This window comes from Flavobacterium lacus (assembly GCF_003268815.1).
In the GTDB taxonomy this organism is placed as follows: Bacteria; Bacteroidota; Bacteroidia; order Flavobacteriales; family Flavobacteriaceae; genus Flavobacterium; species Flavobacterium lacus.
The window spans coordinates 115344-230686 of sequence record NZ_QLSV01000003.1; the positions used below are offsets into that span (position 1 = coordinate 115344).

Annotated in this window: 111 protein-coding genes (2 of these 111 cut by a window edge); 74 read left to right on the forward strand and 37 right to left on the reverse strand. The window is 33.6% G+C overall.

Annotated features, from left to right (window positions below; translation table 11 throughout):
- Positions 1–152, reverse strand: the start of a protein-coding gene (locus B0I10_RS03585) for a 7-carboxy-7-deazaguanine synthase QueE (RefSeq protein WP_112085124.1). Its footprint begins 481 nt before the window's first position; only the first 152 of its 633 coding nucleotides appear in the window; its start codon is at positions 150–152; its stop codon lies beyond the left edge, outside the window.
- A 121-nt stretch (positions 153–273) separates the two neighbouring features.
- On the opposite strand from B0I10_RS03585, the gene B0I10_RS03590 reads away from it, so the two are divergent.
- Positions 274–1824, forward strand: a complete 1551-nt coding sequence (locus B0I10_RS03590) for a helicase HerA-like domain-containing protein (RefSeq protein ID WP_112085125.1) — start codon at positions 274–276, stop codon at positions 1822–1824.
- Positions 1825–1834: 10 nt separating this feature from the next.
- Positions 1835–2197 (forward strand): cupin domain-containing protein, encoded by a 363-nt coding sequence (locus tag B0I10_RS03595; RefSeq protein WP_112085126.1) that lies wholly within the window; start codon positions 1835–1837, stop codon positions 2195–2197.
- A gap of 1 nt (position 2198) precedes the next feature.
- On the opposite strand, the gene B0I10_RS03600 is transcribed toward B0I10_RS03595, so the two are convergent.
- The 3 genes from B0I10_RS03600 to B0I10_RS03610 form a co-directional block, all read right to left on the reverse strand.
- Entirely contained in the window at positions 2199–3413 is a 1215-nt protein-coding gene (locus B0I10_RS03600; protein WP_181456881.1) for a hypothetical protein, read from the reverse strand.
- Positions 3403–5892 (reverse strand): DUF2339 domain-containing protein, encoded by a 2490-nt coding sequence (locus B0I10_RS03605; protein ID WP_112085128.1) that lies wholly within the window; start codon positions 5890–5892, stop codon positions 3403–3405. The genes B0I10_RS03600 and B0I10_RS03605 overlap by 11 nt, the downstream gene beginning before the upstream one ends.
- Positions 5893–5956: 64 nt before the next feature.
- Positions 5957–7306, reverse strand: a complete 1350-nt coding sequence (locus B0I10_RS03610) for an FAD-dependent oxidoreductase (protein ID WP_112085129.1) — start codon at positions 7304–7306, stop codon at positions 5957–5959.
- A gap of 148 nt (positions 7307–7454) precedes the next feature.
- Here B0I10_RS03610 and B0I10_RS03615 point away from each other — a divergent pair, with 148 nt between their 5' ends.
- From B0I10_RS03615 to B0I10_RS03630, 4 genes are all read left to right on the forward strand, one after another.
- Positions 7455–8090: a flavin reductase family protein gene (locus B0I10_RS03615; protein ID WP_112085130.1), complete on the forward strand. Its 636-nt coding sequence runs from the start codon at positions 7455–7457 to the stop codon at positions 8088–8090.
- Positions 8091–8092: 2 nt separating this feature from the next.
- The gene (locus B0I10_RS03620) at positions 8093–8236 is read left to right on the forward strand and encodes a DUF2256 domain-containing protein (RefSeq protein WP_112085131.1); all 144 of its coding nucleotides are present in this window, start codon (positions 8093–8095) and stop codon (positions 8234–8236) included.
- A 62-nt stretch (positions 8237–8298) separates the two neighbouring features.
- Entirely contained in the window at positions 8299–9597 is a 1299-nt protein-coding gene (locus B0I10_RS03625; RefSeq protein ID WP_112085132.1) for a DASH family cryptochrome, read from the forward strand.
- Complete coding sequence (locus tag B0I10_RS03630) at positions 9594–11126, forward strand: cryptochrome/photolyase family protein (RefSeq protein ID WP_112085133.1); 1533 nt, start codon at positions 9594–9596, stop codon at positions 11124–11126. Before B0I10_RS03625 ends, B0I10_RS03630 begins: the two co-directional genes overlap by 4 nt.
- Here B0I10_RS03630 and B0I10_RS03635 read toward each other — a convergent pair.
- The 8 genes from B0I10_RS03635 to rnr all read right to left on the reverse strand — a co-directional run bounded on the left by B0I10_RS03635 (position 11119) and on the right by rnr (position 21485).
- Positions 11119–13509, reverse strand: a complete 2391-nt coding sequence (locus tag B0I10_RS03635) for a penicillin acylase family protein (RefSeq protein ID WP_112085134.1) — start codon at positions 13507–13509, stop codon at positions 11119–11121. The genes B0I10_RS03630 and B0I10_RS03635 overlap by 8 nt on opposite strands.
- 72 nt (positions 13510–13581) lie before the next feature.
- Positions 13582–14379, reverse strand: a complete 798-nt coding sequence (locus B0I10_RS03640; protein ID WP_146740306.1) for a hypothetical protein — start codon at positions 14377–14379, stop codon at positions 13582–13584.
- A gap of 219 nt (positions 14380–14598) precedes the next feature.
- On the reverse strand, positions 14599–15687 hold the full coding sequence (locus B0I10_RS03645; protein WP_112085136.1) for an agmatinase family protein: 1089 nt from the start codon (positions 15685–15687) through the stop codon (positions 14599–14601).
- Between the two features lie 43 nt (positions 15688–15730).
- Complete coding sequence (gene kynU, locus B0I10_RS03650; RefSeq protein WP_112085137.1) at positions 15731–17020, reverse strand: kynureninase; 1290 nt, start codon at positions 17018–17020, stop codon at positions 15731–15733.
- A 270-nt stretch (positions 17021–17290) separates the two neighbouring features.
- A complete protein-coding gene (locus B0I10_RS03655; protein ID WP_112085138.1) occupies positions 17291–17974 on the reverse strand; it encodes a LysE family translocator in 684 nt (227 codons plus the stop codon).
- 85 nt (positions 17975–18059) lie between these two features.
- Positions 18060–18728: a head GIN domain-containing protein gene (locus tag B0I10_RS03660; protein ID WP_112085139.1), complete on the reverse strand. Its 669-nt coding sequence runs from the start codon at positions 18726–18728 to the stop codon at positions 18060–18062.
- A 100-nt stretch (positions 18729–18828) separates the two neighbouring features.
- Complete coding sequence (locus B0I10_RS03665) at positions 18829–19224, reverse strand: YbbC/YhhH family protein (RefSeq protein ID WP_112085140.1); 396 nt, start codon at positions 19222–19224, stop codon at positions 18829–18831.
- A gap of 83 nt (positions 19225–19307) precedes the next feature.
- On the reverse strand, positions 19308–21485 hold the full coding sequence (gene rnr, locus B0I10_RS03670; RefSeq protein ID WP_112085141.1) for a ribonuclease R: 2178 nt from the start codon (positions 21483–21485) through the stop codon (positions 19308–19310).
- Positions 21486–21594: 109 nt separating this feature from the next.
- Here rnr and B0I10_RS03675 point away from each other — a divergent pair, with 109 nt between their 5' ends.
- Positions 21595–21831, forward strand: a complete 237-nt coding sequence (locus tag B0I10_RS03675; RefSeq protein WP_112085142.1) for a DUF2007 domain-containing protein — start codon at positions 21595–21597, stop codon at positions 21829–21831.
- A gap of 773 nt (positions 21832–22604) precedes the next feature.
- Here B0I10_RS03675 and B0I10_RS03680 read toward each other — a convergent pair.
- The gene (locus tag B0I10_RS03680) at positions 22605–23753 is read right to left on the reverse strand and encodes a lycopene cyclase family protein (RefSeq protein WP_112085143.1); all 1149 of its coding nucleotides are present in this window, start codon (positions 23751–23753) and stop codon (positions 22605–22607) included.
- Between the two features lie 93 nt (positions 23754–23846).
- On the reverse strand, positions 23847–24365 hold the full coding sequence (locus tag B0I10_RS03685) for a DUF1905 domain-containing protein (RefSeq protein ID WP_112085144.1): 519 nt from the start codon (positions 24363–24365) through the stop codon (positions 23847–23849).
- A 57-nt stretch (positions 24366–24422) separates the two neighbouring features.
- Here B0I10_RS03685 and rpiB point away from each other — a divergent pair, with 57 nt between their 5' ends.
- From rpiB to B0I10_RS03705, 4 genes are all read left to right on the forward strand, one after another.
- Positions 24423–24854, forward strand: coding sequence for a ribose 5-phosphate isomerase B (gene rpiB / locus B0I10_RS03690; RefSeq protein ID WP_112085145.1), 432 nt, complete (start codon positions 24423–24425; stop codon positions 24852–24854).
- A 91-nt stretch (positions 24855–24945) separates the two neighbouring features.
- The gene (locus B0I10_RS03695) at positions 24946–25851 is read left to right on the forward strand and encodes a cation diffusion facilitator family transporter (protein WP_112085146.1); all 906 of its coding nucleotides are present in this window, start codon (positions 24946–24948) and stop codon (positions 25849–25851) included.
- Positions 25852–25895: 44 nt separating this feature from the next.
- A complete protein-coding gene (locus B0I10_RS03700) occupies positions 25896–26945 on the forward strand; it encodes a hypothetical protein (RefSeq protein ID WP_112085147.1) in 1050 nt (349 codons plus the stop codon).
- Between the two features lie 72 nt (positions 26946–27017).
- On the forward strand, positions 27018–29141 hold the full coding sequence (locus B0I10_RS03705; RefSeq protein WP_112085148.1) for a Tex family protein: 2124 nt from the start codon (positions 27018–27020) through the stop codon (positions 29139–29141).
- Positions 29142–29212: 71 nt separating this feature from the next.
- Here the strand turns inward: B0I10_RS03705 and B0I10_RS03710 are convergent, their stop codons facing one another.
- Positions 29213–29410: a Sec-independent protein translocase subunit TatA/TatB gene (locus B0I10_RS03710; RefSeq protein WP_112085149.1), complete on the reverse strand. Its 198-nt coding sequence runs from the start codon at positions 29408–29410 to the stop codon at positions 29213–29215.
- Positions 29411–29580: 170 nt separating this feature from the next.
- On the opposite strand from B0I10_RS03710, the gene B0I10_RS03715 reads away from it, so the two are divergent.
- From B0I10_RS03715 to B0I10_RS03810, 20 genes are all read left to right on the forward strand, one after another.
- On the forward strand, positions 29581–30450 hold the full coding sequence (locus B0I10_RS03715) for a M23 family metallopeptidase (protein ID WP_112085150.1): 870 nt from the start codon (positions 29581–29583) through the stop codon (positions 30448–30450).
- A gap of 2 nt (positions 30451–30452) precedes the next feature.
- Entirely contained in the window at positions 30453–31940 is a 1488-nt protein-coding gene (locus B0I10_RS03720; protein WP_112085151.1) for a GH3 auxin-responsive promoter family protein, read from the forward strand.
- Positions 31941–32010: 70 nt separating this feature from the next.
- Positions 32011–32874, forward strand: a complete 864-nt coding sequence (locus B0I10_RS03725; protein ID WP_112085152.1) for a carboxypeptidase-like regulatory domain-containing protein — start codon at positions 32011–32013, stop codon at positions 32872–32874.
- 84 nt (positions 32875–32958) lie between these two features.
- Positions 32959–34650 (forward strand): DUF6909 family protein, encoded by a 1692-nt coding sequence (locus tag B0I10_RS03730; protein ID WP_112085153.1) that lies wholly within the window; start codon positions 32959–32961, stop codon positions 34648–34650.
- A 6-nt stretch (positions 34651–34656) separates the two neighbouring features.
- The gene (locus tag B0I10_RS03735; protein ID WP_112085154.1) at positions 34657–35643 is read left to right on the forward strand and encodes a hypothetical protein; all 987 of its coding nucleotides are present in this window, start codon (positions 34657–34659) and stop codon (positions 35641–35643) included.
- Between the two features lies 1 nt (position 35644).
- Positions 35645–36502, forward strand: a complete 858-nt coding sequence (gene rfbA / locus B0I10_RS03740; RefSeq protein WP_112085155.1) for a glucose-1-phosphate thymidylyltransferase RfbA — start codon at positions 35645–35647, stop codon at positions 36500–36502.
- 131 nt (positions 36503–36633) lie between these two features.
- The gene (rfbC, locus tag B0I10_RS03745) at positions 36634–37185 is read left to right on the forward strand and encodes a dTDP-4-dehydrorhamnose 3,5-epimerase (protein ID WP_112085156.1); all 552 of its coding nucleotides are present in this window, start codon (positions 36634–36636) and stop codon (positions 37183–37185) included.
- Positions 37179–38033 carry a dTDP-4-dehydrorhamnose reductase gene (gene rfbD, locus B0I10_RS03750; RefSeq protein WP_112085157.1) on the forward strand — a complete coding sequence of 285 codons (855 nt, stop codon included), beginning with the start codon at positions 37179–37181 and terminating at the stop codon, positions 38031–38033. Before rfbC ends, rfbD begins: the two co-directional genes overlap by 7 nt.
- 119 nt (positions 38034–38152) lie before the next feature.
- Positions 38153–38914, forward strand: a complete 762-nt coding sequence (locus B0I10_RS03755) for a methyltransferase domain-containing protein (RefSeq protein WP_112085158.1) — start codon at positions 38153–38155, stop codon at positions 38912–38914.
- Entirely contained in the window at positions 38902–39615 is a 714-nt protein-coding gene (locus B0I10_RS03760) for a glycosyltransferase (protein ID WP_181456882.1), read from the forward strand. Before B0I10_RS03755 ends, B0I10_RS03760 begins: the two co-directional genes overlap by 13 nt.
- Before the next feature lie 2 nt (positions 39616–39617).
- Positions 39618–41465 (forward strand): glycosyltransferase family 39 protein, encoded by a 1848-nt coding sequence (locus B0I10_RS03765; protein WP_112085160.1) that lies wholly within the window; start codon positions 39618–39620, stop codon positions 41463–41465.
- Positions 41449–42072: a hypothetical protein gene (locus B0I10_RS03770; RefSeq protein ID WP_112085161.1), complete on the forward strand. Its 624-nt coding sequence runs from the start codon at positions 41449–41451 to the stop codon at positions 42070–42072. The genes B0I10_RS03765 and B0I10_RS03770 overlap by 17 nt, the downstream gene beginning before the upstream one ends.
- Before the next feature lie 90 nt (positions 42073–42162).
- Complete coding sequence (locus B0I10_RS03775; protein WP_112085162.1) at positions 42163–43419, forward strand: oligosaccharide flippase family protein; 1257 nt, start codon at positions 42163–42165, stop codon at positions 43417–43419.
- Between the two features lie 7 nt (positions 43420–43426).
- Positions 43427–44107: an acyltransferase gene (locus B0I10_RS03780; RefSeq protein ID WP_112085163.1), complete on the forward strand. Its 681-nt coding sequence runs from the start codon at positions 43427–43429 to the stop codon at positions 44105–44107.
- Positions 44104–45327, forward strand: coding sequence for a hypothetical protein (locus tag B0I10_RS03785; RefSeq protein WP_112085164.1), 1224 nt, complete (start codon positions 44104–44106; stop codon positions 45325–45327). Before B0I10_RS03780 ends, B0I10_RS03785 begins: the two co-directional genes overlap by 4 nt.
- Positions 45327–46490 (forward strand): glycosyltransferase family 4 protein, encoded by a 1164-nt coding sequence (locus tag B0I10_RS03790; RefSeq protein ID WP_112085165.1) that lies wholly within the window; start codon positions 45327–45329, stop codon positions 46488–46490. Before B0I10_RS03785 ends, B0I10_RS03790 begins: the two co-directional genes overlap by 1 nt.
- Positions 46491–46538: 48 nt before the next feature.
- Positions 46539–47645: a DUF1972 domain-containing protein gene (locus B0I10_RS03795; RefSeq protein ID WP_112085166.1), complete on the forward strand. Its 1107-nt coding sequence runs from the start codon at positions 46539–46541 to the stop codon at positions 47643–47645.
- Positions 47587–48921, forward strand: a complete 1335-nt coding sequence (locus B0I10_RS03800; protein ID WP_112085167.1) for an O-antigen ligase family protein — start codon at positions 47587–47589, stop codon at positions 48919–48921. The genes B0I10_RS03795 and B0I10_RS03800 overlap by 59 nt, the downstream gene beginning before the upstream one ends.
- Position 48922: 1 nt before the next feature.
- A complete protein-coding gene (locus B0I10_RS03805) occupies positions 48923–49906 on the forward strand; it encodes a UDP-glucuronic acid decarboxylase family protein (protein ID WP_112085168.1) in 984 nt (327 codons plus the stop codon).
- A gap of 2 nt (positions 49907–49908) precedes the next feature.
- Entirely contained in the window at positions 49909–51276 is a 1368-nt protein-coding gene (locus tag B0I10_RS03810; RefSeq protein WP_112085169.1) for an undecaprenyl-phosphate glucose phosphotransferase, read from the forward strand.
- Here the strand turns inward: B0I10_RS03810 and B0I10_RS03815 are convergent.
- The 3 genes from B0I10_RS03815 to B0I10_RS03825 are packed head-to-tail and all read right to left on the reverse strand — an operon-like array spanning position 51273 to position 54882.
- Positions 51273–52457 carry a glycosyltransferase family 4 protein gene (locus B0I10_RS03815; protein ID WP_112085170.1) on the reverse strand — a complete coding sequence of 395 codons (1185 nt, stop codon included), beginning with the start codon at positions 52455–52457 and terminating at the stop codon, positions 51273–51275. The two genes, B0I10_RS03810 and B0I10_RS03815, sit on opposite strands and share 4 nt — an antisense overlap.
- Positions 52457–53542, reverse strand: coding sequence for a non-hydrolyzing UDP-N-acetylglucosamine 2-epimerase (gene wecB, locus B0I10_RS03820; RefSeq protein WP_112085171.1), 1086 nt, complete (start codon positions 53540–53542; stop codon positions 52457–52459). The genes B0I10_RS03815 and wecB overlap by 1 nt, the downstream gene beginning before the upstream one ends.
- Positions 53539–54882, reverse strand: a complete 1344-nt coding sequence (locus B0I10_RS03825; RefSeq protein ID WP_181456883.1) for an AMP-binding protein — start codon at positions 54880–54882, stop codon at positions 53539–53541. Before B0I10_RS03825 ends, wecB begins: the two co-directional genes overlap by 4 nt.
- A 176-nt stretch (positions 54883–55058) precedes the next feature.
- Between B0I10_RS03825 and purD the strand changes: the two genes are divergently transcribed.
- Positions 55059–56330 (forward strand): phosphoribosylamine--glycine ligase, encoded by a 1272-nt coding sequence (gene purD, locus B0I10_RS03830; protein WP_112085173.1) that lies wholly within the window; start codon positions 55059–55061, stop codon positions 56328–56330.
- 28 nt (positions 56331–56358) lie between these two features.
- Here purD and B0I10_RS03835 read toward each other — a convergent pair whose 3' ends face one another.
- Entirely contained in the window at positions 56359–56589 is a 231-nt protein-coding gene (locus tag B0I10_RS03835) for a DUF6341 family protein (protein ID WP_112085174.1), read from the reverse strand.
- A gap of 46 nt (positions 56590–56635) precedes the next feature.
- On the opposite strand from B0I10_RS03835, the gene B0I10_RS03840 reads away from it, so the two are divergent.
- Positions 56636–57565, forward strand: coding sequence for a hypothetical protein (locus B0I10_RS03840; protein WP_112085175.1), 930 nt, complete (start codon positions 56636–56638; stop codon positions 57563–57565).
- Here B0I10_RS03840 and upp read toward each other — a convergent pair.
- A complete protein-coding gene (gene upp / locus B0I10_RS03845; RefSeq protein ID WP_112085176.1) occupies positions 57560–58213 on the reverse strand; it encodes a uracil phosphoribosyltransferase in 654 nt (217 codons plus the stop codon). The two genes, B0I10_RS03840 and upp, sit on opposite strands and share 6 nt — an antisense overlap.
- 69 nt (positions 58214–58282) lie before the next feature.
- Between upp and B0I10_RS03850 the strand changes: the two genes are divergently transcribed.
- The gene (locus B0I10_RS03850) at positions 58283–58888 is read left to right on the forward strand and encodes a DUF4254 domain-containing protein (RefSeq protein ID WP_112085177.1); all 606 of its coding nucleotides are present in this window, start codon (positions 58283–58285) and stop codon (positions 58886–58888) included.
- A 142-nt stretch (positions 58889–59030) separates the two neighbouring features.
- Positions 59031–60029, forward strand: coding sequence for a glycosyltransferase family 9 protein (locus B0I10_RS03855; RefSeq protein ID WP_112085178.1), 999 nt, complete (start codon positions 59031–59033; stop codon positions 60027–60029).
- A gap of 61 nt (positions 60030–60090) precedes the next feature.
- Here the strand turns inward: B0I10_RS03855 and B0I10_RS03860 are convergent, their stop codons facing one another.
- Both B0I10_RS03860 and B0I10_RS03865 read right to left on the reverse strand, forming a co-directional pair.
- Complete coding sequence (locus tag B0I10_RS03860) at positions 60091–60399, reverse strand: hypothetical protein (protein ID WP_112085179.1); 309 nt, start codon at positions 60397–60399, stop codon at positions 60091–60093.
- An 84-nt stretch (positions 60400–60483) separates the two neighbouring features.
- Complete coding sequence (locus B0I10_RS03865; protein ID WP_112085180.1) at positions 60484–61536, reverse strand: ferredoxin--NADP reductase; 1053 nt, start codon at positions 61534–61536, stop codon at positions 60484–60486.
- A 125-nt stretch (positions 61537–61661) separates the two neighbouring features.
- Here B0I10_RS03865 and B0I10_RS03870 point away from each other — a divergent pair, with 125 nt between their 5' ends.
- The 15 genes from B0I10_RS03870 to atpG all read left to right on the forward strand — a co-directional run bounded on the left by B0I10_RS03870 (position 61662) and on the right by atpG (position 74716).
- Entirely contained in the window at positions 61662–61997 is a 336-nt protein-coding gene (locus B0I10_RS03870; protein WP_112085181.1) for a PadR family transcriptional regulator, read from the forward strand.
- A gap of 1 nt (position 61998) precedes the next feature.
- On the forward strand, positions 61999–62631 hold the full coding sequence (locus B0I10_RS03875; RefSeq protein WP_112085182.1) for a hypothetical protein: 633 nt from the start codon (positions 61999–62001) through the stop codon (positions 62629–62631).
- Between the two features lie 2 nt (positions 62632–62633).
- Positions 62634–63332, forward strand: a complete 699-nt coding sequence (locus tag B0I10_RS03880) for a hypothetical protein (RefSeq protein ID WP_112085183.1) — start codon at positions 62634–62636, stop codon at positions 63330–63332.
- Between the two features lie 75 nt (positions 63333–63407).
- The gene (locus B0I10_RS03885) at positions 63408–64880 is read left to right on the forward strand and encodes a DUF5687 family protein (RefSeq protein WP_112085184.1); all 1473 of its coding nucleotides are present in this window, start codon (positions 63408–63410) and stop codon (positions 64878–64880) included.
- A 35-nt stretch (positions 64881–64915) separates the two neighbouring features.
- Positions 64916–65611, forward strand: a complete 696-nt coding sequence (locus B0I10_RS03890) for an ABC transporter ATP-binding protein (RefSeq protein ID WP_112085185.1) — start codon at positions 64916–64918, stop codon at positions 65609–65611.
- A 162-nt stretch (positions 65612–65773) separates the two neighbouring features.
- Positions 65774–68623: a type IX secretion system periplasmic lipoprotein PorW/SprE gene (porW, locus tag B0I10_RS03895; RefSeq protein WP_245942947.1), complete on the forward strand. Its 2850-nt coding sequence runs from the start codon at positions 65774–65776 to the stop codon at positions 68621–68623.
- 2 nt (positions 68624–68625) lie between these two features.
- Entirely contained in the window at positions 68626–69033 is a 408-nt protein-coding gene (locus B0I10_RS03900; protein ID WP_112085187.1) for a bactofilin family protein, read from the forward strand.
- 16 nt (positions 69034–69049) lie between these two features.
- Positions 69050–69229 carry an AtpZ/AtpI family protein gene (locus tag B0I10_RS03905; protein ID WP_317047176.1) on the forward strand — a complete coding sequence of 60 codons (180 nt, stop codon included), beginning with the start codon at positions 69050–69052 and terminating at the stop codon, positions 69227–69229.
- On the forward strand, positions 69229–69615 hold the full coding sequence (locus B0I10_RS03910) for a hypothetical protein (RefSeq protein ID WP_112085189.1): 387 nt from the start codon (positions 69229–69231) through the stop codon (positions 69613–69615). The genes B0I10_RS03905 and B0I10_RS03910 overlap by 1 nt, the downstream gene beginning before the upstream one ends.
- Before the next feature lie 133 nt (positions 69616–69748).
- A complete protein-coding gene (gene atpB / locus B0I10_RS03915; RefSeq protein WP_112085190.1) occupies positions 69749–70831 on the forward strand; it encodes a F0F1 ATP synthase subunit A in 1083 nt (360 codons plus the stop codon).
- Between the two features lie 41 nt (positions 70832–70872).
- Positions 70873–71076: an ATP synthase F0 subunit C gene (atpE, locus tag B0I10_RS03920; protein WP_112085191.1), complete on the forward strand. Its 204-nt coding sequence runs from the start codon at positions 70873–70875 to the stop codon at positions 71074–71076.
- Positions 71077–71160: 84 nt separating this feature from the next.
- Entirely contained in the window at positions 71161–71652 is a 492-nt protein-coding gene (locus tag B0I10_RS03925; RefSeq protein ID WP_112085192.1) for a F0F1 ATP synthase subunit B, read from the forward strand.
- Complete coding sequence (atpH, locus tag B0I10_RS03930) at positions 71652–72185, forward strand: ATP synthase F1 subunit delta (protein WP_112085193.1); 534 nt, start codon at positions 71652–71654, stop codon at positions 72183–72185. The genes B0I10_RS03925 and atpH overlap by 1 nt, the downstream gene beginning before the upstream one ends.
- Positions 72186–72208: 23 nt before the next feature.
- Positions 72209–73786, forward strand: a complete 1578-nt coding sequence (gene atpA, locus B0I10_RS03935) for a F0F1 ATP synthase subunit alpha (protein WP_112085194.1) — start codon at positions 72209–72211, stop codon at positions 73784–73786.
- A 72-nt stretch (positions 73787–73858) separates the two neighbouring features.
- On the forward strand, positions 73859–74716 hold the full coding sequence (gene atpG / locus B0I10_RS03940; RefSeq protein WP_112085195.1) for an ATP synthase F1 subunit gamma: 858 nt from the start codon (positions 73859–73861) through the stop codon (positions 74714–74716).
- 90 nt (positions 74717–74806) lie between these two features.
- On the opposite strand, the gene B0I10_RS03945 is transcribed toward atpG, so the two are convergent.
- Positions 74807–75616, reverse strand: a complete 810-nt coding sequence (locus tag B0I10_RS03945) for a toxin-antitoxin system YwqK family antitoxin (protein ID WP_112085196.1) — start codon at positions 75614–75616, stop codon at positions 74807–74809.
- A 271-nt stretch (positions 75617–75887) separates the two neighbouring features.
- On the opposite strand from B0I10_RS03945, the gene B0I10_RS03950 reads away from it, so the two are divergent.
- The 9 genes from B0I10_RS03950 to B0I10_RS03990 all read left to right on the forward strand — a co-directional run bounded on the left by B0I10_RS03950 (position 75888) and on the right by B0I10_RS03990 (position 85823).
- Positions 75888–78230: a S9 family peptidase gene (locus B0I10_RS03950; protein WP_112085197.1), complete on the forward strand. Its 2343-nt coding sequence runs from the start codon at positions 75888–75890 to the stop codon at positions 78228–78230.
- A 269-nt stretch (positions 78231–78499) separates the two neighbouring features.
- The gene (locus tag B0I10_RS03955; protein WP_112085198.1) at positions 78500–78928 is read left to right on the forward strand and encodes a GNAT family N-acetyltransferase; all 429 of its coding nucleotides are present in this window, start codon (positions 78500–78502) and stop codon (positions 78926–78928) included.
- Positions 78928–79347 carry a hypothetical protein gene (locus B0I10_RS03960; protein ID WP_112085199.1) on the forward strand — a complete coding sequence of 140 codons (420 nt, stop codon included), beginning with the start codon at positions 78928–78930 and terminating at the stop codon, positions 79345–79347. The genes B0I10_RS03955 and B0I10_RS03960 overlap by 1 nt, the downstream gene beginning before the upstream one ends.
- A 39-nt stretch (positions 79348–79386) precedes the next feature.
- Positions 79387–80841, forward strand: coding sequence for a lipopolysaccharide biosynthesis protein (locus B0I10_RS03965; RefSeq protein ID WP_112085200.1), 1455 nt, complete (start codon positions 79387–79389; stop codon positions 80839–80841).
- Between the two features lies 1 nt (position 80842).
- Positions 80843–81277, forward strand: coding sequence for a dUTP diphosphatase (gene dut, locus B0I10_RS03970; RefSeq protein WP_112085201.1), 435 nt, complete (start codon positions 80843–80845; stop codon positions 81275–81277).
- Between the two features lie 104 nt (positions 81278–81381).
- Positions 81382–82392, forward strand: coding sequence for a sugar nucleotidyltransferase (locus B0I10_RS03975; protein WP_112085325.1), 1011 nt, complete (start codon positions 81382–81384; stop codon positions 82390–82392).
- Positions 82393–82451: 59 nt separating this feature from the next.
- Positions 82452–83801, forward strand: coding sequence for a tetratricopeptide repeat protein (locus B0I10_RS03980; protein ID WP_112085202.1), 1350 nt, complete (start codon positions 82452–82454; stop codon positions 83799–83801).
- Complete coding sequence (locus B0I10_RS03985) at positions 83801–84574, forward strand: DUF4292 domain-containing protein (protein WP_112085203.1); 774 nt, start codon at positions 83801–83803, stop codon at positions 84572–84574. Before B0I10_RS03980 ends, B0I10_RS03985 begins: the two co-directional genes overlap by 1 nt.
- A 10-nt stretch (positions 84575–84584) precedes the next feature.
- On the forward strand, positions 84585–85823 hold the full coding sequence (locus B0I10_RS03990; protein WP_112085204.1) for a murein hydrolase activator EnvC family protein: 1239 nt from the start codon (positions 84585–84587) through the stop codon (positions 85821–85823).
- Positions 85824–85864: 41 nt separating this feature from the next.
- Here the strand turns inward: B0I10_RS03990 and B0I10_RS03995 are convergent, their stop codons facing one another.
- Together B0I10_RS03995 and B0I10_RS04000 are read right to left on the reverse strand one after the other, a co-directional pair.
- Entirely contained in the window at positions 85865–86374 is a 510-nt protein-coding gene (locus tag B0I10_RS03995; protein ID WP_112085326.1) for an acyl-CoA thioesterase, read from the reverse strand.
- Between the two features lie 108 nt (positions 86375–86482).
- Complete coding sequence (locus tag B0I10_RS04000) at positions 86483–87430, reverse strand: HU domain-containing protein (protein ID WP_317047177.1); 948 nt, start codon at positions 87428–87430, stop codon at positions 86483–86485.
- Between the two features lie 221 nt (positions 87431–87651).
- Between B0I10_RS04000 and dprA the strand changes: the two genes are divergently transcribed.
- Positions 87652–88755: a DNA-processing protein DprA gene (dprA, locus tag B0I10_RS04005; protein WP_112085206.1), complete on the forward strand. Its 1104-nt coding sequence runs from the start codon at positions 87652–87654 to the stop codon at positions 88753–88755.
- Here dprA and B0I10_RS04010 read toward each other — a convergent pair whose 3' ends face one another.
- Together B0I10_RS04010 and trpS are read right to left on the reverse strand one after the other, a co-directional pair.
- Positions 88756–89187 carry a hypothetical protein gene (locus B0I10_RS04010; protein WP_112085207.1) on the reverse strand — a complete coding sequence of 144 codons (432 nt, stop codon included), beginning with the start codon at positions 89185–89187 and terminating at the stop codon, positions 88756–88758.
- A 1-nt stretch (position 89188) separates the two neighbouring features.
- The gene (trpS, locus tag B0I10_RS04015; protein WP_112085208.1) at positions 89189–90160 is read right to left on the reverse strand and encodes a tryptophan--tRNA ligase; all 972 of its coding nucleotides are present in this window, start codon (positions 90158–90160) and stop codon (positions 89189–89191) included.
- A 332-nt stretch (positions 90161–90492) separates the two neighbouring features.
- Between trpS and B0I10_RS04020 the strand changes: the two genes are divergently transcribed.
- Positions 90493–91233, forward strand: a complete 741-nt coding sequence (locus B0I10_RS04020; protein WP_112085209.1) for a lysophospholipid acyltransferase family protein — start codon at positions 90493–90495, stop codon at positions 91231–91233.
- 63 nt (positions 91234–91296) lie between these two features.
- On the opposite strand, the gene B0I10_RS04025 is transcribed toward B0I10_RS04020, so the two are convergent.
- On the reverse strand, positions 91297–92634 hold the full coding sequence (locus tag B0I10_RS04025; protein ID WP_112085210.1) for an ammonium transporter: 1338 nt from the start codon (positions 92632–92634) through the stop codon (positions 91297–91299).
- A gap of 204 nt (positions 92635–92838) precedes the next feature.
- Between B0I10_RS04025 and B0I10_RS04030 the strand changes: the two genes are divergently transcribed.
- The 5 genes from B0I10_RS04030 to B0I10_RS04050 all read left to right on the forward strand — a co-directional run bounded on the left by B0I10_RS04030 (position 92839) and on the right by B0I10_RS04050 (position 97660).
- Positions 92839–94419 carry an NADP-dependent glyceraldehyde-3-phosphate dehydrogenase gene (locus B0I10_RS04030; protein WP_112085211.1) on the forward strand — a complete coding sequence of 527 codons (1581 nt, stop codon included), beginning with the start codon at positions 92839–92841 and terminating at the stop codon, positions 94417–94419.
- Positions 94420–94707: 288 nt separating this feature from the next.
- Complete coding sequence (locus B0I10_RS04035; protein WP_112085212.1) at positions 94708–95145, forward strand: hypothetical protein; 438 nt, start codon at positions 94708–94710, stop codon at positions 95143–95145.
- 103 nt (positions 95146–95248) lie between these two features.
- On the forward strand, positions 95249–96151 hold the full coding sequence (gene hemF, locus B0I10_RS04040) for an oxygen-dependent coproporphyrinogen oxidase (protein ID WP_112085213.1): 903 nt from the start codon (positions 95249–95251) through the stop codon (positions 96149–96151).
- A gap of 55 nt (positions 96152–96206) precedes the next feature.
- The gene (hemB, locus tag B0I10_RS04045) at positions 96207–97196 is read left to right on the forward strand and encodes a porphobilinogen synthase (RefSeq protein ID WP_112085214.1); all 990 of its coding nucleotides are present in this window, start codon (positions 96207–96209) and stop codon (positions 97194–97196) included.
- 65 nt (positions 97197–97261) lie between these two features.
- Positions 97262–97660, forward strand: coding sequence for a c-type cytochrome (locus B0I10_RS04050; RefSeq protein ID WP_112085215.1), 399 nt, complete (start codon positions 97262–97264; stop codon positions 97658–97660).
- Positions 97661–97667: 7 nt separating this feature from the next.
- Here the strand turns inward: B0I10_RS04050 and B0I10_RS04055 are convergent, their stop codons facing one another.
- Together B0I10_RS04055 and B0I10_RS04060 are read right to left on the reverse strand one after the other, a co-directional pair.
- Positions 97668–98351 carry a response regulator transcription factor gene (locus tag B0I10_RS04055; protein ID WP_112085216.1) on the reverse strand — a complete coding sequence of 228 codons (684 nt, stop codon included), beginning with the start codon at positions 98349–98351 and terminating at the stop codon, positions 97668–97670.
- A complete protein-coding gene (locus B0I10_RS04060; RefSeq protein ID WP_181456884.1) occupies positions 98348–99616 on the reverse strand; it encodes a sensor histidine kinase in 1269 nt (422 codons plus the stop codon). Before B0I10_RS04060 ends, B0I10_RS04055 begins: the two co-directional genes overlap by 4 nt.
- Positions 99617–99792: 176 nt before the next feature.
- Here B0I10_RS04060 and B0I10_RS04065 point away from each other — a divergent pair, with 176 nt between their 5' ends.
- The 4 genes from B0I10_RS04065 to B0I10_RS04080 all read left to right on the forward strand — a co-directional run bounded on the left by B0I10_RS04065 (position 99793) and on the right by B0I10_RS04080 (position 101818).
- On the forward strand, positions 99793–100248 hold the full coding sequence (locus tag B0I10_RS04065; protein WP_112085218.1) for a DUF1573 domain-containing protein: 456 nt from the start codon (positions 99793–99795) through the stop codon (positions 100246–100248).
- A gap of 138 nt (positions 100249–100386) precedes the next feature.
- Entirely contained in the window at positions 100387–100866 is a 480-nt protein-coding gene (locus B0I10_RS04070) for a hypothetical protein (protein WP_112085219.1), read from the forward strand.
- Positions 100850–101050 carry a helix-turn-helix transcriptional regulator gene (locus B0I10_RS04075; RefSeq protein ID WP_112085220.1) on the forward strand — a complete coding sequence of 67 codons (201 nt, stop codon included), beginning with the start codon at positions 100850–100852 and terminating at the stop codon, positions 101048–101050. Before B0I10_RS04070 ends, B0I10_RS04075 begins: the two co-directional genes overlap by 17 nt.
- A 54-nt stretch (positions 101051–101104) precedes the next feature.
- Positions 101105–101818 (forward strand): 3'-5' exonuclease, encoded by a 714-nt coding sequence (locus tag B0I10_RS04080; RefSeq protein ID WP_112085221.1) that lies wholly within the window; start codon positions 101105–101107, stop codon positions 101816–101818.
- A 27-nt stretch (positions 101819–101845) separates the two neighbouring features.
- Here B0I10_RS04080 and B0I10_RS04085 read toward each other — a convergent pair whose 3' ends face one another.
- Positions 101846–105109, reverse strand: coding sequence for a S8 family serine peptidase (locus B0I10_RS04085; protein WP_112085222.1), 3264 nt, complete (start codon positions 105107–105109; stop codon positions 101846–101848).
- A gap of 190 nt (positions 105110–105299) precedes the next feature.
- On the opposite strand from B0I10_RS04085, the gene B0I10_RS04090 reads away from it, so the two are divergent.
- From B0I10_RS04090 to B0I10_RS04100, 3 genes are all read left to right on the forward strand, one after another.
- A complete protein-coding gene (locus tag B0I10_RS04090; protein WP_112085223.1) occupies positions 105300–106988 on the forward strand; it encodes an ABC transporter ATP-binding protein in 1689 nt (562 codons plus the stop codon).
- A 13-nt stretch (positions 106989–107001) separates the two neighbouring features.
- On the forward strand, positions 107002–107391 hold the full coding sequence (locus B0I10_RS04095) for a hypothetical protein (RefSeq protein ID WP_112085224.1): 390 nt from the start codon (positions 107002–107004) through the stop codon (positions 107389–107391).
- 96 nt (positions 107392–107487) lie between these two features.
- Positions 107488–108120 carry a DUF6705 family protein gene (locus tag B0I10_RS04100; RefSeq protein ID WP_146740307.1) on the forward strand — a complete coding sequence of 211 codons (633 nt, stop codon included), beginning with the start codon at positions 107488–107490 and terminating at the stop codon, positions 108118–108120.
- Between the two features lie 54 nt (positions 108121–108174).
- Here the strand turns inward: B0I10_RS04100 and B0I10_RS04105 are convergent, their stop codons facing one another.
- The 6 genes from B0I10_RS04105 to trhO all read right to left on the reverse strand — a co-directional run bounded on the left by B0I10_RS04105 (position 108175) and on the right by trhO (position 115133).
- The gene (locus B0I10_RS04105) at positions 108175–108831 is read right to left on the reverse strand and encodes a 3-oxoacid CoA-transferase subunit B (protein WP_112085226.1); all 657 of its coding nucleotides are present in this window, start codon (positions 108829–108831) and stop codon (positions 108175–108177) included.
- 54 nt (positions 108832–108885) lie between these two features.
- Positions 108886–109584: a CoA transferase subunit A gene (locus tag B0I10_RS04110; RefSeq protein WP_112085327.1), complete on the reverse strand. Its 699-nt coding sequence runs from the start codon at positions 109582–109584 to the stop codon at positions 108886–108888.
- Positions 109585–109673: 89 nt separating this feature from the next.
- Complete coding sequence (locus B0I10_RS04115; RefSeq protein ID WP_112085227.1) at positions 109674–111953, reverse strand: penicillin-binding protein 1A; 2280 nt, start codon at positions 111951–111953, stop codon at positions 109674–109676.
- A gap of 1 nt (position 111954) precedes the next feature.
- Positions 111955–112440, reverse strand: coding sequence for a gliding motility lipoprotein GldH (locus B0I10_RS04120; RefSeq protein WP_112085228.1), 486 nt, complete (start codon positions 112438–112440; stop codon positions 111955–111957).
- Complete coding sequence (locus B0I10_RS04125; protein ID WP_112085229.1) at positions 112424–113596, reverse strand: PSP1 domain-containing protein; 1173 nt, start codon at positions 113594–113596, stop codon at positions 112424–112426. The genes B0I10_RS04120 and B0I10_RS04125 overlap by 17 nt, the downstream gene beginning before the upstream one ends.
- A 175-nt stretch (positions 113597–113771) precedes the next feature.
- On the reverse strand, positions 113772–115133 hold the full coding sequence (gene trhO, locus B0I10_RS04130) for an oxygen-dependent tRNA uridine(34) hydroxylase TrhO (protein WP_112085230.1): 1362 nt from the start codon (positions 115131–115133) through the stop codon (positions 113772–113774).
- Between the two features lie 165 nt (positions 115134–115298).
- On the opposite strand from trhO, the gene B0I10_RS15605 reads away from it, so the two are divergent.
- A protein-coding gene (locus B0I10_RS15605) for a hypothetical protein (protein WP_181456885.1) crosses the window boundary here: on the forward strand, positions 115299–115343 show its 5' end (the start). The gene runs 198 nt beyond the window's last position; 45 of the gene's 243 nt are visible here — the first part of the coding sequence; the start codon lies at positions 115299–115301; its stop codon lies beyond the right edge, outside the window.

The following is a 115343-nucleotide window of genomic DNA, read 5'->3' on the forward strand; positions in this document are numbered from 1 at the left end:
CACCAATGACAACCTACATCGCAACCGCCAATTCGAATAAAGTAAGCTGCTGTTCCTGTATGATAGCCTTCGCCTTGAATGGTGTAAAACTCTTCCATTAGCGGCAGCATCTCGCCTTTTTCAACCGCTAATTGTATTTCTTTTTGAAGCATTTTTAATTAAAATAGGCTACAAAGGTAATCAATTTGAAAATGAAGCAATTTGAAAATTTGAAAATCATACCTTTTGATTTATAAATGCTTTTATTACATTTGAGAGTTAAATCTAAAAATCATGAGTAAAGCCGAAGAATTTAGTCAGCACATTATTAACGGATATGCTACCAAAGGAGATTTTATAACCTTAGGAGGAGCAATGTTAGACGGTGTACCCGTTGGTGGAAATGCCCAAGTAAACATTGCTTTAAAAACCCTAAACCGACACGGATTAATTGCCGGAGCAACCGGAACGGGTAAAACCAAAACCATTCAAGTGCTTTCTGAGCAACTTTCCAAAAATGGAATTCCGGTTTTGATGATGGATATTAAAGGTGATTTTTCCGGAATTGCAATGCCCGGAATAGAACAACCTTTTATAACTGAACGACACGGAAAAATTAATTTACCTTATGAAATAAAAAGTTTTCCGGTGGAATTAATGACCATTTCCAAACAAAATGGTGTTCGCTTACGAGCTACTGTTTCAGAATTTGGTCCGGTTTTATTTTCCCGTATTTTAGATTTGAACGATACGCAAGGTGGCGTTGTTGCTGTGATTTTTAAATATTGTGACGACCATCATTTACCCCTTTTGGACTTAAAAGATTTTAAAAAAGTTTTACAATATATAACTGATGAAGGTAAAGCCGAAATTGAAAAAGAATACGGTCGCATTTCAACGGCTTCAACAGGATCCATTTTACGAAAAATCATCGAATTGGAACAACAAGGAGCCGATGTATTTTTTGGTGAATTATCCTTTGATATTGACGATTTAATGCGAATTGATAAAAATGGAAATGGTTATGTGAACATCATTCGTTTGACCGATATTCAAGATAAACCAAAATTATTTTCGACGTTTATGTTGAGTTTGTTGGCGGAAATTTACAGCACCATGCCCGAACAAGGTGATGCGGGACGACCAGAATTGGTGATTTTTATTGACGAAGCTCATTTAATTTTTGACCAAGCCAGTAAAGCCTTGCAAGATCAAATTGAAACAATCGTAAAATTAATTCGTTCTAAAGGAATTGGCATTTATTTTATCACACAAAATCCACAAGATATTCCGGCGGGTGTTTTGAGTCAGCTAGGTTTGAAAATCCAACATGCTTTAAGAGCTTTTACAGCCAATGACCGAAAAGCGATTAAAATGACTTCTGAGAATTATCCTCTATCCGATTATTACAAAACCGATGAAGTGATCACACAACTCGGAATTGGAGAAGCTTTTGTTACCGCTTTAAATGAAAAAGGAATTCCGACCCCACTTGTTGCCACGATGCTTCGGGCTCCGATGAGCCGAATGGATGTGTTAACTTCACAAGAAATTGACAGTTTAATTTCTGAATCTAAATTAGCGAAAAAATACAACGAAGAAATTGATCGCGAAAGTGCTTTTGAATTATTAGATAAAAAAATTACCGCAGCAGAGGAACAAGCTGCTAAAAAAGCGGAAGAAGTAGCAAAACAAAAAGAAGCTGATCGACAAGCAAAACAAGCTCCAACTCGAACAACTTCAACCCGAAGAAGCACGGCACAAAATCCGGTTGTGAAGGTGTTGACGAGTGCGACTTTTATAAGAGGTGCTTTGGGGGTATTGAGTAAGATGTTTAAGAAATAGTAAACGATACATGAAAAAATTCAAAATACAAAAATCCCCATTCATCGTTCCAACAACAGATGGAAAACTAATCGAAGAACATTTTGGTAAAGCTTCTGATGGTAACAATGACATTTCCATTGCTCACATGATTGCACCTCCGCATTGGAGCGAACCTTTTCAAACACCGGAATTCGACGAATATACTTATATCATTAAAGGTAAAAAACAATTTATTATTGAAGACGAAGTAATTGTTTTAGAAGCGGGTCAATCGATTAAAATTGAGAAAAACACTCGTGTTCAATATTCCAATCCGTTTGATGAAGTATGTGAATACATTGCTATTTGTAAACCTGCTTTTGATTTTGAGAAGGTGCATCGGGAGGAATAAACTACTTTTCCTTCATGTCTTTCAACAATCCTAATGCAAAATAACTTACAGCCAATCCGCCAATAACAATACAAATCCATAAAAACCATTTGGTTTGCCAAAATTTTTGCTCCTGGCTTTGAGATTTTACTAAGTTATATTTTTTGAAATTTTCAATCGTAAGTACTTTCAACTCTTTGCTGTTTTCAAATTCAAAATTTTGTAAATCATAATTTGGTTTAGAAAGAGTTGAATCAATAATTACTGTGTAATTCTCAGTAGATTTCAGATTTGCCAACACATATTCCGGTGATTGAAAAAATGAAATTTTATTGATTTCTAAGGGTTGATTGTCTTGATTATCAATTTCGATGATGAATTCCTTTTCAAAAAAATCATCTAAAATAAATTGATTGTTGGTTTTAGAATTAATAACAAACGAACTGATTTCTTCTTGATAATTTTCGGACCGTTTCTTGATTCTTCTTGATTTATTCACCAAAATTCGAACATTTCTGTAATACAAATCAGAACGAATATCAAAATCTATTTTTGAAATTACTTGAGGCGTTTTAAAACGAATGCTGATTTGCGTTTTCTTTTTTTCTTTATTTGAAATGACATTTTGTGTAATATCGGTTAGCTCCAATTGACTTACATAATTTATTTCCGATTGGTAAATGCCCACTTTCATCAGATTAATTGGCAATGATTTTTTATCAGAAAAATCAATTCGCAAAAAAGAATAGTTGTTCAATGGAAAAGAAATAGTTTTTTCAACTTGCTTCTCCTTTTCACTATACAAATTACTCAATTGTTGATTCTGAACCAATCCAAACCAATTTTCACCATCATTGCTTCCGCTAACATTGTAGTTTTTTACAACCGAAGTATTGGCAATCACAACCACCAAACTATTTAATGAACGTTCACTCTTATTTTCAACTTGAATCGATGTTACGGAATCGTTCAAAATTCGCTTTGAAACAATTGGTAATTCGATAAAATCGAACTTATTTTCATTTTTAGGTTTGTAATTTACAAAGGCAACTTCATTTTTATTTTCATCCAAAATTCTGAAAAAATTAGTGTTGGAATTTGTCGCCGAACGCACTTCCGGATTCAACAAAATCAAATGTAAACCATCTTGATTTATGGTAGAAAGTGTTCCGTTATAGTTTTGAGCAAATCCTTGAAATGCTATTAAAATCAATAAAAAAGCGAATTTATTTTTCATCAATGGCTGAATTTGTGTGAGAATCATCGACAACTAATTTTTTAATTTTTTGATAAACAAAAGAAATAATTAAAATTAGCACACCTAATAAGATGAATGCGATTATTTTTCCGGTTTCCGAAACATTATTAATATCATAAATAAACAGTTTAAGAATAGTTATTCCTAATAACGAAAGAGCAATAATTCGCAGTTGTTTCCAATTTCTTCGAATCCCGATAATTAAAATAATAAAAGACAACGTTCCCCATAAAACCGGATAACCAATTTTGATTACTTGTCTTTTAATTCTATCTAATTCAGCATCATAAAGGAAACTACTGTAATAATTATCTGTTGGATAAGTAGATTCGACCATCTTCTTATTGACATCACTTATCAATTCATTTCTGTCTGTAAAAAATAAACTGTGCACAATTAGTTCATTACTCAAAATATAAACCCCACAAAAAACTAAAACCCAAATTGCAAATTTTGATTTTAAAATTCCAAATACGGCTTCGCCCTTAATTTGTTTAGCAAGAACAATGACAAAATAAATTAAACACAACAAAATGATGTAATGAAAATAAAAAGCGATACTAGAATTGAGTTTTATATATAATCCTTCGGCGAATTCTTTTGTTGGAATAGCATAATATACAATCACATAAAGCACTACATTAGCGATTGCCAAAATAGTTGTTGCTTTGACTGACAAACTGTTTTTAGTTTTCAAACTGAAATAAACCAACAAGGCTGAAAACACAAAATGATAGGCTAAAGCAAGCGATTGAGCACTGTAATAATTTGAAATTGATTCAAATGAATGGTAATTAATTTCGAACATTCCAACAAAATAAATCACAACAACTGAAATCCAAATTAATACGTTTCTATAAAGATTTGGATTAAATGTAAATGAAAAAATAGCTGAATTTTCAGTCTCTTTTTTCAATAAAAATAGGGTTGCTAATAAAGAGCCGAAAACAACGATTCCTGTGATAAAAATCGGATTTAAAATAATACTTAACTTTTCTTCATTGTAAAAGTTATAGTGAATTTCCCAATCCATAATCAAACTAAGAAAGGCTAGACCTTGTACTAAAACCGCTCCGATTTTAAACGAATTGATTTTTGATTTTTGTGATAACCAAAATAACAAAACGGCTTCGGCTGCCCAAAATAAGGTAATTTGATTTCCTTCAAATTGTAATGGAATCGTGAGTGTGGCAAAAGTAAGTGTAAGTCCGATTAACAAGTAAATTGTATTCTTTTCTAAGCCAAATTTTCGGTATAGAATTGAAGCATAAATTAAATTATAAATTGCCAGAATTAATGTGAACAAACCTTTCAAATCAATTCCCCAATTGTGAATAATTCCCATTCCCAATCCGAAGAAAACAAAATTATTGGCGATTAAAATGACGTATTCAATTACTGAGAAATTACCTTTATTTCTAATATTATTCAGCACTAATTGAATGCTAAAAATAAAATAAAACAACGACACAAACAGTAAAGCTCCTTTGTGTGGTAACGAATTAGCAAAAAGTTCTTTGATGTACCATGACGTAAACAATAAATACGTAAACACAAACGATAAAATAGAAACAATTTTCCACTTTTTAAAATAAGCTATTGCAAGAATACCACTATTTAAAATGGCGATATACGTAAACAAAACCACATAATTTCCTTCGCCGGTACTCACCATAAAAGGTGCGGCAAAACCGCCAATCAATGTGAGAACTGCTAACTCCTGACGATTATATGCAACCGAAATAAATGCACTAAAAGCAGTGATTATCACCATAATTATAAACGCAACTGTTTGACTAAACAATTGATATTCGTGAAAAGCAATGGCTATGGTAAAATAAAAAACACTGATTGCTCCGGCAACAATTACAGAACTAAATGCGGCGTAATTTTTCTTGAGTTTGTGGGCGATTCCCATTAAAAAGGAACCGCACAAAATTCCTATTCCAACGCGAGCGGGTTCGTTAATCCAATCTTTATCGATGGCATATTTTACAAAGAAACTGATGCCGAGCACTAAAATTAAAATTCCAATTTTGTTAATCAGATTCTCTCCAATGAATTTTTCGATATCCGGATTTTTCTCTTTGAAACTTTCAAACCACGATTTTTGAGGAACAAAGGTTGGTTTTGGTGCTTCTTTTCTTTGAAAAGTGACCACTTCCGGTTCTTTTGGTATTTCAAATTTTGGAGATGGGATCGTTTCTTTGACTTCCTGAACTACTTTTGGAATTTCCGTTTCAATGATTGGCGTTGGAATTTCAACTTTTGGAGGAATCACTTCTTGTTTTGATGAAGCCACTTCTTTCCCTTCAAAAGATTGAAGTTGCTTTTGAAGTTGTTCCACTTTATGCAATACTTTGTTAAGATTGTCTTGCGAAGCTTTGAATTTCGAATTGATATTGGAAATTATGGCAACTAATAAAACGAGAACCATCATCAATAAAAAAACTTCCATGTGCTAGCGGTTTGGTTACTAACAAATATAGTAGAAATTCCGTATGATTCTAAAAGAAATTGATTTAGCGTTTTGATTGAAGAAGCTGAATAATCTTCTCTTCCACTTCTAAACTATTCCAAATTGTTTCAATGTTTTCCATTTGCATCACTTCCTCCATAATTCTATTTTGGAAATCGCCGATGGCAAGAGCTTCCGAATACGGTTGCAAACTAAAGGTTACTCGACTGTACAGTGGCATCCATTTGTCTGGATGTTTATCGGAAAACCATTTTTCAATTTTCTTTTGCAATAAAAATTTCTCATCGGCAGTTTTGGCACTCATTTCCATGAAATTGCGATAGGAAAGTTCGGCAATTGCATCAGCATTGGGTTTGCGTGATTTTTGGTATTCTTCAAAAATGGTTTCCCAATCATTTCCGTATTTTGAAATCATTTCGTTCAACACCGTAATATCTTCAAAACCGGCATTCATTCCGTGTCCGTAAAACGGGACGATGGCATGACATGAATCGCCAATTAACGCTACTTTGTCATTGAATGTCCAAGGATAACATTGCATGGTGACCAAATAACTTTTGGGATTTTTAAAGAAATCTTCCACCAAATCGGGTATCACTTCTTTGGTGTCGGGGAAATAGTTGGCAAAAAATTCAACTAATGTTTTTTCGTCGTGCAAACTTTCAAATGAATTTTCCCCCTCAAAAGGCATAAAAAGCGTACAAGTAAACGAACCATCCAAATTAGCCAATCCCATCAACATAAAATTGCCGCGAGGCCATATATGTAAAGAGTTTTTGTCAATTTTATAACTTCCGTCTGCGTTGGCCGGAATATGTAATTCTTTATAACCAACACTTAAAAACTTTTGAGAATAATCAAACATGCTTTGGCGTTGCATGCGGTGGCGAATTCTCGAAAACGCACCATCAGCACCAAAAACTTTATCATATTTTAAATCGGTCCACTCACCTCTTTCGGTTTCACCAATGTGCAAAGTAGCATCAGATAATGTAACATCCCAAATTCGATGTTCAAAAAAGAACTCAACACCTTCGGCTTCCGCCAAATCAATCATTTTTCGATTTAAAACACCACGGGAAAGTGAATAAATTGCTTCGCCTTCTTTGCCATAATTTTGATAGGTAAGTTTGGAATCTTGCAAATGAATGGCTCGTTTATCAACTGGGATACCGATTTTTTTGATTTCCTCGGTCAAGCCGATATCGTCCAACGCTTTCCAACCCCGATTAGACATGACCAAATTAATGGAACGCCCAGAAAATTCAACCGTTCGAATATCCGGACTACGGTCGAAAACATGAACAGTATGTCCTAATTTTTTGAGGTATATCGCCAATAATGTGCCGACTAATCCGGAACCAACAACGGCAATTTTTTGAGGAGTTTGCATGAATGAATATCAAAAATTCAAGCACAAAAATAAGGATTATAATAGGATTTTTAAGTTTTAAAGAAAATATATTTTATTTGAATTGAATATTTTGTTTAACAATAATTGATTTTAATTAAACAAAACTTATCTTTGTAAAAATTATTTTATGCTTCATTATTCAAAAAACGCGATTCAAAACCTCTCGAAGGTTCCTCGTTTGAATTTAATCAATAGTTGTACGGGTTATAAATCGGCCAATTTAATTGCAACCAAAACCAGTAATGGTATTTCCAATGTTGCCGTATTCAGCAGCATTACGCATTTGGGAAGTGATCCTGCAATGTTAGGATTTATACTTCGTCCGACAACTGTACCGAGAAACACGTATAAAAACATCAGAGATTTGGGCTATTTTACAGTTAATCATATTACAGAATCTATGATTATTGATGCTCACCATACTTCGGCGAATTACGATGAAAGCATTTCAGAATTCAACCAAACCAATTTGGAAGAGGAATTTTATGAGGGCATAGAAACGCCTTTTGTAAAGGGAAGTCCAGTTCAAATTCTCTGTAAATACCTCAACGAATACGAAATCAAAGAAAATGGAACGATTCACATTATTGCTTCGATTGAAGAATTATTTGTGAAAGAAAATCTAATTCAGAAAGAAAATTGGTTACGATTAGATTTAGAAAATGTGGTTTCTATAAACGGCTTGGACGCTTATTGTGTTCCAACAGTTGTGGATCGTTTTGAATATGCTCGCCCGAATATTCCAACAAAATCAATGTTGTAAAAATGGCTCATAAAAAAGTTAATCTCCCTGAAAAAATTTGCAAAACGTGCGGCTTATCATTTGCATGGCGAAAAAAATGGGAGAAAAATTGGGCAGAGGTTTTGTATTGCAGTGAACGGTGTAGAAGAAATAAAAGTATTCATTAAACAGTTGTAAGTGTTCAGCAAAATCTTTTACCTACTACCATTAACCCATTACCTTTAAAAAAATGAACAATCTCGTTTGGTTTCGAAATGATTTAAGAGTGAACGATAATACTTCACTTTTTAAGGCTTGTAAAAAGTCAGGTAAAGTAGTTGGTGTTTACTTTTTAGACCCAAGACAGTTTGAAACAAATAAATATGGTTTCAAGAAAACCGAAAAATATCGAGCTAAATTCCTTTTGGAAACGCTTCGCAATTTGAAAAATAATTTAGCAGAAAAAAATATCTCCTTGCATATCTATCACGATTTGCCGGAAAATATAATGCCGACATTGATTGCAGACTATTCCATTTCAACTATTTTTCTTCAGAAAGAATGGACAAAAGACGAAATCAAAGTCAATTGCAATGTCAATGACAATTGCAATTTCAAAAATCAAAATTCAAAAGTTGAATGGGTGGAATCGTACGACCAACTTTTATTTCATCCCGACGATATTCCTTATACTGATTTTTCGAAAATACCTGAAGTTTTTACAGAGTTTAGAAAAAAATGTGAAAAAGAAAGTAAAATTCGTACTTGTGTAGAAATTGCGTCAAAACCGATTGAAAACCTGATTGAAACTTCCAATCTGATTCCGAGTTTAGAAGAGTTGGGGTTAGAATCATTTAAACTGCATAAAAATACTGCCTTCCCTTTCCGAGGTGGCGAAACTGCAGCTTTAAAAAGAATGGAGCAGTACTTTTTTGAAACCGAAAATTTATCGCAATACAAAAAAACACGAAATGGTTTGATTGGTTCTGATTACAGTTCGAAATTTTCAGCTTGGTTGGCCAATGGTAGTATTTCTGCTCGAACCATTTACTGGGAAGTTCAAAATTACGAGCGTGAAATTTGTAAAAATGAAGATACGTATTGGTTAATTTTCGAATTAATTTGGCGAGATTATTTCAAATATATTTCGCTAAAACACGGTGAAAAGATTTTCAAGTTAGAAGGAATTTTAGGAAAAGACTACGAATGGAAATTCAACGACAAAGCATTACGCCAATGGATTAATGGCAATACACGCGAACCTTTTGTGAACGCCAACATGATTGAATTGCAGCAAACCGGTTTTATGAGCAATCGCGGCCGACAAAATGTGGCGAGTTATTGGGCCAAAGAATGGGAACAAGATTGGCGAGTAGCGGCAGCTTACTTTGAAAGTATGTTGATTGATTATGATGTACATTCGAATTATGGGAATTGGATGTATAATTCAGGCGTTGGAAATGATCCAAGAGATCGAAAATTCAACATCCAACGACAAGCGGAAATGTATGATGCAGATGGAAAATATCAAAAACTTTGGCTAAAATGAAGCAACTTCGATTACTTCTCGGCGACCAACTAAATTATAACCATACTTGGTTTCAACAAACCGATGAAAATATAATTTATCTGATGGCAGAAATGCGTCAGGAAACCGATTATGTGAAACATCACATTCAAAAAGTGGTTGCTTTCTTTTTGAGTATGCGAAATTTTGCTTCGGATATAGAAAATAAAGGTCATCGCGTCATTTATTTTGAGATTGATGATGCTAATAACCCTCAAAATTTAGAAGTATTAATTCAACACATAATCAAGGAACATTCCATTAAAAAATTCGAGTATCAATTGCCGGATGAATATCGGTTGGATGAACAATTAAAGCAAATTTGCCAAAAACTTACCATCTCAACCGAGGTTTTTGATACTGACCATTTTTATACGACAAGAACCGAATTAGCCGAATTTTTTCAAGGCAAAAAAATGCTTTTAATGGAAAACTTCTACCGAATGATGCGAAAAAAGCATGATATTTTGATGGTTGGAGCGAACCCCGTTGGAAATCAATGGAATTTTGATCACGATAATCGAAAAAAGTACAAAGGCGAAGTTCCGATTCCAAATGCGAAAATTTTTCCCAAAAAAGTGACAGAAATTATTCATCAATTAAACAAAATGGAAGTCAAAACCTTTGGTTCGATTGATGTGGAAAAATTTAATTGGCCAACTTCAAGACTAGAATGTTTGGAACAATTGGATTATTTCTGTCGCCATTTATTAAAACACTTTGGCGATTACGAAGATGCAATGCACACGGATGAAAAATTTTTATTTCATTCGCGTTTGTCGTTTGCAATGAATTCCAAAATGGTTTCGCCGAAGGAAGTGGTTGAACAGGTTGTGAAATATTTTCACCAGAACGAAAACGAAATCACCATTTCACAAGTGGAGGGTTTCGTACGACAAATTTTAGGTTGGCGAGAATATATACGTGGAATTTATTGGAAAGAAATGCCTAAATATTCGGAAATGAATGCATTGGAAAATTACAATAAACTACCTGATTTTTATTGGACGGGAAATACGAAAATGAATTGCATGCAAAAAGCCATTTCGCAAAGTTTGGAAGAAGCATATGCACATCATATTCAACGTTTAATGATTATAGGGAATTTTTCGTTGCTCACACAAATGCATCCCGATGAAGTCGATTCGTGGTATTTGGGTGTTTATATCGATGCGATTGAATGGGTGGAAATGCCCAACACGCGTGGGATGAGTCAATATGCAGACGGTGGAATTTTGGCCACAAAACCGTATGTTTCCTCTGGTAGTTACATCAATAAAATGAGTAATTACTGTGGAAGTTGTCACTATAATGTAAAAGAGAAATTAGGCGAAAAAGCGTGTCCGTTCAACAGTTTGTATTGGAATTTTTTGGATGACAAAAAAGAGCATTTCAAAAACAACCAACGCATGGCGATGATGATGAATTTGTTGAATAAGATTCCGGCGGAGGATTTGTATGCGATTAAATTGAAGGCGAAGGAGCTATTAGAAAATTTAGATATTATTTAGACTTTGGTTTAAACACTAACTTCCTTGAACTCGCTTCAATCTCCTTCCTATTCATTTTCATCTTTCTAAATTTCCCTTCGTTATACATCACCGCTTGATCGTCATAATGTTTACTCAACGGATTTCCTGATTGTCCGGTTGGAAGAATGCTCACGCTGTTTTCAATATCTGAAAAATCGATGATTCTTCGGGTGGAAGGTCCTGCTGTTACCTGATGATTTCCGGCTTCGGTAAACGTAAACATTAAATTATTGATGATTTCGTTCGAGCCATTGATTTCAAACGGACCCACATTGAAATAATTTCGCAACGCGGCTACTTCGCCTAAAGGATGTTTGTGTTCTATAGTATGCACTTTATTCCATGTCCAACTCGGAACTTGATTGCCTAATTTTTTTTCTAATTGAGCGATGGCTTGTTTAAATGAAAGTGAAAGAATTTCAGTTCTTGATTCTATTTTATCCTTAGTCGAACTATTCTCCCACCACGGAGAATTTTCGTTAGCAATTTGAGAAGCAATCATTTGTTTTAAAAGATGTGTGCTCAACAGAATTTTAAAACGATCTTCTCCTAGTTCGTCTTCAAAGGTATTCTTGAGAAAATAAAATAGAAATTGGTTATAAATTGTGGGAGCAACATCGGTTAAACCATTGCTTCCATTCCATTTTTTCAATTCATTGAAAGCAGTTTTTTCAGTTTCAGATAAATTGGTTTGATTGATTCCTGTTAAAATGCTTTGCACTATTGATGGAGCTACCGACGATTGAGTATCATTAATCATTTTCATAAAATCTTCTTTCGTCCAATCGTTTTTGGATTCTAACAATTGAACAATACGTTTGGCTCGGTCTTCCGGCAAATAATAACCCGGATATAAATAATCATCAATCGGTTCTACTTGATTATTGGCAGAATAAACATAATTCCATTCGGGATTAATGGCATACGGATTTTCGGCAAAATCATAGTATTCTTTTTCTTCATCTTCTCCATTTGCCCCATTTAAAATAAAATTCGGATTGACATTCTCCGGCATTTTATACAATTTTCCGGAAGTTATCCAAGCGATATTTCCTTTGGCATCGCCATACATAATATTCAATCCCGGTGCAGCAATCAATTCGATACTTTGATGAAAATCGTCAACATTTTTAGCATGGGAAAGTGCATAAACAGCATCTAAAATTTGATTTTTATGTTGCAAATACGTCCACCACATCGAAATGGGTTTGTCTTCCTTCAATCCATCAATCAAGCCGTTCATCAAAGGTCCGTGATGTGATTTTTTGATTTTTAAAACGACATCGGAACTGTCTTTTACTTTAATTATTTTTTCAATGATTTGATAATTTTTAAATCCTTCTTTTGTTTGGTATTGGTTTTCATTTTCGGGATTATTGATTTCCAAAAATAAATCCATATCATCGTTTTCAAACATGGTTAAACCATAGGCATAGTCACGATTATGACCCAAAAGAGGGAAGGGCGTTCCGGCTAAATAATAACCGTACATTTCATAATCGGGAGTAACAATATGAGCTTCATACCAAGTGGCCGGTTGCGAAAATCCAATGTGCGGATCATTGGCAAACAACACTTTTCCACTCTTGGTTTTTTGTGGGCCAACGACCCAACTATTACTTCCAATGAAGGGCGGAATCGGTGAATTTTCCAATAAAGAAGCCACCGATTTTGAGATTTCGGAATAGGTTTCCGATTTTCCTTTGAAACTCTTTAATTTGGTATGAGCCAAAGAGCCGTCGATGCCAAAATCTTTGAGATAATCCATTCCTAATTCATCACGAATATCGGTCATTAACGGATCTGATTTTTGAGCCATCGCAAAACTAAATGCCATGTAACCAAAAATATTATATACATCTTTGATGGTGAATTTTTCTTTCTTAACGCCTACCAATTGAAATTCAATTGGTGTTGGACCTTCTTCTAAAAATTGATTGATACCGTCCAAATAGGCCATTGTTAATTGATAACTTTCGCTGTTTTTATCCAATTGAGCAATTGCTTTTTCTGAATCTTCATCAATTCCTAAACCTGCAAAAAACTTGTCGTTTTTTAGCATAAGTGAACCAAAAAGTTCCGACAATCTTCCGGGAGCAATTCTTCGCATGAGTTCCATTTGCCACAAGCGATCTTGAGCGTGCACATAACCTAAAGTAGTCATTGCATCTTTTTGTGATGCGGCATAAATATGAGGAATTCCATACTCATCAAAATAAACGGTCGTTTCTTTTTGGATGGAATTTAGCCTAATTTCACCGTCATACTTTGGTTTAAGAAAATAACCGTAACTCAAAATAAAAAGTGCAATTACAACAAAAATAAAAAAAATGGAAAGTGCTATTTTTTTTAGACGTCTCATAAAATAAAAAATCAATAGACAAATATACTAGAAATGTCTATTGATTAAATTGAATAGAATAATAAGTTTGTCTTATTTCCCTCTTCCTCCACCACTACGAGTAGTAGTTGGAGTTGTTGTTCCGCTACTTCTTTGTGGAGGAGAAACAGTTCTGTTTTGTTGTCTTATTTGTTGTGTTCTTTCTCTTGTTGCACGAGCATCTGACTCAGGCAATCGAGTGGTTGACCTTGTTTCTGCCGGTTCTACTCTTGGTGTTGACGTAGTTGTTCTTGGTGTTGCAGGTGAAGTAGATGTTGTTCTTGGACTAGACGGATTTCTAACCGCAGGAGTAGTTGTTGCTCTTATTCCTGTCCCGCTACCTCTTGTATTTGATTGCGTAGAATTACCTCTACTATTTGATTGCTGTGCAGAAGAACCTCTTGTTCCTTGAGTGGATGCAGCAGATGTGCGTGGTCGAGTTGGTGCATAATGATTACCATGTTGACCTCTTCTTCCAATTGTTTGTTGTGTTGGCCATTGATTACCTACTGCATATTGTTGTCTGTGCATATTAAAATTATGATAAGGTGAAGGGCCATAATAATCCATTAGTCCAACTTTATAACTATTATATAAATCAAAATGCCCATAATGATTGGGTAAATAGTAAGCACTTACCCATCTGTTTCCTCGCGGATAAATAAACATGGATGAGTGCACATCATAATACACCATCATATCCGGAAAATAATAATAACGCACTTGATCAAAGCCAACTGGACCCCACATTGGTGGTGGTGGCGGTTGAGAAACCACAGCAGCTCTTCTTGGGGCACACATGGTGAACAAAACCGAAATAGAAGCTAGTATAATTAAATTTTTGATACGCATAATTGTATTTTTAGTGATAGTGCTAGCCATTATTCAAGAATAATACCAAAAGACTATTTATTTCTAAATTAAAATTACGATTTTACGTAGATAACTCCAATTTAAAACTTTGAATTTAGTTAAAACTTAACTTTTAATACTAAATATTTGTTTGTTATTACAATAAAACCCAAAAGTAGCTCTTCACTAATTTTGGGGTTATGTTATTATATTGAATGCTTAATTTCTAGGAAAAACAATTTTTTCTCCCACATTCATTTTGTTGTTTTTAGCCAAAACACCACACATGTGAAATAACATTCGGGAACCCACATTTCCGTCCCAGTCGTCATTTTCACCGGGTGCGACTTCTACTAAATCAAATCCGATGATTTCTTTATCGGTTTCAGCCAAACGACTTAAAAGATAAGTGGCTTGTTCAAATGAAAATCCGCCCGGAACCGGAGTTCCTGTGTTGGGACAATACCAAGGATACATGCCATCAATATCAAAACTGATACACACTTTCTGAGGTAATGCAGCAATAATTGCCTCGCATTGTTGTTGCCACGTTTTACCTTCAAACGTTTCTCTTTTTAAATCAGAATCGCTATGAATCACTACTCGTCCGTTTTCTTTTTTTACAATATCAACTTCTTGTTCACAAAAATCGCGAATGCCCACTTGAACAATTTTAGAAATATGTGGAATTTGTAAGGCGTTGTACATGATAGAAGCGTGTGAATAGGTAAAACCTTCATAGGCAATTCGCAAATCCATGTGAGCATCTAAATGAAGTATACCGAAGTTATCGTGTTTTTCTGCTAAAGCTTGATAATAACCAAGTGGCGTGCTGTGGTCTCCGCCTAAAAGAACAACTTTTTTTCCGTGTTCTAGCCAATACAATGTTTTTTCACGAACGGCTTCCACCATGTCAGAACACGCATAATTAATTTTATCAAGGTCTTTTTGTAAACCGGGATGATGATCTAAAACAGCTCCTCTTTCCAGTGCCTCTATAATTGGTGCCGCTCTCTTTTTATATTTTTTAGAATTCTTTTTCACGTCTTTTGGGGATTCGTCTAAAAAAATGCCCAATTTCCATAATTCAGGAAATTCTTGGTGATGTAAATCTACTTGAAAAGAAGCGTCTAAGATGGCTTCCGGGCCTTTTGATGCTCCGGCTCCATAACTTACGGTTACTTCCCAGGGAACAGGAATCACGATTATTTCACTGTCTTCTATTGAAAAAGGTAAGCCAAAAATGGTTGCATCTGCCAAACCGGGCTGGCTGGGGTCGAATGTTTTGAGTATTTCTTGTTTGTTCATTTTTTTTGAGTTGCTGAGTTGCGGAGTAACTGAGATGCTGAGTTTATTTACTAATTCCTGCTTTTAATATTTGACCGAATTCATACATGTCTTCAAAAGAGCAGTAAAAAGGTGCTGGTGCTAAACGAATCACGTTAGGTTCACGCCAATCAGTTATAACGCCGTTCTTCATAAGATAATCAAACAAGCTTCTTCCTTGTCCGTGTAAATAAACAGAAAGTTGGCAAGCTCTTTCTTCTTGATTTTGTGGTGTAATGATTTCAAATTCGGTTCCGTCGATTTCTTTGTCAATTTCGTGTAGGATGAATTCTAAATAGGCTGTTAGCAGGTTTCTTTTTTTGATTAATTTAGTCATTCCGACTTCGGCAAACATTTCTACAGAGGCTAAATAGGGTGCTAATGATAAGATAGGTAAATTACTGATTTGCCAACCGTCTGCACCTTGAACAGCCTCAAAATTAGGTTCCATTTTAAAACGACGTTCTTTGTTATGTCCCCACCATCCAGCAAAACGCGGAAGTTCAGTATCGTGATGGTGTTTTTCATGTACAAAACAACCCGAAGCATTTCCAGGACCTGAGTTCATGTATTTGTAACTGCACCAACAGGCGAAATCTACACCCCATTCGTTCAATTTCAATTCTACATTTCCGGCTGCATGAGCTAAATCCCAACCTACATAAGCTCCTGTTTTATGGGCAGCTGCAGTGATTGTTTTCATATCGAAAACCTGACCGGTATAATAATTTACACCACCGATTAAAACCAACGCTACTTCATCGCCAACTTCTTCAATTTTGGCTAAAACATCTTCTAATCGAATATTGTGTTCGCCTTCTCTGCGTTTGATTTCGACTATAATTTCACTTGGATTAATTCCTAAATGTTGCGAATGGAACTTCGCTTGACTTTGAAACATGTATTGATCGGAAGGAAAGGCTTTTTCTTCGCAAATGATTTTATATTTTTTTGCTGTTGGACGATAGAAAGAAACCATCATCAAGTGAAGATTAACCGTTAAGGTGTTCATTACTGTGATTTCGGATGGTTTTGCACCGACAATTCCGCTCAAGGGAATAGCAAATCGTTCATGGTAATCCCACCAAGGTTTGTCGGCATAAAAATGGCCTTCTACGGCTAATCTTGCCCAATCACTCATCACTTCATCCACATAGGCTTTGGTGCGTTTGGGTTGTAATCCGAGTGAATTTCCTGTGAAATAAATTACGTTTTTGCCATTTATACTTGGGAAAAAGAATTCATCACGGTATTTGTATAGTTCGTCTTGTTCGTCTAATTGTTGCGCAAATTCGCGGGTATTTTGAAATTCCATGCATTTATTTTTTGTGCAGTAAAGATAATGATTTTTTAAATTGTTAGAACAGGTCGTTAGGTGGTTAAAAGTGCAAAAATGAAAGTTATTTGCCACAGTTTATAAGGTATTCTAAAGAATTAAAATAAGGAAAACAAGAAAATATTTGTTTTCAATTAATTTATCAAAGAAAATATTCTTTACTTAGGTTTTGATACTGATATACTAATGTACCAATAAAAATTACAAAAAAAGTAAACAATAAATAAGCTGTTATTTTTTTTATAACTATCACTCCTTCATCTTCTCAAATTTGTTCTTAATCATTTCCTTTTCTTCCGGAAAAAATCCTTGAATGATTAGAAAGAATCCGAAAATCATCAGTATTACACTAATCACGCGTTTGATTTTATAAATAATATAGGGTGTTAATTTATTTTTAAGTTGTTTAGCTAAGATAATTTTAGCTACATCCGTAATCAAATAAGTAATAATAATAACCGTCATAAACAACACAATTCGGTCGGTTTCCATATTCATTTGCGGACCAAAAACGATGATGATTCCCACCCAAAAACCCAACACACCAATGTTGATAAAATTGAGAATAAATCCTTTAAAAAAAAGTCCTAAATAATTGTTTTTTGGAATGGAATCGGGTAAAAATTCAGGGTTTAAATTTTTCTTTTTTCCTTTTTTTTCTTTGATAAAAGAAATTAAACCGAAAACAAACATGATCACACCTCCAAAAATGAATAAACTTGGGTCGTCTTTCAGTTTTTCTAACAATTGATTCGTACTGAAATAGGCAATCAGAATAAAAATAATATCACCAAAAACAACACCTAAATCGAATGTCATGGCAGCTTTAAAACCTTTGGAAATACTGGTCTCTATCAATACAAAAAACACAGGACCAATGGTAAAAGCCAAAAGAATTCCCCACGGAATGGCAGCTAAAATATCGTTAAGCATTGAAGTTTTTTTCAGGTTTAAAGTTTCAAGTTACGAAACTTTCTAAATGCTAATTTAAAATTTAAAATTTAAATTAACACATTTGTTAATTCATTTCTTTAATTGAACCGCCTACTACCGTTTTTTGGTCAATCTGTTTCGGACTTCCATAAATGTAAATATCACCTCCGGCTCTCACTTTTGCGTTGACATAATCAGTTGCAAAAATATCAGCTTCACCACCTGCATTTAAAGTAATGGTTGTTTGTTGGGATTGAAAATCTTTTGCTTTTAAAACAGCTCCACTCGTCATTACAATATCTTGATTTTGTGTAGACCCCGTAATTTTTAAAATTCCTCCCGATGCTGCTTTTATATTGGCTTTTTGAACATCTAAAACTATTTTAATTTCTGCACCTTCTTTTACATTTACTGTGAAACCAACTGCTTTGATTGGTTTTTCTGAATTCACATATGACCCTTCACTGGCTTCAACGCCTTCTAATCGTTTGTAATAAACCGTCACTTCAATTTCTTCTCCTTTTAATAATTTTGGAAAAGGCATTCGTATTTTTAAATCGCCATTACTGTTGACTACTTCCACTTCTGAAGCTCTGGAACCTTTGATTTCTACTTTGCTTTCATTGGATGGAATAAGTTGAGCTGAAATTCTGTCAAAGACTTTCACGGTTGTAAAATCACCCGGATTTTTGGTTACGGTTTGAGCAAAAAGGGGTGAAGTAGCAATAAGAAATAAAATAAAAATATTTTTCATGATAAAAAATTAAGGATTGTTTGGATTGAACTTCAAAAATAATACCAAGGTAAACGACTCGTTTAAGAAATGATTGTTACAGTTGGTATAATTATTATAATTATTTTCCGTGCTTCACTTTTAAAACCTTAGAATTTCTAGCATCTAAAATGATGAAAAAAACGCCTCCTTTTGTATTTTTTGGTAAAGAGCCTTCCATAACCCAATATTTATCTTGAACTGGTAAAATAGTATAAGGTCTTTGTTTTATTATATTTTTCTTTCCATATATATTAAAAAGAATCACTTCTGCCACTTCAACTGCTGCTGTACTATCTTTTAAAATTAATTCTGTACCAATATTTAACTCAGGATTTTCTTGTTCAATTAATGCTATCTCTATTTTTAAAAATCTTTCAAAAAATTCCTGCTCCTTTTTCATCTCTGAATAATCATACTTCTTTGTTGAACATGAAAATAAAGAAAAAAGTATAAATAAAAGGAGTAGTTGTTTCATAATAAAAGAATTTAAAATTGAATACCTACAAGCTTCTAAAAACCTTGCAGGAAACTAATCACTAAAAACTGCCAACTGACCACTTACTCTTTCCTTTTAATAAAATGAAAATCTAATTGTTTTTTAACCAAATCAGCATTTTTTACTTTAACGTACACTTCGTCGCCTAATTGTATAATATTTTTAGAAACTTCGCCTACTAAGGCATACTGTTTTTCATCAAATACATAATAATCATCTTTAATTTCACGGATTCGTACCATTCCTTCGCATTTGTTTTCGATGATTTCTACATAAATTCCCCATTCGGTTACACCGGAAATAACACCCAAAAATTCCTGATCTTTATGGTCTTGCATGTATTTCACTTGCATGTATTTGATGCTATCTCGTTCCGCTTTCGCTGCCAAATTTTCCATATCAGACGAATGAGCACTTTTTTCTTCATACAATTCTGCCGAAACCGATTTTCCTCCATCCAAATAATACTGCAACAAACGATGCACCATCACATCCGGATAACGACGAATGGGCGAGGTAAAATGCGAATAATAATCAAACGCTAATCCGTAATGACCAATGTTTTCAGTAGAATAAACCGCTTTACTCATACTTCGTATCGTCAACGTATCAACTAAATTCTGTTCTTTTTTTCCAACTACATCATTCAACAAAGTATTCAATGATTTGGAAATATCTTGTTTGGATTTGAAGTTAATTTTATACCCAAACTTCGAAATCACCGTTTGTAAATTGATTAATTTATCTTCATTTGGTTCGTCGTGAATTCTATAAACGAATGTTTTCTTTTGTTTTCCGATAAATTCCGCCACTTTTCTATTGGCCAACAACATAAATTCTTCAATTAAATGATTGGCATCTTTTGATATTTTAAAGAAAACACCAACCGGTTCTGCTTGTTCATTCAAATTGAATTTTACTTCCACTTTATCAAAAGAAATTGCTCCGTTTGCCATTCGTTTTTGACGAAGGATTTTAGCTAATTCATCCAATTTCAGCGTTGCTTCTACAATATTTTGAGGTGTTTTATAATCATTTCCGGTTAACGAAATTTCGGCCGGAATGATATCTTTTTTGATTTCGATAAGGTGCTGAGCTTCTTCATACGAAAAACGCTGATCAGAATAAATTACCGTTCTTCCAAACCATTGATTGACCACTTCTGCTTTGGGTGAAACTTCAAAAACTGCCGAGAACGTAAATTTATCCTCGTGTGGATTCAGCGAACACGCGTCGTTGCTTAACACCTCCGGAAGCATCGGAACAACACGATCAACTAAATAAACCGATGTGGCTCGTTTATAGGCTTCATCATCCAAAATTGTTCCTTCTTGCAAATAGTGAGAAACATCGGCAATGTGAATTCCAATTTCATAATTTCCATTGTCTAATTTTTCAAACGACAACGCATCATCAAAATCTTTCGCATCTTTTGGGTCTATTGTAAACGTCAATGCTTTTCGCATATCACGACGTTTGGCAATTTCTTCTTCGGTAACGGAAGTATCAATTTTGTTGGCATACGCTTCCACTTCAATTGGGAAATCATACGGCAAACCGTATTCGGCTAAAATGCCGTGAATTTCTGTATTATGTTCGCCTGGTTTTCCTAAAACTTTGATGACCGATCCAAACGGACTATCGGCTTTAACCGGCCAATCTTCCATTTTTACTAAAACTACATCTCCGTGTTCGGCATCACCAATTTTATTTTTTGGGATGAAAATATCGGTGTACATTTTAGCATTAGCAGTAGTTACAAAAGCGAAATTCTTTTGAATGTCAATTACACCAACAAACTCTGTTTTGGCTCGCTCAAGAATTTCTAATACTTCCGCTTCAGGTCGACGAGAGCTTCTTCGGTTATAAATGTAGGCTTTTACTTTATCGTTATCCAAAGCGTGATTTAAATTGATAAACGGAATAAACACATCGTCTTCCAGTTCATCACAAATAAAATAGCCGGTTTTTCTAGAAGTCATATCGATGGTTCCTTCGTAATATTCGGCTTTGGAAACCATTTGGTATTTGCCAACTTCTACTTCGTGAATTTTATCTTGAGCTTTTAAAATTTTTAAATCGCGAATAATTTCGTTTCTGCTTTTAGTATCATCTAATTCTAAAATAACAGCTATTTGCTTGTAAGTGAATGATTTATTGGTTTCTTTTGACAGAATTTTAAATATCTGTGTGGTAAAATCTTTGTTCTTTTTACCTAATTTTTTGGGTTTCTTACTCATAATTCTTTTCTAATAAGTCTGAAAATTACGAATAAGATGGGAGAAAATAGAATTTGAAATACAGATTTATTGAAAATATAACTTTTGTATCTTTATGCAAATTTGAAAAATGAAAGACTTTGTTACCGTCGCCGTATTTAATTTACCTACTGAAATTGCAGTGTTAAAATCGATTTTAGAGAATGAAGGTATTCACTACTTTTTTGAAAATGAAACCATTGTATCAATCGATCCATTTGCGAGTATTGCGTATGGCGGAATTAAATTAAAAGTGCATCGAAATGATGTGGTTTTGGTAAAAGGTATTTTGGATAATTTAGATAGTAATTTGCGGATTGTGGAATGATTATTTCTCACAGAAAGCAAGGAAAACACAAAATTCACTTTTTTATTATCAAAGAACACAGATTTATAAAATTTAAGAAATATTCAAAATAGATGGAACGCGGATGAAACAGATTAGCTTCGCTAAATGCAGATTTAAAATGATTTTTCTAACTAGATGTAAAAAAAATTAAAATTTAAGAAATTTAAAAAACCTTTCACCAATTACCCTTCACCCATTACCTCAAAACCAAAATAGTTTTCAACATTTATTAAATACAACAAAAAGAAAAATTAAATTAATTTAAAATTTATGATGGTTATTATAGTGTGTTCATTTGTACAATAACTTTATTCAGTAAACTTGATTTTAAAAGTTGTCTTAAGTTATACAGACTTGTTAACAGGGTTACAAAAAGATAAAATCCTCAGAATGAAGAAAATTTTAGTTTTTATTAACAGTTGTTAACATCAACTTTTTGGTGTGAATTATTAATAAGTTTGTTGTGAAAAACTGTTGAAAACCGAGTTGAAAAAGTTGATAATTTTTATGTAAAAAATCAAAACTAAAGTTGATTTATTCGTTTCAATTTTTGATTAGAAAAAATTTTCATACTTCTTCAAAATACTTCTAAAAATCTATCTGAATTTATCAACAACCTATGTTAATTTAATGTTACCTCAATATCAAGCGATTATGAAATACTATTAACAATGGAAAGATTTAACGTTTAAAAAGTTGTCTGTTTTCGGTTATCCGTTGTCTATCAACCAATAACAGACAACGGACAACGGTTATACCAACTTCCACAAAGCCCGAAATGTCGCTTTAATAAAAACCCAACTTGGCAAAGACAACATGACTTTTAAATCTGAAAAAAGAGTACCTTCTTCATTTAAAAATTGAAAGATATTTTGAATGGAATTTTTTTGAAAAAGTGTTCCAAAAAGTTTAGCTCCCAATTCATTATTTTGATGTAAAACTTCCAACAAAATTAAGTCGTAAAACCAATAGCGGTTTTTTCGGTGAAAAAGGGTGAGGTTTTGATTGGTTTTTAGAAATTCTACCAGTTTTTTTGATTGCTTATTACTGTTGAAAAAAGTAAAACCCGTGCTGGCTTTTGTCCAACCACCAGCTGTTCCTATAAATAAAATGCATTCTGAATTTTGTTTGTGAAACGGAAAACAAGTCATCGGAATATTTCCTTTTTCTTTTTCTACCATTTCATAATCCGTTATTCCAACATTTTGAAGATAGTTTTGAATTGCTTTTTCGTAAACTGATTTTTCTAGTATATCTTCCGAAAACAACGTATATTCAAACAAAGCTTCATTTTTAGATGTTGGTAAAACATACATGAAACGGGTATTTCCATCTTGTTCAATCGTAAAATCCATAAATTTCACTTCTGAATCATCAAAAATTTCCTTTTTCGTTTTGATAAACCAGCCGATGAAATGTTGTTTTAAGTAGGGATATTTATTTTGATTGAGAATTGGATTGACATCAAAAAAACTATTCAATAAAAAATTGCAAGAATAAATTTGATTTTTTCCTTGAACTTCAACTGAATTTTCAATCGTTTTCCAACTTAAAATTTCATCATTTATAAAAGTAAAATTAGATTTGCATGAAATAGTATCGAATACCAATTTGTAAAAATCACGACTTCGAATCATTTTATACAAATACGGATTCATTTCAAATGATTGTTGAAAAACATGATTTCCTACGAAGGCTTTTTCCCAGGTTTTGGATAAGATGGAATCAAATTCGCCTTTCGGTTCTTCCCAAAAACACCAAGTACGGTCGTTTTGGTTTTTGATTTCTTTGTCGATAATCAAAATTGATTTATCATCAAACCAAGTATCAGTCGCCATCCGATAAGCGGTAAGCAAACCGGATAAACCAGAACCGAGGATGATGTAATCGTATTTTTTCATTTATTGAACCGCGAATTCGCAAATTTTTTATAAAAGTAAAGATTTTACCGTCTTTTTAGCTATTGAAATTTTAATTTGCGAATTTGCGGTCTATTATAATCTATTTTTAAAATTCTTAAAATCCTCATTCAACCCTTTAAAATCCAAAGCACCTTTTCTATTCTTTAAGTGTTCTAAAATAACAAATGATTTTTCGATTCGCAATTGCGAACTTTTGTATTTGTTTATTACATGAATTAACGTTCGTTGTTTTCCAGGTGTGAGTTGATGAAACAAATCACTTCCTTCAGGATCACTGAAAAATACTTCTTCCATTTCTTCTGAAAGCGGCATGCCGTATTTGCTTTCGTCTTTTACTAATTCCACCTCTACATTGTCATTCAAATGTAAATTCAGTTTTTTACAGATTTCTCTATTCAATAAAATGTAATGAAAAGTTACTTTTGGCAACATCGCACAATGAAAAGAAAAATTTTCGTTAAGTGTGCAAACTACGCGTTTATCTTTCGCTTCTTTCAGCAATTTTTCAAAAACAGCGGGCGGAATTGGGATGTGTAATTCCCAATACAACGCATTATCATCAAACGAACAAACCTGACCGTTAAATTTCATCCTAAGCTGATTGAATTTGATTATTTTTGTAAAGATAAAAATAACAACACAACTAAAATGAAAATCTCAATAGGAAACGATCACGCCGGCCCGGATTACAAAAAAGCCATCGTTGATTTTTTAGAAAAACAAGGTCACGAAGTCATCAATCACGGAACCAACTCCACCGATAGTGTTGATTATCCCGATTTTGGACATCCGGTTGCTACCGATATAGAAACAGGGAAAGCCGAGTTAGGCATCGTGATTTGCGGCAGCGGTAACGGAATCGCGATGACCGTAAATAAACACCAAGGCATTAGAGCTGCTTTGTGCTGGACAAAAGAAATCGCAGCTTTGGCCAGACAACATAACGATGCGAATATTATTAGTATTCCGGCTCGATTTACTTCGATTCCGCAAGCCCTGGAAATGGTGGAAATCTTTTTGAAAACTGATTTTGAAGGCGGAAGACATCGGAATCGAGTGAATAAAATAAGTTGTTCATAACAATTTAAACCATTAAGGAATTAAGATTCATTAAGTTTTAGTTTCTTAATGTCACTTAATTCCTTAATGGTTTTAAAAAATTAAAAACTAAATGTCCGCAAATCCAAAAATCCACAAGCACAACGTAACCGGAAAAAATCTGATTTTATCCATTTTACTCAACACCTTGATTACCATTGCTCAAGTAATTGGTGGAATTATTTCGGGTAGTTTAGCTTTAATTTCCGATGCATTGCACAATTTTTCAGATGTGCTTTCGCTCATTTTTAGTTTGGCGGCACACAAATTATCCCGAAGAAAAGCTTCCATCAGTCACACATTTGGTTACAAAAGAGCCGAATTAATTGCAGCTTTTATCAATGCTTCCACCTTGATTATAGTGGCGTTTATCTTGATTTATCACGCGATAATTAAATTGGCACATCCCGAACCAATTCACTCGAGTTTAGTAATTTGGTTGGCACTTTTAGGAATTGCCGTCAATGGTTTTTCGGTTTTATTACTTCGTAAGGATGCGGCTCATAATTTAAATATGAAATCGGCTTATTTGCATTTATTCACTGATATGATGGCTTCTGTAGCGGTTTTAACAGGTGGTTTGTTGATGAAATTTTATCAAATTTATTGGGTTGACAGTGTGATGACGTTATTGATTGCAATTTACTTAATCATAGTTGGAACAGATTTATTTATAAAATCCACCAAAATGTTGATGTTGTTTACACCGGATGCAATCGACATCAAAGAAATTGTTCGAGAAGTTCATCAAATCAACGGAGTAGGGAAGTTGCACCACATTCACGTTTGGCATTTGAACGAAGAAGAACTGCATTTAGAAGCTCATCTCGATTGTGCTACCGACATCAAAATGAGTGAATTCAACGATTTATTGCATGAAATTGAAGAATTGCTTTATGATAAATTCAACATCAATCACGTGAATATTCAACCTGAATTTCAGAAGGTGGATCCGAAGGATTTTATTGTGCAGGATTGATTTTATTTACAATTAAAACTACATTATACGACTAAAAATAAACCATGAATGACGACGAACGACAGTTAAAAAAGCAATATTACCCAATTAATGCTACTTTAAAAAATTATCTCGAAAAATATAGAAGGTTAACAAAAACCACTATTTTCTATGATGATTTTCTAAGATTTCAAGGCAGCACAGTGGTTTTTGATAAAGAGCAAAAAGACACGTTATGGATTCGTGTTTATTATAATGAATTTGAAAGAGATGAACTTGATACTAGTTTAAAAAAAATATATACTTTGTTGCATTCTGATGGTGATGAAAGTAGTAGAGAGTTTTTGAATGTAGATTATATTGATTTTTGCACTTTTGGTAACTCTAAACCTTTTAGAGTGAAGATTAGAAATATCTTAAACGACAACTACACCCATTTCTACATAAAAAAAGCAGATGCCTCTCGCATTTTTGGTTTAGAAATAGAACATCTTATTTCACCTAACAACATTAATTTTTTAGTACACGAAGAAACACTTATTGAAGAACATATTGTTGGAATTCCGGGAGATGTTTTTATTGAAAATAATTTAAAAGAATGTAATGAACACGAAAAAACCCAAATTGCTAAAGAGTTTGTAAAATTTAATGAACGTTGCATGATTGGCCTTTTAGGCGATATGCGTTCGTATAATTTCGTTGTAATTCCAATTCATGATTTTGATCAACGCATTTTTAGAATAAGAGCAATTGATTTTGATCAACAAAGTTATGAAGGTAGTTTTAAATTTTATAAACCGCACTTATTCAAAGAAAATTATAAGTTTTCAGAATTAGTTCAAAATAAATTGAAACCAAAATCAATTGAACAATATCAAATAGAAGAGCGTTCAATTATTGTAAAACGTTTAATTGATACTAAGACACGGCTAAAACGTTTAATTGAAGCGATGAAGGCTACAAAATTGGCTCCACAAGAACATATTCAACAATTGCAAGAAGAAATTTATGAAGTTACCTTAGATGTTGAATTCAAAAAAGCCAATTCTATGGGTGAAATCGTTCAAGCAGCTTTAAATTTTATGAAAAGAAATTATAAATTTGAGGATTCATAGTATGCTTTTTAATAAAGCAACAGACGTAATTTTCATTTAAAGCCTTAAAAAAACAGAATCATTTTAAAAATAATGAACGAAATACAATTTATAAAATCAGTCGTCACTACTGCTGATAAGAATATAGAAGCCACTTTAAAACTACTCTCCGAAGATTGCACTATTCCTTTCATTTCCCGTTACCGAAAAGATCAAACCGGAAATTTAGATGAAGTACAAATCGAACAAATTTTCAAACTCAACAAACAATTTGACGAAATTGTAAAACGAAAAGAATCGATTTTAAAATCGATTGAAGAGCAAGGACAATTGTCGGCGGAATTAAAGTTGAAAATTGTAAATTCGTTCGATTTACAAGAAATTGAAGACTATTACTTGCCCTACAAGAAAAAGAAAAAAACCAAAGCCGATGTAGCTCGCGAAAAAGGGTTGGAACCGTTGGCCAAAATTATCATGGCACAAAATAGCGATGATATTGAATTTATTGCTTCCAACTATTTGAATGATAAAGTAGTGAATGAAGACGAAGCGTTACAAGGAGCTCGCGATATTATTGCCGAATGGATTAATGAAAACAGTTTTATCCGAAAAAGTTTGCGTCGTTTGTTTCAACGAAAAGCTATTGTTTCAACAAAAGTGGTGAAATCCAAAAAAGACGACGAAGCCGCTCAAAAATTCAATCAATATTTCGAATGGGCCGAACCGCTTTCAAAAACGCCATCGCATCGATTATTGGCCATGTTGCGAGCAGAAGCAGAGGGTTTTGTAAAAATGAATGTTGAAATTGAACCCGAAGAAGCATTGGAATTCATCGAAAACAATACCATTAAAAATAACAAAGAAACAGCACATCAACTGAAATTAGCCATTAAAGACAGTTATAAACGATTACTTGAACCAGCTATTTCCAACGAAACTTTACAAGAATTTAAAACCAAAGCCGATGCGAAAGCGATTGATGTTTTTGCCCAAAATTTGGGTCAGTTGTTGCTTGCTCCGCCTTTGGGTGAAAAGCAAATTTTGGCTATAGATCCGGGTTATCGTTCGGGTTGTAAAGTCGTTTGTTTGGATGAAAAGGGTGATTTGTTATACAATGAAACCATTTATCCGCATCCGCCACAAAATGAAAATGCCATGGCGATGAAGAAAATTCGTTCGATGGTAAATGCTTACAACATTGAAGCAATTTCAATCGGAAACGGAACAGCCAGTCGTGAAACGGAATTTTTCATCAAAAAAATTGCTTTCGATAAACCCATTCAGGTTTTTGTAGTTTCTGAAGCCGGAGCATCTGTTTATTCCGCTTCCAAAATAGCACGGGATGAATTTCCAAATTATGATGTAACAGTTCGCGGCTCCGTTTCTATTGGAAGGCGACTTTCGGATCCGTTAGCAGAGTTGGTTAAAATCGATGCTAAATCCATCGGAGTTGGTCAATACCAACACGATGTAGATCAAACCAAATTAAAAGAGGAATTAGACACTGTTGTAGTTCGATGTGTGAATTCGGTGGGTGTAAATTTGAATACAGCCAGTAAATCGTTGTTGAGTTATGTTTCCGGAATTGGCGAAAAAATGGCGGAAAACATTGTCAATTTCCGTTCTGAAAACGGTCCGTTTGAAGATCGAAAGCAATTGAAAAAAGTACCGCGATTGGGCGAAAAAGCCTATCAACAAGCGGCAGCATTTATCCGCATTCAAAACGGGAAAAACCCTTTAGATAATTCAGCAGTGCATCCGGAAGCGTATTCAATTGTGGAAAAAATGGCGAAAGATTTAAAAATTTCATTAACTGATTTAATCGGAAATAAAGAAAAAATTTCCTTAATCAAACCCGAAAATTATACCAACCAAACCATTGGAATTTTAGGAATAAAAGACATTTTAAAAGAATTGGAAAAACCAGGACTTGACCCAATAAAATCGGCCAAAGTTTTTGAATTTGACCCGAATGTCAAAAAAATGTCCGATTTGCGAACCGGTATGATTTTGCCCGGAATTGTTAACAACATCACTGCTTTTGGTTGTTTTGTTGATATCGGATTAAAAGAAAGCGGTTTAGTTCATATTTCTCAACTCAAAGCCGGATTTGTTTCGGATGTGAATGAAGTCGTGAAGTTGCATCAACATGTGCAAGTAAAAGTAGTTGAGGTGGATGAAGTGAGGAAAAGGATTCAGTTGACGATGGTTCTTTAAATAATAAAAATTTCCAAATTCCAATCAAAAAAATTGGAACTTGGAAATTTTTTACAGGAATTTTTTAAAAGTTATTCCTTTTTATCTTCTTCTTTTTTGTCAGCCGGTTGATCTTCTTTGGCGGCATTTTTAAATTCTTTGATTCCGCTTCCTAAGCCTTTCATTAATTCGGGAATTTTTTTCCCACCAAAAAGTAGAAGCAAAACCACCACAATCAAAATAACTTGCGGAATTCCAATAATACCTAAAAATAGTGCTAATGCATTCATAATATCTAAATTGAGAGTACAAAGGTAAAAATAAATTAGTGTAGTTGTTTAGAATATAAGCAATTCTTAACTAAAAACTACGTTAAAGTGGATTATATTTGAATAAAACAAGAAAATTGACACTTTTTAAAGAAGCTTTAATTCCTATATTTGTATAATAAATTTAGAACATGTCTGCAAAAAGACTAAAAAGGCAACGACTCAAAAAACAATTATTCACCAAAAACCGTTTGGTTATTTTAAATGAAGAATCATTTGAAGAGATTTTTTCATTAAAACTTAATTTGATGAATGTTTTTGTGGTAGTTACTATTTCGGCGATTTTAATCATTTCCATTACAACTTATATTATTGCTTTTACGCCTTTACGGGAATTTATTCCGGGTTATGCTTCCAATAAATTGAAAAAAGATGCTACTATTCTTGCTGTAAAATCTGATTCTTTGGCTTTAGAAGTAAAGAAAAACGAACTTTATATTCAATCAATAAAAAAAATTCTTACCGGTGATTTAGAGTATGCTAAATTTAACAAAGATTCTATTTTAAATCCCGAAAACACAGATATTTCGAAAGACAATTTAAACCCTTCCGAAGAAGAATTAAAATTGCGGGAACAAGTAGCGTTAGAAGATAAATACAACCTCTTTGAAAAAGCCCAATCCAAAGTAAACTTGGTTTTATTTCCTCCGGTTAGAGGACATATTACGGAAAAATACAGTGCCAAAAATAAACATTTTGCTATTGATGTTGCGGTTCCAAAAGATACGCCAATTAAATCGGTTGCCAACGGAACCGTTGTTTTTGCAGATTGGACACCATCAACCGGAAACGTAATTATCATCAAACACCGTGATGCTATTTTGTCGGTATATAAACATGCCGCCACGTTAACCAAAACGCAAGGCGATGTGGTGCGAACCGGTGAAGTAATTGGTTTGGCCGGATCTACCGGAAAAGAATCAACCGGAATTCACTTGCATTTTGAACTTTGGAAAGATGGATTTACCATCGATCCAACTCAATTTATTGATTTTGAATAATTATGCGAATTAAAGTTTTAGCCGCTAAACTTTTAGCTAAAAAAGTAAATAAAGAAACCCAAAAATGGTCTTCTAAACCTGTGGAAACCCAACAAAAAGTTTTGCAAAGTTTGATTAAACAAGCCACGAAAACAAAGTTTGGTAAAGACCATCATTTTGAAAAAATAAAAACCTTCGTTGACTTTGCACAATACGTTCCTGTCCGCGATTATGAAGAATTGCGACCTTATGTGGATTTAGTCGTGCAAGGCAAAGAAGACATTTTGTGGAAAGGAAAACCAATTTATTTTGCCAAAACCTCGGGAACAACTTCTGGAGCAAAATACATTCCGCTCACCAAAGAATCTATTCCATTTCATATTCAAGCAGCCAGAAATGCGTTGTTGAGTTATATTCACGAAACCGGAAATGCCGATTTTGTAAAAGGGAAAATGATTTTTTTACAAGGAAGTCCGATTTTAGAAGAAAAAAACGGCATCAAATTAGGACGACTTTCCGGAATTGTAGCTCATTATGTACCGAACTATTTACTCAAAAATCGTATGCCATCGTGGGAAACCAATTGCATTGAAGATTGGGAAACCAAAGTAAATGCAATTGTTGAAGAAACCATCAACGAAGACATGACCGTTATTTCCGGAATTCCGGCTTGGGTGCAAATGTATTTTGAAAAACTTCAGGAAAAGTCCGGGAAAAAAGTAGGTGAATTGTTCAAAAATTTCAGTTTGTATGTCTATGGAGGAGTGAATTTTGAACCCTATCGAGCCAAATTTGAAAATTTAATTGGAAGAAAAGTTGATTCGGTGGAATTGTTTCCCGCGTCCGAAGGATTTTTTGCCTATCAAGACAAGCAAAACGAAAAAGGAATGTTGTTGTTGCTCAATGCAGGCATGTTTTATGAATTTATAAAAACCGATGAATTTTTTACCGAAAACCCAAAACGATACACCATTGGCGAAGTTGAATTGGATGTGAATTATGCGTTGATAATTTCCACCAACGCCGGACTTTGGGGTTATAATATTGGTGATACGGTTCAATTTACTTCACTAAAACCACATCGGGTCATTGTTTCGGGCAGAATTAAACATTTTATTTCTGCGTTTGGTGAACATGTAATTGGAAAAGAGGTAGAACATGCGTTAAAAGACGCCATGGAAGGTTCTTCAATTCGGGTAAACGAATTTACGGTCGCTCCACAAATTGCACCCGAAACCGGATTACCTTATCATGAATGGTTCATCGAATTTGAAAATGAACCGAACAATTTAGAGGATTTTGCTCTGAAAATTGATGAAGCTATGCGAAAACAAAATTCGTACTATGATGATTTGATAGTGGGCAAAGTGTTGCGAACTTTAGTTATTACAAAAGTAGCCCACAACGGTTTTCAGGAGTATATGAAATCCATCGGAAAATTAGGAGGTCAAAATAAATTGCCACGTTTAAGTAACGATAGAATTATAGCGGATAAATTGAAAAGTTTATAACCTTTTGTCATTCCACAAGATGACGAAGTCGAAATAGTAATCTCCGCAAAAGCGGACATAAAAGCAATAAATGTTCAAAGTCAAATTACTTTTTTTTCTCCTATTTTCTATTTCAACCCTCACAGCCCAAATTTCTGGTGTAGTGAAAGATAGTCTAACCGGAAACCCCATTCCGTATGTCAATATTTGGGTGGAGAAAGGAGATTTGGGAACTAACTCAGAAATTGACGGAACTTTTTCATTGAAAGCAACTTTGGGTCAAAAGATTATTTTTTCCTCTTTGGGTTACGAAAACAAAATTATTTTTGGATCCACGAGTGATATTATTTTGTTGCATCCTAAAGTATACGAACTAAATGAGGTTATTTTAGAAAAAAGAAAAGGAAAAAACCGAGTCAGTTATGGAGATTTTTCGGGTTTAAAGCTTAATTCGGGAGTTTCCAATACAGGTCAAGACGAAGTTCATATTTGGGGTAAATTAATACAAGCTAACGAAAAAATTAAAAAGCACCCTTATTTGGAATCAATTGAATTTAAAACCCGTTCCCAATTAAAAAACGTAGTCATGCGATTGCGGTTTTATGAAATAAATGCTGAGGGAATTCCTTTGGGAGATTTGATTGCGGATGAAATTATAGTTTCTGTAAAAAAAGGAACTAACTTAAATCGCATAGACCTTTCCCTATTTCATATTAAAATACCCGAAGAAGGAATAATTATCGGATTTGAATACTTAAAATTAGAACAAAATAAGCTTGAATATATTTATACAGCTCAAGGCGAAAAAGGAAAGAAGAAAGGATTTAGATACGAACCTTCAATTTTGGGTTTTTTTCCGGGAGGCAAAAATCTTATGGTTTTAAACAAAGATGGTTCGTTAAGACGTTCTTATGGCACTGTAGAGTTGGCTTTAAAATTAAATTTGATTGATTAAATTTTGAGGTAAATTCAGTAAGCTTTCTATATTTACACGACTAAAAATAAAAAACTACCTTTGCAGGTTAGAAAACAGAATTAAATGAAAGAAATAAAAAACATATCCCGTTCCAGAGCACAAGAATCTTCGGCTGCCATTGAGCGACTTTACATCACCATGCGTCACTTGTTCAACCGGGGTTTTTATAAACCAATGGGTGTTTCCGGTGAAACATTGCGTGAAGCATTGCTTCAATTGCGTCCGGAAATTTATGGAACCATTGCCGAAGAAAAAGTAGAATTAAATGGATTATTATACGTTATTGAGCGACTTCCAGTGGGAATAGAAGAATGTAGATACATCAATTTAACCTCAGACGAAGGCTATTCTAAATCACATTTTCAAGCCATCGTTCCTCCCAAAAGAAGACGGAATTGCTACCGAATTGACGAAGAACAAATGAATGTTGAAATTACACGGGGTCGTTCGGACATCTATGATATTTTAACGCATTTAACGTTTATTTTCATTGAATCACATAAAATTAAAGATAGGGTTTTATTAGATGAAAATCAATATGAAGTGACACGGGATTGGCAAAAGGTGGAGTTTTATGTTTTACAAGGCAAAAAATTATCTCAAATTGATAAAGAAAAAGCAATTTCGCATGCATCCAATGTATTGGGAAGAAGTTTTTCGGAAGTATTAGCTATTTATGATGCTTTTGGAACAAAAGAAAACCCAGACCGTTTTTTGCACATCATTTATTGGTTGGGAAAAATAGCCATCGAAGAAGTGTTGGATAATAATAAACGAACCATCACTTTCAGTCCGATTTTGAGAGAACGATTAGGCCATCATATTCATGGTGAATTTTGGGCTACCCGAATTAAAGATGTTTTAAAAGAAAACGATTTGTTAGAACGTCCTATTCACATCATTAGTGCCAATATGCATAGTGTGATGAACTCAATTTTTGCTACACAAGTTTTAAAAACAAAATTTAAAGACAAACCTGATTTCTTTATTTATGAAGAATTGAGTAAGTCTGGAGCCGATGTTTTACGAAACAAAGTAGAGGAAGTAGCTCTAAAAAGCGGAATGATTTCGTTATTAGATACTTCAGGAACCAATATCGACGTGCAAGTTTTTGATACGGCTAAAATTGATTTTTCCAAAACATCTTTTTCCAAAGCTAAAATTGCTAAACAACAACCGGTGTTGATTGTAATGGATTATGCTTTTGGCGAACAAGCTTATGAAACCATAGACGAGTTGTTAAAAGCCTATAAAGAAAACAACAACCAAACTTTTTTGAATGTAGAATCGGTTTCCATTATGGGGAAAGCTGGAATTTTGCAAGGAGGGAAAGGCGATATTATGATTCCATCGGCACACATAAACGAAGGAACCGGCGATAATTATCCATTTGAAAATCAACTGTCGCCCAATATGTTTTATGGCAACGACATCCCGATTTTTGCAGGTCCAATGGTTACCGTTCTAGGAACATCGCTTCAAAATAAAGATTTACTAAAGTTTTTTCATGAATCAACTTGGGGTGTAATTGGACTGGAAATGGAAGGAGCTTATTACCAAAAAGCTATTCAATCTGCTTCAAAAATCAGAAAAAGCATACCAGAAAATGTAAAAGTTCGTTATGCCTACTACGCTTCAGATAATCCTTTAGAAACCGGAAGCACGTTGGCATCGGGTGGATTAGGTACAACAGGTGTAAAACCAACGTATTTAATTACAATCAAAATATTAGAACAAATTTTTAATTCTAAATAAACAAGTATGAGCTCTAACTCAGCAAATAATTCTGACAATCAAGAAATTGATTTAACACAAATTGCCCAAAAAGTAAACGGAATTTATGAAAGTTTATTAAATAGGCTTTTTCGTTTTATTCTATTTATAAAAAGAAATTTTATATTACTAACTGTGCTTTTTATAATTGGAGCAGGTTTGGGTTTTTATTTAGATAAAAAAGTAAAGTCATACGATCATCAAATAATTGTTTCTCCAAATTTCGGTAGTATCGATTATTTATATGCTAAAGTTGATCTTCTTCAATCTAAAATTAGCGAAGGTGATACCGTTTTTCTTAAAGAAATTGGGATAAAAAACACCAAAAAATTCGGTAAAATCGAAATTAAACCAATTATTGATGTGTACAAGTTCATTGAAAACAACAAAGAAAACTTTGAACTCATTAAATTGTTGGCAGAGGATGGAAATATTGACAAAGTGGTTGAGAACACCTTAACGAGTAAAAACTATCAATATCATTTAATATCATTTAAAACATCAAAGTTAACGTCAGAAAATGAAACAGTTCAACCTCTTTTGAATTTTTTGAACGAAAGCGATTATTTTAAGCAAATGCAAAAGGAATATTTAAACAATGTTCAAATAAAAATGCAAGCCAACGATACTACGATAAGTCAGATAGATGGCCTTTTGAATCAGTTTAAAAACAGAATGAATTCCAATCACAGCGATAAGCTGATTTATTTTAATGAAAATACTCAATTAAATGATGTAATTAACACCAAGGATAATTTATTAAAAGAGCAGTCCTATTTTAGGTTAACTTTGATTCGCTATGAAAAGATTATCAAAGAAATCAGTGTTATGTTGAATGATAAAAATACGAAAGGAACAAATGGTAAAATGAAATTAATACTCCCTTTCTTATTTATTTTCTTATTTATTAGTTTTAAAGGTACAGTCAGTTTTTATAAAAAGCAGGTACAAAAAAATAATCAATCAAGTAGCTAAAATGAAAGGAATTATTTTAGCCGGAGGATCCGGTACAAGACTACATCCATTGACGTTGGCCGTTAGTAAACAATTAATGCCCATTTACGACAAACCGATGATTTATTATCCGTTGTCCACCTTAATGTGGGCAGGAATTAATGAAATTTTAATCATTTCCACACCGCATGATTTGCCTTTGTTTCGCCAACTTTTGGGTGACGGAAGCAAATTAGGCTGTCGTTTTGAATATGCGGTTCAGGAACATCCAAACGGATTGGCAGAAGCATTCATTATTGGAAAAGAGTTTGTTGGAAACGATAAAGTAGCTTTAGTTTTAGGCGATAATATTTTCTACGGAACCGGATTAGCAGAACTACTTCAAGCAAACAACGATCCAAACGGTGGAATTATTTATGCGTATCACGTAAACGATCCCGAACGGTATGGCGTAGTAGATTTTGATGCGAGTGGCAAAGTGCTTTCGATTGAAGAAAAACCAACACATCCAAAATCGAATTATGCGGTACCCGGAATTTATTTTTATGATAACAGTGTTATAGAAATTGCCGCAAATATAAAACCAAGTCACCGAGGCGAACTTGAAATTACAGATGTGAACAAAGAATACCTGAAACGTGGAAATTTAAAAGTCAGTATTTTGGACAGAGGAACGGCTTGGTTAGATACCGGTACGTTTCAATCTTTAATGCAAGCGGGACAATTTGTTCAGGTTATCGAAGAACGTCAAGGTTTAAAAATAGGAGCTATTGAAGAAGCGGCTTATAAAATGGGTTTTATAGATGCTAATCAGCTCAAAAGTTTAGCAGAACCGTTGCTAAAAAGTGGTTATGGAACGCATTTAATGGGTTTAATTTAAGATCTTAATTTAATCGAATAGATTTTTTAGAACACGGATTTTACAAATTATAAAAATCATTTTTCAGATTTTTATAATTTTTCAAATCTGTGTTCAATTCAGAAGTGATAATTTTAGTAATGTAAGCCCAGATGAAATTTACAGAAACCAAATTAAAAGGTTGTTTTATATTAGAGCCGAATGTCATTCATGACGATCGCGGCTATTTCATGGAGAGTTTTAACGAACGAACTTTTCAAAATGCCGTTGAGCAATCCGTTCACTTTGTTCAGGATAATCAGTCGTTTTCAACCAGAGGTGTTTTAAGAGGTTTACATTATCAAACCGGTGAATTTGCACAAGCAAAATTAGTTCGAGTCATTCAAGGGGACGTATTGGACGTAGCGGTTGATATCAGACCCGGTTCTGCAACATTCGGACACTATGAGGCGGTCATTTTATCTGCCGAGAACCAAAAACAATTTTTTGTACCCAGAGGTTTTGCTCATGGATTTTTGGTTTTGAGTGAAACGGCAACTTTTTTCTATAAATGTGATAATTTTTATAATAAAGAATCAGAAGGAGGAATTATTTTTAATGATCCAACCATCGGAATTGATTGGAATTTTGATGCTGAAAAACTGATTATTTCCGAAAAAGACACCCATTTACCAACGTTAGAAAATGCAAAAAAAGCATGGTAGTTTTAGTCACGGGTGCGAATGGTCAATTGGGACAAAGTTTACAATTTATTGCACCAACTTATCCAAATATTCAATTTGTTTTTTGTGATTCGAATAAGTTAGACATAACTAATTTGAACAATATTGAACAATTATTTAAACAATTTAAACCTGATTTTTGCATCAATGCCGCGGCCTACACCGCCGTTGATAAAGCGGAAAGTGAACCCGAAAAAGCCCATTTAATTAATGTAGTTGGAGCAAAAAATTTGGCTGAGGTTTGTAAGGAATTCGACAGTATTTTGCTTCATATCTCTACTGATTTTGTGTTTGATGGGACCAAAGATTCGCCTTATTCTGAAGAAGATATCCCGAACCCAACCAGCGTTTACGGTCAAACCAAATTAGACGGCGAAAAAGCCATTCAAGAAACGTGGGATAAACATTTCATCATTCGAACCTCTTGGGTTTACTCACAATTTGGTAATAATTTTATGAAAACCATGCTTCGTTTAGCCTCCGAAAGAGATACATTATCAGTAGTAAACGACCAAATCGGAACCCCAACAAACGCGGTAGACTTAGCAGAAGTTTTGGCGAAAATTATTACGACCTGCAACCTACAACCTACAACCTACAACCTTTTTGGCATCTACAACTTCTCCAACGAAGGTCAATGCAGTTGGTATCATTTCGCTAAGAAAATTTTTGAGTTTAATAAAATCAACATTAATTTGGAACCTATTCCAACGACTAGTTTTCCAACACCTGCGAAACGGCCGGCTTATAGTGTTTTGGATAAGAGTAAGATTAAAAAAGTGTTTGGCGTTGAGGTGAAGTATTGGGACGAAGTATTGAATATAAAATAGTTGCTGTTTACAAATGACTTTTATTTAAAGAAGTTTTGACATTTCACTAATAAAAATAAAAGATATCTTTGATAAAGTTTAGAAACGGAATACTAAAATAAATTAAGAATTAATTATATATGGACTTAACAGAGTTTTCGCGTTTACAAGATAAAACGAATTATCAAAGACATCCTTGGGAAACTTCAAGAAAGAATGTTTTACAAACGTTTTTAAACCAGGCAAGAATTAACTTCCCAATAGAAAGAATTGTGGATATTGGAAGTGGTGATGCTTATGTTATTCATACTTTGGTTGAAAAAGGATTAGCAAAAGAATATTATGCCATTGATACTGCTTATACACCGGAAGTAATAAATCAGTTAAAGAAAAACAACAATGATAGTGAAGTCCTTTATTTTCAGAATTTAAAAGCCTACTTAAGCAAAATTACTTCAGAAAAGCCAACATTGTTTCTTTGTATGGATGTTTTAGAACATTTAGAGGATGAAAAGATTATTTTAGACGATTTAAACAAAGAGAATTCCAATCATTTTTACTTTTTTGCAGTTCCTGCATTTCAGTCAGTTTTTTCGAGTCATGACGTTTTGTTAGGCCATTACAGGAGGTATACTTTAAAACAGCTAAGTTCTTTACTTCAACAAAATAAATTTACTATTATTGATAAAGGCTATTATTTTACATCATTACTTATTTTTAGAAACCTTGATAAATGGTTGAAAAGAGATAAAAAAGAATCAATTGACAACTGGAACGCTGGAAAATTTAAAACAGGACTCATCAATATGATGTTGACAATTGATTTTAAATTAAGCTTATTGTTAAAAAAAATAGGGATTACAATTCCTGGGCTTTCATGTTATTGTTTATGCAAAAAGTAGCCATCATAATTCCTTGTTATAATGAGGCAAAACGGCTTAATTATAATCAAATTGAGCAACTATTGATTAAAACAGCTAGTGATATTTTTTTTGCAAATGATGGCAGTAAAGATAACACAGTAGAAGTTATTGAATCTATTGTGAAAAAACACCCTGAACGATGTTTTCTAATCGATTTTAAAGAAAATTCCGGAAAAGCAAACACTATTTATAAAGCGATTAATCAAATAAACCTAGAAGATAAATATGATTTTATAGGTTATTTTGATGCTGATTTTTCTACACCAGCTTCTGAAATCGTTCGATTAATAAATGAATTGTCTAATCAATCGTGCGAATTTTTATTTGGGTCTAGAATTCTGTTGCTTAATTCTGGAATAAAAAGGAAATATTACCGGCATATAATAGGCAGAATAATTATTACTTTAATCAATCTAAAATTTAAACTTGGTATTTACGACACACAATGTGGAGCTAAATTATTCTCAAAAACAATTATTCCAAAAGCTTTTAATAAGCCTTTTTATACTTCATGGCTTTTTGATGTAGAGATTTTTATCCGATTGCAAAAGCAAAATTTACTCAAGCAAGGAATAGAGAGTCCTGTTTTTCATTGGAAAGATATTGAAGGATCAAAACTGGGATGGAGAACCGGTTTCAAAATTTTAAAAGAAATGTATTTGTTAAATAAAAAGTATTAAAAATGAAAATACTAAATTGGTTAAAAGAACATAAAATTTTATTGTTCATTCTTTTCATTGGAGCCGTTTTACGACTTTATAAATTAGATTACCAAAGTTTGTGGATTGATGAGATATTTTCGATGATTCAGGCAAGTCCTGAAAACCCAATAGGAAAAATTTATAGTTATTTAAGAGAAAACGATCCCCATCCCCCATTATATTATTTTTCTTTACATTCTTTTTTGATTCTTTTTGGAGATACTGTTTGGGTTGGAAGGTTTTTTTCTGCATTTTGTGGTATAATTGGAATAATTGCAATTTACTTTTTAGCAAAAGAAATTTTAAACAAAAAAATTGGGTTGTTGGCAGCCTTTTTGACGGCCATAAATTATTTCCATATTTATTATTCTCAAGAAGTTAGAATGTATTCTTTAATGTTTTTAACTACAACACTATCTTTTCTTTATTTGATAAAGTTTATTAAATCACCAAGCAAAAAATCAATGTTGTGGTATTCTCTTTTTGCTCTTTTGATGATTTATACGCAGTTTTTTTCACTATTTACCCTTTTTTCACAATATGTCATATTGCTCTATTTTGTTTTAAGACCATATAAGATTGGGAGTAGAAAGTTTTTGATGCTATCATTTTTGTCGGGTTTTATTACTCTGATTTTTTATATACCTGGAATATTGATATTTTTAAAGACTTCAGAAATGAATTCAATATGGATTCAATTGCCAGATATAGATGTTTATACAAAAATGGTTAAAGAGTTTTTTGGGTTTTCTGAGGTTTTGATATTTTTAATAGGAATTCTTAGTATGTCATTTTTTATTAAATTATTTAAAAGAGAATCCATAAAAGAGGGGTATATTAACCCAATCGATGAAAAACAAGTTTTTAGTTTTTTTGTAATTTTTATTTGGATATTTGTAACAATACTTATTCCCTTAATTGCCTCATATGTTAATTTACCAATGATAGTAAGTAGATATTTTATTAATATTTTGCCAGCAATTTTAATTTTAGTCGGTAGTGGTTTGTATTATATAAAAAACTCTGCTCTTCAGGGAATTATTGTAATTACTTTTTTTATATTTACAATTACAGATATTTTTTTTATTAAAGATTATTACAATAAAATTACTAAATCTCAATTTGATGAGTTGACAACAATAATAAATACTGATTCAAAAAGTGACACTCGGGTTGTTACTTATTGGAGTTGGTTAATGCCTTTTTATTTTGAGGAAAATCCAAATATAAAAATTCAACCCAATACTTTGGATGAATACATTTCAGGATTAAGAAATGAAGTTCATACCAAAATTCCATTTTGGTATTTAGATGGTCACTCAAGACCTTTATCACTGTCTCCTGATAATCAACTTTATTTAGAAAATAATTTTATTACAAAAAGAAAAGTTGAACGTTTTGATTGTTGGGCAAATTATTTTGTTCCAAAAGATTACAAAGAAGAATTTATAGTAGATGAAATTTCAATAAAAAACTTCAAAAGTCAATATATAGATAAACAAGGATTTATGTTTATTTTTGAAAATTCAACAATTGAATCCGCCTTTACAGAATTAAAAGAAGGAAAATATCAACTTATTTTTGAAGGCATTAGCTTACCTCAAAAACCAATTAACAATGAAAATGCTCACATTAAAATAAAAATGAATGATGATATTATTGCAGACTTTTTCTTGAGTGAAAAAGAGAATGTTACTAATGTGTTTGATTTTGAGATACTTAATACAAAAAAAGTAAAATTTAAAATACAATTTGACAACGATATTGCACACAATAATGAAGATAGAAATGCAGTAATTAAAAATTTTAAAATTGAAAGAAAAAAATAAATTTTTTAATAAATTACTTTATAAATTAGCAGAAAATTTTTTAATAAATTTATTTAAGATGAATAACAAATTTTTACCATTATTAGCTTTATGTTTTATAGTTTTTTCATGTAAAAATGAAGATAAAAAAACACTGGTGGATTCAGAAAATAGTGAAGCAACTGCCATAAAAAGAATGCATATCCAAATGGATGTCATTCAAACAACCGCAAATAATTATGCGGTGTATTACACTGAAGACAATACGATTAATTTTACTCCTGAATTTGTTATTTGGAATGAAGTAAAACCGTCTCCAAATGCACAAACACTAGATTTTTATTTTCCTGAGTCAGTGCATCCTACTCATGTTCGGTTTGATTTAGGAAATCAACCTGAAAGAGAAGATATTGTATTAAATAAATTCAGATTTTCCTACGGGGAAACGGCTCTTGAAGTCAAAGGTTCAGAGTTTTTTAATTATTTTCAAAAAAATGATTCTGTTTCAACAGAGATTGATCAAGCAAATGGGAGTATCAAGTTTTTAAATAAAAAGGGTAGTAAAGTTACTCCGTTCTTTTACCCTAACGAGGCATTAGTTCTTGAAATCATTAAAATAATGAAATAACATTTCCTTACTTATAAAATCAAAGTTCAAAATATTCCAATTTTGAACTTTTGTTTTTTATATTTATACTCTCCACAAATTTAAAAACGGTTGAAGCAAACGATTCAAAAGGCAATTAAAAGTGATTATTTTAAAAAATTCTCGATTTATGGTTTCGGGCAGTTTTTTAATTTAGTAACACCCTTACTTTTAATACCTTATATTGTCGGGGTTTGTGGCGAAGAAAATTTTGGAAAAGTATCCATTGCATTGGCACTTAGTTTTTTTCTAATCGTATTTATTGATTACGGTTCAGAATTAGTTGGCGTGAGAGAAGTTACCATAAACCGGAATGATCAAAAAGAGTTGCAAAAGATTCTTTTAACAAATTTGTCTTCGCGATTTATCATCCTAATTGCAGTATTAATTTTGTCTTTAGCACTCATTTTTGGTATTCCATACTTAAAAGCTGAATTTATTTTATTCTCATTTTCACTTTTAGTCATTGTTGGTCAATATCTTAATCAATCCTGGTTTCTTCAAGGAATTGACAATATCAATTGGATTTCAATATCAACGATTCTTTCAAAAATTATTTATGTAGTTGGTGTTTTGCTCTTGGTTACAGAAAAAGAAGATTACATCTATGTAAATTTATGTTTCGCTTTAGGTACAATCATTTCCAACGGAATTTTCACGTATTTAATTTTTAAAAAGTACAATTTCAATTATCAGAAAACAAAAAAAGAAGAGATAAAAGATTTTTTACAAAGAGATTTTAAAATGTTTACTTCGCAAATATTCGTTGCTGTTCAACTTTATTCGCCAGTTATCTTGGTTGGATTTATTGGGAATAATTTTATGGCAGGACAATACCGAATTGTAGAGCAAATCATCGTAACTTTTAAAACGTACATCTTTTTGTTCTTTAATTTTACCTATCCAAGAGTTTGTCACGATATTTATGAAAAACCAACAAAGGCAAATAAAAACTGGTTGGTTATCAATAGTATAAATGTTTTTTTTGTAGGTGTTTTAATGTTGATTATCTATTTAAACGCAACGTTTATTATTAATTTCTTCAACGCCAGTAATGTGAATGAACTATCCAATTTGTTAAAAATTGCAGTTTTACTTCCTATTCTGTTAGCCATTTCAATTGCCCTAAAACAATTAGTACTTGGCTATAATTTTCAAAAGCAGTACGTTAGGACAACTTCACTTGCTGTCATTTTGAGCCTTTTGTTGATTGTTTTTTTACTACCAGCCTATAATCTTCAAGGAGTTTTTTATTCTCTCCTCATAACCGAGCTAATTGTCATAATATTTTACTTATTTTGTATAAGGAAGCGAGCAAACCTTTTTTGACCCAAAAATGTTTAGAAATCAGTTACAAAAAATAGTATATAAAGCAGGGAAATCATACCAAATTGATCCAAAAATCCCCGAGCAACTAATTATTAGATCTTTCTATACAAGAGGAATAATGCTTATAAGAGGTCTTTTAAAGCTAAGAAAAAAGGTTTTTTTAGGAAAAAACGTAACCATTCTCAACAAATCAAATTTCATTTTAGGAAAAAATGTGACCATTGAGAGTTATACTATTTTAGATGGCTATGCCGCTCAAAAAATAATGCTGGGCGACAATGCAAAGATTGGTTCTTTTTCTAAATTACTCTCTACAAGTCATTTTTCTAAATTAGGTGTCGGATTAAAAATGGGCAACAACTCAGCCATTGGCGATTATACTCATTTTGGAGCACCAGGCGGAATTGAAATTGGCGATGATGTAATTATGGGTTCTTACATTTCTTTTCACTCTGAGAACCATAATTTTTTAGATACTACAAAATTAATACGAGAACAAGGCGTGACTTCCAAAGGAATAAAATTAGGTAACAATATTTGGGTGGGTGCAAAAGTTACTTTTTTAGATGGTTGTGTCGTAGGTAATAATTCCGTTGTAGCTGCCGGAGCTGTTGTAAATGGCGTTTATCCAGACAATTCAGTAATTGGCGGAGTTCCGGCCAAAGTGATTAAAACCATTAGCCAATGAAAATCACAATCCCAAACAATTGGTTTTATCAGCTGTTATTCGCACTGTGTATTGGGGTAACCTATTTAGATAATTTTGAATTAACATTTGGCGTCTGGTCTTTGTCTTTTTTGTTTTCAATTTCAAGAAGCTACTCCGTTTCATTGCTCAAATTATTAATTCCCTACATTTTAATTTTAGTAATTGCTTTTGTTGTAACGTGGAATTATAATTACGAAAATTATTTTATATTTAGAGATATAACCTATTTATCAAAACCTATTCTTGGTTTTTTATTAGGTTATCAATTATGTAAAAAAAACCTAAAAAATGCCTTTGATTTAATCATCAATACTGGTTTTTTTATTGCAATTTGCCATGTCATCATCATTATTTTCGCAATTGTGGTTTATAAAGCCAGAACGGTTGCCGATTTACGTTTTCATTCAGGCTACTTTAGTGATTATGAGATTTATACGTTTGTAATTCTTTTATTTCACAAACAATTTGAATTAAATTATTCTAAAAAGAAACTGTGGATTTTTACAATAGTCATTGGTTTTTCTGCTTTTATGTATTTGGCTAGAACAAATTTTATTCAGTTCTTAATTTTATTTTTAGCCATAAAAGGGTTTTTAGTTTTTAATAAAAAATCGGTTCTGATTTTAGGGAGTATTATTCTTTTATCAGCAATTAGTTATACCTACATATATTATTCAAATCCAAGAAGAAGTGCCGAAGGATTGGAAGGGTTTTTATATAAAATAAAAGTCGCTCCTATGGAGGCTTTCAAAACAAAAATAAACCGTGAAGACTGGAAGGAATTTAATGACAACTACCGGTCTTACGAAAACATTATGACCATAAGACAAGTTACTGGCGAAGGAACCGAGGCAATTATTTTTGGTAAAGGGCTAGGGTCAAAAGTGGATTTAAAACAGGAAGTTTACTTGGGAGATATGAAACTCCGTTTTATTTCTATTTTACACAATGGTTTCATGATTGTTTTTCTGAAATCTGGCCTTTTGGGCTTGCTAATATATTCATTTACAATTATCTATTTTTTTAGAAAAGTAGAGAGCGATGTAAATATTGTTAATCAGATAAACCTCCTTTTTCTAGGAACGGGAGTATTCTTATTTGTTTCAAATTGGGTTTTTCTAGGGTTTTATAACCTCACCGAATCCAAATCAATTCTTATCGGTTTTTTAATTGCCAATAGACAAAAACTTTTAAACTAATGAAAAGCATACTTTTTATACATCAATCGGCTGAATTATATGGTTCAGATAAAACAATTTTAATGTTTATTTCAAGTTTAGATAAACAAAAATACAAGTCAATTGTTGTGCTTCCATTTGACGGTCCATTAAGGAAAGAATTTGAAAAAAATGGAATTGAAGTCGTTATTGCACCCGTTTTAAAGCTCTATCGAAAAATGTTTACACCCAAAAACATCGTAAAATTTTTTAACGAGTACAAACAAGGATTAAAAAAACTAGAGGAGTTGCACAAAATATACCAGTTTGATATTGTCTATTCACATACGTTAGCCTCATTAATCGGAATTGTTTTTGCCAGAAAAAATAAAATAAAACACCTTTGGCATGTACAAGAAATAATTGCAAAACCAAAACTGTTCAACAAAGGTTTTGTTCAGCTTTTAAATATGAAAGCTAATACTGTAGCAGTGTATGATTCTAAAACAACCATGGATTTTTGGATTAATGGAAATAAAAAATTAGCACAAAAGTCGGAATTTGTTTGCAATGGATTAGACGTAAAACAAAAACCGGAACCCAATCTTGCGGACATCGAAAGCATAAGAAATCATTTTTTTCATGTTGATAAAAATGAATTGGTTATTGCTTTGGTCGGGCGAATTAACAGCTGGAAAGGGCAACAATTATTGTTAGAAGCTTTTAATAAAATAGCAACAAAATATAATAATATTAAATTAGTTTACATCGGATCTGCACCTCCAAACCAAGAATTTTTTGAAACAAATTTAAAAGATAAGATTCAAAAATATAACCTCACAGAAAAAGTTATAATTATTCCTTTCCAGGAAAATATTTGGCGTTTTTGGGACGCTATCGATATTGCAGTAGTTCCATCTACAGAACCAGAACCATTTGGAATGGTGGCCATAGAAGCAATGCTATCAAAAAAACCGGTTATTGCAGCAAATCATGGCGGCTTAACAGAAACAGTTCTTCATGAACACAATGGATTATTGTTTACACCAAATAGCTCAGATGAATTGGCAAATTGTTTGGAAGAACTTATAAATCATGAAGAAAAGAGAAAATTATATGGAGAAAATGGTTACCAAAGAACTATAAATCATTTTTCATTAGAAAAACATGTTGAAAAATTTGAATCAATTTTCAATAAAATGTAGACACGTCTTTTAAAATCCCTATTTTTGGCACTTTGAAAAACAAGATTAATGAAAATAGCCATACTCGGCACCCGAGGCATACCCAACTACTACGGAGGATTTGAACAATTTGCTGAATTTTTTTCAGTTTATCTCGTTCAAAAAGGGCATGAGGTATATTGCTACAATTCACACAACCATAAATTTCAAGAAAAAACCTTTCAAGGTGTAAACATTATTCATCAACACGATCCTGAGTATAAGTATGGCACGTTCGGCCAGTTTATTTATGATTACAATTGCATCATTGATTCCCGAAAAAGAGATTTTGATATTATTTTACAATTAGGCTATACAAGCAATTCGATTTGGTTTTTTCTTCTTCCCCAAAAACCAATCATCATAACCAACATGGATGGCATAGAGTGGAAACGTTCCAAATACAGCCGCCCAGTTCAACAATTTCTTCGTTTTGCAGAGCGATTAGCAGCTATCAGTAGCGATTATTTGGTTTCAGATTCATTAGGAATCCAAACTTTTTTGAAAAAAAGATATAAAAAAGATTCCACTTATATTGCTTATGGAGCCCATCCTTTTACCAATCCAAATGAAACTATCTTAGAACAATATCAAGTTGAAAAAGAAAACTTCAATATGATTATGGCTCGGTTTGAACCTGAAAACAACCTTGAAATGGTGTTAGATGGTGTGGTGAAAAGTAATGATTCAACGCCAATTTTAGTGATAGGAAATCACACTACTAAATATGGAGAATACTTAAAAAATAAGTACAAAAACCATAATGCGATTCGATTTATGGGAGCCATTTATAACTTGGAACACCTCAATAATCTGCGTTATTTCTCAAAACTTTATTTTCATGGCCATTCCGTGGGCGGAACCAATCCATCTTTACTTGAGGCAATGGCGTCCAAAGCATTAATTTTAGCTCATAATAACAATTTTAACAAAGGAATAATTAAACAAAACGGTTATTATTTTGCAAATCCGGAGGAGGTAAAAAATTTGCTCCTCACTATCAAAAAAAATGATAACTTGCAATTTATTCAAAACAACTTTGAAGCCATTGTTAATGAATTTAATTGGGATAAAATAAATGGAGAATACCTTAGTCTTTTTGAGCAATGTATGGCAAGATCTAAAACAGGAAAATAAACAACATTTTCTATTCCTTCCTTTTTTGCTTTTACTTTGTACCATTCCAATGTCATACGGAGTAAACAATGTTTTACTAGGCGTTTTTCTACTCTCGGTATTGCTTAAAATCAAAGAAATTAAGTTAAATTTTCAGTACTCAATTTTTCCGTTAATTGCTCTTTTTTTATTGATGGGAACCTCCTATTTTTGGAGTATTGATACGAAAGCTACGCTTAAAGCTATTCCTAAAGAAATTGGTTTATTACTCATTCCTCTTTGTTTTATGTTTATCAAGCCGTTCTCAATAGAGCAAAAGCAAAAAATTATAAAATATTATAGTTTTGCCATGGTGGTTTATGTGGCTTTTTACTTAATCAAAGCTATTGTGAGATTTTTATTGTCAGGTGATACAAATGTGCTTTTTTACCATGAATTAGTAACAAAAGAAGTAAATGCCATTCATGTCTCGGTGTATATTTCCATCGCCTTTTTCTACTTTTTCACAAAAGAAGTTAAATCTAGATTAGAAACAAGTATTGCTTTTTTGCTTTTTGTATTTGTCTTTCTTTTGTCTTCCAAAAACATCATTATTGTTTTTATTCTTTTAGTTTTAATTGAATTTTTCTTTTTTTCAAAAAGCGGTCATAAAATGAGACTAAGGAATTTAATCGTTCTTGGATTAATTGTTAGCTCGTTTTTATTTGTGGGAAAAATAAAAGATAGATTTAAAGCAGAATTTCAGTCTAATACTGAAAAAAGCATTAGTCACACCGTATTAGATATAGATAAGAGCTTAGAAGGAGTACATGTGTTAAGTATTAATGAAGCTTGGACCAATGAAAAATTCACTCCAAACGACTTTTTCCCGGGAACAGCTTTCAGAGTATATCAAGCGAGAATGTTTTTTGAACTTTTTCAAGAAGAGAATGTTTTTTGGACAGGTTATGGTCTAAATGCATCCTATAAAAAACTAGAAGAAAAAGCAATCAAATATGATGTTTTTAGAGGAAATGAAAGTCAAGAAGGCTATCAAAACAAAAACTTTCACAACCAATATATCCAAAACTTTGCTGAGCTTGGTTTCTTTGGTTTTTTAATTTTGATAACATTAATTGCTTTAAACTTAAAAAATGCAACAAAAAGCAAAGATTTTATTCAAATTGCTTTCGCAGTTCTAATGATAAGTTTATTTTTGACAGAATCTTTTTTGTGGAGACAACGAGGCGTGATGTTTTTCACATTGTTCTATTGTTTGTTTAATGCAAAAGAGTATTTGCCCCTAAAAAAATTATAATATGAAAAGAATACTTATAACTGGAGCGGCCGGATTTTTAGGCTCGCATCTTTGTGACCGATTTATGGCGGAAGGCTATTATGTGATCGGAATGGATAATTTAATTACCGGTGATTTAAAAAATATCCAACATTTATTTAAAGAGAAAAATTTTGAATTCTATCACCATGATGTAACCAAGTTTGTTTTTGTACCCGGAAAGTTAGACTATATTCTTCATTTTGCCTCGCCTGCAAGTCCGATTGATTATTTAAAAATTCCTATTCAAACCCTAAAAGTAGGTTCATTAGGAACGCACAATCTGCTTGGTTTAGCTCGTGTGAAAAGAGCGAGAATTCTTATTGCTTCTACCTCAGAAGTTTATGGTGATCCACTAATACATCCTCAAACAGAAGAATATTACGGAAACGTAAACACCATCGGACCGCGTGGCGTTTATGACGAGGCAAAACGATTTCAAGAATCAATCACCATGGCCTACCACACTTTTCATGGTTTAGAAACCAGAATTGTTAGAATTTTTAACACCTACGGCCCTCGAATGCGATTAAATGATGGTCGCGTAATTCCTGCCTTTATTGGCCAAGCTCTTCGTGGTGAAGATTTAACTATTTTTGGCGACGGAATGCAAACGCGTTCTTTTTGTTATGTTGACGATCAAGTAGAAGGAATTTACAGATTGCTTTTATCAGACTACAATTTACCTGTAAATATTGGAAATCCGGACGAAATCACTATCAAAGATTTTGCCGAAGAAATAATTAAATTAACCGGAACAAAGCAAAAAGTAGTTTATCATCCTTTACCAATTAACGACCCGTTGCAAAGGCAACCTGATATTACGAAGGCAATAGAAATACTAGGCTGGGAGCCAAAAGTTTCACGTTCTGAAGGTATGAAAATCACGTATGATTATTTTAAAACCCTTTCAACTGATGAATTACTAAAAGAAGAACATAAAGACTTCTCCGGATTCATTCATTAAAGATGGTAGCAGCTCAAAAAGGAAGATATTCAAAATACATCAGACCGATAAGTGTTCTATTGGACTTGTCGGTATTGGTTTTTTTATCTGTGCTTTTTTTTGATGAATTCCGTGTAGATTTTTTTCTTTTTGAACCGTATTTAGTCATTTCTTGGTTATTTATTTCTTTTTTTGTTGGCTTTTACGAAGTATATCGTTTCACAACACCAGTTGAAATACTATCCAAAATCCTCAAACAATTTGTTGTTTTTTGTTTGGTCGTTATTGCCTATTTTCCTTTTGCAAAAGACTCAATCTTTAGCGGTAAAGCCATTGCTTTCTTTATGAGCATTAGCTTTGTTCTCGTTGTATTAATTAAATATTTACTTTTCTATTACCTAAAAAAGTATAGAATTATAACAGGAAGCAACTATCGAAACGCTATTATTATTGGTTATACGCAAGAATCCAAAAACTTAAAAGAACTTTTTGAAAAGAGAAATGATTACGGCTATCGTTTCTTTGGTTATTTTTCGGATAAAAAGTCAAATGAACAGATCAAGGGAAAGGTCGTTGATATCAAAAAGTATGTTATTGAAAATAAAATTGATGAAATTTATTGTTCACTTGATGAAATATCCAATGAACAATTAAAAGATTTGGTTGAATTTGCTGATGAAAACAATAAAACCATCAAGTTTATTCCGGACACCAAACAGATTTTTTCTAAAAATTTGAAAATTGATTATTACGAAATGTTTCCTGTTCTTTCCTTACAAAGAACCCTTTTGCACGAACCAACTACCAAAGCTTTTAAAAGAGCTTTTGATATTACATTTTCGCTTTTTGTGATTATTTTTTTGTTATCATGGTTAATGCCAATTCTGGCCATTTTGATAAAATTAGAATCAAAAGGTCCGGTTTTCTTTAAACAAGGAAGACCTGGTTTAGAAGAGGAAGAGTTTTTCTGTTATAAATTTCGATCGATGCAAATTAATCATACCACGGAAAAGGAGGCCTCTAAAAACGATCCCAGAGTCACCAAAATTGGACGTTTTCTGAGAAAAACAAGTTTAGATGAAATGCCTCAGTTTTTCAACGTTTTAGTGGGAGATATGTCAGTTGTTGGTCCAAGACCTCACCTTTGGTCTCAAAACAAAGCGTACGGCAATAAAGTAAAAAAATACATGGTTCGTCATTACGTAAAACCGGGAATCACAGGCTTAGCTCAAGTAAAAGGTTTTAGAGGCGAAATTGAGACCGATGAAGACATGATTAACCGCATTAAATTTGATGTTTTTTATATTGAAAACTGGTCTTTTGTTTTAGATGTAAAAATTATTATTCAAACAGTAGTTAATATTTTTAAAGGGGAAGAAAAAGCGTACTAAAAAACATCTTTTGAAAGTAAATCAGTTATCTGTTTATCTAAATTAAATGAAGTTTTGGATTGATGATATAGTTTTGATTTCAATTGATTTAAATCATTTTTTTGAATGCTAGAAATTTGTTGAATTTCTTTATTCAAAGTTACATAATCACCAACAGGAGCAATCCAGCCCATATTATTCCCATTTACAATATCTTCGCCTTCTCCACCACCAAAATATAACACGGGAAAACCTAACGAACCATATTCAAAAATTTTCGAAGGAACAGATCCATAGATTCTGGTTTTCAAAGGAACCAATGCAATGTCAAATGTTTTAAGTTTATCTAATAATTGATTTCTTTCCATCATACCATGAAAAATGATTTTCTTTTCCGGATGGTTTCGCATAAAATCTTCAATTTGTTTTTTTTCTGCTCCATCTCCAAAAATGTGAAATTCAATAGATAAATCTTTCAAATTTATGTGTTTACATAATTCAAAAACACCCTGAGCCACGCCTAAAAGTCCGGCATAAAAAAGTTTAATTGGTTCATCTAAAGTTGTCGTTAAATTGAATTCAGTGGTTTTATGATCCGGAAAGTTTCGATATAAAAAACAACTTTTAGCGGGAACAATTGTCTTTACATGAGTAATAATTTCGTTTGATTGACCTAAAATCAAGGTTGATTTTCTATATATATAGCGTTCTAAAAAACATAAAACTTCATGTGACAACGAATTTGGTTTCATTACACCCAATTCGACCGCCGCTAAAGGCCATAAGTCAGAAACATTGAGAATGATTTTTTTTGATTTGAATGAAAGTGTAAAGACAGAAATAAATGATAATAATAACGGAGGCGATTGAACAATTACTTTCTTTGGTGTTTTTTTAAACATTAAAAAGAAAAAAAGACTAATAGAAAAAGATAAGATAGAGAAAACGCGAATAATAAAATTTTTACTATTACTCGGATAAATCCACAATCTTTTTACCGTAATTTCTTGAAGCATTTCGGTCACTGAAAATTTTCCTTTGTATTCCGGAAAAAGCTCTCCTTTTGGATAATTACCTAACGGACAAACTACTGTAACTTTATACTTATTTTGATTTAATTTTAAAGCCATCTGCTCAATTCGATTAGCAGCAGCCCCTTTTTCAGGCGGATAATAATTGGATACAATTAGGATTTCTTCCATTACTTTTTCAACAGAATTTCAACAATGCGTTCAGAGGCTTTTCCATCCCACAATTCAGGAATTCCCGATTCTTTTTGACCATTTTTCAAAAAATAAGCAAATACTTTTCGTAGCTTTTCGATTGATGTTCCCACCAAAGTGTTTGTTCCAATTAATTGTGTTTCAGGTCTTTCAGTGTTATTCCGCATTGTAAAACAGGGGATTTTCAAAACCGTTGTTTCTTCAGAAATTCCACCACTGTCTGTAATTACAGCAAAACTATTTTTAATCAAAAACATAAAATTCAAATAGCCTTGAGGTTCTACAAATAGCGTGTTTTTTAGATTCAATTCATATTCGCCCAAAATTCCTTTTGTTCTAGGATGAATAGGAAAAATGATTTTTTTGTCTTCAACCATTTCATCAATTCCTTTTAACAAGTCAATTAACGACTCTGCTTCATCTACATTAGAAGGTCGATGAAGCGTAAGAACCACATAATTGTTTTGTTCCAGTTGATATTTATTCCAAAACGAAGGAGCAGAAATTCGGTTGAGATTTTGATACAGCGTGTCAATCATTACATTTCCAACAAAATGGATGTTTGCAGGATTGGCACCGTACATTTTTAAATTTTGTGAAGCGGTCTTTGAGGTTGTAAAAAAATAGTCGGTAATGCTATCTGTAACTATTCTATTAATTTCTTCCGGCATCGTCATATCACCGGAACGAATTCCTGCTTCAACATGAGCAACTTTGATGTTCATTTTTTTGGCTACAATCGCACAAGCCATGGTTGAATTTACATCGCCAACCACCAAAACTAAGTCACACGGATTGTGAATTAATTCCTGCTCAAAAGCAACCATTATCGCCGCAGTTTGAACTGCTTGCGAACCGCTTTTAACATCCAAATTGCAATCAGGTTTAGGAATATTCAATTCTTCAAAAAAAGTATCGCTTAAGTTTTTATCATAATGCTGCCCAGTGTGCACCAACCGATAGGAACTATTTTTCCCTTCCGTTTTATTCTTCTCAATTGCTTTGATAATGGGAGCAATTTTGATGAAATTAGGTCTAGCACCGGCTATGATTGTAATTTTCATTTTAAAGAATTTGATTTAATTTTAGATTCTATAATTTGTGGTTTGCCAGAAGGTGTTGGTTTGATTTCATCAACTTCTATAAATTCGATGGTTAATGTATTGTCACTCAACAAATCTATTTTTTCTTTAATTTCAGATAATACGTTAATTTTAAATGTAAAGAAAGCATCAATAATGTATTCAAATATAATTTTGTCAATCGATTCCTGAACAATTCTAAACTGTTTAATTTCTGGATAAAATTCTACAATTCCAGTAAAACTATGTACAATGAGTGTTTTGTTATTTGGCGTAATAACTACATCTGTTTCACGACCGATTATTTTTTCTAGAATTGGGTATTGAAATTTTCTGTCCTTAGGATATTTTTCTTTTGGGAGTTTAATAGCTAAATCACCTAGTTTGTAGCGTATCAAGGGCATTGAATAGGAGGTCAATGAAGTTACTAAAACATTTCCAATTTCTCCATCCGACACGGGATTCTCATCATCATCAACAATCTCGATTTCCACATTTGGAGACATGATATAATAAAAATCTAGATCATTTGTGCAGGCCATCAATAAACCTTCTGCACAACCGTAAGTGTCAATAATTTTAGGATTTATAAAAGCGTCATTAAAGTTTTTTCTAAAATGTGGAAATAATTTATCTCCTAAAGAAATTACTCCTTTTATCCTGTAATTTAGATTATATTTGATTAAAACTTTTGCAAATTCATTAATGGCAGAAGGATAGCCAATAATATACTCAATTTTCTTTTCCTTCAAAACGGTAGCCGTTTCAATTAATTTATTTTCATTTAATGTAAAACTATTGAGGTAATGAACGCTGTAAAAAAGATCTTTTAAATTCTTAGGAAAAACCCTTTTTGGAGATATTCCAAACTGTAAAATAGGATCTCCTATTCTATAACCAGACCACATATACCAATGACTGTGAATTCCCTGAAGATAAAATTTATATTTCTTATCAGTGTATGAATACGACTGAATACCACTACTACCACTACTGAAATTTTTTTGTAAATTATTCAAAGAAAACAACTCTGAAACTAAACTTTCTTTTTGTTCCCGAAGTTTTTCTTTAGTTAAAACAGGGAAGTCAGCTAGCGATAAGGGGAATTTATATTCTTTTGAATTAAAATAGTTTTTATAAAAAGGAACTGTCTTTACAGCATGGGAAAGAAGTTTATTTAAATTTTCTTTTTGAATTTTATCAAGTTCATGGCTTGACATTTTATCATAATTATTCCATTCCTCTAATGATTTTAGATAATTAGCACCTAGTAATTTATCTCCTAAGTTTACAACTGTTTTTACAAAAAAGTTTTTAAACAAAATCATTTTAACACGTTTATGTTTTCCGATGAAAAATTATTTTCAAAAATAACAAAACCATTAACCGAAAACGACAATTGGACACTTTTTTTGCAACAATACATCTACTTCTCTTTAAAACAAGTTATTTTTGCACAACGAAATCTGAATTTATTCAGCTTAAAGACTAACACAACATGACAATTTTACTCCTTGGTTCTGGCGGTCGCGAACATGCGTTGGCCTGGAAAATGCTTCAAAGTTCGCACTGTTCCAAACTTTTCGTGGCTCCCGGAAATGCGGGAACAGCTTCAATTGCAACAAATATTTCAATGCAACCAACCGATTTTGAATCGATTAAAAAGTTTGTAATTGAAGAAAATGTTCAAATGGTTGTCGTTGGACCCGAAGATCCATTAGTAGCCGGAATTTTCGATTTTTTAAAAAATGATAACGATTTAAAATCAATTCCGGTAATTGGGCCATCAAAAGAAGGAGCAAAATTGGAAGGAAGTAAAGAATATGCCAAAGAATTTTTGACCAAACATAAAATTCCGACGGCGGCCTATGATAGTTTTACGGTTTCAACCGTTGAAAAAGGATGTAAATTTTTAGAAACTTTAGCACCGCCTTACGTTTTAAAAGCAGATGGTTTAGCGGCCGGTAAAGGCGTGGTGATTTTAAACGATTTAGCCGAAGCAAAAACCGAATTGCGAAACATGCTTGTGCATCAAAAATTTGGGAATGCCAGTTCAAAAGTGGTTATCGAAGAATTTTTAGACGGAATTGAATTAAGTTGCTTCGTTTTAACCGATGGGAAAAACTATAAAATTCTTCCCACAGCCAAAGATTATAAACGAATTGGCGAAGGCGATACCGGCTTGAATACCGGCGGAATGGGAGCTGTATCACCCGTTCCTTTTGTTGATGCTGTGTTGATGGAAAAAATAGAAGCACGCATCGTTAAACCCACCATCGAAGGTCTTCAAAAAGACGGAATCGAATACAAAGGTTTTGTTTTTATCGGTTTAATCAATGTGAAAGGCGAACCAATGGTGATTGAATACAATGTTCGAATGGGTGATCCCGAAACCGAAGTAGTCATGCCAAGAATAAAATCAGACTTAGTTGAATTGTTTTTGGCCGTAGCCAATGAAAAATTAGACGAAGTTTCACTTGAAATCGATTCCAGAAGTGCTACAACAATCATGATCGTTTCAGGCGGTTATCCGGAAGATTTCGAAAAAGGTAAAACTATTACCGGAATTGAAAATGTGCAAGATTCCATCGTTTTTCATGCCGGAACAAAACTTGAAAACGGGAACATCGTTTCAAATGGCGGCCGCGTTCTTGCCGTAACGTCCTATGGAAATGATTTTAATGAAGCTATAAAAAAATCTTACCAAAGTATAGAAAGACTACATTTTGATAAGATGTATTATAGAAAAGATATCGGATTTGATCTTTAAAAAAATAAGAATTTGCAAATCTTAACTCCTATTTAAAAAAAGAATGAGCCGTTGTATCTTGGTTTTCTTCGTTGTTTGCTTTGTGTAATTTTAATTGTTTTATCCAATATACGATGGCTGCAGAACAAATAATCATAAACAAAAAGTTGATTGTGTTTGCACCAAACCAACTAGATAATTCTAATCCTCTCAAAGCGTCAAATGGAGCGAAAAGTAAATCAACAAACAAATATTGTATTCCTTCGAAAAATGCTTTCATGGTATAAAGTATTATATTTACAACCACAAAAGTATAAAATATCCTTATGATTGCAAGCATTTTTAGTAAATCAAGACCATTTAATTATGTTTTAGTTACTTTTTTATTAGTTTTGAGTTATTCTCTCTTTCAAATTCACACTTCCAGCGCTTCTACTTCTATGTTTGAAGGGGCTCAAAAGGTTGTAATTTTAGTACTTTTAGTTGCGTCACTTTTTGTCACAAATTTTATCACAAAACGAAACGGATTAAGTAAAGACAACAGTTTTTCGGTACTTTTTTTTGTTTCTTTTTTATTATTTATTCCTTCAGCGTTTGATAATTTTAAATTGATACTATCCTCTTTTTTCATTTTATTGGCCATGCGAAGATTAATTTCGATGAAATCATTGCTCACGCCAAAAGAAAAAATATTTGATGCTTCGTTATGGATTTTCATTGCCGCATTATTTCATTTTTGGAGTATTTTATTCATTTTTATCGTTTTTGTTTCCATCATCTTTCACGTTTCCGGGGATTATCGAAATTGGGTGCTACCTTTTATCGCTTTTTTTACGGTGGGAATTCTTTTTATATTTTTTTCGTTATTAATTGATAAAGAATGGCTAAATGTGGTGTGGAACCAAACCGGAACCGATTTTAAATTTTACTATTTAGAAAAATCAGCAAGTAATGCAGCACTGGTTTTGTTTGCACTTTTTTCTGTAGTTTTTCTAATTTCAATGATTTTCACGTTATCAAAACGACCAATAATCATGTTGGCATCGTATAAAAAAGTGATTTTTATTTTTTTAATAAGTGTGCTGATTTACATCATTTCTCCTGAAAAGTCTAATGCTTTGCTCCTTTTTGGATTAATGCCACTTTCCATTTTGGCAACAGGTTTTGTAGAAATGAGTAGGGATACTGTTTTAAAAGAAATTATAACCGCATCTGTTCTGGCCTGCGGGATTTTACTTTTTATCTTTCAGCTATAATTTTACACCGTAAGCCAAATCGCCTGCGTCACCCAAACCGGGAACAATGTAGTTTTTGTCGTTTAATTTTTCATCCAAAGCGGCAACCCACAAGTGGCAATTGGCAGGAAGATTTTTTTCTAAATAAGCAATACCTTCCGGAGTAGCAATGACCACAGCAATATGAATTTCTTTTGGTTTTTGTTCCAAATGTAATTTATTCAAAACAGCCACAATCGATTGACCCGTGGCTAACATCGGATCAATTAAAATCAAGGTTTTGTTTTCAAAGGAAGGAGCCGCTTGGTATTCGACCAAAATATCAAAATAATCATCATTGTTCGGATGATGACGATAAGCCGATACAAATCCGTTTTCGGCATTGTCAAAAATGTTCATAAAGCCTGTATGCAAAGCTAAACCTGCTCTCAAAATGGAACACAAAACCACATGATCTTCTAACTCGGTAGTGTTTTTAATACCAAGAGGCGTTTGCACTGCAATAGGAACATAAGGAAGCGTTTTACTCAATTCATACGCCATGATTTCGCCTATTCGTTCAATGTTTTTTCGGAATCGCATGCTGTCTTTTTGCACAGAAACATCGCGAATTTGTGCCAAAAAATGATTGAGAATACTGTTTTGTTCCGAAATATAATGAAGATGCATAAACGTTTTAGTTTTGAATTAGTTTGATAAAGGTATAAAAAGTATATTTGTGTTTTAAAATTATATCGTATGTTTTCACAAGTAGCCTTTTCTGTTTTTGAACAAAGTATAGCCGATTATCACATTCATGATGATGTAAATCAGCCCGTTAGCAATCCGTATCCAAAGGATAAAATAGAACATTTATTATATGCAAAAAATTGGGTGGATACCGTGCAATGGCATTTTGAAGATATCATTCGCGACCCGCAAATTGATCCAGTAGCTGCTTTGGTTTTGAAAAGAAAAATCGATGCTTCCAATCAAGTTCGCACCGATATGGTGGAATATATCGATAGTTATTTTCTTCAAAAATACGGTCATGTTTCAGTAAAACCGGAAGCAAAAATCAACACAGAAAGTCCGGCTTGGGCAATTGACCGACTTTCAATTTTGGCTTTAAAAATTTATCACATGAGTGAAGAGGCTATTAGAATCCAAGCTTCCGCAGAACACAGAGCTAAATGTCAAGAAAAATTAAACATTTTATTGGAACAAAAAAGCGATATGTTTTCGTCGATCGATCAATTGTTGAAAGATATCGAAAGCGGTGATAAATTCATGAAAGTGTACAAACAAATGAAAATGTACAATGACGAAGAATTGAATCCGGTTTTGTACCAGAATAAGAAGTAAGTTATTTTTGAACCATTAAGGAATTAAGAAAAATTAAGCATTGTAACTTAATGAACCTTAATTTCTTAATGGTTTTTAATTTTTAAAAAATCATTCATTGTCTCCCAAACCACAACATATCCTCGTCATCCGTCTCTCAGCCATGGGCGATGTGGCGATGATTGTTCCGGTTTTAAGAGCGTTGATTCAACAGTACCCAAACCTAAAAATTACCGTTGTTTCCAGACCATTCTTTAAACCGTTTTTCGACGGAATTCCAAATGTCAATTTCTTTGCGGTTGATCTTCAAAAACGCCACAAAGGATTTTTCGGATTACTTCGATTATATTCCGATTTAAAAAAATTGGAAATTGATGCCGTCGCCGATTTACATAATGTTTTACGCTCAAAAGTTGTTCGAACCTTATTCGCTTTAAGTGGAAAAAAAGTAGCGTTTACAGACAAAGGAAGAGCAGAAAAGAAAGCCTTAACGAGTTTGACAAACAAAGTTTTTAAACCCGTAAAACCAATGGTGGAGCGACATGTAGAAACCTTTGAAAAACTTGGATTTTCAGTTGATTTAGCTAATCCTCAATTTCCAACTATAGCAATTTTGTCAAATGAAATTCTGAAAATAACCGGAAATAAAACTCAAAATTGGGTCGGAATTGCACCTTTTGCTCAATATCAGAGTAAAGTTTATCCTTTAGATTTAATGCAAAAAGTGATTGATGAATTGGCTAAAAACACTTCAATCAAAATTTTTCTTTTTGGTGGTGGAAACGAAGAAATTCAAAAATTAAATCAACTTCAAAACAATCATTCAAACGTAATCGTCTTAGCCGGAAAATTGAAATTTAATCAAGAATTAGAAGTAATTTCTAACTTAGATGTTATGCTTTCTATGGATTCCGGAAATTCGCATATTGCAGCAATGCTAGGCGTGAAAGTCATCACACTTTGGGGAGCTACACATCCGTTTGCCGGATTTTCACCTTTCAATCAACCGTTGGAAAATTGTATAACTGCTGATAGAGAGAAATATCCGCTTTTACCAACTTCCATCTATGGAAATAAAAAAGTGGATGGTTATGACGATGTGATGCGAAGCATATCGGTTGAAAGTATTGTAAAAAAAATTTATTTTATTTTAAACCATTAAGTAATTAAGGTTCATTAAGGTGTTGTAGTCTTAATGAACCTTAATTACTTAATGGTTTTTATTATAAATAGATCTTATTGTCTTTGCAAATCTCTAAAATATAGGTTTTTAGATTTGAAATCGCGTCGGCATAATTTGGAGCTTCATAACCAAATCGTTCGTGTTCCAGCTGTTCTTTTTCCATCGCATTACAACCTTTAATTACTTCGCGAATCATATCGAGCATTATTAATTCTTTGTTGTTGGTTTTTTCAAATTTGAAATCCACTAATTCATCTTCCAAACGGTCGCAATACTCCAAAAGCTCTTGCACTTCCGGTTCATCCAAAAGGTCTTGAGCTTTTTTAAATATTTCCAGTTTGTTTTTCATAATCAATTACAAAAATCAATAGCAATTTCAAAAGTCAAAATTTAAACCTTAACTCGCAACTCGCAACCTTTCAACTCGCAACCGTTAAACATCATCATAATCCACAAAAATTTCACTCGAAGTCGGATGAGCTTGGCAAGTTAAAATCAATCCTTCGGCAATTTCACCATCGGTTAAAATGGTATTTTTTTTCATTTCGGCAGTACCTTTAGAAATTCGAGCGATACAGCTGCTGCAAATTCCGCCTTGACAAGAATACGGAGCATCTAAACCTTGTTTTAACGCTGCTTCCAATAAGGTTTGCTTTTGCGACATTTCAAAAGAAGTTTCATCGCCATCTACCAAAACCGTGATTTTTGTGTGACCTTCTAATGATTTTTGTACTTGATTTTCAGTTGAAGAAGCAGTAAATAATTCAAATTTAATATCTTTTTCCTTAACATTGTTTTCTTTCAAAACATTACTCACAGTGTTAATCATTTCTTCCGGTCCGCATAGATAGAATTTATCAAATTCTTTTTCTTTATGCTTGTTTTTCAAGACAAAATTCACCGTTGATTTTTCAATTCTTCCAAATAATTGATCATCGGCTTTTTGCTGACTAAAAACATAATGAACAAAAAATCTGCCCACATATTTCAACTGCAAATCGTGCAATTGGTTGTAAAAAATCGTTTCATTACTCGATTTATTTCCATAAACCAGCACAAAAGAACTGTCTGGTTCTTTTTCTAAAACGGTTTGCAAAATCGACATTACCGGCGTAATTCCGCTTCCCGCCACAAAAGCAGCATAATTTTTCAATCGTTTAGGATCTGGTTCAAATGTGAATTTCCCTTCGGGAGTTCCAACTTCCAACACTTTTCCAACCGTTAATTGCTCATTCGCAAACTTAGAAAAGTATCCATTTTTGATTGATTTAATGGCAATTCGCAATTCACGACTTTCCGGTGTAGAACAAATAGAGTAAGCACGACGAATTTCATTTCCGTCTAAAGTGAGCTTTAAGTTGATGTATTGTCCGGCCACAAAACGATAGTTGGCTTGAAGTTCGGCCGGAACTTGAAATAGAACAGAAACGGCTTCCGGTGTTTCACGAGTGATTTCTTTGACCGCTAATTTATAGAAAGTTGACATGGATTAATTTTTTTACAAAGGTAATAAACCACAGTTTTTGAAAACAGCATATTTTTTAAAAATTTATACATAAGAGTTTTATGTATAAGAAAGTTATGTATATTTGTGTTTCAAATTAGCAACAAATGAAAAATTCATCACTATACAAAGGAAGTCTTAACACAATAATTATGAAGCTTTTAGAGGAAAAAGGCCGCATGTATGGTTATGAAATTACGCAGAAAGTAAAAGCCATCACGTTAGGCGAATTAAACATTACCGAAGGTGCTTTGTATCCCGCTTTACACAAACTGGAAGCGGAAGGTTTGCTAGAAGTGGAAGTAGAAAAGGTAGATAATCGCTTGCGGAAATACTATAAACTTACTGAAAAAGGCAACAAAGAAACCGTGAACCGATTGGCTGAATTGGAAGAATTTATCAAGAATATGCAAAATATTGTGAATCCTAAATTGAGTTATTAAGATGAAAGCAACAAAAGAAAATTTAGATTTAATAGATCGATACCTTGAACAACGAAAGCTTGATTTTTTAGATTATAAACTAGAGATTAAAGATCATATTGCATCGCAAGTAGAAGATTTATGTGAAAAACAAAATATCAATTTTGAAGATGCTTTGCCAAAAGTATTGAAAGAATGGGAGCCAAGTTTAATTTTAAAAAGTAGTATTTGGATAAGTAATAAAGACAGTTTTCCGGCTATAGTTATAAGTGGAATTAAAAAGCGTTACTTGATTTATAATAGTATTATTCTTCCGGTTATGATTGTTTTTTTTGTTTTACAATTTATTTTTAAGAATGAATTCGAAAACGAAAACACGAGCAAACTATTATTCATAGTAAGTACAAGTTTGTCCTTACTCTTGTCTGTTTTGCGTTATTTTACATTTAGGAGCAATTATCAAACGAGCTATTCTTATGAATTTAATCGAATCTACAAAATGGCAATAATGTTTTGGTGTTTTGATATGATGTTTTATTACAACTCAGGAATTACGACTATACTCTTCAAGGCAATGGTTGTTACTTATTTTCCAATTGCAATTTATAGTTTCTTAAAACATATGCAATTTAAAAACCGAGTAATTAATTTATAAACATGAAATTATCAGACGAGCAAATTCAAAGACTCTACCGCTTTACCCGCGAACATTTTGTAGAACACTACGATTTGCAAACCGAATTGGTCGATCATCTTTCTAATGCAATTGAAGAAGAATGGAAAGAAAATCCAAAATTATCTTTTGAAGAAGCCTTGCAAAAAGAATTCAAAAAGTTTGGTGTTTTTGGGTTTATGGATGTGGTAGAAAAGAGGCAATCGGCTTTAAGTAAAAAATATCATTTATTAATTTGGAAACATTTTAAAGAATTTTTTACCATTCCAAAACTTATTATTACTATTTCATTAGTGGTTGGCTTATTTTATTTTTTTAAATACATTTTCTTTTATGAACTTATGGGAATTGGAATGATTCTTTGGTTTGTTTTGTTGATAGCTGCCTTAGTTTATGAAAAGCGAAAAATGAAAAAGAGAAAAAATCAAACCGGAAAGAAATGGATGTTTGAAGAAATTATTTATGGATATGGCTCTTTTTCAGCAGTTTTTGCATTCCCAATCCACATGATTAATATTTTTTCAAATCACGGAAACGGAATCCCTAACGATTATATTCTTTTTGGGATTAGTTTGTTTCTTGTTGCTGTTTTTTTAGGATCTTACGTCGTGGTAAAAATCATCCCCTCCAAAGCCGAAGAATATCTCAAACAAACGTATCCTGAATATGCTTTTTCAAATTAAAATGTAACAAAACGTTAAAAGTGTAGTCAAACATTCAAACCAAAGTAGAAAAATAACCACCAAACCAACCCACTTATGATAAAACGTTTTCTCTCACTCGAATGGAAATCATTTTTTAGAGCCGCTTCGTTTCAAGCCAATTTGGCCATAAAAATTTTAATGATTTTTGGAGCTTTTAGTTTTATAGTATATTTCTCCGCTTTGGGAGCCTTTTCCTATTACATAATTGAAGACGTCACCGAATCGGAACCTTTTCAATTGATAAATAAATTCATCCTTTATTATTTCGCATTCGATTTGATTTTTCGATTTTTTCTGCAAAAAACACCGGTTATGAATATCCGACCGTTGTTGTACATCAATATCAAAAAGGATACGATTGTTAATTATACATTAGGAAAATCGGCGTTGTCTTTTTTTAACATCATGCATCTCTTTTTCTTTATTCCGCTTTCAGTGGTTTTATTAAAAGAAGGATTTGATGTCTTGGGTGTAATCACTTGGTTGATTGGAATGATTGCAATGGTATTAATCATCAATTTTTTAAACATTTTGATTGATAAAAAAGACGTTGTTTTTTACGCTGTTGCCGTCATTTTCATTGCTTTAGGAGCATTACAATACTACGGTTTGTTTGATGCAACGAACTATACCGTATTGTTTTTCAAAGGATTGTATGATTATGCTTGGATGGTAATTGTACCAATTTCGACTTTAATTTTGGTTTATAAAATCGTACACAATTTCTTCAAAAGCAACTTATACCTCGATGCCGGATTATCAACCACGCACGATATTGCCAAAACGCAAAACTTCGAATGGCTTGATCAATTTGGAACGTTAGGAACATTTCTTAAAAATGATATTCGTCTAATTACCCGAAATAAAAGAGCAAAATCGGTCATCATTATGAGTGTTTTGTTTCTTTTCTACGGACTTTTGTTCGGTTCAGGAGCAGTTGAAGTCTATGACGGTCCGGTTTGGCAAGTGTTTGGTGGAATTTTTGTCACCGGCGGATTTATGTTCAGCTTCGGACAGTTTGTACCCAGTTGGGATAGTTCGTATTACAATTTGATGATGAGTCAAAACATTCAATACCGTGAATATTTAAGTTCAAAATGGTGGTTGATGGTTATCGTGACTTTAATCGCAGCCGTTTGTGCCAGTTTTTACCTTTATTTTGGATGGCAATCGTACTTATTAATTTTGGTAACAGCCGTTTACAACATCGGAATTAATGCTTATATCGTTTTGTTAGCAGGAGCTTTTACCAAAACACCCATCGATTTAATGAGTAATAAAAACGCATTTGGCGATAAAAAAGCCTTCAATTTTAAAACGTTATTGTTAGTTATTCCGCAAATTCTTGTTCCGTTGGGATTATATTATTTAGGAATTTTGTTTTTTGATGAAGTAGTCGGACTTGGATTTATCGCTTTAGCCGGAATTTTAGGATTTGCTTTTAAATCAAAAGTGTTCAATTGGATTGAAAACATCTACAAAACACAGAAATACGAAACCATTGCCGCATACAAACAAAAAAACTAACCAACCCATTACCAATCACCTATAACCATATAATCATGATACAAGTAAAAAATCTTACCAAAACATACAACGGAACCACTGTTTTAAACATAACTAATTTAGATATTCCAAAAGGTCAAAGTTTTGGACTAGTGGGAAATAACGGAGCAGGAAAAACCACTTTTTTTAGTTTGTTACTAGATTTGATTCAGCCTTCAACAGGAATGATTACAAGTAACTCGATTCAAATTAGCCAGAGCGAAAAATGGAAACCATTCACTTCTGCATTTATCGATGAAAGTTTCCTCATTGGTTATTTAACACCGGAAGAATACTTCTATTTTATTGGCGAACTTCGCGGATGGAACAAAGCCGACGTGGATAGTTTTTTAGTGAAATATGAAGACTTTTTCAACGGAGAAATCTTGAAAAATAAAAAATATTTACGCGATTTATCAAAAGGTAATTCCAAAAAAGTGGGTATTGTTGCGGCTTTAATTGGCGAACCGGAAGTGATTATTTTAGATGAGCCGTTTGCGAATTTAGATCCAACTACGCAAATCCGTTTGAAAAAAATCATCAAAGAATTGGCTGATGATTCAAATGTAACCATCTTAGTTTCCAGTCACGATTTGCAACATACCGTTGAGGTTTCTAACAGAATTGTAGCCTTACAAAAAGGTGAAGTGGTGCTGGATTTAGTTCCGTCATCAGAAACTTTGAAAGAATTAGAAGCATTTTTTGCTGCCTAAATGAATAAAATAAGACATCATTTCACGTTAATTTTTTCGTGAAATGATGTTTCCTTGCAAAAAAAGCACAATATTTTTCTCTATTTCAAAAAGAAGCGTATTTTTACCCTTGCTACATACTAAAAGCACTAGTTTTTAGTTATGCCTTTAAACGTTTTTATTTTGAAATCCATTACGCTAAAATATTTTATTTTCTTTATTGCCATTACCGTTTTGCTGGCTTGTTCCACTAAAAAGGATAAGTTTATCAACCGTAATTTTCAGGCTCTTAACACAGAATCCAATGTTTTATTTAACGGCGAGTTAGCTCTTCAGGCGGGTTTAATAGAAGTACGAGACACTTATAACGACAATTTTTGGGAGGTGCTTCCCATTGAACGCATGCAAACAGCCGAAGAAGCCATCTTACCAGGACAAAAAGCAAAAAATGCCAATTTTGAAAAAGCAGAAGAAAAGGCAACCAAAGCCATTCAAAAACGATCGATGCTCATTGGCGGAAGCGAAAAAAATCCACAAATGGACGAGGCTCATTTACTTCTAGGGAAATCAAGGTACTATGACCAGCGGTTTATTCCGGCATTAGAAGCGTTCAATTACATTTTGTATAAAAGCCCGGCGAGTGATAAAATTTATGAAGCTAAAATTTGGCGAGAAAAAACCAATGTTCGTCTTGAAAATGATGCGTTAGCAGTAAATAATCTTACTAAGCTGTTAAAAGAAATAAAGTTTAAAGACCAAATTTTTGCAGATGCCAATGCTACATTAGCACAAGCATATCTGAATTTAGAGCAAAAAGACAGTGCCATTTCTAAATTAAAATTAGCTACAAAATTCACTAAAAAAGACGAAGAAGAAGCTCGATATAAATTCATTTTAGGACAATTATTTGAATCGATTGAAGAAAAGGATAGTGCTTTTGCCTATTATCAATCGGTGATTGCTATGAAAAGAAAATCGCCTAAACGGTATACCATTCAAGCTCACACCAAGCAAATTCAGCAGTATGATGTGGTAAAAGGCGATACGATTGTCCTTTTTGAACGATTTAAAAAACTACTCGAAGACAGAGAAAACCGACCCTACCTTGATGTTTTATACCATCAAAAAGCGTTGGTTTATGAACGTTTGAAACAACCGGATAATGCAGTAAAAAATTATAACAAATCACTTAAAGCACAATCATTAGACAGTTATTTATTGGCTTCAAATTATAGAAATTTAGGTGAAATCTATTTCTATAAAGCCAAATACCAAACCGCCGGACATTATTATGATAGTACGTTGGCTTTGCTTAAACCAAGAACCCGTGAGTTTAATGCATTCAAAAAGAAAAGAGATAATTTAGAAGACGTAATTAAGTATGAAGGAATTGCTCAGAGGAATGATAGTATTCTTAATGTTACGTCACTCTCTAGAGAAGATAAAGTTGCCTTTTATGAAGATTACATCACTAAACTTAAAAAGAAAGAAGAAGAGGCTGAAAAATTAGCCAAAGTTGAAGCAGAAAGAGCCGAAATTGCAGCTTCTAATCTTCAAAATTCAAAAGACCTTTCTATAAGTAATCGAAGTAGTATTGGCAATCCAGCGATGCCAACACCAGGAGGCGGATTTTCAGGCGATTCTAAATTTTATTTCTACAACCAATCAACAGTAGATTTTGGGAAAAGAGAATTCGTGAAAACTTGGGGAAAAAGAAATTCTGATGGCAATTGGCGATTGTCCTCCAGTAGATTTTCACAATCTAAAAAAGAAGAGCTCGAAGACCAAAAAGAAGAAGATATTGTTGCTGCCAAAGAAGCCGATCCAAAATATTCCCCGGATTTTTATATTTCGCAGTTACCATCCGGAAAAATCGAACTGGATAGTATTGCCAAAGAAAGAAACTTTGCCTATTATCAATTGGGTGTGATTTATAAAGAAAAATTCAAAGAATACCAATTAGCTTCAGATCGTTTAGAAATTTTATTGAGAAACAAACCCGAAGAGCGTTTGGTTTTGCCAACGATGTACAATTTGTTTAAAATCTACGAAATCACCAATCCAGCCAAAGCATTGGCAATGAAAGACAAAATTATTTCGCAGTTCCCGGATTCTAGGTATGCTCAAATTCTTTCAAAAGCAGGAACTTCGGCAGAAAGTTTAATTGATGACCCGGAAATTGTTTATAAAAATCTCTATAAATCGTATGAAAAAGGAGAATACCGTCAAGTCTATGCCAACACAGACTTTGCCATAGAAAAATTTACCGGCGAAGAAATTATGCCAAAATTAGAATTGCTAAAATCAAAAATTGTAGCCAAAATTAAAGGATTGGCAGAATATAAGAAAGCACTTAATTATGTAGCATTAACCTATCCCAATTCAGACGAAGGGAAAGATGCCGAGGAGTTGTGGTATGATAACATTCCGTATCTAGAAAGTTTATATTTCGATCAAGCCGAACCAACCAGTCATAAAGTTCTTTATTATGCCGATAATTTAGATGATAAAAAAGTAAAAACACTGATTGAAAAAATTACGAAATTCATTAAAGAAAGAAACCAATCGCAACTAACCACTTCAATTGATTTGTATACAATGGATAAAAATTTCTTTGTTATTCATGGATTGCGTGATGAAGAATATGCTAAAGGCGTTGTTTCAATTTTAAAGGAATTTAAAGAATATAAAATTACTGAACAAGCCATCGTTATCTCCTCTGAAAATTACAAAATTGTTCAGATGAAAAAGAATTTGGAAGAATACCTTGATCCAAGTTTGCGGGTTGTTCCACCACCTTATACGGCTAAACCCAAGAGAGCGAAACAACAACAAGAACGACAACAAGTTGTTATTCCAACACAAAACCCAAAATTGCCCCCGCAACAAAGCAAAGGAAGCATGCAGCCCCCCTCGGGAAATGATCCGCAAACACAACCCAAAAGTAATGCGAGAGAAAATAGAAACAGCACACCAGAAGCTAGATCGGCCATCATGCCACCTTCCGATGATGTGCGACCCAAAAAAGGATAATTATGTTTAAAAAAGATTCAAAATCTTATACAGACTTACTCGGAAAAACCAACAGAATTGTGGAAGGAACAATTATAAAAGGTGATATCACAACATCAGCGGATTTTAGATTGGACGGACATTTAATCGGAAATTTTCACTCCAAAGGAAAAATTGTCGTTGGTCCTACGGGAATGGTTAAAGGTGACATTGTATGCAAAAATGCCGATATCGAAGGGAAATTTGAAGGTAAAATTCAAGTTTCCGAAATTTTAAGCTTGAAATCAAAAGCAATTATTCATGGCGAAGTAATTTGCGGCAAATTGGCCGTAGAACCTGGAGCAGAATTCAGTGCTTCCTGCGTGATGAAACCCAACGTGAAAACATTACCCACCCAAAATGAATCCGGAACCGAAGAAAAAACCGCTTAATAAATGGTTGGTTCTAATGAACATTCCTTTTCAAATGGGTGTGATTATTTTTGCCGGGGTTTATTTTGGTAATTGGCTTGACGAAAAACAACAAAACGAAAACGCACTTTACACCATTATTTTTTCATTGTTGGCGGTTTTTATAGCGTTATATAATGTTATTCAACAAGTGAAAAATCTTAACAATGAACCTTAATGAAAGAAAAACTTTTGCCTTTTATCAAACAATTTATACCTTTTTCTATCCTTTTATTTGTTGCTCAATTGCTGGTTACTCGCTTTCTATTTACAGAAACGCCTTTTTATTATTCGGTTTACAGCATTTATACTTTTCATTTTATTCTAACTTTTTTAATGTATATTTTTTTGGTTTTTGTCAATATCACCTTTTTTGACAAAACCGGCTACACCTTTCTTGCTACCGGAATTTTAAAGATGATGGCATCCGTTGTTTTTCTTTTACCACTGATTCAATCGAATTTTGACGATAAAATTCCCGATGTCGGAGCTTTTTTTATTCCCTTTTTTCTTTTTTTATTGTTTGAAACCATTCATTCTGTCAAGCTATTAAACACGAATTGATTGAGTAATCCACAAAAAATAAGCTTCTTTCAAACCTTTATTTAAAAATTGTGTTGATATATTTTCGTTTATTAATAAAATATGTACCTTTGCACGAAATTTTAACGACATTAAATTCTGCTAAATTTTAAAAATGAGAATAGCAAAAAGTACCATTCAGTTCATTGCGGTTTTATTAATAACACTGTTGCCGATTTCCGGTTTTGCAGGAGGATCACATTCAGAGGATAAAGAGTTTAATGCCACAGACTTAATCAATTCGCATATTGGTGATTCACACGAATTTCATATTGCCGATTGGAATGGTCATCCAATTACATTTTATTTGCCGGTTATTTTATGGACAGAAAACGGATTAAAAGTGTTTTCTTCTAAAAAATTTGACCACGATAACGAGGGGAAAGAGGTAGTTGAAATGGATGGAGAAAAATTCGTTCGCTATAAAGAAGTAATTTATTATGCCGATAAGTATGCCGAAATTACAGACGAAGCAGACAAAAGCGGATTAAATTTTGCAGCAAGACCGTTGAACTTTTCGATTACCAAATTGGTTTTTTCCATGTTAATGTCGGTTATCATTTTATTATTATTATTCACGGCAGTTGCTCGTTCATACAACAAAAATAAAATGGCTCCAAAAGGATTAGCCGGTTTCCTAGAACCATTGGTGTTATTCGTAAGAGATGATATCGCTATTCCAAACATTGGACACAAAAATTATGCGAAATATATGCCGTATTTGTTAACCATCTTTTTCTTTATTTGGATTAACAACTTAATCGGATTAATTCCTTTCTTCCCGTTTAGTTCTAACTTAACCGGAAATATTTATTTCACTTTTGTTTTAGCATTCATTACCTTTTTAATCACTACATTTAGTGCTAACAAAAACTATTGGGGACACATTTTTGCTCCGCCGGTTCCAAAAGCACTATACCCGATTATGTGGCCGGTAGAGATTATCGGAATGTTTACAAAACCTTTTGCCTTGATGATTCGTCTTTTTGCTAACATTACAGCAGGACACATTATTATATTGAGTTTAATTTCATTAATCTATATTTTCAAAACCGCATGGATTTCTCCGGTATCTGGAGCGTTTGTATTGTTTATGAGTGTTTTAGAAATGTTGGTTGCGGCTCTTCAAGCGTATGTATTTACCTTGTTATCTGCCTTGTTTATCGGTCAAGCTGTAGAAGAGCACGACCACCACTAAAATTGAGTTTTTTTAATTATTAACTATATAAATTTAACATTATGGTATTAGCTGGAATCGGTGCTGGATTAGCTGTTATTGGAGCAGGAATCGGTATTGGAAAAATTGGTGGATCTGCTATGGACGCTATGGCAAGACAACCAGAAGCTGCTGGAAAAATTCAAACTGCTATGATTATTGCTGCTGCTCTTATTGAGGGTGTTGCACTTTTCGCAGTAGTTGTTGCTTTAATTGCTAAAGCATAACAAATTTTCAAAAGAACACGTTTCGCAACGGTTGGTTGCGAAACTGTTTCTAAAAAAGTAAAACAATTTTAATCTATATAAAACATGAACTTAACTTCACCGGAAAGTTTAATTTTTTGGACAACGATCATCTTTGTGGTTTTCTTTTTCTTAATGAAAAAGTTTGCTTGGAAGCCTATTTTAGGAGCCGTAAAAAGCAGAGAAGAATCAATCAACAATGCACTAGCTGCTGCTGAAACAGCAAAATTAGAAATGCAAAACTTGACTGCTTCCAATGAGCGTTTATTAGCCGAAGCCAGAGCAGAAAGAGATGCCATGATGAAAGAAGCGCGTGAAATCAAAGAAAAAATGATTAACGATGCAAAGTCGGAAGCTCAAGCTCAAGGAGAGAAAATGATTGCTCAAGCAAAATCAGCAATTGAAAGCGAGAAAAATGCAGCGATGGCCGAATTGAAAAACCAGGTTTCTACGTTGTCAATTGAGATTGCAGAAAAAGTATTAAAAAGCGAATTAGCCAACACAGAAGCTCAAACCAAATTGGTTGTTCAACTGCTAGGTGATGCTAAATTAAATTAATCCGTATGTCAAGAGCAGCGATTAGATATGCCAAAGCAATTATAGAAAATGCTGTTTCCAACGGAAGAGCCGATGCAGTGAATCAAGATATGAAATTGATTAACGAAACGGTAAATTCTAATGAGGAATTAAAGCTTTTTTTAGTTAGTCCTGTTGTAAAACCGGGAGCAAAATACGATGCCTTGTCTGAAATTTTTGCATCCGTTCAAAACGATACCAGAGGATTATTTTTATTGCTTAAAGAAAACAAACGTTTCGAGATTTTAGGAGAAATTGCAGAGCAATATAATGCTCAACACGATGTGTTAAACGGAATCGAAGTAGCAAAAGTAACTACTGCTTTCCCAATCACTTCGGACTTAGAAGCAAAAGTTTTAGCAAAAATAAAAGAGTTTTCAAATAAGAAAATCACGTTAATCAACACAGTAGATCCAGCCATCATAGGAGGATTTATTTTGAGAATTGGCGATCAACAATACAATGCTTCTGTGGCAAACAGATTGCAACAATTAAAAAGAGAATTAAGTAATTAATATTCCAATAAAGATATAGAACAATGGCGGAAATTAAACCTGCTGAAATTTCAGCAATATTAAAAAAACAATTATCTGGTTTTGAATCAGGTGCATCGTTAGAAGAAGTAGGAACAGTACTTCAAGTGGGTGATGGTATTGCTCGTGTTTACGGCTTATCAAATGCTCAATATGGAGAGTTAGTACAATTCGACAACGGATTGGAAGCAATCGTATTAAACTTGGAAGAAGACAATGTTGGGGTAGTATTGTTAGGACCTTCAACAGGTATTAAAGAAGGTTCTACCGTAAAAAGAACACAACGTATCGCTTCCCTAAAAGTAGGTGAGCAAATGGTAGGTCGTGTGGTGGATACGTTAGGTTTTCCAATTGATGGGAAAGGACCAATCGGCGGAGATCTTTACGAAATGCCATTGGAAAGAAAAGCTCCAGGAGTAATTTTCCGTCAACCGGTAACTGAACCGTTGCAAACAGGAATCAAATCGATTGATGCGATGATTCCGGTAGGAAGAGGCCAACGTGAGTTGGTTATTGGTGACCGTCAAACTGGTAAAACGACCGTTTGTATCGATACCATTTTAAATCAAAAAGAATTTTATGATGCAGGTCAACCTGTGTTTTGTATCTATGTAGCCATTGGACAAAAAGCGTCAACGGTTGCAGGAATTGCTAAAACATTAGAAGACAAAGGAGCAATGGCTTACACGGTTATCGTGGCAGCAAACGCTTCAGATCCTGCACCAATGCAAGTATATGCTCCATTTGCCGGAGCAGCTATCGGAGAATATTTCCGTGATTCAGGTCGTCCGGCTTTAATTATCTATGACGATTTGTCTAAACAAGCAGTTGCTTACCGTGAGGTTTCTCTTTTATTAAGAAGACCACCGGGACGTGAGGCTTATCCTGGAGACGTTTTCTACCTTCACTCAAGATTATTAGAAAGAGCAGCAAAAATTATTGCTGATGACGATATTGCTAAAGATATGAATGACTTACCAGATTCTTTACGTCCAATCGTAAGAGGTGGAGGTTCGTTAACTGCTTTACCAATCATTGAGACACAAGCGGGTGACGTTTCTGCGTATATTCCAACCAACGTAATTTCGATTACAGATGGTCAGATTTTCTTAGATGGTGATTTGTTTAACTCAGGGGTTCGTCCGGCAATTAACGTAGGTATTTCGGTATCACGTGTTGGAGGTAATGCTCAGATTAAATCAATGAAAAAAGTATCTGGTACATTGAAATTGGATCAAGCTCAATTCCGTGAATTGGAGGCGTTTGCTAAATTTGGTTCAGATTTAGATGCGGTTACATTAAACGTAATTGAAAAAGGAAGAAGAAATGTTGAAATCTTAAAACAAGCCGTAAACGATCCTTATACAGTAGAAGATCAAGTTGCAATTATCTATGCCGGTTCTAAAAACTTGTTAAGAAATGTTCCGGTTGTTAAAGTAAAAGAGTTCGAAAGAGATTACTTGGAATACTTGAACAACAAACACAGAGATACATTAAACGCTCTAAAAGCCGGTAAATTCTCAGATGATATTACGGATGTTTTAGACCGGGCAGCAAAAGAAGTTTCAGCGAAATATAATTAATATTTGTTCTATGTTGTAAGTTGTAGGTTTCAAAACGTACAACTTACAACTTATAACTTACAACTATTTACAATGGCAAATTTAAAGGAAATCCGTAATAGAATTACTTCCGTTTCATCCACGATGCAAATCACATCGGCGATGAAGATGGTTTCTGCTGCAAAGTTGAAAAAGGCTCAAGACGCCATAACAGCAATGCGACCTTATGCCGAAAAATTAACCGAAATTTTACAAAGTTTAAGTGCTTCTATGGAAGGCGAAGTTGGTGGAGAATATACTACGCAACGTGAGGTAAAAAAGGTTTTAATTGTGGCCATCACCTCCAACAGAGGTTTGTGCGGTGCTTTTAATACCAATGTGATTAAACAAGTAAAAGTGTTAGCTGATTTCTATGTTGGAAAACAAGTAGATGTTTTTGCCATTGGTAAAAAAGGAAATGATGTATTAGGAAAAACCTGTTCTGTCATTGCTAATAAAAATGAAGTTTTTGATGCATTAACGTTTGAAAATGTAGCATCAATATCTGAATTATTAACAGAAAAGTTTATTTCCGGCGATTACGATAAAATCGAAATTGTATATAACCAATTCAAAAATGCTGCGACACAAATCGTGCAAACAGAACAATTTTTACCGTTAGCTCCTGTTGTGGGTGCTGCTGTAGCAAGTTCGGATTATATTTTTGAACCATCGAAAGAAGAAATTGTGTTAACGTTGATTCCGAAATCATTAAAAACACAATTATACAAAGCAATCCGCGATTCATTTGCTTCCGAACACGGAGCTCGAATGACCGCAATGCACAAAGCAACCGATAACGCAACCGAATTGAGAAATCAATTGAAATTAACCTACAACAAAGCCCGTCAAGCAGCGATTACCAATGAAATTTTAGAGATTGTTGGTGGAGCGGAAGCGTTGAAAGGATAATAATAAAAATTTTAATACAAATTAAAGCTGTCTTTCGGGCGGCTTTTTTTGTGGGATGGATTTAAGTAATATAATCATTCATTTAAAAGACTATTCCACTAGTAAAGGTATATCAAAATAAACTTTTCTTTCTGCATAACGAAAAGAATCTTTACTGATGTACCCTTCAATTTGGTATTCAGTAATAAATCCTCTTAAATTTTTATTCCCTTTTTTTGAAAAACTTACTAAAACATCAAACGAATTATTTTGAGGATGTATTGTATCTAATTTTACTTCATTGATATTACAGAAATTATCTTGAATTTTCGAACTTAAACAAACAAATGACTTGGAATTTTCAGGTAAAATTGATTTATATAACATTTGAAAATGCAAAATTTCCTTCGGTTTTAAATTTCTTTTAAGGTTGGTATATTTGATGAAGTTTCCTTTATCTATCAATGTATCTCCTTCACTAGTAAAATACCAACCTTGATTAGAATAATGTTTACCACAAATAGTAATATACTCAAACACTTTTTCTAATTTTTCATGTTTATCATAATACTTCCATTTATCTATTTTCATGTTTTGAAAATACTTACCCTCTGAACTAAGTTTTTCATTTTGAAATATTTTGACATAGGTTGTGTCCTTTTTTAAATAATGCGTTATTTGATGTATGGTTTCTCCTTCGTTATAAAAAACAGAGGAGTCTTTTAATATCCCATTTTCATATATATGTATTAGCTTAATATTTCCGTTTTCATAAAATTCTTTATATTGGCCATTAAACTTATTATCTTTTTGTTCGTAAGATTTTTTTATTTTTCCATTTTCATAATACTCAACTTCCCTATTTTGGCAAGAAGAAAGTATAATTATTAAAAAAATTGATATAAGATTTAATTTGTTCATTTATATTTTTTTAAATAGTAGTGCGTAATTTAACAAAATTACAAAATTATTTAGGTATAAAAACTAGAGAGTTAGAGTTGTGATGGAAGGCAGTATAAAAGTCTAATGGTATGAAAATAAAAAAAACGAGATAACCTCCAATCAGATTAATTCGTTTTCTTTGGTGGTGCAGAAGCATTGAAAGGATAATCAAAATAACATACATTTAAGAAAGTCACGTGAATAGCGTGACTTTTTTATTTTATATCTTTGAGAATCTAATTTTTTAAAGATGAACTATTACGCTTCCGTTTTTGCTTTTTTACTTTTCCAAACCATTTTCTCTCAAACATTATCATTGCCCGAAATTATGAAAGGGGATGAATTTATTGGATATCAACCCGAAAATCACCGTTGGTCTATTGATGGCTCTACGATATATTTTGATTGGAATCCGAAAAACGAAAAAGGAAACAGCACGTACGTCTGGAAAAAAGGAATGAAATCGCCTGAATTGCTCCAAAAGGAAATTTCCTTTACGGAAGAAAATTTTGAAGACCAAAGACAATTTAATGAAGTGTATTATACGCTAAATGGCAATTTGTTTTCGTATAATAAAAAAACAAAAGCCCATAAAAAAGTAATTGTTTCATCGGGGCGAATTTCAAATGCGCAACGTAGTAATAATCCAAAGCTGATATTTTTTCAACAAAACAATAACATTTTGCAATTGAATTTGACTGATTTTTCGATGATTCAACTCACCAATTTCAAACAAGGAAAAGAATCGGAAAAGAAAGAAAAAGAGAACTTTTTAATCAACCAACAAAAAGAATTATTTCAATTTGTAAACGATCAAGAAGCTCAAAAAGAATGGAATAAATCCAAATCTGAATCAGACGAAAAAGCTTTTCCAAAAGAATTTTTTTATGATAAAGTGTCGATGGAACAACTTACACCATCGCCCAATGGAAAGTTTGTCACATTCAGGCAATCCGATTATCCCACATCCAATCCTACCAAAGTAGAACAATTCATTACCGCAGACGGTTATACCAAAAACACGAATGCTCGTTCCAAAGTTTCAATAGAAAATTTCTCCAAACACAAATTAGGTATTTATTCTGTCGAAAAAGATACCGTTTCTTTTGTATCTTTTTCTAAATTGAGCGGAATTTCAGAATTCCCCGAATATTACAAAGAGTATGATAATTTAAAGGATAACGAAAAAACCGAAAAAGCCATCGTCATGCAAGCTCCAATTTTTAACGAAGATGGAAGTTTAGCCGTTTTAGAAATCCGAAGTCAAGACAACAAAGACCGCTGGATTGTGCAATTGGATTTGAATTCGGCAACCATCACTGAACTCGATCATCAACACGACGCGGCTTGGATAGACGGTCCGGGAATTCCGGGATATGCTTTTGGCAGAGGAACTTTGGACTTTTTAAAAGATAATCAAACCATTTATTTTCAATCGGAAGCCAGTGGTTTTTCACATTTGTATGTGATGAATTTAAAAACAAAACAAAAAACCCAACTCACCAAAGGCAATTGGGAAGTTCGAAATGTCAAACTTTCAAATGATGGAAAATCATTTTATATTACCACCAACACAACACATCCGGGGAATCGAGAATTCTATAAATTGGAAATTGCTTCGCAAAAAATGATTCCGATTCTAACCAAAGAAGGAGCTCACGAAGTAGAAATTTCTCCCGACGAAAAAACCTTGCTAGTTCGCTATTCTTTTAAAAATAAACCTTGGGAATTGTATGTTGCTGATAACAAACCGAACACGACTTTACAACAAATTACCTTTTCAACGAACAAAACGTTTGATAGTTATCCTTGGAAATCACCCGAAGTGATTACGTTCAAAGCCAAAGACGGAGCGGATGTTTATGCCAGAATTTATGAACCAAAACCAGAAAATAAAAACAAAGCAGCGATCATTTTTGTGCACGGAGCAGGTTATTTGCAAAATGCTCATAATTTCTGGAGTAGCTATCACCGTGAATATATGTTTCACAATTTGCTAACCGATTTGGGTTATACTGTTTTAGATATCGATTATCGTGGTAGTGATGGCTATGGTCGTAATGTTCGAACCGGAATTTACCGTCACATGGGCGGATTGGATTTGGAAGATCATTTAGACGGAAAACAATTTTTTGTTTCACAAAAAGGAATTGATGCAAGCCGAGTTGGCATTTACGGCGGTTCCTATGGCGGTTTTATCACATTAATGGCGTTACTCACTCAGCCAGGTGAATTCAAATCTGGAGCAGCCTTGCGTTCGGTGACAGATTGGGCACATTATAATCACGGTTACACGGGGAATATTTTGAATTTTCCTGAAACCGATCCAAAAGCCTATCAAAAAAGTTCACCGATTTATTTTGCCGATAAATTGCAAGATCAATTGCTGATGATGCACGGAATGGTGGATAGTAACGTGCAATTTCAAGATGTTGTTCGCTTATCGCAACGATTTATTGAATTAGGAAAAAAAGACTGGGATTTGGCGGTTTACCCGGTAGAATCACATGGATTTAAAGAAACCTATTCGTGGGTAGATGAATACACTCGAATTTTGAATTTGTTTAATGAAACGTTATTGAAGAAGGATTAAATGTTAGCCGTTAATAGATTGACTATTATTGACGTATAATCAGCGAATCAGCGGCAATAAAATAGATTTAAAAAGAATAATTTGTGTTAATTCGTGAAATTCGTTGCTAAAAAATAGATTCAGATTTTGAATTTGTTTAATGAATTGTTATAAAATATGAATTAAATAAAATTAACCGCAAATTCGCAAATTAATGCTATTCAAATAGGAAAATGTAAAAAAAGTAAAATTCGCGAATTTGCGGTCATTTAATACGGAATGAAATAGAAATGCAACTAAAAGAAATCACAACCAAAGCAGAAATGCTTCAACAATTGCCTTTAATTCAGCAATTGTATCCTGAATTTACCGAACAAATTTACGGTGATTTGTTAGACGAAATGCTACCCAACAACTACAAACAATTAGTTGCTTTTGAAAACGAAATAGCCGTTGGACTTTCCGGTTTTTGGGTAGGAACTAAATTATGGTGCGGAAAATATTTAGAATTAGATAATGTGATTGTTCATCCCAATCATCGTTCCAAAGGAGTTGGTAAATTATTGACCGAATATTTAAATCAAAAAGCCATCGATTTGGGATGTAAAGTGGTTGCTTTAGATGCTTATACGAATAATTTCCCGGCTCATAAATTCTATTTTAATCACGGTTTTGTGCCAAAAGGATTTCATTTTGTAAAATTTTTAGAGGAGAATTAATGAAAATTTTTTCAATTATAGTTGTATTAATTTTGTCGGGATGTGCTTCAAAAGAAACCTTCCAAACCCAATTTCCCATTCCAATTTCTGAATATTTTTATCAAATAAAAGGAAATCAAACCCATTTTGTCATTGAATTTCAACAATCCATTTCAGAAGATATCAAACTTGAAAAACTCTATTTCAGAAACCAGACGGAAGTAACTAAAATGGTTTCGAGTCAAAAAGCAAAAGCTGTTTTTATGAAATCGGATTTAATTCTTGATGCAAATCCGGAAAATGAATACGGAAATCAACCACCAATTCCTCAAAAACAACGATTTCAATTAAATTCCACCGAAGCCGTTTTAGAATTCACACAAAACGGCAAAATAAAGCACTACAAATTCACTAACGTGACCGAAAAATCAAATAAATAGTTAATTTTGCTTGATTGCAAAATAAATTCAACAACCGCTTTGGGACTCTACAAATCACTTTTTAAACAAACCGCCATTTATGGGTTAGCCACTGTGCTTCCCAGAATGTTGAGTTTTTTGCTGGTTCCGCTTTACACAGATATACTGAACCCCGGTGAATACGGCGAAGTTTCAATTATTTTTTCATGGTTGGTGTTATTTAATGTGATTTTGGCTTACGGAATGGAAACCTCTTTTTTCCGATTTTACAATTCGCACGACGATAAACGAGCCGTCATCGGAACATCGACAATTTCTATTTTTTGGACAACAATTGTATTCTTAATTGGTTCACTTTTATTTCGAAATACATTAGCCAATCTTTCAGGAATTGATGTAGAATATATAACGTATACCATTTGGATTTTGGTATTGGATGCATTAGTAATCATTCCGTTTTCAAAACTTAGAGCCTATCAACGCTCAATTGTTTATGCCATTATTAAAATAGGAAATGTCGCTATCAACCTAGGTTTGAACGTTTTCTTTTTATTGTATTTGCCTAAAATTGCGGCAGCCAATCCGAATAGTTTTTTAGCCAGTTTGTATGTAGAAAACTTTCAAATCGGTTATATTTTTGTTGCGAATATTATTGCGAGTTTATTAACCTTGATTGTTCTTTCGCCTAATTATTTTCATATTCAATGGCATTTTGATGCTCAATTGTGGAAGAAAATGCTTCGTTACGGTTTCCCGATTTTAATTGCCGGATTGGCTTTTTCCATCAACGAGCATTTTGATAAAATTTTACTCGATTGGTTCAATGTAAGTAAAGCTGAAATTGGTGCTTATTCCGCTTGTTACAAAATCGGTTTGTTCATGGTGCTTTTCAGAACAGCGTATTCATTAGGAATTGAACCATTTTTCTTTAGCTATGCTAAAAACGAAAACGCTCCGCAAACCTATGCCGATGTCACCAAATATTTTGTGATTTTTGGTTCATTAATTTCATTAACGGTCATTGTATTTGCCGATATTTTAAAATTATTTTTGATTCCGAATGAAACGTATTGGTCGGCAATGAAAGTCGTTCCGTTGATTGTGTTAGCGAATTTCTTTTTAGGAATTTACACCAACCTTTCCGTTTGGTATAAATTGACTGATCGAACAAAAATGGGAGCATACATTTCAATTGTTGGAGCAATTATTACACTAACAATTAACTTTTTGTTAATAGAAAAATTCAGCTATATGGGTTCTGCGATTGCAACCATTGCGGCGTATGGCAGTATGATGGCCATTTCCTATTATCTCGGAAATCGTCATTATCCAATTCCCTATGATAAAAATAAAATTGGTGGTTATCTCGGACTTTCCATCCTGTTTTCTTTCGTGTATTTTTACGGCTTCAGAGAAAACTACTTTGTTGGTATTGGATTCTTACTTGTTTTAATTTATTTTGTTTATCGAAATGAGAAAAATACACTTTTACGAATATTAAAAAAATCACCATAAAATGAACATCAAAATAATCAATAAATCACAACATCCCTTACCCAATTACGAAACAATTGCCTCGGCCGGAATGGATCTAAGAGCCAATTTATCTGAACCAACTACCTTAAAATCATTAGAACGAACCATTGTTAAAACTGGTTTGTTCATTGAACTACCAATTGGTTACGAAGCGCAAGTTCGCCCTCGTAGCGGATTAGCCGCCAAAAAAGGAATCACCGTGTTAAATTCACCCGGAACAGTTGATGCCGATTATCGTGGTGAAATCGGGGTTATTTTAGTAAATTTATCCGCTGAAGAATTTGTCATTGAAAATGGGGAACGAATCGCTCAACTCATCATCGCCAAACACGAACGAGCCGAATGGATAGAAGTAGAAGAATTATCTGAAACATCCCGCGGCGAAGGTGGTTTTGGTAGCACAGGAGTGAAATAGTTGGCAGCACTTCGTTATGAGTGTTTAGCAGAAATATAAATCGAATAAAACCTTTGTGAACTTTGCGAAAAACCTTTGCGAGCTTTGCGGTTAAAATTAAAAATATGAAAATAATAGTACCAATGGCCGGTCGCGGCTCACGATTAAGACCACACACACTAACAATTCCAAAGCCATTAATTCCAGTGGCCGGAAAACCAATCGTTCACAGATTAGTGGAAGATATAGCCGGAGTTTTAAACCAGCCGATAGATGAGGTCGCTTTTATCATTCACGAAAGTTTCGGTAAAAAAGTAGAAGAAGAATTAATCGCTATTGCTCAAAAATTAGGTGCAAAAGGAACTATTTATTATCAAAATGAAGCCCTCGGAACAGGTCATGCAATCATGTGTGCCAAAGATTCATTAAGCGGACCTGCAGTGATTGCTTATGCCGATACGTTAATTCGTGCCGATTTTGATTTGGATACCTCTGCCGATAGCGTGATTTGGGTAAAACAAGTGGATCAACCGGAAGCTTTTGGTGTTGTGAATTTGAATGCTGAAGGTGAAATTATCGAATTAGTAGAGAAACCAAAAGAATTTGTATCCGATTTAGCAGTCATTGGAATATACTATTTCAAAGATGTTGCCGTTCTTAAAAAGGAATTGCAAGCTGTGCTTGACAATAACATCATTCATGGTGGCGAATACCAAATTAATGATGGAATCAAACAAATGATGGCAAAGGGCATGAAATTTGTACCAGGAAAAGTGGATGAATGGATGGATTGTGGAAATAAAGATGTAACGGTTGATACGAACACAAGAATGCTAGGTTTTTTGCATAATGATGGAGAGAATTTAGTAGCTGGTGATGTTAAGTTACAAAACGCAACGATTATTCCTCCTTGTTATATTGGCGAAGATGTGGTTTTGATTAATGCGACTGTTGGCCCAAATGTATCACTGGGAAAGGGATGTCATGTTATTGATTCAACTATCAAAAACAGTTTGGTTCAAACTCATGCAAACATTAAGAATGCCAATTTAGACAATGCTATGATTGGAAATCACGCTTCGTTTGACGGCAGATTCACAAGCATCAGTATTGGTGATTATTCCGTTTTAGAATAAAAAATTAAAGATAATGCTCGCTCCCCTCTCCAAGGGAGAGGGGCTGGGGGTGAGGTAAAATGATAAAAAGCAAATTATATTCTCTAATTTTCCTTGGAATTCTCTTCCAATCCATAACTGCATTCTCCCAAGTAGAACCGGAAGATATTGCATTGGAAACGGATGAATTTCAAGTGGCTTTCTACGAATCATTACGTGAAAAAGGCATTGAAAATTATGACAAAGCAGTAACCGCTTTGCAAAAATGCTTAGCATTAGAACCCAATAATCCGGTAGTTCATTTTGAGTTAGGAAAAAACTATCTCTATCAAAAAGATTACAAAAACGCGAACGACAGTTTTGAAAAAGCCACGCAACTTGATCCCAAAAACCGTTGGTGCTGGGTGGGTTTATATGACGTTTCGTATGCAACTCGCGATTATAAAAATGCGATTGTAATCATGAAAAAGCTCATCGAATTCAAAAAGGAATACAAAGAAGATTTAGTTTCGTTGTACATGTTTACGCAGCAATACGATGAAGCTCTTACATTAATTGATGAGTTGACTAAAACCGTTGGTAAAACGGAGATTAGAGAGCAATTTCGCAGCCAAATCATGTCAACGACTCGATACCAAGGTCAGGAAACGGAAAAGTTACTGCAAGCCATTAAAAACAATCCGAAAGTAGAAGACAATTATGTGGCGTTGATTTATTTGTATTCGGAAAAAGATGAAGAAGAAAAAGCGTTGGAAATTGCGAAAATGTTGGAAAAAGAAATTCCGAATTCCGATTGGGCACAAGTGAGCTTATTCAAATTTAATATCGATAAAAACGATGGAAAAAATGCAGCTTCGGCAATGCATAAAATTCTAAAAAGCCCAAAAATTGATCGAAAAATAAAACACCGGGTTTTTAATGAGTTTTTAATTTTTACAAAAAATAATCCCTCTTTTTCATCCGATTTAGAAAGTGCAATTACTTATTTTAATGATGATCGAGAAGTAAAAGTAGCTAAAGAAGTCGGTAAATTCTATCAACAAAAAAGTGATTGGGCAAATGCTGTGAAATATTATGAAATGTATGCCAAATCAAATCCGGATGATATAGAAAATGTGCTTTTACTGTTTAATGCTTATGCAGAAAATAATCAGTTTGAAATATTAGCCCAAAAAGCCGAAGAAAAAATTGATTTGTATCCGCTTCAACCTGATTTTTATTATTATGCCGGTCTGGCCTATAATCAGTTGATGAACTTCAAAAAAGCAAAAGACTTATTAGAATCTGGAGTTGATTATATTGTTGATAATAAAACCTTAGAAGCTAATTTTTATATTCAATTAGGAGAAGCATATAATGGACTTGGCGATAACAAGAAAAAAGAAACTTATTTTATAAAAGCCGAAAAATTAATAAAAGGAATTAACTAATGAAACAACTTCTATACGCCATTATTCTTGTTTTTATGCTAGCGGGATGCAAAGCCAAAAAAGGACTCTCGGAGGGGAAAGCTTCGGAAGATTTAGCGACCAAAAAAATCATTGAAAATCATTATGATGTTAAGAAAAATTTTTCAACCGCCTACATCAGAGCAAATGCGAAATACAAAGACAAGGATCAATCGTTGAGTTTTTCGGCAGAAATTCGAATTCAAAAAGATGAAATGATTTTAGTGAGTATACGTTTTTTGGGAATAACGATGGCCAAAGGTGTAATAACGCCTACAGAAGTAAAATACTATGAAAAAACCGGGAACAAGTTTTTTGAAGGCGATTACACAACCTTGAGCAATTGGCTCGGAAGTGATTTAGATTTTTATAAAGTGCAAAACATGCTTATTGGTCAAGCAATGGATGATTTGCGAAAAGGAAACTATTCAAACACCATTGAAGATAGACTATACAAACTGAAAGACATTAGCGATAAAAAAAATGCAAAATCATTTTATTTTGAAGCAGCTAATTTTTTGATAAAAAGACAAGAAATAGAACAAGCAGCCAAGAACAGAAAGTTGAACGTTTTTTACCCCAATCATAAAGAATACAAAGAAGCCATTTTGCCATTAAGCATTCTTATCGAGGCTATACATGAAAATGACAAAAACACTATTTCGCTAGATTATAATTCGGTTACGTTTAATGAACAGTTATCTTTTCCATACAGTGTGCCTAGTGGTTACGAACAAATATTTATAGAAAATTAAAGCTCCAAACATGATAAAGTCGGTATTGACATTTTTGCTTATTCTTTCATCGATGTTTCTCTTTGCCCAATCGGATGCGCAAAAGAAGCTGGAAAAGCGTAAGGAACAATTGTTGGAAGAAATCAGAGTGAATGAACGTATACTTCAGGAGAATAAGAAAAAAGAAAAGTCTGTTGTAAACGTGATTCAACAACAAAAAGCAAAAATTGATTTGCGTGAAAAACTCATTCAAACCAATGAAAAGCAAGCAAAATTGCTCAACGATGATATTTATACCAATCAAATAAAAATTAATAAACTAAAACGGGAGTTAGAAGTTCTCAAGGAAGATTATGCCAACATGATTGTAAAGTCATACAAAAGCCGTTCTGAACGAAGCAGGGCTATGTTTCTACTGTCTTCAGAAAATTTTACGCAAGCCTACAAACGAGTTCAATACATGAAGCAATATGCTGATTATAGAAAAACGCAAGGCGATGAAATTAATGTAAAATCTGCCGAATTAGAAGTTTATAACGTAAAATTATCAGCTCTTAAAACCGAAAAAGAAAAGATTATTCAAGCACAAGAAAAAGAGAAACTGGTACTTGTTCAAGAAAAACAAGAGCAAGAAAAACTGGTAAAATCCATCAAAAAAGATCAGAAAAAAATTGTTGCAGAGATAAAGAAAAAGCAACAAGAAGCTAAAGATATTGATAAGAAAATTCAAAAAGCGATTCGCGATGCAATTGCGGCCGAGAATAAAAAAACAGCCAAAAAAACAGGAACCAAAACCACTTCAACAGGTTCGTCACCCTCAAAAATTGTGTTAACTGCCGAAGGAAAGATAGAGTCGGACAATTTCAAATCAAACAGGGGTAAGTTACCCTGGCCTGTAGAAAAAGGATTTGTCTCTTTAAAATTTGGAGACCAACCACATCCAGTTCAACCTACTTTAATAATTCATAGTAACGGTGTCGAAATTACTACAGAATCAGGTTCGTCGGCACGATCTGTTTTTGCTGGAGAAGTAATGTTAATTCAAGTTTTATCACCTATAAACAAAGCGGTATACATTAAACACGGTGATTTTATAACGGTTTATCAAAATTTAAGTACAGTTTCTGTAAACAAAGGTGATAAAGTAGGTTTAAAACAAGCTATTGGAAGAATCAGAACCAACGAATCAACGGGAAAAACAGCAATTAAATTCTCTGTTCTTCAAAACGATTCGTTCTTAAATCCGCAAAGCTGGTTGTATAATATGTAATAAAAAAGCCTGAAAATTTTAAACTTTCAGGCTTTTTTTATTTAAACAAATAACGCTTTTAATTCCGTTGCATCATGCGGTTTCATTTTTCCTGCTAACACTAAACTTAATTGTTTTCTTCGTAAAGCGGCATCAAATCGTTGCTTTTCTAATTCCGTTTGCGGTTCAATTTGCGGAACCGGAACCGGATTTCCTGTTTCATCTACCGCAACAAAAGTGTAGATTGCTTCGTTTGCTTTGGTTTTATTGCCCGATTCACGGTCTTCAATCCAAACATCAATATAAATTTCCATCGACGTGTTAAACGCTCTGGAAACTTTAGATTCAACCGTAACAACACTTCCTAACGGAATTGCTTTGTTGAAAGCAACATGATTTACCGAAGCTGTTACACAAATTCTCCTGGAATGACGCCTTGCCGAAATACTAGCTGCTCTGTCCATTCTGGCGAGTAATTCTCCACCAAAAAGATTATTCAACGGATTGGTTTCACCAGGCAAAACAACGTCGGTTAACGTAGTAATAGAATCAGATGGATGTTTTACTTGCATTTTATTTTTTTTGCAAAGGTAGAAAAACAACACCGATTCTTTTGGCGTTACAACAAATAAAAAAAGCCTCACAAAGAAGCTTTAATCAAGATTGTAGGGCAAAGGGGTTTATTGTTTCAGTTCTAGAACTAACATCCAGGCATCTTTATTATGTGATTGTTTAATCAATTTTAAAGCAGCTTGAGCTTCTTCCATCGATGAATAACTTCCATAAAGCACTGGGTGTAAACCGTATTTATTAGGGTTGATTTTTTTGGCTTTATAACCCAAATCTTTTAAAGATTGTAAAGCTCGTTCCGCATTTCGCTCCTCTTTAAAAGCTCCGGCTACTAGGTGATAATTAAAAGAATCATTGATTTCTTCTTCTACGTTCATTGATACAGACGGAATGGGACTTTCGATAAAAAAAGTCGCTTGTTGAATTTTATCTTCTACTTTTTGTTGAACATTTTTTTCTACAAGCAATAGTTCAGCATCCATTTTCTTTTGATACCATTGGTTGCCAAAATAGGCTGACATGCCAAGTCCAATAGCAAAAATGGCAGCATATTTTACCCAAGAATTAGATTTGTTTCTTTTTTCCGGCGTAAATTGAATAGGGGCTTTTTCTTCCAATTGCTCCACTTCTTTTTTAAAGGATTCACGTTTAATTTGTGGTGAAACAAATGAAGTAAGACCAAAAGAATGAGTAGAATAATTTAAACTGTCTATTGGTTCAAAAACCAAATTACTCTCATTGTTCAAAGAAAGTTTTCCAATATTTTTAAGTATGATAGAGTCACTTTTTTGAATGGTATATTTCCAAGAGGTTACTTCTTCTTCAATTAAAGAAATAGCTTTTTCGTACTCAATTTTCTCGGAAAGAGCAATGTGATTAGCCAAAAGACCGTCATTATTCTTTAAATGAAAATTAAAAGAAAGTACTTTTTTGGGCGGATAAAACGTATGGGTGTCTTCCGAAAGTCCGGCAGATCGGTTTTCAGTTAAAAACGCTCCAAAACCTGGAACGGTAACACATTGGTACCGATACAGTAATTGGGATATATATTGCTCCATTCTCATAGCAACAAAGGAAAAATATTCAACCGCCGAATCAAAATTTTATCCACAAATTTTATTAACAATTTAGAGCGAATTGATAACTATATAGGCATCATTGAATTAGATTTCCTACATACTTTTCTACAGCAATCCAAATTTAGTTTTTTAGTAATTTTATGGTCAAAAATTTTTAAGAAATAGAAAAAAGATGTTTCTTTGAATTTCAATTATACGCCATGACAAGAACCGAATTATTTTATACGCTTGCGTTACTTCAAGTAGAGGGAGTGGGTGATATTGTCGCCAAAAAGCTCATCCATCATTGTGGTTCTGCCGAAAATGTTTTTCAAACAAAAAAAAGTAAATTAGCTTCCATCGATGGAATTGGAGAAGTTTTGCTCAAAAAATTAGCTAACCAGACTATTTTTAAGCTCGCCGAGCAGGAAATAAAATTTATTGAATCACAAAACATTGCTTTTTCTTCCTTTTTAGACCCTGAGTATCCTGAACGCCTTAAGCAGTGCATTGATGGGCCTACGGTTTTGTTTTCATCGGGAGAAATTGATTTACAATCCAAACGCATAATAAGCATTGTTGGAACAAGACAAATCACAAGTTACGGAATTGATTTTTGCAAAAAACTTATCGAAGATTTATCACCATTAAACCCGGTTATAGTTAGTGGTTTTGCTTATGGTGTGGATATTGTCGCTCATCAAGTTGCAATGGAAAACAACTTGCAAACCATTGGTGTATTGGCCCACGGTTTAAACCAGATCTATCCCAAAATACATAAAAAACACGTTTCTAAAATGGAAAAAAACGGTGGTTTTTTTACCGAATTTTGGAGTTCGTCTAATCCTGATAAAGAAAATTTTGTGCGACGAAACCGTATTGTTGCCGGAATTTCTGAAGCAACCATTGTGATAGAAAGTGCAGAACGTGGCGGCTCTTTAATCACAGCAACGCTGGCCAATGATTATAACCGCGATGTGTTTGCTGTTCCCGGAAGAACTTCCGACAAATATAGTTTAGGATGTAATAATTTGATTAAAACTCAACGAGCCCATTTACTCAGTTCGGCAGCTGATTTGATTTATATTTTAAATTGGGAATTGGAGACCAAACCAACCAAATCGGTTCAAAAACAATTGTTTGTTTCACTGGAAGAAGAAGAACAAAAAGTCTATGATTATCTTTTGAAAAAAGGAAAGGAACTCATGGACATTATTGCCTTAGAATGCGATTTTCCTATCTATAAATTATCTAGTATCTTGCTAAATATGGAAATAAAAGGCGTTATTCGTCCTTTACCGGGAAAATTATTTGAAGCGATTTAATCATTGAAGTTTTTCCCAAATCACTTCATATTTGGCATACTGACCGTTTTCGATGGTTTCAATAATATAGATTTTCGGAAAAAGTTGATTGATGTCTTTTTTAAATTCCGCTTCTTCCTCTCGGGAAATAATTTCGTCTAACGTAATCATTTTATAATTGGCAAGAGCTGAACTATCTATAGTTTCAAAATGATTTTTTTTGAATTCAAATACAAAAATATTTCTACACAAAATAAAACGAGTAATGTTGATTTTGCGATGTCTTTTTTGCGAATAATCCAATTTAATCTTTTTAACCGGCTCCACTCGTTTTACCGGAAATTGACAAGTAGAACTTTGGTTTTGGTTAAATAAAATATAGACCGGTTCCTGCTTCTGACTAAATCCGAAAGCGAAATTTAATAGAACAATAACCGTGATATATTTTTTCATTTTATAAAAATCCTAATTTGTTTCGTACGCGTTTTAAGACGTCATCGGCAATTTTTCCTGCTTTTGCGGCTCCTGCTGCTAAAGCGTTATCCACTTCTGCTAAGTTTGCCATATAATATTGATATTTTTCTCGTTCTGTTTTAAAACGTTCCAAAATCAAATCAAACAGGGCTTGTTTGGCATGACCGTAGCCATAATTTCCGCCCAAATAATTCGCGGTCATATTTTGAACTTCTTCGGCGGAAGCCACTAATTTATAAATAGCAAAAACCTTGCAAGTTCCCGGATCTTTTGGTTCTTCCAGCGGTTTGCTGTCGGTTTCAATCGACATGATTTGTTTACGTAAAGCCTTATCGTCTAAAAATATATTGATGATATTTCCTCTGGATTTACTCATTTTATTTCCGTCTGTACCCGGAATGTACATGGTTTCTTCTTGAATTTTTGCCTCAGGAAGCACAAAGGTTTCGCCCATTTGATGGTTAAATCGTGAGGCGACATCACGTGTAATTTCAAGGTGTTGCAATTGGTCTTTTCCTACCGGAACCACTTCGGCATCATACAACAAAATATCGGCCGCCATCAACATCGGATACGAAAAAAGTCCTGCATTTACGTCTTCCAAATGATCGGCTTTGTCTTTGAACGAATGTGCCAACGTTAATCGTTGAAACGGAAAAAAACAACTCAAATACCAAGACAATTCAGCCGTTTGAGGCACATCGCTTTGACGGTAAAAAATTACTTTATTAATGTCTAATCCGCAAGCAAGCCAGGTGGCCGCCACACTGTAGGTGTTTTCACGAAGACTTTTGCCGTCTTTAATTTGTGTAACAGAATGTAAATCGGCAATAAATAAAAACGATTCGTTTTCTGGTTTGTTGGCCATTTCTATCGCGGGTAAAATGGCTCCTAATAAATTTCCTAAATGTGGTGTTCCGGTGGCTTGTATTCCGGTTAATATTTTTGACATAATGAACGGATTGTAAAAAGGCAAATTTCGGAAAGTTTTTGAAAAACACCGCTACTTTTTTAGGTTTAAATTTATTGGTAATGAATAGAGTTTAAAATTATGCTCTTTCAATTCATCTTGCTTCAAATTCTAAAAACATTTTTTTTCGCTGATTCGCTGATTGCAAATCATTTTAATTTGCCAATCAGCGGCAAAATTTGTACAAAAATTTTTCACACTTTTGGTAAACAGAACTTATCTATGAACTTCAAAACCTCAGGGGTTTGGTTGATAAGGAGATAAAGTTAGCTTTAAGATTTTAAAATCCCAATCCTTTCCTTACATTTGGCTTCATGAAAATTTTTAAACTACTTTTCTGGATAATTTGGCGGATCTGGTTTTATGTCCTGATGGGGGCTATTATTGTCTTACTTTTCCCCTTATTAATTATTTCAATTTTGAAAGAAGAGTGGTATCCACTTTTTTTTAGATTAGCACAGCTATGGTCTAGAGGGATTTTGTTTGGGATGGGTTTTTTAACTAAAATCAAACGAGACCAGTCTTTTAAAAAAGGAGAAAGTTATATGTTGGTGGCAAATCACACCTCGATGACGGATATTATGTTGATGTTGGTTGTGGCCAAAAACCCATTTGTTTTTGTGGGAAAAAAAGAGCTTTCTAAAATTCCGTTATTTGGATTTTTCTATAAACGAACGTGTATTTTAGTCGACCGCGATAGTCCGAAAAGTCGATTAGCAGTTTATGAAAGGGCCCAAAAAAGATTGAACCAAGGACTGAGTATTTGTATTTTTCCCGAAGGGTTGGTACCGGAAGACGAATCAATTGTGTTGGCCGACTTTAAAGATGGTGCGTTTCGATTGGCTATTGAACATCAAATACCAATAGTTCCAATGACGTTTTATGACAACAAAAAACGCCATTCTTATACCTTTTTTAGCGGAAGTCCCGGTGTAATGAGAGCCAAAGTGCACGAATTTATTCCTACCGCCGGGTTTACGGTAGATGACAAAAAAGCCATCCGTGATAAAGCTTGGGATGTGATTTATAAAGAATTAACGAAAGGAAACAATTGAATTTTAAATGCTGTAAGTTCAAAAACATTTAAACACTTAGGGGGAATTAAGTAAATTTTGGCATTAAAACTTCTCATCATGCTGCGATAAATCCAAACCAATTTGTTCCGATTCTTCCGAAACACGTAGCGGAATAATACTATTGGTTACTTTATAAAGTAGCATTGAACCAAAGAAAGTGAATGCTGCTACTAACACTAAGGCAATCATGTGGTGACTAAAAACACCCCAACCCCCATGAAGCAAACTGGCGTTTTCACCTTGAGCAAAAATAGCCGTCAAAATCATTCCCATGATTCCGCCAACGCCGTGACAAGCAAAAACGTCTAGGGTGTCGTCAACAGATTTTAGTTTTTTCCAATACAACATTTTGTTGGAAACAATAGCGGCAATAAATCCAAAGAAAATACTTTGCGGAATCGTTACAAATCCTGCAGCAGGCGTAATGGCGACCAATCCTACCACCGCACCAATGCACGCACCCATTGCCGAAACTTTTCTTCCGTTTAATCGATCAAAGAAAATCCAAGTCAACATTGCTGATGCTGAAGTTACTGTTGTCGTGGCAAAAGCCATCGCAGCTGTTGCATTGGCTGCCAAAGCAGAACCCGCATTAAATCCGAACCAGCCAAACCAAAGCATTCCCGTTCCGAGTAACACAAACGGAATGTTGGTGGGAATATGATCGCTATTTTTTCGTTTACCCAAAAACAAAACACCGGCTAAGGCTGCAAAACCGGCACTCATGTGCACGACTGTTCCTCCGGCAAAATCTTTCACACCAAAATAACTGCCTAATAAACCGCTTGGGTGCCAAACCATGTGGCAAAGTGGCGTATAAATAAACAAAGTAAATAAACAAATAAATAATAAATACGAAATGAACCGAACTCTTTCTGCAAATGAACCCGTTATAATAGCAGGCGTAATTACGGCAAATTTCATTTGAAACAAAGCAAAAAGGATAAACGGAATCGTAGAGGCCATTTGAGCATGCGGTAAAACACCTACTTGGTCCATAAACGCAAACTGAAAGGGATTTCCGACTAGTCCATAGTGTTGTCCCTGAATCGTAAATCCATATGAATCACCAAACGCCAAACTAAATCCCACAATAACCCAAAGCAGAGAAACCACGCCTAAACAAATAAAACTTTGTAACATGGTAGAAATCACATTCTTTTTGCCCACCATTCCACCATAAAAAAATGAAAGACCGGGTGTCATTAACAAAACCAAACACGACGAAGTGAGCAACCAAGCCACATCGGCCGTGACAATGGTGTCTGCAGAGTTGAAAACGGCTGATTCAGTAGCAGGCGTACTTTCCCAAAATAAACCACTAATGGCAGCAATAGTGATTAAGATAAATGAAATTACCCAACGTTTTTCTGTTTTCATAATTTACCCTATTTTTATTGGGGTAAAAATAATAAATTATATATATTTAAATAAAAATACCCTTAAAAAAAATTAATATTTATTTTAATTTATCTTTTTTTATCTTCCAACCCCTAAAAAGATGCCTATTTCGCTTAATTAATTTCTTTAACTAAATGAATAGAATGGTTTACTTCACAATTTATTAATTTTATAAAAAAAACGATGAAAACAATTCCAACAGAGCATCAAATTACTCAGCCGTTGCATCAAGCTACTTACTTGGTTGATGGAGTATTAAAACAATGGACAGGAAACACCACCCCGGTTTATTCAACCATTTCTTCTACAGAAGAATATGCCCCTACTTTTTTAGGGACAATTCCTGCGATGGGGCAGGACGTGGCGACAGAAGTAATTTTAGCGGCAGAACATGCGTACAACAACGGACAAGGAATGTGGCCCACAATGAAAGTGGCTGATCGCATTAAGTGTGTTGAAAATTTTGTTACCCAAATGAAAGCCACCCGCACTGAAGTTGTAAAATACTTGATGTGGGAAATCGGGAAATCATTACCCGATTCTGAAAAAGAATTTGACCGTACGGTAGAATATATTTATGATACCATTGCAGATTACAAACAATTGGACCGCGATTGTGCCCGATTCACCAAAAGTCAGGGAGTAAATGCTATGGTACGTCGCGGACCACTTGGGGTTGTGTTGTGTTTGGGGCCTTATAATTATCCGTTAAACGAAACATTTACATTGCTAATTCCGGCTATTATTATGGGAAACCCAGTGATTTTTAAACCGGCAAAGCATGGTGTTTTGTTAATTTCTCCTTTGTTGAAAGCATTTCAAAGCAGTTTTCCTAAAGGAGTTATCAATATCATTTATGGTCGTGGAAGAGATGTGGCTTCACCCATTATGAAGTCTGGTAAAGTAGCTGTTTTGGCATTGATTGGCAATAGTAAATCGGCTATCGCGTTACAGGATCAACATCCAAATAAAAACCGCTTGCGATTGATTTTAGGTTTAGAAGCAAAAAATCCGGCCATTATTTTACCCGATGCCGATTTAGATTTAGCTATTCAGGAATGTATTACCGGAACACTTTCTTTTAACGGACAGCGATGTACAGCTCTTAAAATTGTTTATGTGCATGAAAGTATTGCAACTGAATTTAATCGAAGATTTGCTGAAAAAGTGGATGCGTTACCTTTTGGGAATCCTTGGGAGAAAGGCGTTTTCTTAACTCCGTTACCCGAAAAAGAAAAGCCACAATACATTCAGGGATTAATTGACGATGCTCAAAAGCAAGGTGCTCAAATCCTGAATGAGAAAGGTGGAACGCACTCTGATAATTTTATTTTCCCTGCAGTTCTGTTTCCGGTCACTAAAAAAATGCGGGTGTATCACGAGGAACAATTTGGCCCCTTGGTCCCTATCATGACTTTTAAAGATATACAGGAGCCTTTGAACGATATGGCTGAGTCTAATTATGGCCAACAAGTGAGTTTGTTTGGAAAAGATATTCGAACCATAGCACCTTTAATTGATACATTGGTTAATTTAGTTTGTAGGGTTAATTTAAATAGTTCTTGCCAACGCGGACCCGATTTATATCCTTTTACCGGAAGAAAAGATTCGGCGGTGGGGACATTGAGTATTCATGATGCTTTGCGTTCGTTTTCTATCCGAACTTTCGTTGCTTCCAAAGACAATGAATATAATAACGAAATTTTGCAAGCCTTGTTGAACAGTAAAGAATCAAATTTTATTAATACAGATTATATTTTATAGCTAAAGTTTTAATTTTCTCAGACATAAAGGAATAGGGTTCTCATGAGAAATGCACATCAAACTTATATTATTTATTTTGAAAAATTAAGTTCGCACTGATCGGCGAAGAGATTGTATGAAATAGTCCGAAAATTTCTTCTTCCAGTGTAGAATTTTACATAGTTAATTGAAATTGTAAAGCAATGAAAGAGAGTTGTTTAGAACGAGACCAACTATACCATATACTCTAGGTTTTAGTCTAAATTCAATTTGGATACGCAAATGGCCTAATGCTTAAATACCAAAATTATGATTAAAAATTATTTTGTCCTAACATTTTTGATTTCGTTTTTGATTGGATGCAATAAAGAGACAAATGAATTTATTTTCATAAGTAATGATAATAGTTTACAAGCAACAAATAACTTTGTTTTTTATACTAATCATAACCAAGAAGTTTATTTATATTTAACCAACAAAAACGAAAGAAATAGTATTTCAAAAAAGCCAATATTGTCTGTTAAATGTAAGCTTAATAATGAATTTATAGAAGCAAAAATTATCGATATATTTTTTTCTAGAGAATTAAATTTAAGTCCTTTTATTATTGAAGTTGGCAGTAAAACAAAAACTATCGCCAAAATAAAAAAGGAAAATAAGTACATGTTCTATATTGGAAAAAAAAGTGATTTATCTTCAAACATTTTAAAAGCGGTTGATAATTGCACAAAAGGGTTTGTTGAATAATAATAGAAACCCAATTTCAAAAAAATAACTACCACCCAAACCAAAATTCCTCTATTTTTGCAATAAAAAGGTATTTTGCTTTAGTAAGTCAGTACAATTAGCAATGAAAAACAAATTTTATTACTACATCCAAACGCTTCAAAACCAAATTACTTCCAAATTAGAGGAAGTTGATGGCCAAGTCAAATTCCGCGAAGACATTTGGGAGCGTCCGGAAGGCGGCGGCGGCAGAACCCGAGTGATTGAAAACGGGAAAGTGTTTGAAAAAGGCGGTGTCAACATTTCAGCTGTTCATGGAAAGTTACCTGACTCCATGCAAAAATTATTTAACGTGGGCGAAGCCGATTTTTTTGCGTGCGGATTGAGTTTGGTTATTCATCCAAAAAACCCAATGGTGCCCACAGTTCATGCTAATTGGCGTTATTTTGAAATGTATGATGAAAACGGAAGTATCATAAATCAATGGTTTGGTGGCGGACAAGATTTGACACCGTATTATTTATTTGAAGAAGATGCCACTCATTTTCACCAAACATGCAAAACCGCTTGCGACAAACACAATCCGGAGTTCTATCCAAAATATAAAAAGCAATGTGATGATTATTTTTGGAATGCTCATCGTTTTGAAGCACGTGGTATTGGTGGTTTATTTTTTGATTATTGCAAAGCTTCCGATATGATGACAATGGAAGATTGGTTCAACTTTGTAACTGAAGTGGGCAATAGTTTTCTTGAGGCTTATGTTCCAATTGTTGAAAAAAGAAAAGAGTTACCTTTTACAGAAGCACAAAGGACTTGGCAGGAAATTCGCCGTGGTCGTTATGTTGAATTTAATTTGGTTCACGATAAAGGAACGCTTTTCGGATTAAAAACCAATGGCAGAATCGAAAGTATTTTGATGAGTTTGCCTCCTCATGTGCAATGGGTTTATGATCATCATCCGGAAAAAGGAAGTGAAGAAGAAAAATTAATTAAAGTATTACAAAAACCGGTGGACTGGATCTAGTTTCATTGTAAATAACTTGAAACGTTAAACCTGAAACCTCATAAACAAATAAATCATGTTTCCACTCAGAAGAAATAGACGGTTAAGAACCAACGAAACCATTCGCTCGCTAGTACGCGAAACCATACTTTCACCCAGCGATTTTATTGTTCCGCTTTTTATAGTGGAAGGAAATAATGTGAAAGAAGAAATTCCTTCCATGCCCAATTATTTTAGATTGAGTCTCGATTTATTGGAAAAAGAAGTAAAAGAATTAGCCAAATTAAATCTGAAAACGGTTTTGGTTTTTGTAAAAGTTCCTGACCATTTAAAAGATAACAAAGGAACCGAAGCGTTAAATCCAAATGGCTTAATGCAACGAGCGGTGAAAGTAATCAAAAACGCCGTTCCGGATATGATTGTGATGACCGATGTGGCTTTAGATCCGTATTCGTCTTTTGGACATGATGGCGTGCTTGAGAATGGTATTATCGTAAACGATTTAACATCAGCAATATTAACAGAAATGAGTTGTTCACATGCAGAAGTCGGAGCTGATATCGTTGCTCCAAGCGATATGATGGACGGAAGAATTCTCGATATTCGTGAAGCATTGGAAGACGAAGGCTTTGTAAATACCGGAATTATGGCTTACAGTGCAAAATATGCATCAGCTCATTACGGTCCATTTCGTGATGCATTAGATAGCGCTCCTGTTAATAGTATAAATGTACCGAAGGACAAAAAAACCTATCAAATGGATTACCACAATCGCATTGAAGCGATTCGTGAAACCAGAATGGATATTGATGAAGGAGCCGATATTGTGATGGTAAAACCGGGTATTGCTTATTTGGATATTGTTCGGGAAATTAAAAATACATTTGATGTTCCTGTCGCGGTTTATCAAGTTTCTGGCGAATACGCCATGATTAAAGCGGCAGCCGAAAAAGGTTGGTTGGATCACGATGCTGTGATGATGGAACAAGTTACTGCGATCAAAAGAGCCGGTGCAGATATCATTGCAAGTTATTTTGCAAAAGATGTTGTTAAAATAATTTCATAAATGATAAATATCACATTTACACCCAACTTTAGGATGTATATTTGTGTAAATCAAATACCTAGCACATGAAAAAAATAGTTGTTTTAGTTTTTTTTATAATGTTATTCTCTTGTCAGGATAAAAAACAAGAACCCTTTGGAGCAGATAAATCAAATGCTCCTGAAGTAGCTGAAAATTCAGTAGAAGCCAAAATTAAACTTGGAGAAGAATTGTTTAACGGTGTCGGTTTGTGTTACACTTGCCATAAACCGGATCAAAAAGTAATTGGGCCAAGCATTAAAGAAATAGCCACTATTTATAAAGATCAAAATGCAGACATGGTTGATTTCCTTAGAGAAAACGCTAAACCAATTGTAGACCCGAGTCAGTATGAGGTGATGAAAACTAATTTTGCAATTACCAAAAGTATGAGCGATCAAGAATTACAAGCTATTGAGCTTTATATGTATAGTTTGCTTAAATAAATAAAACCTAATCAATCAATAATTTGAACCCAACTCTCGGAATGTTTTCAATTCGAATGTTGGGTTCATCCTTAAATATTTTTCGTAAACGGGAAATAAAAACATCCAAACTTCTTCCCACAAAATAATCGTCGGTTCCCCAAAGTTCAATCAATATTTTTTCGCGTTTTAACACAGTGTTTTTGTTGTCTAAAAATAATTTCAACAAAGCGGCTTCGCGTTCGGTTAAGTTTGTGATTTCTTTTCCTTTGAAAACACAATAATTGGTTGGATCAAATTCAAACGAACCAATTAAGTAGGTAGGACTCGTTTTAGAAGATGTTTTTTGACTTCGATTCAAGAAAACTTCTATCTTCAAGGTCAATTCTTCCATGCTGTAAGGTTTTACCAAATAATCATCGGCCCCTAATTTCAAGCCTTTAATTCGGTCTTCTTTCATTGTTTTTGCCGAAAGAAAAATGATAGGAATTTCTTGATTTCGTTTTCTAATTTGGGTAGCAATTTCAAATCCATCCATGTCCGGGAGCATTACATCTAAAATACATAAATCAAATTCATTGTTACAAAAGGCATCAAAACCGGCCTGACCATTGGTGTAATGAGCCACATTATATTGATTTTCCAAACTATCAGCGGTTAAAAAACCCAGTGTTTCATCGTCTTCAACATATAAAATTTTCTTTTTACTCATACAATATCTTTTTTAGGAATGGAAATAGAAACTGTAATTCCTTTGGTTGAATTATTTTTGATTGCAATTTTCCATTGGTGTAAATCGATTATTTTTTTTACATAAAATAAACCAATGCCAAAACCTTCAATGTCTTTTTTATTTTCTCTCGGAACGCGGTAAAATTTATCAAAAACATAGTCGATATGTTGCGGCGAAATACCACTGCCGTTATCAATAAAGTGTAAAATAATTCCTTTAGCTGTTTCGGATGATTTTATTTTGATTTCTGGATTTTCGGGACAATATTTCACAGCATTATCTACTAAGTTAAATAGCATATTGTTGAAATGAAATTCGTCTGCTACAATTTGTACATTATCTGAAACTTCAATATCAATCGAACATTTTTTGGGTGATTTAAGCAATGTATTATCTTTAACGAGGTCGAGAATTTCTTTTAAGTTGATGGTGGTTTTTTCTAGTTCAATCCATTTAGCATCACCTTTGGCTACATTAAGAATCCGTTCGATATGATGATTTAACTTATGACTTTGGTTGGTTATAATCTGCATGTATTTGGCCAATTTCGGATTATTTTTAATCTCTTCCTGCGAGGTAGCATATTGCGAAGCTATCAAAATTGACGAAAGCGGTGTTTTAAATTCGTGCGTCATGTTATTGATAAAATCGGTTTGCAATTCGGTGTATTTTTTTTGTTTCAATAATAGAATTACCGAGTAAACATAAATAATCAAAACCAAAAACAAAATTCCGGTGTAAATCCAATATTGACCTAACGAAGTAATAAATTTATGTTGTAAATCAGGAAATCGAATTCCGAAATAGTAGATCAAGCCTTCATTTTTTTTAAAGCAATTTTCACATTTCTCGGGTTTTCGGGTATCACTTGAAATGTAGCTGCCATAAATCATTTCATCGGTGGCACAATCATAGATGGCATATTCATAATCTAATTCAAGTTTCACTTTTTCAAACTCTGTTTTGAGGTAATATTCCAATACTTCGTGTTCAAAGACATCATCTAAATTCACAATATAATAATCGTCGGTAATTTTTTTTACTTGATTAGTAATGGTTAAAGGCGTTTTATTATCACGGTATATTCGTTTCACAACATCTTGTAGGGCAAAATGAATTTTTTCTTCAAAATCTTTTTTCTCAAACCGATAGGCTTGTTTAAGCATGAGCAACTGCATGACTAAAACGCCTACAATGCAGAGAAATCCAGCCAAAATAATACTATTTAATCGTGTAAATTTCAAAGGCTTACTGGTTTTAGTTTGACAAATCTACTCACTGAAAGGGTTAAATAGCAGTAAATTGTTGCCGATTAACATCTTATTAACAAAACTTATAGTCTACTTAACAAATATCTAATTTCTAGTGAATATATTTGCTATGTTCAAAATGAATAGTTAACTAATTTAAAATAATAAGTATGAAATCATTAAAAGTATCTTTATTTGCAATTGCTGCAACAGTATTGTTCTCAGTAGGTGCAATAGCTCAAGAAAAGAAAGCAGAAGTTAAACCTACAATTACGACCACTCCAGCTGCCCAAAAACCAACTTCTCCTGTAACTTGGAAAGAAGTTACATATGATTTTGGAGATATTAAAAAAGGAACTCCTGTTTCTCATGACTTTGCTTTTACAAACACAACAAAACAAACCGTTATCATTACAAATGTAAAAGCTTCATGTGGTTGTACGGCTACTAATTATACTAAAACTCCCGTAAAGCCAGGTGAAAAAGCAACTGTAACAGCTACTTATAACGCTGCTACTGCCGGTGCATTTTCAAAAACAGTTACAGTTTCTTTAAATGAAAATGAAGTGCCAAAAGTACTTACAATAAAAGGAAAAGTAATTGATACAACTCCGGTGAGTCAATAATTTTCAGTTTAATTATAATTCAATTGAACCATTTTGAGAAATCAAGATGGTTTTTTTTTGTCAGAATAATGTAAAGTTTGTTTTACATAAAGGAAATAAAACTTTACATTTGTATTGCTAATCTTTTAATTGAGAATCATGATGACAAATTATTTATTTCCGAATCGGTTAAAGAAAATAGGATGGTTACTGTTTATTCCTTCGTTAATAGGAGCTGTTCTCTACAGTATATATGAACCTGAATTTGAGTTTTTAAATTTAAGACCATTGGCTATTTTTAACGACAACATTTTTGTAAGCAGCTTTTTTACTAGAACAGAAAACAACCTACTAGATGAAATTCTTTGCATATTTTTAATTGTAGGCGGGATGTTTGTTGCTTTTTCCAAGGAAAAGATTGAAGATGAAATGGTGGCTAAATTTAGAATGGAAAGTTTAGTCTGGGCAACGTATGTAAATTATATCATTTTACTAGTGTGTGTTATTTTTGTTTACGGGATGCCATTCTTGACAGTAATGATGTACAACATGTTTACCTTATTGTTCTTTTTCATCCTGCGGTTTTATTGGATGATTTACAAATCTTCAAAAGCGTTAGACAATGAAAAATACAATTAAAGTGGAACGAGCTATCGCCAATTTGACCCAAGCAGATTTGGCTCAAAAAATTGGCGTTAGTCGTCAAACAATTAATGCGATTGAAGCAAATAGATTTGTACCCTCAACTATTTTAGCTTTAAAAATAGCCAACCTATTTCATAAAACTGTTAATGAAATATTTCAATTAGAAGATTCTGATTAAAATAAAATTAATTAAAAAGTTTTTATATCTTTATAATTATAAATTTTTAAAGCCATGATAGATAAAATTAAACTCGACAACATTTTGTTTCTGGACATTGAGACAGTGCCGGAAGAAGAAAACTTTAAATTGTTGGATGAAGAAAAACAGTATTTGTTTGAATCTAAAACACAGTACCAACGCAAAGACGAATTTACCCCCGAAGAATTTTACGACCGTGCCGGGATTTGGGCAGAGTTTGGAAAAATTATCTGCATTTCAGTAGGCTATTTTGTTACTAAAGGTGATATTCGAAATTTTAGAGTGACCACTTTCTTTGGAGAAGAAAAAAATATTCTACTAGATTTCAGTAATTTGTTGAATAATCACTTTAATCAACCACAACACATTTTATGTGGTCACAATGCGAAGGAATTTGATTTTCCGTTTATAGCCAGGCGAATGATTATTAATCAAGTTGAAATTCCATCCAAACTAAATTTATTTGGAAAAAAACCATGGGAAGTGCCACATATTGACACCATGGAATTGTGGAAATTTGGCGACTATAAACATTTTTCTTCCATGCGATTGTTAACCAAAGTACTCCAAATTCCATCTCCAAAAGATGATATTGATGGCAGCGAAGTAGCGTATGTATATTATGTTGAAAAAGATATTGACCGAATCATTACTTATTGTGAAAAAGATGTGATTGCTGTGGCTCAAATATTCTTAAGGTTCCGAAGAGAAGATTTATTAATTGAAGACGAAATTAGTCATGTATAAATAAGGCTCCCGATTGGGAGCCCTATTTTATTTCTTCAATATAATTTTCTTTGTCGTTTTTATTTTTTCATTCTGAACAGACAAGAGGTAAACTCCGTCTGAAAACTTTTCAATATCCAATTCTATCATTGAGGCGTTAATTTGTTTATATAGAATATTTCTTCCTTGCAAATCAAATAATTCAATGGTTGTTTCTAAATTATCAGACCATGAAACGTTGACTTTTCCATTGGAAGGATTTGGATAAATGACTGCTTGAATTGTATTATTTTCAATCAAATTAAGGGTGTTTTGAATTGTAATAGGAACAATAACATTGGGTAGCCAACCATCAGATGCATTTAGAATATTTACCTTAAAGCTATCCGATGCAGGACTAGAAAGTGAATTTGTATAAGTGATTTTATTCAAATTCACATCTTCTTGTGTAAAGACCTCTCCAATGATAATATCCAGATTTTCTTTTTTCAAAACACCGAGTGAAGGCAATTCAATTAATGTGTATTCTTGATTTGAAGGAGTTTGCAATGTTGTAAAAGCATTTATTTCTTCCGCTACAATTGTTTTTGTGCTGTTTATTTCTGTAATAATACCATTATTGGTAAAACTCAAGTTGTTTTCAATCGAAATTGAATTACAAAAATTTAAACTAACCGCATTGATTGTGCCGCCGTCAGTATTGTATCTATCAATAACATACAACGTCCATTCCCCATCTGCGAGCAAACCATTTAATTCGCTTAAGGGCTGATTTGGTTTGATAACACCAGAAATAGCTGGATTAAAACCACAACTTAGCAACGAACCAGAGTCGTCAAGAGTAGCAACAATATCATCTTGACCGCCACAAGGCTCTTCAAACAAGGTGATGGAGGGACTTCCAATTTCGGGTGGGCCAATTAAATAAATTGTTAAATCCTGCACCCAAGTGTGTGAAATATCTAAACTTATATTAACATCGGCAATTGTAATTCCACCGCTTACACTAATTGGAATAGTTGCAACTGAATTGGCAACATCTCCAATAATATTATCCGAAAAGTCGGTGGCTATAAATTCAAGGCCACAATCAAAAATATCAGTTTGAAAATTAGCAACAGAAAAGACGGTAGCGTTACCACAACGATTACTTGGTTTTACTCGCCAATAATATACTGTTTGACTATTTAAATCCGCAATATTAATCGAGGTGTTTTCAGTAGATTCCGTCTGAACTATAGTATTAAAGGTTACATCAGTTGCAATTTCAACCAAATAGGTTTCGGCATTAATATCCTCCTCCCAACTTAAAGTTACAGCGGAAGCCACATTCGTTTGTCCGTTTGAAGGTGAAATAGTGTCTATTACTTCAAATTCTGCACTTAAAACCTTTACATTGATGTACCGGGTTTCTGTTTCAGTTGTACCACTAGCCACAACTCCGATTGTATAATCGCCCGGAGCAACAATTGATAAATTGGTTAAAACCAAATTAAAATTTCCACTGCTGTTGATGCTGTTTTGGCTAAAAGTAGCAACAGCTCCTTCCGGAATATTTGTAGTTGAAAAAGTGACACTTTGATTCGTGTTGTTATTCAAGGAAAATGAAAAAGTGGCATTTTCATTAGCACAAACTATTTGATCATATCCCAGTGGAACAAAACCAAAATCGGAGTCAATACCCGATATAATTAGTGAATAATCTTGTTTGTTGGTTTGTAAATTTCCTTTATGTGTGATAGTAATAGTGTAATCTCCACCGTTGGCATTATCAATGGCCACTGTTTCTACAGTATCTACAAAGTTGTCACCATTTCTTCGGGCAGCTAGTGAAGCATTAGCTTGTAATCGCCAAGGATAGAAAGTAGCTGAGCCTTGTGTGATTCTAATATCTAAATCATGCACAATAGCAGGTGTTGGATCGTTCAAAGTGCCCGTGTTTGCAATACCAGGTATATCTGTCCAACAAATTGTAGCCACCAAAGGTTGTCCAGCAATTGATTTAACGGTTTTGGTAAAAACTTGGCTTTGGTTAAGACTTTCTTCTGAAATCCATGTATTTAAGCCATTCGTTGTGATGGCATTAGCTGCTTTTTTCGCATTTAGTAATCCCCATCCAAAAACAGCATCCGGACCTATATTTCCCACATCATCAGCCGAATGACAAGCCAAACCTTTCAACGTAGCCGATTTCATGAATTTTTGGTACAAATTATTATAATGCTGTTGAAGTAATAAAAGCGTTCCCATAACATTTGGACTTGCCATTGAGGTTCCTGAGAGCGAAGTATAATCGTTATCACCAGAACTATTTGTTGAATAAAGATTGGTTCCATTGCCCGTAATGTCTGGTTTGATGCGTAAATCATCTGTTGGACCTTCACTACTTCCCTGATTAATAATTACAGAGATTAATTGCCCGTTATTGTCAATTTCAGCATCCCTGCCATTGGCCACTACAAGGTTATTTTTTCCATTTTTGTTGCCGGTGAGTTTATCAAAATCAGGGGTTGTTGGACTCGAATTAACATTATTCCCATCGTTACCAGCGGCTACTACCATTAAATAGTAGGGAGAAATATAATGTATGATGTCCCATTGACGAGCATCTTGTGAGTAAGCACCCGCATACCAACTTGGAACATTAAGCAAGCGAACACCATACGAGTGATTGGATAGTAGTAACCCGTTTTGAATTTCCCCTAAGACTTCCGATTCATCTTGTGTCCAATCAAAGGTTTTAACGGTTGCTTGAAACGCCATTCCTTTTGCTTCAAAATCTATACCTGCCGCCGCTACAGTTCCCGATACGTGAGTAGCATGAAAACTATTGCCGTTTAATTCGGTTACTCCATCCCCAACAATTGCTCTTCCACCAAACTCTAAATGTGTGGTTCTTGTTGCACCGCCATCCCAAACACCTCCAACCATTCCTTGTCCGTTTAGGTTTAAACCTAATCCACCACCGGAATGCAACTGATTTGCTCGGGTTGAAATAGCCGCATTAACATTATTTATCGAAAAATATTTTGGACTTCCATCTGGAAATAAGCCCATTAATTCGTCTACACTTCCGTCAGAGTTTTTTTTAAAAATTTCCCATTGATTGGATTTGGCAGCACGCAGCGCTTTTTCTTTTTCTACTCTTGATTTTTCAGAAAATTCTAACTGTAATTTTTTAATTTCAGTTAAATTATATTGCTCTAACAAGTCTTTTCTTTGTTCCGGTGTCTGGCAAAATGCTGACAGCGACAAGAATGTAAATAATAAAAAGATACAGTTGTTAAATATTGAAAAGTAACTATTTTTCATCAGTTGATTTGGAATTTTAATGATTCAAAGATATAAATTTAATTTTTTCTATTGATTTGCTTAAAAAAATATACATTATTTAACATTGGTTTAAGGGGAAGATTTCCTCCTTAAATCAATAATCTCTTTTTAAATTACGAAAAAAAGTAATTTTCAGATGTAAATAAAAAAAATCGATTAATTTTAAGCGATGGAATACAACATTCTTTTATCGGTGAAAAAACTAACCATTTCTTTTAAAAAAGAGAATGAATTTGTGCCGGTTGTTCACGGTTTAAATTATGATTTATATGAAAATGAAATTGTTGGAATAGTAGGAGAATCAGGTTCCGGTAAGTCGGTTTCATCTCTGGCAGTGATGGGATTACTTCCTCCAAAAATTTCAAAAATATCCGAGGGATTGATTGTTTTCAAAGGAAAAGACATTACTAATTTAACGGATAAAGCATTTCAAAAAATAAGAGGAAACGATATTGCTATGATTTTTCAGGAACCGATGAGTTCATTGAATCCGTCGTTAAAATGTGGTTTTCAAGTCGCCGAAATTTTAGAAAGGCATACAACCTTATCCCAAAAAGAAATTAAAACGGAAGTAATTTCATTATTTGAGAAAGTGAAATTACCCAATTCTGAGGAACTTTTTAACAAATATCCGCATCAAATTTCGGGCGGACAAAAGCAGCGGGTGATGATTGCCATGGCGATTGCTTGCAAACCAAAAATTCTAATTGCAGACGAACCAACAACTGCATTAGATGTTACGGTTCAAAAGGAAATTATTCAATTGTTAAAAGAATTGCAACAAGAAACCAAGATGAGTATTTTGTTTATTTCGCATGATTTATCGTTGGTTTCCGAAATTGCCAATCGGGTTTTGGTAATGTATAAAGGTGAAATTGTGGAACAAGGGAATGCTAAAGCTATTTTTGAAAATCCGCAACACAATTACACCAAAGCATTAATTGCTTCCCGACCCTCGTTGGAATTTCGGTTAAAAAGGCTTCCAACAATTCAGGATTTTTTAAATGAGGCGATAAAAAGTGAAATTGTTTCTGCCGAAGAACGAAAAGAAAATCAAGAAAAACTATACGCCAAAGCTCCTCTTTTGGAAGTAAAAAATGTAGAAAAAGAATATTTGTCAACGGTTGGTTTATTTGGAAAAAAGCAAGTATTTAAAGCAGTTGACAATGTTAGTTTTAAAATTTACGAAGGTGAAACGGTAGGTTTGGTTGGCGAATCCGGATGTGGAAAATCAACTTTAGGCAATGCTATTTTGCAATTAGACAAAGCTACTGCCGGACAAATTTTCTATAAAGGAATCGATATCACAAAGTTGAATAAAGAGGATATCAGAAAACTGAGAAAAGAAATTCAACTTATTTTTCAAGATCCGTATTCTTCTTTGAATCCAAGAATTCCGATTGGAAAAGCGATTATGGAACCGATGAAAGTGCACGGTTTGTATAAAAATGATGCCGAACGAAAAGCAAAAGCAATTGAAATTTTGGAGCGTGTTGGATTGGGCGAGGCTTTTTTTAACCGTTATCCACACGAATTTTCCGGTGGTCAAAGACAACGAATCGGAATTGCGAGAACCATTGCTTTGCAACCGAAATTGATTGTGTGTGACGAATCGGTTTCGGCGTTGGATATTTCAGTTCAAGCTCAGGTTTTGAATTTATTGAATGAATTAAAAGAAAATTTCTGGTTTACCTATATCTTTATTTCCCATGATTTGGCAGTCGTAAAATACATGAGCGACCAAGTTTTGGTCATGAATAAAGGAAAAATCGAAGAAATGGCTGATGCCGATGAATTGTATGCTCATCCGAAAAGTGAGTACACCAAAAAATTAATTGAAGCGATTCCCAAAGGATAAAAAATAAAAACTTATGTTATTTACTGCAACGTTTTCTGAGTTTTATGAACAATTCAAAACTAGTCTTTCAGACGGTACTTTTGCCAAACTTACTTTTGCCAAAACCATTGGGAAAACAGAATTAAAAAACATTTTTATTCGTCCCTTTTTAGAAGAAAATGAATTAAAATTAGAATTAAAATTCCGCTTTCAACAAGAAGAATTGTTTGAAATTCATACTATTGATAGTGCTTTTGATCGCTTGCTTCCCTTCATCAATAATCCATTTTTATCGGTTATTTTGTTTACGACAGAATTTGATCTGACATATAAATTAAACAAAAAAAGAGTGGTGAGTGTAACCGATCAAGCACCAACTTTTGGTAATGCGAATGAGGTTTTGTTGGGGTTTTTGAAGAAATAAAACTTCAATAATTTAAACTTATAGGGAAATTAATTTAGATCCAGTTAATTCAGATAATGATCCACTAAAAACACCTTGTAATTAAAAATATAAATTATGAAATCAATACTATCAGCACTACTAGTTATACTAAGTGGAATTATCATGGCACAAACTCCAATTTTAGATATTAACACAGATGATTATCCAAAAACAGAAAATGCATATTATAAAGACATTGATAGTTTTTATAATCAATTTGTAGGTACTTGGGTTTATGCGGATGCAACTAAAACAATACGGTTTAGATTCGTTAAAAAAGAAATGTTTTATAATCAATCAGTTAGAAATTATTATAAAGATTATTTAGTCGGTGAAATGCAATACATTGAAAATGGTGTTGTAAAAATTAATTCCTTGGAAAATGTATTATATAATCATTCGAGTATTTCTGATTATAGTTTATACAGTTTTGGAAAAATATATAATTATTTGTTTCCAAGATGTTTAGAATGTCCGGAAAACACGGAACGAATGGATATGAAATATAATGAACCATCCAATGATGATGTTAGTTTAGGAGCTGAATTTGTTATGCGTAGAGCGGATGAAAACGGAGTGCAAAAAATTAAAGTACAATATGTTTTTACCGAAAGTCCGTCTGGTCTTCAGTTTGATTTTGAAACGCCATCTACTACTACAGGTTTTACGATTCCGTATGGTGATTATACATTGGTGAAGGAAAATTAAAGAATAAAACGACTGATTAAGTAATGAATCAGTCGTTTTATTGTTATTGAATAGTTAATCCAAAACCATCTCCGGAATTTCTCCTTCCACAATCAACGTTCCTTCTGTAGCTTTGATAATTTCTTCAACAGAAACACCGGGAGCTCGTTCAAGAAGTTTGAATCCATTTGGGGTAACATCCATCACGGCCAATTCGGTGACAATTTTTTTAACGCAGCCCACACCCGTGAGTGGGAGTGTACAATTTTTTAAAACTTTTGATTCACCTGCTTTGTTCACGTGCATCATCGCAACAATGATATTTTCTGCGGAAGCAACTAAATCCATTGCTCCGCCCATTCCTTTGACCATTTTGCCGGGGATTTTCCAGTTGGCAATATCACCGTTTTCAGAAACTTCCATAGCTCCTAAAATGGTTAAATCTACTTTTTTACTTCGTATCATTCCAAAACTAAAAGCCGAATCAAAAAAGGAAGCTCCGGGCAACGTGGTAATGGTTTGTTTTCCTGCATTGATGATATCGGCATCTTCTTCGCCTTCAAATGGAAATGGTCCCATACCCAACACACCGTTTTCACTTTGAAATTCAACGGAAATATCATTGCGAACAAAATTGGCCACCAACGTCGGAATGCCGATTCCTAAATTTACGTAGTAACCATCTTTTACTTCTTTTGCAATTCGTTTTGCTATATCTTCTTTTGTTAACATACTTTTATTGGTTTATGCAGTTTTTTTAACTGAACACTAAAATCTGACCACTGTTTACTTCTTTCTAACTGTTCTTTGTTCAATTCTTTTTTCAAACTTTTCACCTTGAAAAATTCGGTTCACCATAATTCCCGGAATGTGAATTTGATTAGGGTCCAATGTTCCGGCGGGGACTAATTCTTCCACTTCGGCAATGGTAATTTTTGCTGCTCCGGCCATGCATGCATTGAAATTTCTGGCAGTTCCTTTAAAAATAAGGTTTCCGGCTTCGTCTCCTTTCCAAGCTTTTACGATGGCGAAATCGGCTTTGTATGCTTCTTCCATGATGTACATTTTTCCATTGAATTCGCGAGTTTCTTTCCCTTCGGCGACTTCGGTTCCATATCCTGCTGGTGTGAAAAAGGCCGGAATTCCGTGTTGAGCAGCTCGGCATTTTTCGGCTAATGTTCCTTGTGGAGTGAGTTCTACATCTAATTCTCCTGAAAGCATTTGGCGTTCGAATTCTGCATTTTCACCAACATAAGACGAAATCATTTTTTTGATTTGCTTTTTTTGAAGCAGTAATCCTAATCCAAAATCATCTACTCCGGCATTGTTGGAAATGCAAGTAAGATTAGAAACGCCCATTTTTACTAATTCGGCAATGCTGTTTTCCGGAATGCCACAAAGACCAAAACCTCCGAGCATAATGGTCATATTATCAGTGATTCCATCAAGAGCTTCTTGAACAGAATTTACTTTTCGTGTAATCATATCGTTTGTTTGTTTTCGAATTTTAAAGGTATAAAAAAATGGGCTTTTGGCAAAGTCCATTTTTTTATAATTGTTTTTATGTGAATTTTCTAAAAATTAAACTCGTCCAAATCCTGATCAAAGTCTAATGTGTCTTTTACTGTTTTCCAACAATCTACTTTTACGGTAATATTTTCCGGTCTTTCAAATGGATCTTTGGAAACGTTTAATTTTTTGTCTTTATAACATTTATCCATATAAATTCCCCAAATAGGCAAAGCCATTGTGGCTCCTTGTCCCATGGCAGTAGTGTTGAATCGTGCGGAACGGTCTTCACATCCTACCCAAACACCGGTGCATAAATTGGGTACAAATCCCATGAACCAACCATCGGAATTATTTTGTGTGGTTCCGGTTTTTCCGGCGATTGGATTGTCTAATTTATAATCATAGGTTCTAAATCCGGCTCTTCCTGCTCGAAGTCTAGTTCCGGTTCCGTCTTCGGTAACACCTTCCATTAACTTCACAACCGCATAAGCAATATCTTGACTAAGTACGTCGTGACTTTCAGGAATATTTTCATAAATAATGTTTCCGTTTTTATCTTCAATACGGGTAATCATCTGCGGTTTAATGTAAATTCCTTTGTTAGCAAACGTACTAAATGCCGCTACCATATCCTGAACGGTAATTTCTACTGCACCTAAACAAATGGATACTTGCTCCGGAATTTCTGCAGAAACGCCTAGTTTATGTGTTAAGTCAATAACCGCTTTTGGTCCGGTTCTGTCAATTAATTTGGCAGAAATGGTATTAATAGAATTTGCTAATGCTTTCTTTAAATTAATCATTCCACGGTATTTCCCATCGGAATTTCTTGGAGTCCAGTCGGCACTAACATTATGTCTTCCTCTTGGGATAGTGAAAGGTGAATCGATAATTGAATCGCAAGGCGACATATTTAATTGTTCAATTGCTGTGGCATAAACAAACGGTTTAAAAGTAGACCCTACTTGTCTGGCACCTTGTCCGGCATGGTCATATTGAAAATGTTTATAGTTGATTCCGCCCACCCAAGCTTTAACATGTCCGGTTTGAGGTTCCATCGATATCATTCCGCTTCGAAGGAAATGCTTATAATAGCGGATAGAGTCCATTGGTGTCATAATGGTATCGCGTTCGCCTTTCCAAGTAAAAACCCTCATGTCTGTCTTGATGTCAAACGATTTGATGATATCTTCTTCGCTTTTATCTTGAGCTTTCATCAATCGCCAACGTTCAGAAGTTTTCATGGCTCTTTTCAACAACTTTTCTGTTTCGTCGTCATTAATTTTATAAAAAGGAGCATTTTTATTTTTCTTTTGGGCTTTAAAAAATTCAACTTGAAGATTTTTTAAGTGCTCATGCACAGCATCTTCGGCATGTTTTTGCATACGCGAATCAATTGTGGTGTAAATTTTTAATCCGTCGTTATAAATATTATATTCTGAACCATCAGGCTTTTTGTTTTCTTTGACCCATTTTTTCATGTAATCGCGAAGGTATTCTCTAAAGTAAGTAGCAATTCCTTCTAGATGACCCTCTGGACTAAAATCTAAAACGATAGGCTTTTTTTCTAATTGTGCTTTTGCTTCCGGTTCTAAAAAGTTGTTTCTAACCATTTGAGCTAAAACAGTGTTTCTTCTATTGAAAACCAGTTCTTTTCTTTTTTCTCTAGTTGGATTATAAAGAGAGGGGTTTTTTAGCATTCCTACTAATAAAGCACTTTCTTCGATAGACAAGTCCTTTGGTTCTCTCCCAAAATAAACTTTAGCCGCCGATTTTATTCCCACAGCGGTATTTACAAAGTCGGCTCTGTTTAAATACAAAGCGATAATTTCGTTTTTTGTATATTGACGTTCTAGTTTGGTGGCAATAATCCATTCTTTCACCTTTTGAACTAACCTGAAAAGGATAAACTTAGAGCCTTCACCATGAAATAAAAGTTTTGCTAGTTGTTGTGAAATAGTACTTGCACCTCCATCTGCACCTAGTTTTACAGCTGCACCAAATAATCTTCTACCATCTATGCCCGAATGCTCATAAAAACGTTCGTCTTCGGTGGCAATTAAAGCATCAACAAGGTGTTTTGGCAATTCATCAAATGTTACTGGAGAACGGTTTTCACGGTAAAATTTACCCAAAACTACACCATCTGAAGAAATGATTTCGGTAGCCAAATTTGAGTCAGGATTCTCCAATTCGTCAAAACTTGGCATGGAGCCAAATAATCCGAAGTTGGCAAAAACAAAAAATAAAAATATACCAGCTAGTCCTATAAAAAATACTTTCCAGAATTTTTTTTGATAGTAAGCGATATCTTTCACGGACGAATTATTTTTCTTAGCCATATTATTCTGCTTTTTCTATTCGTAATCCAACATCAGTAACACCTTCGAGTACTTCGATGCCTTCAATTTTTCCTGATTTTCTCACCGCTTGTTGAATATAAATTTTGTAACTACCTGCTTTGGGAAACACAAAATTTTCTTTATAAAACAATTTATTATCTTTTGTATCGGTCAAACCTTTTCCCATTAAAGACCCGTCCGGTTCAGCCATTTTATATTCCAACGTGTCTACCATCGTTTTGCTGTTGGGCTGTTCCATTTCCACAATTAAAAACAAATTATTAAACGGGTAATTTTTGTTGTTCCGTATATTGATGTAAACATTATGTTTTGCAACGGTATCTTTTTGTTCTACCAAAAAAGTTACAATACTGTCTTTGTGCCATACTTTTCCAACTTTTTTATAGTCGTCAAAAAGTCTTTTTTTGTCACATGAAGTCACAATAATCAATAAAAAAACTAAAAACAGACTATTTCTTAGGGTCATTTTTAACAATTTTATTTGGTCTTCTTTTTTTGTTATTATTGTTGTTGTTCTTTCTTTTGGGTTGATCGAATCGGGTTAAACTCTCTTGGCCCATGGCGTTGTTGAAATCTTGTTTTGGTTCTGCAACAATTTCTAAGGCAAAATCCTCCAAAGAAGAAATTCTTTTACGCTGTTTATTTTCTGCTATAATTTCTTTCACTTGATCAATGTGAATGACATGCCAATTGGCAATATTATCCGCATAAGCAAACCACATTAGTCCTTTAAAAATGTCTTGTTTTTGACAGTAGGCAACACCTCTTTCAGTTTCAATTTTAGTGTCAAAATCCGGAAAATCTTTTAATGCATCCATGTAGGTATCCAGCTCATAGTTTAAGCAGCATTTGAGCTTCCCACATTGTCCCGCTAATTTTTGAGGGTTTAAAGAAAGTTGTTGGTAACGAGCTGCTGAGGTATTTACGCTTCTAAAATCGGTCAACCAAGTAGAACAACACAATTCCCTTCCGCACGAACCAATTCCGCCTAAACGAGCTGCCTCTTGACGAAAACCAACTTGTTTCATTTCTATTCTGGTCTTGAAAGTCTGAGCATATTCTTTAATTAATTGACGAAAATCCACTCGATCTTCGGCTGTATAATAAAAAGTAGCTTTAGAACCATCACCTTGAAATTCAATGTCAGAAATTTTCATTTGTAATTGAAGTTGAATAGCGATTTCTCTGGCTCTCACCTTCATCGGCTCTTCTTTTAACTGAACATCAGCCCAAATATCAATATCTCTTTGAGAAGCTTTTCGGTATACTTTTGTAATTTCGGCACTAGTGTGATTTACCCCTTTTTTCTTCATTTGAACTTTAACGAGTTCTCCAACGAGGGTCACAATTCCAATATCATGACCTGGCGAAGCTTCCGTAGCAACGATATCACCAATAAGCAATGATAGTTTTTCGGTGTTGCGATAGAATTCTTTTCGTCCATTTTTAAAACGTATTTCAACACAATCAAACACTTCTTGACCACTTGGCAAACTCATGTTGGCTAACCAATCAAAAACCGTTAATTTGTTGCAGCTATCGGTGCCGCAAGTCCCTTTATTTTGACATCCTTGGGGAGCACCACCGGTTTTGCTCCCTGTAGAACAGTTTGTACAAGCCATAATTTATATATATTTGGTCACGACTTTTAATCGGGACTACTGACATTAAACGTTAAGTTTGTAAAGATAGTATTTTTTTGATAGAACTAGAAAGTGGATTTAGTAGAAATAGCATTAAGCATAAAGCCCGTTTTAATAGAATAAAACAGGCTTTGAAAGTTTTAAAATTAAAAGATTAGTAGCTCATTATCTTAAACAATTTATCCGATAATCGTATTCTAAACGGAACTGCAAAAGTTAACTTATCTCCCGGTTTTGCCGTTGTGTTTTCTTTTCCATTGATAAACATCGTTTCCAATACCAATTCCTGATTTCCTGTGGTTGGACCTGAAATCAAAATTTTGTCTCCTGTTTTTAATTCTTGGTTTTCAACTAAAAATAAGCCAACTTGTGCTTTGGTGTAGTAATGTTCAGCTTTCCCCACCAATACTTTTTTCTGTTTGATGCGTTCGCGAATGGGTTTTGGTTTTTCAACTGTAGCCAATGAAACATCGCTTAATTCACCCGAATGTTTGAATTTCAAAGCGTCCGATTTTCCTTTTTTGAAAATCATATTTCCTTTTTGAATACCGCGACGTAATTTTACTTGTTCCGCTAATGGTAAATGAATGACTTCCTGACATTCAACGGAACAACAATTCTCCATTTTTTCTTGGCATTCATCACATTGAATAAACAATAAATGGCACCCATCATTTACACAATTGGTATGATTATCGCACGGTTCTCCGCATTGATGGCATTGCGAAACAATATCATTCGTGATTCGTTCACCTAAACGATGATCGAATACAAAGTTCTTTCCAATGAATTTACTTTGTAAACCTTCTTGCTCAATTTGACGAGCATATTCAATAATTCCGCCTTCTAACTGATAAACATTTTTAAAACCTTTGTGTTTAAAAAAAGCACTCGCTTTTTCGCATCGAATTCCTCCCGTGCAATACATCAACAGATTTTTATCTTCTTTGAAATCTTTTAACTGCTCTTCAATGATGGGAAGCGATTCTCTAAATGTATCCACATCCGGCGTAATGGCTCCTTTAAAATGACCAATTTCACTTTCGTAATGATTTCTAAAATCAACAACAATGGTGTTTGGCTCTTCTAATAATTGATTGAACTCTTTTGCTTTTAAGTGAATTCCTTTGTTGGTTGCATCAAAAGAAGCATCGTCGAGTCCGTCTGCCACAATTTTATGTCTCACTTTTATCGTTAATTTCAAAAAGGAATGATCGTCTTGTTCACGAGCAACATTAAGCCTAATTCCTTTCATAAAATCATATTGTTCAATCGTATCTTTAAATTCATAAAAATAATCTGCCGGCAACGAAAGTTGGGCATTAATTCCTTCGTGAGCCACATAAATTCTCCCCAAGACATCCAACGGATTCCAGGCTAAGAACAAATCATCTCTAAATTTTTTAGGGTCTTCAATTTTGGCGTAGGCATAAAAAGACAACGTAAGTCGTTGTTTGCCGGCTTGATCAATAAGCTCGGCTCGTTCTTCTGCCCTCATCGTGTTATACAGTTGCATGCTATAAACGTTTTTGGGTTAATACAATAAGATGAATTCTAAATGGAAGAATTCGATGCAAAAATAAACATTTTAGATTAAATATAAATAGTAGGGTTTTTATTTAATCATTTGTTTTCTAAAATAAAAACTATATATATTTGTTTAACCTAATTAATTGATTTTATGAACAGACGTAATTTTTTAAAGAATTCCGGGAAGGTTATACTA

Excerpts from the sequence above, each read along its gene's own strand:
- B0I10_RS03590 (WP_112085125.1), top strand. The coding sequence starts at position 274 with ATGAGTAAAGCCGAAGAATTTAGTCAGCACATTATTAACGGATATGCT.
- B0I10_RS03595 (WP_112085126.1), top strand. The coding sequence starts at position 1,835 with ATGAAAAAATTCAAAATACAAAAATCCCCATTCATCGTTCCAACAACA.
- B0I10_RS03600 (WP_181456881.1), bottom strand. The coding sequence starts at position 3,413 with ATGAAAAATAAATTCGCTTTTTTATTGATTTTAATAGCATTTCAAGGA.
- B0I10_RS03605 (WP_112085128.1), bottom strand. The coding sequence starts at position 5,892 with ATGGAAGTTTTTTTATTGATGATGGTTCTCGTTTTATTAGTTGCCATA.
- B0I10_RS03610 (WP_112085129.1), bottom strand. The coding sequence starts at position 7,306 with ATGCAAACTCCTCAAAAAATTGCCGTTGTTGGTTCCGGATTAGTCGGC.
- B0I10_RS03615 (WP_112085130.1), top strand. The coding sequence starts at position 7,455 with ATGCTTCATTATTCAAAAAACGCGATTCAAAACCTCTCGAAGGTTCCT.
- B0I10_RS03620 (WP_112085131.1), top strand. The coding sequence starts at position 8,093 with ATGGCTCATAAAAAAGTTAATCTCCCTGAAAAAATTTGCAAAACGTGC.
- B0I10_RS03625 (WP_112085132.1), top strand. The coding sequence starts at position 8,299 with ATGAACAATCTCGTTTGGTTTCGAAATGATTTAAGAGTGAACGATAAT.
- B0I10_RS03630 (WP_112085133.1), top strand. The coding sequence starts at position 9,594 with ATGAAGCAACTTCGATTACTTCTCGGCGACCAACTAAATTATAACCAT.
- B0I10_RS03635 (WP_112085134.1), bottom strand. The coding sequence starts at position 13,509 with ATGAGACGTCTAAAAAAAATAGCACTTTCCATTTTTTTTATTTTTGTT.
- B0I10_RS03640 (WP_146740306.1), bottom strand. The coding sequence starts at position 14,379 with ATGCGTATCAAAAATTTAATTATACTAGCTTCTATTTCGGTTTTGTTC.
- B0I10_RS03645 (WP_112085136.1), bottom strand. The coding sequence starts at position 15,687 with ATGAACAAACAAGAAATACTCAAAACATTCGACCCCAGCCAGCCCGGT.
- kynU (WP_112085137.1), bottom strand. The coding sequence starts at position 17,020 with ATGGAATTTCAAAATACCCGCGAATTTGCGCAACAATTAGACGAACAA.
- B0I10_RS03655 (WP_112085138.1), bottom strand. The coding sequence starts at position 17,974 with ATGCTTAACGATATTTTAGCTGCCATTCCGTGGGGAATTCTTTTGGCT.
- B0I10_RS03660 (WP_112085139.1), bottom strand. The coding sequence starts at position 18,728 with ATGAAAAATATTTTTATTTTATTTCTTATTGCTACTTCACCCCTTTTT.
- B0I10_RS03665 (WP_112085140.1), bottom strand. The coding sequence starts at position 19,224 with ATGAAACAACTACTCCTTTTATTTATACTTTTTTCTTTATTTTCATGT.
- rnr (WP_112085141.1), bottom strand. The coding sequence starts at position 21,485 with ATGAGTAAGAAACCCAAAAAATTAGGTAAAAAGAACAAAGATTTTACC.
- B0I10_RS03675 (WP_112085142.1), top strand. The coding sequence starts at position 21,595 with ATGAAAGACTTTGTTACCGTCGCCGTATTTAATTTACCTACTGAAATT.
- B0I10_RS03680 (WP_112085143.1), bottom strand. The coding sequence starts at position 23,753 with ATGAAAAAATACGATTACATCATCCTCGGTTCTGGTTTATCCGGTTTG.
- B0I10_RS03685 (WP_112085144.1), bottom strand. The coding sequence starts at position 24,365 with ATGAAATTTAACGGTCAGGTTTGTTCGTTTGATGATAATGCGTTGTAT.
- rpiB (WP_112085145.1), top strand. The coding sequence starts at position 24,423 with ATGAAAATCTCAATAGGAAACGATCACGCCGGCCCGGATTACAAAAAA.
- B0I10_RS03695 (WP_112085146.1), top strand. The coding sequence starts at position 24,946 with ATGTCCGCAAATCCAAAAATCCACAAGCACAACGTAACCGGAAAAAAT.
- B0I10_RS03700 (WP_112085147.1), top strand. The coding sequence starts at position 25,896 with ATGAATGACGACGAACGACAGTTAAAAAAGCAATATTACCCAATTAAT.
- B0I10_RS03705 (WP_112085148.1), top strand. The coding sequence starts at position 27,018 with ATGAACGAAATACAATTTATAAAATCAGTCGTCACTACTGCTGATAAG.
- B0I10_RS03710 (WP_112085149.1), bottom strand. The coding sequence starts at position 29,410 with ATGAATGCATTAGCACTATTTTTAGGTATTATTGGAATTCCGCAAGTT.
- B0I10_RS03715 (WP_112085150.1), top strand. The coding sequence starts at position 29,581 with ATGTCTGCAAAAAGACTAAAAAGGCAACGACTCAAAAAACAATTATTC.
- B0I10_RS03720 (WP_112085151.1), top strand. The coding sequence starts at position 30,453 with ATGCGAATTAAAGTTTTAGCCGCTAAACTTTTAGCTAAAAAAGTAAAT.
- B0I10_RS03725 (WP_112085152.1), top strand. The coding sequence starts at position 32,011 with ATGTTCAAAGTCAAATTACTTTTTTTTCTCCTATTTTCTATTTCAACC.
- B0I10_RS03730 (WP_112085153.1), top strand. The coding sequence starts at position 32,959 with ATGAAAGAAATAAAAAACATATCCCGTTCCAGAGCACAAGAATCTTCG.
- B0I10_RS03735 (WP_112085154.1), top strand. The coding sequence starts at position 34,657 with ATGAGCTCTAACTCAGCAAATAATTCTGACAATCAAGAAATTGATTTA.
- rfbA (WP_112085155.1), top strand. The coding sequence starts at position 35,645 with ATGAAAGGAATTATTTTAGCCGGAGGATCCGGTACAAGACTACATCCA.
- rfbC (WP_112085156.1), top strand. The coding sequence starts at position 36,634 with ATGAAATTTACAGAAACCAAATTAAAAGGTTGTTTTATATTAGAGCCG.
- rfbD (WP_112085157.1), top strand. The coding sequence starts at position 37,179 with ATGGTAGTTTTAGTCACGGGTGCGAATGGTCAATTGGGACAAAGTTTA.
- B0I10_RS03755 (WP_112085158.1), top strand. The coding sequence starts at position 38,153 with ATGGACTTAACAGAGTTTTCGCGTTTACAAGATAAAACGAATTATCAA.
- B0I10_RS03760 (WP_181456882.1), top strand. The coding sequence starts at position 38,902 with ATGCAAAAAGTAGCCATCATAATTCCTTGTTATAATGAGGCAAAACGG.
- B0I10_RS03765 (WP_112085160.1), top strand. The coding sequence starts at position 39,618 with ATGAAAATACTAAATTGGTTAAAAGAACATAAAATTTTATTGTTCATT.
- B0I10_RS03780 (WP_112085163.1), top strand. The coding sequence starts at position 43,427 with ATGTTTAGAAATCAGTTACAAAAAATAGTATATAAAGCAGGGAAATCA.
- B0I10_RS03785 (WP_112085164.1), top strand. The coding sequence starts at position 44,104 with ATGAAAATCACAATCCCAAACAATTGGTTTTATCAGCTGTTATTCGCA.
- B0I10_RS03790 (WP_112085165.1), top strand. The coding sequence starts at position 45,327 with ATGAAAAGCATACTTTTTATACATCAATCGGCTGAATTATATGGTTCA.
- B0I10_RS03795 (WP_112085166.1), top strand. The coding sequence starts at position 46,539 with ATGAAAATAGCCATACTCGGCACCCGAGGCATACCCAACTACTACGGA.
- B0I10_RS03800 (WP_112085167.1), top strand. The coding sequence starts at position 47,587 with ATGGAGAATACCTTAGTCTTTTTGAGCAATGTATGGCAAGATCTAAAA.
- B0I10_RS03805 (WP_112085168.1), top strand. The coding sequence starts at position 48,923 with ATGAAAAGAATACTTATAACTGGAGCGGCCGGATTTTTAGGCTCGCAT.
- B0I10_RS03810 (WP_112085169.1), top strand. The coding sequence starts at position 49,909 with ATGGTAGCAGCTCAAAAAGGAAGATATTCAAAATACATCAGACCGATA.
- B0I10_RS03815 (WP_112085170.1), bottom strand. The coding sequence starts at position 52,457 with ATGGAAGAAATCCTAATTGTATCCAATTATTATCCGCCTGAAAAAGGG.
- wecB (WP_112085171.1), bottom strand. The coding sequence starts at position 53,542 with ATGAAAATTACAATCATAGCCGGTGCTAGACCTAATTTCATCAAAATT.
- purD (WP_112085173.1), top strand. The coding sequence starts at position 55,059 with ATGACAATTTTACTCCTTGGTTCTGGCGGTCGCGAACATGCGTTGGCC.
- B0I10_RS03835 (WP_112085174.1), bottom strand. The coding sequence starts at position 56,589 with ATGAAAGCATTTTTCGAAGGAATACAATATTTGTTTGTTGATTTACTT.
- B0I10_RS03840 (WP_112085175.1), top strand. The coding sequence starts at position 56,636 with ATGATTGCAAGCATTTTTAGTAAATCAAGACCATTTAATTATGTTTTA.
- upp (WP_112085176.1), bottom strand. The coding sequence starts at position 58,213 with ATGCATCTTCATTATATTTCGGAACAAAACAGTATTCTCAATCATTTT.
- B0I10_RS03850 (WP_112085177.1), top strand. The coding sequence starts at position 58,283 with ATGTTTTCACAAGTAGCCTTTTCTGTTTTTGAACAAAGTATAGCCGAT.
- B0I10_RS03855 (WP_112085178.1), top strand. The coding sequence starts at position 59,031 with ATGGGCGATGTGGCGATGATTGTTCCGGTTTTAAGAGCGTTGATTCAA.
- B0I10_RS03860 (WP_112085179.1), bottom strand. The coding sequence starts at position 60,399 with ATGAAAAACAAACTGGAAATATTTAAAAAAGCTCAAGACCTTTTGGAT.
- B0I10_RS03865 (WP_112085180.1), bottom strand. The coding sequence starts at position 61,536 with ATGTCAACTTTCTATAAATTAGCGGTCAAAGAAATCACTCGTGAAACA.
- B0I10_RS03870 (WP_112085181.1), top strand. The coding sequence starts at position 61,662 with ATGAAAAATTCATCACTATACAAAGGAAGTCTTAACACAATAATTATG.
- B0I10_RS03875 (WP_112085182.1), top strand. The coding sequence starts at position 61,999 with ATGAAAGCAACAAAAGAAAATTTAGATTTAATAGATCGATACCTTGAA.
- B0I10_RS03880 (WP_112085183.1), top strand. The coding sequence starts at position 62,634 with ATGAAATTATCAGACGAGCAAATTCAAAGACTCTACCGCTTTACCCGC.
- B0I10_RS03885 (WP_112085184.1), top strand. The coding sequence starts at position 63,408 with ATGATAAAACGTTTTCTCTCACTCGAATGGAAATCATTTTTTAGAGCC.
- B0I10_RS03890 (WP_112085185.1), top strand. The coding sequence starts at position 64,916 with ATGATACAAGTAAAAAATCTTACCAAAACATACAACGGAACCACTGTT.
- B0I10_RS03900 (WP_112085187.1), top strand. The coding sequence starts at position 68,626 with ATGTTTAAAAAAGATTCAAAATCTTATACAGACTTACTCGGAAAAACC.
- B0I10_RS03905 (WP_317047176.1), top strand. The coding sequence starts at position 69,050 with ATGAACATTCCTTTTCAAATGGGTGTGATTATTTTTGCCGGGGTTTAT.
- B0I10_RS03910 (WP_112085189.1), top strand. The coding sequence starts at position 69,229 with ATGAAAGAAAAACTTTTGCCTTTTATCAAACAATTTATACCTTTTTCT.
- atpB (WP_112085190.1), top strand. The coding sequence starts at position 69,749 with ATGAGAATAGCAAAAAGTACCATTCAGTTCATTGCGGTTTTATTAATA.
- atpE (WP_112085191.1), top strand. The coding sequence starts at position 70,873 with ATGGTATTAGCTGGAATCGGTGCTGGATTAGCTGTTATTGGAGCAGGA.
- B0I10_RS03925 (WP_112085192.1), top strand. The coding sequence starts at position 71,161 with ATGAACTTAACTTCACCGGAAAGTTTAATTTTTTGGACAACGATCATC.
- atpA (WP_112085194.1), top strand. The coding sequence starts at position 72,209 with ATGGCGGAAATTAAACCTGCTGAAATTTCAGCAATATTAAAAAAACAA.
- atpG (WP_112085195.1), top strand. The coding sequence starts at position 73,859 with ATGGCAAATTTAAAGGAAATCCGTAATAGAATTACTTCCGTTTCATCC.
- B0I10_RS03945 (WP_112085196.1), bottom strand. The coding sequence starts at position 75,616 with ATGAACAAATTAAATCTTATATCAATTTTTTTAATAATTATACTTTCT.
- B0I10_RS03950 (WP_112085197.1), top strand. The coding sequence starts at position 75,888 with ATGAACTATTACGCTTCCGTTTTTGCTTTTTTACTTTTCCAAACCATT.
- B0I10_RS03955 (WP_112085198.1), top strand. The coding sequence starts at position 78,500 with ATGCAACTAAAAGAAATCACAACCAAAGCAGAAATGCTTCAACAATTG.
- B0I10_RS03960 (WP_112085199.1), top strand. The coding sequence starts at position 78,928 with ATGAAAATTTTTTCAATTATAGTTGTATTAATTTTGTCGGGATGTGCT.
- dut (WP_112085201.1), top strand. The coding sequence starts at position 80,843 with ATGAACATCAAAATAATCAATAAATCACAACATCCCTTACCCAATTAC.
- B0I10_RS03975 (WP_112085325.1), top strand. The coding sequence starts at position 81,382 with ATGAAAATAATAGTACCAATGGCCGGTCGCGGCTCACGATTAAGACCA.
- B0I10_RS03980 (WP_112085202.1), top strand. The coding sequence starts at position 82,452 with ATGATAAAAAGCAAATTATATTCTCTAATTTTCCTTGGAATTCTCTTC.
- B0I10_RS03985 (WP_112085203.1), top strand. The coding sequence starts at position 83,801 with ATGAAACAACTTCTATACGCCATTATTCTTGTTTTTATGCTAGCGGGA.
- B0I10_RS03990 (WP_112085204.1), top strand. The coding sequence starts at position 84,585 with ATGATAAAGTCGGTATTGACATTTTTGCTTATTCTTTCATCGATGTTT.
- B0I10_RS03995 (WP_112085326.1), bottom strand. The coding sequence starts at position 86,374 with ATGCAAGTAAAACATCCATCTGATTCTATTACTACGTTAACCGACGTT.
- B0I10_RS04000 (WP_317047177.1), bottom strand. The coding sequence starts at position 87,430 with ATGGAGCAATATATATCCCAATTACTGTATCGGTACCAATGTGTTACC.
- dprA (WP_112085206.1), top strand. The coding sequence starts at position 87,652 with ATGACAAGAACCGAATTATTTTATACGCTTGCGTTACTTCAAGTAGAG.
- B0I10_RS04010 (WP_112085207.1), bottom strand. The coding sequence starts at position 89,187 with ATGAAAAAATATATCACGGTTATTGTTCTATTAAATTTCGCTTTCGGA.
- trpS (WP_112085208.1), bottom strand. The coding sequence starts at position 90,160 with ATGTCAAAAATATTAACCGGAATACAAGCCACCGGAACACCACATTTA.
- B0I10_RS04020 (WP_112085209.1), top strand. The coding sequence starts at position 90,493 with ATGAAAATTTTTAAACTACTTTTCTGGATAATTTGGCGGATCTGGTTT.
- B0I10_RS04025 (WP_112085210.1), bottom strand. The coding sequence starts at position 92,634 with ATGAAAACAGAAAAACGTTGGGTAATTTCATTTATCTTAATCACTATT.
- B0I10_RS04030 (WP_112085211.1), top strand. The coding sequence starts at position 92,839 with ATGAAAACAATTCCAACAGAGCATCAAATTACTCAGCCGTTGCATCAA.
- B0I10_RS04035 (WP_112085212.1), top strand. The coding sequence starts at position 94,708 with ATGATTAAAAATTATTTTGTCCTAACATTTTTGATTTCGTTTTTGATT.
- hemF (WP_112085213.1), top strand. The coding sequence starts at position 95,249 with ATGAAAAACAAATTTTATTACTACATCCAAACGCTTCAAAACCAAATT.
- hemB (WP_112085214.1), top strand. The coding sequence starts at position 96,207 with ATGTTTCCACTCAGAAGAAATAGACGGTTAAGAACCAACGAAACCATT.
- B0I10_RS04050 (WP_112085215.1), top strand. The coding sequence starts at position 97,262 with ATGAAAAAAATAGTTGTTTTAGTTTTTTTTATAATGTTATTCTCTTGT.
- B0I10_RS04055 (WP_112085216.1), bottom strand. The coding sequence starts at position 98,351 with ATGAGTAAAAAGAAAATTTTATATGTTGAAGACGATGAAACACTGGGT.
- B0I10_RS04065 (WP_112085218.1), top strand. The coding sequence starts at position 99,793 with ATGAAATCATTAAAAGTATCTTTATTTGCAATTGCTGCAACAGTATTG.
- B0I10_RS04070 (WP_112085219.1), top strand. The coding sequence starts at position 100,387 with ATGATGACAAATTATTTATTTCCGAATCGGTTAAAGAAAATAGGATGG.
- B0I10_RS04075 (WP_112085220.1), top strand. The coding sequence starts at position 100,850 with ATGAAAAATACAATTAAAGTGGAACGAGCTATCGCCAATTTGACCCAA.
- B0I10_RS04080 (WP_112085221.1), top strand. The coding sequence starts at position 101,105 with ATGATAGATAAAATTAAACTCGACAACATTTTGTTTCTGGACATTGAG.
- B0I10_RS04085 (WP_112085222.1), bottom strand. The coding sequence starts at position 105,109 with ATGAAAAATAGTTACTTTTCAATATTTAACAACTGTATCTTTTTATTA.
- B0I10_RS04090 (WP_112085223.1), top strand. The coding sequence starts at position 105,300 with ATGGAATACAACATTCTTTTATCGGTGAAAAAACTAACCATTTCTTTT.
- B0I10_RS04095 (WP_112085224.1), top strand. The coding sequence starts at position 107,002 with ATGTTATTTACTGCAACGTTTTCTGAGTTTTATGAACAATTCAAAACT.
- B0I10_RS04100 (WP_146740307.1), top strand. The coding sequence starts at position 107,488 with ATGAAATCAATACTATCAGCACTACTAGTTATACTAAGTGGAATTATC.
- B0I10_RS04105 (WP_112085226.1), bottom strand. The coding sequence starts at position 108,831 with ATGTTAACAAAAGAAGATATAGCAAAACGAATTGCAAAAGAAGTAAAA.
- B0I10_RS04110 (WP_112085327.1), bottom strand. The coding sequence starts at position 109,584 with ATGATTACACGAAAAGTAAATTCTGTTCAAGAAGCTCTTGATGGAATC.
- B0I10_RS04115 (WP_112085227.1), bottom strand. The coding sequence starts at position 111,953 with ATGGCTAAGAAAAATAATTCGTCCGTGAAAGATATCGCTTACTATCAA.
- B0I10_RS04120 (WP_112085228.1), bottom strand. The coding sequence starts at position 112,440 with ATGACCCTAAGAAATAGTCTGTTTTTAGTTTTTTTATTGATTATTGTG.
- B0I10_RS04125 (WP_112085229.1), bottom strand. The coding sequence starts at position 113,596 with ATGGCTTGTACAAACTGTTCTACAGGGAGCAAAACCGGTGGTGCTCCC.
- trhO (WP_112085230.1), bottom strand. The coding sequence starts at position 115,133 with ATGCAACTGTATAACACGATGAGGGCAGAAGAACGAGCCGAGCTTATT.